This is a genomic window from Pseudomonas marvdashtae (assembly GCF_014268655.2).
Classification (GTDB): domain Bacteria; phylum Pseudomonadota; class Gammaproteobacteria; order Pseudomonadales; family Pseudomonadaceae; genus Aquipseudomonas; species Aquipseudomonas marvdashtae.
The window spans coordinates 57,672-173,014 of the sequence record NZ_JABWQX020000003.1; the positions used below are offsets into that span (position 1 = coordinate 57,672).

Consider the following 115,343-nt stretch of genomic DNA (forward strand, 5'->3'; position numbering starts at 1 on the left):
ATGAGTGCTTTGTCGATCTGGTGGGTCAGCATCACACCATAAAAGTAGGTGGCCGAAAGCAGCACCAAGGCAGCAGTAGCGCACCAGAAACCAGGAGCATAAGGGTTTTTCATTATTGGAATCCCCATGACCAGTCATGTCGCGGGCGCTTGTTGCCAACGCCCAACAATCAAAGCATAGCAACGGCTTCGGGGATTGCCGGGCAAGGAGAGCAATCAGGAGAGCGAATCCGATTATCGGCCTCAAAACGACAAAACCCCTGGCTGCGTTGGCAGACAGGGGTTTGGGGAATTCAATCTTGACGATGACCTACTCTCACATGGGGAAACCCCACACTACCATCGGCGATGCATCGTTTCACTGCTGAGTTCGGGATGGGATCAGGTGGTTCCAATGCTCTATGGTCGTCAAGAAATTCGGGAACCAACCCGTTTTAAAAACGTGTTGGTGAAAATCGGTGACTTCTACTAAAACAAAACCCCTACCTGCGTCAGCAGATAGGGGTTTCGGAATTTAATCTTGACGATGACCTACTCTCACATGGGGAAACCCCACACTACCATCGGCGATGCATCGTTTCACTGCTGAGTTCGGGATGGGATCAGGTGGTTCCAATGCTCTATGGTCGTCAAGAAATTCGGGTACCGAATCGTGGCCAGTTGGCCTCGCTTCAGCAAATTGGGTATGTGATAGCTTCGGTGTTTTTGTGAGATTCGAACTTTCGGTTCGTTTCGTCTTCACACACCGCAATCTGGTGCCCTGCATGCAGGATCAGCAAATTGCTTGGGTGTTATATGGTCAAGCCTCACGGGCAATTAGTACAGGTTAGCTCAACGCCTCACAGCGCTTACACACCCTGCCTATCAACGTCGTAGTCTTCGACGGCCCTTCAGGGGACTCAAGGTCCCAGTGAGATCTCATCTTGAGGCAAGTTTCCCGCTTAGATGCTTTCAGCGGTTATCTTTCCCGAACATAGCTACCCGGCAATGCCACTGGCGTGACAACCGGAACACCAGAGGTTCGTCCACTCCGGTCCTCTCGTACTAGGAGCAGCCCCTCTCAAATCTCAAACGTCCACGGCAGATAGGGACCGAACTGTCTCACGACGTTCTAAACCCAGCTCGCGTACCACTTTAAATGGCGAACAGCCATACCCTTGGGACCGGCTTCAGCCCCAGGATGTGATGAGCCGACATCGAGGTGCCAAACACCGCCGTCGATATGAACTCTTGGGCGGTATCAGCCTGTTATCCCCGGAGTACCTTTTATCCGTTGAGCGATGGCCCTTCCATACAGAACCACCGGATCACTAAGACCTACTTTCGTACCTGCTCGACGTGTCTGTCTCGCAGTCAAGCGCGCTTTTGCCTTTATACTCTACGACCGATTTCCGACCGGTCTGAGCGCACCTTCGTACTCCTCCGTTACTCTTTAGGAGGAGACCGCCCCAGTCAAACTACCCACCATACACTGTCCTCGATCCGGATAACGGACCTGAGTTAGAACCTCAAAGTTGCCAGGGTGGTATTTCAAGGTTGGCTCCACGCGAACTGGCGTCCACGCTTCAAAGCCTCCCACCTATCCTACACAAGCAAATTCAAAGTCCAGTGCAAAGCTATAGTAAAGGTTCACGGGGTCTTTCCGTCTAGCCGCGGATACACTGCATCTTCACAGCGATTTCAATTTCACTGAGTCTCGGGTGGAGACAGCGCCGCCATCGTTACGCCATTCGTGCAGGTCGGAACTTACCCGACAAGGAATTTCGCTACCTTAGGACCGTTATAGTTACGGCCGCCGTTTACCGGGGCTTCGATCAAGAGCTTCGCGTTAGCTAACCCCATCAATTAACCTTCCGGCACCGGGCAGGCGTCACACCCTATACGTCCACTTTCGTGTTTGCAGAGTGCTGTGTTTTTAATAAACAGTCGCAGCGGCCTGGTATCTTCGACCGGCGTGGGCTTACGCAGCAAGTGCTTCACCCTCACCGGCGCACCTTCTCCCGAAGTTACGGTGCCATTTTGCCTAGTTCCTTCACCCGAGTTCTCTCAAGCGCCTTGGTATTCTCTACCCAACCACCTGTGTCGGTTTGGGGTACGGTTCCTGGTTACCTGAAGCTTAGAAGCTTTTCTTGGAAGCATGGCATCAACCACTTCGTCACCCAAAGGGTAACTCGTCATCAGCTCTCGGCCTTGAGATCCCGGATTTACCTAAGATCTCAGCCTACCACCTTAAACTTGGACAACCAACGCCAAGCTGGCCTAGCCTTCTCCGTCCCTCCATCGCAATAACCAGAAGTACAGGAATATTAACCTGTTTTCCATCGACTACGCTTTTCAGCCTCGCCTTAGGGACCGACTAACCCTGCGTCGATTAACGTTGCGCAGGAAACCTTGGTCTTTCGGCGTGGGTGTTTTTCACACCCATTGTCGTTACTCATGTCAGCATTCGCACTTCTGATACCTCCAGCAAGCTTCTCAACTCACCTTCACAGGCTTACAGAACGCTCCTCTACCGCATCACTTGCGTGATACCCGTAGCTTCGGTGTATGGTTTGAGCCCCGTTACATCTTCCGCGCAGGCCGACTCGACTAGTGAGCTATTACGCTTTCTTTAAAGGGTGGCTGCTTCTAAGCCAACCTCCTAGCTGTCTAAGCCTTCCCACATCGTTTCCCACTTAACCATAACTTTGGGACCTTAGCTGACGGTCTGGGTTGTTTCCCTTTTCACGACGGACGTTAGCACCCGCCGTGTGTCTCCCATGCTCGGCACTTGTAGGTATTCGGAGTTTGCATCGGTTTGGTAAGTCGGGATGACCCCCTAGCCGAAACAGTGCTCTACCCCCTACAGTGATACATGAGGCGCTACCTAAATAGCTTTCGAGGAGAACCAGCTATCTCCGAGCTTGATTAGCCTTTCACTCCGATCCACAGGTCATCCGCTAACTTTTCAACGGTAGTCGGTTCGGTCCTCCAGTTAGTGTTACCCAACCTTCAACCTGCCCATGGATAGATCGCCCGGTTTCGGGTCTATTCCCAGCGACTAGACGCCCTATTAAGACTCGCTTTCGCTACGCCTCCCCTATTCGGTTAAGCTCGCCACTGAAAATAAGTCGCTGACCCATTATACAAAAGGTACGCAGTCACCCAACAAAGTGGGCTCCCACTGCTTGTACGCATACGGTTTCAGGATCTATTTCACTCCCCTCTCCGGGGTTCTTTTCGCCTTTCCCTCACGGTACTAGTTCACTATCGGTCAGTCAGTAGTATTTAGCCTTGGAGGATGGTCCCCCCATATTCAGACAAAGTTTCTCGTGCTCCGTCCTACTCGATTTCACTTCTAAGATCCTTTCGCGTACAGGGCTATCACCCACTATGGCCGCACTTTCCAGAGCGTTCCGCTAAAATCAAAGAAGCTTAAGGGCTAGTCCCCGTTCGCTCGCCACTACTAAGGGAATCTCGGTTGATTTCTTTTCCTCAGGGTACTTAGATGTTTCAGTTCCCCTGGTTCGCCTCTTGCACCTATGTATTCAGTACAAGATAACCATCTTATGATGGCTGGGTTCCCCCATTCAGACATCTCCGGATCAAAGTCTGTTTGCCGACTCCCCGAAGCTTTTCGCAGGCTACCACGTCTTTCATCGCCTCTGACTGCCAAGGCATCCACCGTATGCGCTTCTTCACTTGACCATATAACCCCAAGCAATCTGGTTATACTGTGAAGACGACATTCGCCGAAAATTCGAATTTCTCAACTAAGAGAACTCACAAATTTTACCTTAGCCTGATCCGTTACCAGTGAAAGTAACGTCCAGTCTATCTTTCTATCACATACCCAAATTTTTAAAGAACGAACTAGTCAAAGACTAGAAATCAACATTCACCATCGAACCGATGGAATGCTCATTTCTAAGCTTTATACAATCGAAGCAGTAGTGGTGGAGCCAAGCGGGATCGAACCGCTGACCTCCTGCGTGCAAGGCAGGCGCTCTCCCAGCTGAGCTATGGCCCCATTACAAAATTGGTGGGTCTGGGCAGATTCGAACTGCCGACCTCACCCTTATCAGGGGTGCGCTCTAACCAACTGAGCTACAGACCCAATTTCGAGCTTGTAACTGTTAGCTGTGAGCTATCAGCTTGGAGCTTAAAGCTGCTTCTATCGTCTTCTTCAATGAATCAAGCAATTCGTGTGGGAGCTCATGAAGCAGCTGCGGTCGTCGATTAAGGAGGTGATCCAGCCGCAGGTTCCCCTACGGCTACCTTGTTACGACTTCACCCCAGTCATGAATCACACCGTGGTAACCGTCCTCCCGAAGGTTAGACTAGCTACTTCTGGTGCAACCCACTCCCATGGTGTGACGGGCGGTGTGTACAAGGCCCGGGAACGTATTCACCGCGACATTCTGATTCGCGATTACTAGCGATTCCGACTTCACGCAGTCGAGTTGCAGACTGCGATCCGGACTACGATCGGTTTTGTGGGATTAGCTCCACCTCGCGGCTTGGCAACCCTCTGTACCGACCATTGTAGCACGTGTGTAGCCCAGGCCGTAAGGGCCATGATGACTTGACGTCATCCCCACCTTCCTCCGGTTTGTCACCGGCAGTCTCCTTAGAGTGCCCACCATAACGTGCTGGTAACTAAGGACAAGGGTTGCGCTCGTTACGGGACTTAACCCAACATCTCACGACACGAGCTGACGACAGCCATGCAGCACCTGTCTCAATGTTCCCGAAGGCACCAATCCATCTCTGGAAAGTTCATTGGATGTCAAGGCCTGGTAAGGTTCTTCGCGTTGCTTCGAATTAAACCACATGCTCCACCGCTTGTGCGGGCCCCCGTCAATTCATTTGAGTTTTAACCTTGCGGCCGTACTCCCCAGGCGGTCAACTTAATGCGTTAGCTGCGCCACTAAGAGCTCAAGGCTCCCAACGGCTAGTTGACATCGTTTACGGCGTGGACTACCAGGGTATCTAATCCTGTTTGCTCCCCACGCTTTCGCACCTCAGTGTCAGTATCAGTCCAGGTGGTCGCCTTCGCCACTGGTGTTCCTTCCTATATCTACGCATTTCACCGCTACACAGGAAATTCCACCACCCTCTACCATACTCTAGCTCGACAGTTTTGAATGCAGTTCCCAGGTTGAGCCCGGGGATTTCACATCCAACTTAACGAACCACCTACGCGCGCTTTACGCCCAGTAATTCCGATTAACGCTTGCACCCTCTGTATTACCGCGGCTGCTGGCACAGAGTTAGCCGGTGCTTATTCTGTCGGTAACGTCAAGACACCAACGTATTAGGTTAATGCCCTTCCTCCCAACTTAAAGTGCTTTACAATCCGAAGACCTTCTTCACACACGCGGCATGGCTGGATCAGGCTTTCGCCCATTGTCCAATATTCCCCACTGCTGCCTCCCGTAGGAGTCTGGACCGTGTCTCAGTTCCAGTGTGACTGATCATCCTCTCAGACCAGTTACGGATCGTCGCCTTGGTGAGCCATTACCCCACCAACTAGCTAATCCGACCTAGGCTCATCTGATAGCGCAAGGCCCGAAGGTCCCCTGCTTTCTCCCGTAGGACGTATGCGGTATTAGCGTCCGTTTCCGAGCGTTATCCCCCACTACCAGGCAGATTCCTAGGCATTACTCACCCGTCCGCCGCTCTCAAGAGGTGCAAGCACCTCTCTACCGCTCGACTTGCATGTGTTAGGCCTGCCGCCAGCGTTCAATCTGAGCCATGATCAAACTCTTCAGTTCAAACATCTTTGGGTTTTGAGAAAACCCTAAACCTGGCTCAGCAATCGTTGGTTACATCTTTGATTTCTCGCGGAGTAACTTGTGATGCTGATAATCTGTTGACTAGCAGTCTGACTCCACAAGCACCCACACGAATTGCTTGATTCAGTTGTTAAAGAGCGGCTGGCTGAGTCTTTCGTCTCAACCGAGGCGCGCATTCTACAGCGCCCCGTGTATCTGTCAAGCGGTTATTTTTAGAAGTTTTCAAAGTTTCCTTATCAACTTCAACCACTTGCGCTTCCGATCTCTCGTTAGCGGGAGGCGAATTCTACAGCGTTAGTCGCTGCTGTCAACACCTCTTTTACACCGCTTTCGACCGAGAGGATCGAATCGTCGACAGGGCCAAACAACACCGCCCCATCCACTCCTTCCGTGCCTCGATGAACTGAAGCTCGCTTACATCGAAACCTACTTAACTCTTTGAAACTCAAGGAGTTTTCCGTTTCGACTGCGCCGGAAGTGGGGCGAATTATAGACACCCAGGATTTGCCGTCAACCCTTTATTTCGCTTTTCCTTCAATGAGTTGCCTGAGCCCCTGAAGCCGTGGCCACCTACCTAGTAAGGAGCGCCCTCTATATAGAGGGAAATCATAGAATGCCCGCGTCCTTGAAAGCCGTGACGGTCGCCGTGTCCATCCCTAGTACTCGCTGGAGCACTTCCAGCGTGTGCTCCCCTAATAATGGAGGCGCACCTCTGTATTCGACAGGCGTTTCGGATAGACGAATCGGACTGGCGACTTGCGGCACCTTGCCAGCCAGCGCGTGAGGCAGCTCTATTGCCAATCCGCGAGCTTGTACCTGAGGGTCAGCAAACATTTGGGCCAGATCGTTGATCGGCCCGCACGGCACTCCGGCCTGCTCAAGCTGAATAACCCATTCAGCCGTCGTCTTGAATACCGTCGCCTGGCGAATCAACGGAATCAATTGTGCCCGATTCGCCACCCGCATCTTGTTCGTCGCGAACCGAGGGTCATCGGCCCATTGTGGCTGACCGGCAACTTCAGCGAATTTTCGAAACTGGCCGTCATTACCCACCGTAAGAATGAAGTCACCGTCGGCAGTAGGAAAATCCTGATAAGGCACAATGTTCGGATGCGCATTCCCCAATCGCTTCGGCGCAACGCCCGTAGTCAGGTAGTTCATCGCCTGGTTAGCCAAGCAAGCCACTTGAACATCCAGCAATGCCATATCGATATGCTGCCCTCCACCCACATTATCGCGGTGAGCCAACGCTGCCAGGATAGCAACGGTCGAATACAGGCCTGTAAGAATGTCGGTCAGCGCAACACCAACTTTCACCGGCCCAGCGCCCTCATCCCCCTCCGGCCGGCCGGTAAGGCTCATCAAGCCGCCCAGCCCCTGGATCATGAAGTCATACCCGGCCCTTTTGGCGTACGGTCCCGTCTGGCCAAACCCGGTGATCGAGCAATAGATCAAATGCGGGTTGATCACTTTCAGCGAGTCGTAATCCAGGCCATAGGCCGCAAGCCCACCCACCTTGAAGTTTTCGATCAGGATGTCGGACTTGGCCGCCAACTCCTGGATCAGCTTCTGCCCCTCGGGACGCGTGAAATCGATAGTGACGGATTGCTTGTTGCGATTGGCCGACAGGTAATAGGCCGCCTCGGTCGTATTTTCGCCATGGACGTCCTTCAAGAAGGGCGGGCCCCATGCGCGTGTATCGTCGCCATTACCGGGACGCTCGACCTTGATGACGTCGGCCCCCAGGTCCGCCAGGATCTGCCCAGCCCAAGGCCCGGCCAGCACCCTGGATAAATCCAATACCCGCAGATGCGAAAGCGCGCCCATGGTCGTTCTCCTATTAATAGAACGCCTGGATACCGGTTTGCGCACGCCCCAGGATCAGCGCATGGACATCATGTGTGCCCTCGTAAGTGTTCACGACTTCCAGATTCACGAGATGACGAGCAATGCCGAACTCATCGGAGATGCCATTACCGCCGAGCATATCCCGCGCCATACGCGCAATATCCAGGGACTTGCCGCAAGAGTTGCGCTTCATGATCGAGGTGATTTCAACCGCAGCCGAGCCCTCATCTTTCATACGTCCCAGACGCAGGCATCCTTGCAGAGCGAGAGTGATTTCAGTCTGCATATCGGCCAGTTTCTTCTGTATCAACTGGTTGGCCGCCAACGGGCGGCCGAACTGTTGTCGATCAAGCGTGTACTGGCGAGCGGTGTGCCAGCAGAACTCGGCGGCACCCAATGCGCCCCAGGAAATGCCATAACGCGCCGAGTTCAAGCAAGTGAACGGCCCTTTCAAACCACGCACATCTGGAAATATGTTCTCTTCCGGGACGAATACGTTATCCATGACGATCTCGCCAGTGATCGAAGCCCGAAGACCGACCTTGCCATGAATGGCCGGAGCACTCAGGCCCTTCCAGCCCTTTTCCAGGACGAAGCCGCGGATATCACCCGCGTCATCCTTACCCCAGACTACAAAGACATCGGCGATTGGACTGTTAGTGATCCACATCTTGCTACCCGTCAAGCTGTAGCCACCGTCCACCTTCCGTGCACGAGTGATCATCGCGCCTGGGTCGGAACCATGATTCGGCTCTGTCAGGCCAAAGCAGCCGATCCATTCCCCGGAGGCCAGCTTCGGCAGATACTTCTGCTTCTGTGCCTCGGTGCCGAACTCATTGATGGGCACCATGACCAAGGAGGACTGCACGCTCATCATCGAACGGTAGCCGGAATCGACACGCTCCACTTCCCGGGCAATCAGGCCGTAGCTGACATAGTTCAAGCCGCTACCGCCGTATTGCTCGGGGATGGTTGCGCCCAGCAGGCCTACCTCACCCATTTCACGAAAGATCGCCGGATCGGTTTTTTCATGGCGGAACGCTTCCAGGACTCGCGGCGCAAGCTTCTGCTGGGCGAATTGTTCGGCCGTGTCGCGAATCATGCGTTCTTCTTCAGTGAGCTGCTGGTCCAGCAAGAGTGGATCGATCCAGTTGAAACTCGCTTTACCAGCCATGAAAAAGTCCTCGCCAATGAAATGAAAAGTCGTGGACTGATCCTAGGCGCGGTTTCCCACAAGAGCAAACGAGGATTCCGCATGCGCTTGTGCTAATTTCTCACTCCGAAAGGGCTTTTGAAGCCGCTCAAGGCCACCATGAGTGAGGTTGTCGTACATGCGTCGCAAAATTCCCAGCACCGCCGCCTTGATCAGTTTCGAGGCCGCCGCCCGACACGAGAGCTTTACCAAGGCTGCCCAAGAACTGTCACTCACCCAAGGGGCCATCTGCCGACAGGTCGCCAGCCTGGAGGATTTCCTCGGCGTTGAGTTGTTCCGCCGTTCGAGGCGTGGCGTCAAACTGACCGAGGCAGGCCTTTCCTATAGTCGTCGGGTTGCGACGCAATTGGACGCGGTCGAACGCGACACCCTTTCAGTCATGGGCCATACCGGCGCGAACGTTATCGAGCTAGCGGTCGTTCCAACGTTCGGCACCCAGTGGCTATTGCCGCGCCTGAAGGACTTTCAGAAGCAGCACCCTGAAGTCACGGTCAACCTGACCAATCGCACGCGCCCCTTTCTCTTTGCTGACACCGAGTTTGACGCGGCCATCTACTTCGGCGATGCCGATTGGTCCGGCACCGAATCCCACAAGCTAATGGGTGAGAACCCGATGCCGGTATGCAGCCCCACCTTACTGGGCAATCAGAAGACGCTGACGCCGGCCACCATTGCCGAAATGCCACTGCTCCAGCAAACCACGCGACCCTATGCCTGGCGGCAGTGGTTCAATTCCCAGGAGCTAAACATCCCACGCGACCTGACAGGCCCGCGTTATGAACTATTCTCCATGCTGGCCCAAGCGGCGATGCACGACATGGGGATTGCGCTGATCCCACCGTTTTTGATTCAGCGAGAATTGGCTGAAGGACGTCTGGTCATCGCCAACCGCAACGGATTGTCGAGCATCAAGGCTTATTACCTGATGATCCCGGAACGAAAAGTGGAATCCGCATCTCTCCAGGCTTTCCGCGACTGGCTAGTCCAACAAGCGAACAACTATGTACCTGAAAATTAAAGATAAACTTAGATGTTGACCTCGTAGTCAGCAAAATCAAGACGCTACAGATATACGTTTATGTCGCAAAAAGCCAAACTGTTATCAAATAGGAACAATCGTCCCACAAGCGTTTAGGTACGTGGCTTTAAGCCATATTGCGCACCTCATGACCGCTTATTCAGCTTGCCAATGGAAAAGTATGACTTTTTTGCAGAAAACCCAATATCCACAGGCCCTTCAAGGGATAAACCCTAGGGGTTGCGACATTCGGTCACAGGGTGACTTGTAGTTAATTTTCCGTCACCCGTCATAATCCCTTGAAGGGCTGTATTTTCGCCTGCAAAATGCCGCGCCCCGCCTTCCAGCGGGATCGTGCTGATCGGCCGCCCCAGCCGCACCATCCGAAGTGCCTGGGTTTACTCAATAAGATCACGCAGGAGATTTGACGTGCACATTGGTGTTCCCCTCGAAACCCAAACGGGTGAAACACGGGTTGCTGCTACCCCGGAAACCATCAAGAAGCTGGTCGGCCAAGGCCATAAAGTCACTGTTCAAAGCGGCGCCGGCATCAAGGCCAGCGTTATCGACAGTGCCTATGAGGCAGCGGGCGCAACCATTGGCAGCGCCGGTGATGCGTTTGGCGCTGAGCTGATTCTCAAAGTGGTTGCCCCTAGCGACAGCGAACTGACGCTGATCAAGAGCGGCACCGTTCTGGTGGGCATGCTCAATCCATTCAACAACGAAACCATTGCCATGCTGGCCGAACGCGGCATTACCGCTTTTGCCCTTGAGGCCGCGCCACGGACTTCTCGAGCCCAAAGCCTGGACGTGCTGTCCTCTCAAGCGAACATTGCCGGTTACAAAGCCGTGCTGCTGGCCGCTCACCACTATCCGCGCTTCATGCCGATGCTGATGACCGCCGCTGGTACCGTGAAAGCGGCGCGCGTGCTAATTCTCGGCGCGGGTGTGGCAGGTCTGCAGGCGATTGCCACGGCCAAGCGCCTGGGCGCTGTGATCGAGGCTTCGGATGTGCGGCCGGCGGTCAAGGAACAAATCGAATCCCTCGGCGCCAAGTTCGTCGACGTGCCTTACGAGACCGACGAAGAGCGTGAATGCGCAGTCGGTGTCGGCGGTTACGCCCGACCCATGCCTGCCAGCTGGATGCAGCGCCAGGCCCAGGCTGTGCACGAGCGCGCCAAACAGGCCGATATCGTCATCACCACCGCGCTGATTCCGGGCCGCAAGGCACCGACGTTGCTGAGCGCCGAAACCGTCGCGCAGATGAAGCCCGGCTCGGTGGTCATCGACCTCGCGGCAGCCCAGGGCGGTAACTGCCCGTTGACCGTGGCCGATCAGGTCGTGATCGAGAATGGCGTGACCATCTGCGGTCCGACCAACCTGGCCGGTGAAGTCGCGGCCGATGCTTCGGCGTTGTACGCCCGTAACCTGCTGGACTTCCTGAAGCTGGTCTTCACCAAGGAAGGTCAGTTCGACGTGAACCTGGAAGACGACATCGTCGCCGCGTGCCTGATGTGCCGCGACGGCCAAGTCATCCGCAAAAACGCCTAAGCAGGGATTCAGACAATGGAAGAGCTTATCTCCCCCGGTATCTACAACCTGATCATCTTCGTGCTGGCGATCTACGTCGGTTACCACGTGGTCTGGAACGTTACACCTGCTTTGCACACGCCGTTGATGGCGGTGACCAACGCCATTTCGGCGATCGTGATCGTCGGCGCCATGCTCGCCGCCGCGCTGACCGTAACACCTCTGGGCAAGACCATGGGCACCCTCGCCGTGGCCCTGGCCGCGGTGAACGTGTTCGGTGGCTTCCTGGTGACGCGCCGCATGCTTGAGATGTTCAAGAAAAAAGCCCCGAAAGCCGTAAAAGAAGAGGCGCCCAAGTAATGAGCATGAACCTGGTAACGACGCTCTACCTGATCGCGTCCATCTGCTTCATCCAGGCCCTTAAAGGCCTGTCTCACCCCACCACCTCGCGCCGTGGCAACCTGTTCGGCATGCTCGGCATGGCGTTGGCGGTGCTCACCACCGTGGGGCTCATCTATAAGCTCGGTGCCGAGCTAGCGACCGCCGGCATCGGCTATGTCATCGTCGGCCTGCTGGTTGGCGGTACTGCTGGCTCGATCATGGCCAAGCGCGTCGAGATGACCAAGATGCCGGAGCTGGTGGCGTTCATGCACAGCATGATCGGCCTGGCGGCAGTGTTCATTGCCATCGCGGCGGTCGTCGAGCCGCAGTCCCTGGGCATCGTCAAGCAACTGGGCGATTCGATTCCGGCCGGTAACCGCCTGGAGCTGTTCCTCGGCGCTGCCATCGGTGCAATCACCTTCTCCGGTTCGGTGATCGCGTTCGGCAAGCTCTCGGGCAAGTACAAGTTCCGCCTGTTCCAAGGCGCACCGGTACAGTTCGGCGGCCAGCACAAGCTCAACCTGATCCTGGGCCTGGCAACGCTGGGCCTGGGCCTGACCTTCATGTTCACCGGCAACCTCGGCGCGTTCGCCTTGATGCTGGCCCTGGCCTTTGTCCTGGGTGTGCTGATCATCATCCCGATCGGCGGCGCGGACATGCCGGTGGTGGTCTCGATGCTCAACAGCTACTCCGGCTGGGCCGCGGCGGGTATCGGCTTCTCGCTGAACAACTCGATGCTGATCATCGCCGGTTCGTTGGTGGGTTCGAGCGGCGCGATCCTGTCGTACATCATGTGCAAGGCGATGAACCGTTCGTTCTTCAACGTATTGCTCGGCGGTTTCGGCAACACCGCAGATGCGGCTGGCCCAGCAGGCTCGAAAGAAGCCCGTCCGGTGAAATCCGGCTCGGCTGACGACGCCACCTTCCTACTGACCAACGCCGACACGGTGATCATCGTTCCGGGCTATGGCTTGGCGGTAGCGCGGGCGCAACATGCGCTGAAAGAGCTGACCGAGAAGCTGACCCATCGCGGCGTGACCGTCAAATACGCGATTCACCCGGTGGCCGGTCGTATGCCCGGGCATATGAATGTCCTGCTGGCCGAGGCCGAGGTGCCTTACGACCAGGTGTTCGAGATGGAGGACATCAACTCCGAGTTCGGCCAAGCCGATGTGGTGTTGGTGCTGGGCGCTAACGACGTGGTCAACCCGGCGGCGAAGAACGATCCGAAGTCGCCGATTGCCGGCATGCCGATCCTCGAAGCCTTCAAGGCCAAGACCATCATCGTCAACAAGCGCTCGATGGCCAGCGGCTATGCCGGCCTGGACAACGAGCTGTTCTATCTGGACAAGACCATGATGGTGTTCGGTGACGCCAAGAAGGTGATCGAAGACATGGTCAAAGCGGTGGAATAACTTTCCCGTTTCGTCAAAAACGCCCCGCCTTTTCGGGGCGTTTTGATTTGTATCAAGGCAAAGCATTACCGATTCGGTAACAATGTTTTGCCTGAAACCCCCGTAATAGACGCCTCAAATGCGACTTTTGTAGCGGGTCGGGCAAAGCGCGAATTCTCTAGACTGCGCATCCAGCTTCCAGCCCGAGACGACCCTCCATGTACCGTGATCGCATCCGCCTGCCTTCGTTGTTGAATAAAGTGATGAGCGCTGCCGAAGCCGCCTTGTTGATCGAGGACGGCATGACCGTCGGCATGAGTGGCTTTACCCGCGCCGGAGAAGCCAAAGCAGTGCCCCACGCCCTGGCTGAGCGTGCCAAGGTCACCCCGCTTAAAATCAGCTTGATGACCGGTGCGAGCCTGGGCAACGACCTCGACAAGGAGCTCACCGAAGCCGGTGTGCTGGCGCGACGCATGCCGTTCCAGGTCGACAGCACGTTACGTAAGGCAATCAACGCAGGCGAGGTGATGTTCATCGACCAGCATCTCTCGGAAACCGTCGAGCAACTGCGCAACGGCCAGCTCAAACTGCCCGATATTGCCGTGATCGAAGCAGTGGCCATCACCGAGCAGGGGCATATCGTACCGACCACGTCGGTGGGTAACTCAGCCAGCTTCGCCATCTTCGCCCGGCAAGTGATCATCGAGATCAACCTGGCGCACAATCCGAATCTTGAGGGATTGCACGACATTTATATCCCGACCTATCGCCCCACTCGCACGCCGATCCCCTTGGTGAAGGTCGACGACCGTATTGGCAGCACCGCGATCCCGATCCCGCCGGAAAAGATTGCCGCCATAGTCATAACCAACCAAGGGGACTCGCCTTCTACCGTCGCCCCGCCAGACAGCGACACCCAGGCCATCGCCGATCACCTGATCGACTTCTTCAAACAGGAGGTTTCGGCCGGGCGCATGACCAACAAGCTCGGGCCGCTGCAGGCCGGGATTGGCAACATCGCCAACGCCGTAATGTGCGGCCTGATCGATTCGCCGTTCGAGGACTTGACCATGTATTCCGAAGTTTTGCAGGACTCGACGTTTGACTTGATTGACGCCGGCAAGCTGAGTTTCGCCTCCGGCAGCTCGATCACGCTGTCGGGTCGACGCAATGCCGACGTGTTCGGAAACCTGGAAAGGTATAAGGACAAACTGGTCCTGCGTCCGCAGGAAATCTCCAACCATCCCGAGGTTGTGCGCCGCCTGGGCATCATTGGTATCAACACCGCGCTGGAATTCGACCTATACGGCAATGTGAACTCAACCCATGTATGCGGTACGCGGATGATGAACGGCATCGGCGGCTCGGGGGACTTCGCTCGCAATGCTCACCTGGCGATTTTCGTCACCAAGTCGATCGCCAAGGGCGGTTCCATTTCCAGTGTCGTGCCGATGGTCAGCCATGTGGACCATACCGAACACGACGTCGACATCCTGGTGACCGAGATCGGCCTGGCCGACCTGCGGGGCCTGGCGCCACGGGAGCGGGCACGCGTGATCATCGACAATTGCGTGCACCCTTCCTACCGCCAGGCCTTGAACGACTATTTCGACGCCGCGTGCGCATTGGGTGGGCATACGCCGCATATCCTGCGCGATGCACTGAGTTGGCACCTGAACCTCGAAGAAACTGGGCGCATGTTGGCGGTCTGATACAGCTGGAACACAGCTAGCGCAAATACAGTTTTGACTGGAGCCCACCGCTCGCGCGCAACTCGACAAAAACTGTACTGCTGTACCGGTGCTTTCCTACAGTCTCTTCCCAAAAAACTCCGGATGAACTGCATAAATGCACCATAGCAGTGCAGACAAGTACAGTTGCCTCGTTATCGACCAGTACACCACTCTTTAACAGTTAACTGGTCTCTCACAATACAAATGAACTGTATCTACAGTCGCTGGCCAAACGAGCAGATCATGGGCACCAGTTAAACCACTACCTAATCCCGCCACAAGCGGAAGGATGTCAACCATGGAACGTACACTCAGTTCCGAGCTGTTTTTCGAAGACAAAGCTGAAAAAAACCAGGCTTCCCTGCCTCTTCGCGTTATCGCCAACCTGATGTTGTGGCAGCGCCGCATTGCCAGCCGCCATCAACTGGCTCGTCTGGATTCGCGCCTGCTGGCTGACGCCGGTATCAGCGAAGCCCAACGTTACGAAGAGCTGAGCAAGCCGTTCTGGCGCTAACTCAGCGTCGCTGGCCCTGACCCACCGGGTCCACCGCCAGCACCGAATTGAACAAACAAGACCCGTCGCGGGAAACCGCGACGGGTCTTGTCGTTTATGGGGCAAATTTCGGGTAAATCCACCAAACCATTACAGTTAGATAGTTTTATTAATTGTTAGGTACAGTTTGTTTACCCCGCAGCCGATGCGAGTCGCATGCGGTATAAGGGGTTAATCTGGACTGCCAGGCCAACGCGTTCTGTCCTAATATCGATACGAACGTGGCGAAGCGAGTCGATCCTGCGTCTCTTCTTCCAGCTACCTGCACCGCATAACCTCAATTCCCAAGGAGTTCACCATGATCCGTCTTCGCCTGCTCAGCGCCGTTGCCCTGCTGGCCGTGGCCGCCCACTCCAACGCCAGCAGCTTCATCGTTACCACAGACTCCATCGTCGGCGCGCTCAAGGCCACATCCGACGTCACCTCCGATGCAACCTCATCACTGCGGGACAACAAGATCGTCCAGGCCGCCCGAGATGACGCCGCCAGCTTCGTGGCCAGCGAAGGCGCCATCCGTGGTGTGAAGCTGGAAAGTGCGCTGGACTATATTCGCCAGCAGGCACCCCAGATCAATGCCACCGACGCCCAACTGGCCCAGGCCATTCTGGCGATCTGAGGCAACATGAAACATCGGGCGCGCAATGGTGTTCCGATGTTTCAGCACTGGCTCTGGCCCGCAGGTTTGCGCTAGCCTTCAGGCTCGCCATCAACCGTCGAGTCCCATGCGTTTTTATCCAAATCCGTTTATCGCGTCTTGCCTAGTTGTTTTTTGCTGGTCTGTTCCGGCCCACGCCTTCGATGTGACCACCCAGCAAGTGGTGGCTAGCGGCTACGCCACATCCTTGGTGACCTCTGCGCCCTTCGACAATAAACTTATCGTCGCCGCCCGTGATGACGCTGCGGTATTCATTGCCAGCGACGGACAGCTGAGAGGTGCACGGTTGGAATCGGCCCTGGACTACATGCGCCGGACCCAGCCAAAACTTCACGCCAGCGACCTTGAACTGGCAGAGGCAATTCTCGTCCAATAGTTATCTTCATTTTCCGGAGTCGTTCCATGCGTAGCCCGCTGATTGCTGCCGCCCTAGGCCTGCTGGTGTTGGCCGATGTGGCCCAGGCACATACCCTGGTAGCCACCAGTAACATCATCGTTCGCGCTTCACAGCGCACGATCGATTTCACCTCCGACACCACCACATCCATCCGCGATTCGAAGATCGTTCGCGAAGCCCACGACGACGCGGCCAGCTTCGTCGCCAGCAATGGCGAAATTCGTGGCGCTCATCTCGAGGCCGCCTTCGATACCTTGCGTACACGCGTGCCGGAAGCGCGCGACGCCAGTGACCAGGTTCTCGCCGAAGCCATCCTCGCATTGTGAGGCGGCTCGCCGCCTGGCTGACGGCCGGGGTCGTGCTGCTTATCGGCAGCACCGCCCAGGCCGGCCTGCAGCTACACCTTAATGCCGACGGCTTGACGCCGGCACAGCAGCAGGCCAGCCAGGCACTGCTCAATGAAGCCATGCAGGCATTGCCGCCACGCTTCATCGAGCGACTGGACCGCCGCATTGATGTTGGCTGGACCGACCAAATGCCCGCCAACGCCTACGGCCAGGCCTCGCTGGTGTCACAGCTGGACCTGAACCGAAACCTGCTGGATAGCCTCACCGACGGCAGCGCCGCCACACAGAAGACCCAGCGCCCCCACGGCACGGTACGGCGGGAAATGCTCGCCACGGTCCTCCACGAACTGACTCACATTTATGACCGCTCGCGTCTATGGCCGGATGCCGAGCGTGCGCTGATCCAGCGTTGCACTCGACGCAACAGCAGCGCCGGGTTGATTGGCCTGCCCGATGAATGCCGAGGCCAGAACGATCGCCGCTTTACACTGAGCGACGATCCTCGCTTGCTCGACCTGGCGGGCTGGCCGCAATACGTCGGCCGTCGCGGTGAACGGGAGCAGCACAATCGTCAAGTCGTCCGCAGCCCGGACCTTTACGAGACCAGCAGCCCCAAGGAGTTCGTCGCGGTCAACATGGAGTACTTTCTCCTGGACTCCAGCTATGCCTGCCGACGTCCCGCGCTGTATCGCTATTATCAGGAACACTTTGGTTGGGCCCCCGCCGCCAAGGACACCTGTGCAAAATCGTTCGCCTTCCTCAACGCCGGTAACGACTTCGCCAAGACGCCACTGGGCAAGGTCGATCCGGAACGGGTCTATGCCATTGACTACCTGTTGGCCGAAGCCAACCAGAACTGGGTCAGCCGCTGGGGCCACAGCATGCTCCGCCTGGTGATTTGCGCACCGGACCGGCCGCGTGGCCCGGACTGCCGCCTGGACCTGGACCAACACCTGGTGCTGTCATACCGCGCCTTTGTGGGCGACGTGCAGTTGTCGAGTTGGGACGGGCTGGTGGGCAAATACCCGTCGCGCCTGTTCGTGCTACCGCTCGCCCAAGTGATCGATGAATACACCAAGACCGAATTGCGCAGCCTGGCGTCTGTACCACTGAACCTGTCGCGCACTGAGATAGAGGAAACGGTCGAACACGCCGCCGAAATGCACTGGAGCTACGACGGCAGCTATTACTTCCTGTCCAATAACTGCGCCGTGGAAAGCTTGAAGCTACTGCGCAGCGGCACCAACAACGAACAGCTCAAGGGCCTGGACAGCATCATGCCCAACGGCCTGCTGGAAGTGCTAAAGGGCCGGGGCCTGGCGGATACCAGCGTGTTGGATGATCCCAAGGAAGCCTTGCGCCTGGGCTACCGCTTCGACTCATTCCGTGAGCGGTACCAGGCGATGTTCGATGTGCTGAAGAAGCATCTGCCCGTCAAGCAACAAACGGTGGAGGACTGGCTGGCCTTGGATGCCGCCGAACGCCGCGTCTGGTTCGAACAGGCCGACCTACGCACCAGCGCAGCATTGTTGCTGCTGGAACAGGCCAGCTATCGTCGACAATTGTTGTTGGCGCAGGATGAAGTCAAACAACGTTACCTCGGAGCCCGTGAGTTGCAGAACGGCGGCATGGAACGGGCTAACGCGACGTTGCAACAGATTCTAGCCAACAGCGGCTTCCTGAGCCGTCCGGCTGAACTGCTAGGTACCAGCGGCTACGGATTACCGCAACCCAGCGAGTGGCAGCGCCTGGAATCAGAAAGCAGCTTGCGTCAGAAACAGCTGCAAACACTGACCGGTGATCTGGACAAGGAAGTCCGGGCGCTCCTGGAACCGAGCCGCGCCGCTGAAATTGCTGCAAGCGAGGCCAATGTAAAAGCGATCGGCGAGCATTTGCGCAAGCTGCACAAGGCCGGAGGCGGATTGGAGCTACCCTGACGAAACACTCCTGAAGCAGTAACAAAAAGGGGTTCAGAACCAAGTTCTGAACCCCTTTTTGATGCCTGGTCCGAATCAGTCGATACGCGCTTTGCGCACGCCATCAGCCAAGGCAGCACATAGGCTCAACACCCCATCAATCGCTTGCTCCGGCGTATCGGCGCTGGCGATATGGTCGATCAGCGCCGAACCAACCACCACCCCGTCAGCCAGTCGTGCGATGGCCGCCGCCTGCTCTGGCGTGCGGATGCCGAAACCGATGCTGATCGGCAAATCGGTATGGCGGCGCAGGCGTGCGACGGCCTCTTCGACATGCTCCAGCGTCGCAGCACCGGCGCCGGTTACGCCCGCCACCGACACGTAGTACACGAAACCCGAACTGCCGTTGAGCACAGTCGGCAAGCGCACGTCATCGGTGGTCGGCGTGGTCAGGCGGATGAAGTCCAGCCCTGCCGCCTGGGCCGGTTCGCACAGTTCACTGTTGTGCTCGGGCGGCATGTCCACGACGATCAGGCCGTCGACTCCGGAGTCCAGCGCCTCGCCAATGAAACGCTGCACGCCATAACGATGGATCGGGTTGTAATAACCCATCAGCACCAACGGCGTATCAGCGTTGTCCTTGCGGAACTCGCGAACCATCTGCAGGGTTTTCGCCAGGTTTTGCTGGGCGCCCAAGGCCCGGATGTTGGCCAACTGGATCGCCGGGCCGTCGGCCATCGGATCGGTGAATGGCATGCCCAACTCGATCACATCGGCGCCAGCGGCAGGAAGTCCCTTGAGAATCGCCAGCGAGGTGTCGTAGTCCGGGTCGCCGCCCGTGACAAACGTCACCAGGGCCGCGCGGTTCTGTTCCTTGAGTTCGGCAAAACGGGTTTGCAGGCGGCTCATCAGTGTTTCTCCTGCTGGGACTGTTCCATGTGGTGCATCACGGTTTGCATGTCTTTATCGCCACGACCGGACAGGTTGACCACCATCAGGTGGTCCTTCGGCAAGTTCGGTGCGCGCTTGAACACTTCAGCCAGGGCATGGGCGCTTTCCAGCGCAGGGATAATCCCTTCCAGGCGGCAGCATTTGTGGAAAGCTTCCAGGGCTTCGGCGTCAGTGACCGAGGTGTATTGGACGCGACCAATGTCATGCAACCAGGCGTGTTCCGGGCCGATACCGGGGTAGTCGAGACCAGCGGAAATCGAATGGGCGTCGATGATCTGCCCGTCGTCATCCTGCAACAGGAAGGTACGGTTGCCGTGCAGTACGCCCGGCACGCCGCCGTTCAGGCTCGCCGCGTGCTTACCGGTCTCGATGCCGTAGCCGGCAGCTTCGACACCAATGATCTCGACACTTTTGTCATCCAGGAACGGATGGAACAGGCCCATGGCATTGGAGCCGCCGCCGATGCACGCCACCAAGCTGTCCGGCAAGCGGCCTTCCTGGGCTTGCAGTTGATCGCGGGTCTCTTTGCCGATCACGGCCTGGAAGTCGCGGACCATTGCCGGGTACGGATGCGGACCTGCCACAGTGCCGATCAAATAGAACGTGCTGTCAACGTTGGTCACCCAGTCGCGCAGTGCCTCGTTCATCGCATCCTTCAAGGTGCCAGTACCAGCGACCACCGGGATGACTTCCGCACCGAGCAGCTTCATGCGGAACACGTTGGCCTGCTGGCGCTCAATGTCAGTGGTGCCCATGTAGATAACGCAGTCCAGGCCGAAACGCGCCGCGACGGTGGCAGTAGCCACGCCGTGCATGCCAGCGCCGGTCTCGGCAATGATGCGTTTTTTACCCATGCGCCGCGCCAGCAGGATCTGGCCGATGCAGTTGTTGATCTTGTGCGCGCCGGTATGGTTCAGCTCTTCACGCTTGAGATAGATTTTCGCGCCGCCGCAATACTCGGTCAGGCGTTCGGCGAAATACAGCGGGCTCGGACGACCGACGTAGTCGCGCTGGAAGTAGGCCAATTCCTCGATGAACGCAGGATCTTCCTTCGCCACTTCGTATTCACGGGCCAGATCAAGAATCAGCGGCATCAAGGTTTCGGCCACATAGCGGCCACCGAAGGCGCCGAACATACCGTTCGCATCAGGGCCGCTACTGAGGTTGAAAGGGGTCGTAGACTGGGTCATCGGGCGCTCCAGGCGAAGGCGTAGAAAGACAATGAGGCTCACTCTACCCCTGACATCTCGTGCTGAAAACCGATAAGATCGCCGCAACCTGTCAGGAAAACTCACAGATATCATGAGCCATGACTTACCGCCGCTTAACGCCCTGCGTGCCTTCGAGGCTACCGCCCGCCTGAACAGCGTAAGCCAAGCGGCAGAACAGCTGCATGTGACCCATGGCGCCGTCAGCCGGCAACTGAAGGTGCTCGAAGAGCACTTGGGCGTCAGCCTGTTCGTCAAGGATGGACGTGGCCTTAAACTCACAGATGCAGGGTTGCGCCTACGTGACGCCAGTGCCGACGCGTTCGAGCGCCTGCGCACCATTTGCGCAGAGCTGACGCAAAGCACGGCGGACGCTCCGTTCGTGTTGGGCTGCTCGGGAAGCTTGCTGGCGCGCTGGTTCATCCCTCGCCTGGGCAGGCTCAATGCCGACCTGCCGGACTTGCGCTTGCACTTGTCCGCCGGCGAGGGCGACCTGGACCCCAGGCGGCCGGGGCTAGACGCATTGCTGGTGTTCGCCGAACCGCCTTGGCCGGCCGACATGCAGGTGTATGAACTGGTCAGCGAGCGAATCGGCCCGGTCATCAGCCCTCGTTACGCCGGATTCGTTCACTTGCAAGATGCACCGGCCAGCGCGCTGCTGGGCGAACCGCTGTTGCACACCACTTCGCGTCCCCAGGCCTGGCCGACCTGGGCACGCCAAAATGCCCTTGAACCCCAGGCGTTGAAGTTCGGGCAAGGTTTTGAGCATTTGTATTATTTGCTGGAGGCTGCCGTCGCCGGGCTCGGAGTGGCAATTGCCCCCGAACCGCTGGTCGCCGAAGACCTGCGTGCCGGTCGCCTGGCCGCGCCGTGGGGTTTCAGTGAAACTTCGGCGCGGTTGGCGTTATGGCTGCCCAAGCGCGCCGCCGATGGGCGCGCCCGGCAATTGGCGCAATGGCTCAGGCAAGAGCTGAACCCATCGATTCAGTCGCCGCGTTTGCACAGCAAGTAGGCGGCCAACAAACCCAGTGCTCCAACCGCGACACCGGCGGTGGTCCAAGGGTGTTCTTGAGCGTAGTCGCGCGTGGCGATCCCGGTTTCGCGGGTTTTCACCTTGACCTCTTCATAGGCATCGCTCAGCAGATGCCGAGAATGTTTCAGCGCGCTTTCGGCATTTGCCTTCAGCGACTTGAGGGTCTTACGCGACTCGTCCGAGGCGTCGTCCTTCAGGCTTTCCAACGACTTGAGCAGACTCTCGATCTCCGCTTCCATGCTTTGCAACGAGGCTTTGCGTAACGAAGTGCTGGCCATAGTGGCTCTCTCCTGCAGTGGTTGAGTAGCGTGTGAGAGTTGGGACTCCGACCGTTTGGGAAAGTGCAGTAAATCTGAACTTTCACAGCGTAAACGGCGACACAAGTAAGGCGAAAAATCGCTGCTAGGCTGTAGAAAACAACCAAGGAGAACGTCATGAGTGATCATCACACGTACAAAAAAGTCGAGCTGGTCGGCTCGTCTCCCACCAGCATTGAAGACGCCATCAACAATGCCTTGGCCGAGGCCAGCAAAAGCCTCAAGCATCTGGAGTGGTTTGAAGTCACGGAAACCCGCGGCCACATCGAAAACGGCCGGGCCGCGCATTTCCAGGTGACCATCAAAGTCGGATTCCGGATCGCCAATAGCTGATGCTCGGTGAACTTTGCACACTGGCGGAGTGCCATAGGGAATGGCGATGCGCTATCGAACGAGCGCGTCGTCCTGTCTCATAGCTGTCCTATGATCCGACCAAGGAGTGCGAGCGATGAAAAAGTTGATGGTGGCCCTGGGTTTGCTGAGCCTTGCGAGCGGTGCGTTTGCGGCTGGTAAGCCCTGTGAAGAGTTGAAAGGCGAAATCGCAGCGAAGCTGGACGCCAAGGGCGTGTCAGGTTATTCGCTGGAAATCGTCGATAAAGGCGCAGCGGCTGACGCAAAAGTCGTCGGCACCTGTGAGGGCGGTGCGAAGGAAATCGTCTACAAGAGGGGTTGATCCTTTCGAACGCCCAAAGCCGACGCGTGCGTCGGCTTTTTTATGCGTGTGACTCAGCCCTTCATCACCTGCGCCAGCAGTTCGTACGAATGCAGGCGGTCAGCGTGCTCATAGAGATCACTGGTGAAAATCAGCTCATCGGCCTGGGTTTGCTCGATCAGCACTTCCAACTTGGCGCGGATCTTCTGCGGACCGCCGATCATGGCCAGGCCGAGGAAGTCGCCCACCGCTTCTTTCTCATGGGGCAGCCAGAGGCCGTTCATGGTTTCAACAGGTGGACGTTGCACCAAGCTCTGGCCGCGCATCAGTGCGAGGATCCGCTGGTACACCGACGTTGCCAGGTAATCGGCCTGTTCGTCGGTGTCCGCCGCCACCAGCGGCACGCCGAGCATGACATAGGGCTTGTCGAGCACCGCCGACGGTTTGAAGTGGCTGCGGTAGATGCGGATCGCCTCGTGCATGAAACGCGGTGCGAAATGCGAGGCGAAGGCGTAGGGCAAGCCGCGCTCACCGGCCAGCTGCGCGCTGAACAAACTTGAACCCAACAACCACACCGGCACGTTGGTCCCGGTGCCGGGCATGGCGATGATGCGTTGGTCCGGCGTCCGCGGGCCGAGGTAGCGCATCAATTCGGTCACGTCTTCCGGGAAATCATCGGCGCTGCCGGAACGTTCACGGCGCAGGGCCCGGGCGGTTATCTGGTCGGAACCGGGCGCGCGTCCCAGCCCAAGGTCGATCCGGCCAGGAAAGAGGCTCTCAAGCGTGCCGAACTGCTCGGCGATCACCAACGGCGCGTGATTCGGCAGCATTACCCCGCCGGAGCCAACGCGAATGGTCGAAGTGCCCCCTGCCAGATAGCCCAGCAGAACAGCGGTCGCGGAGCTGGCGATGCCGTCCATATTATGGTGTTCCGCCACCCAGAATCGGGTATAGCCGAATTTTTCCACGTGCTGCGCCAGGTCCAGCGAGTTTCGCAAGGACTGGGCGGCGTTGCCGTCAGCACGAACGGGCACAAGGTCAAGGGTAGAAAATTTAACTTCGGACAGCTGTTTCATGGGCCGGCATCTCCAACGGCGTATGAGCTTTCTTACGGACGAAAGCCTGCCGTTTCTATAGGTGTGCTACATGCAATGTGGGCATATACCCGAGTTTCAATAGTAGTGAAGAATTTTCCTACCAAATTAGTCGGCTAATCGACCGGATGAACTTTATCGGTCGGTCTATCCTCACAATCCTGGCACTGAAAATACCCAGGCGCGAACCCTCGCGCCGGATCATGAGGAGGCACACATGGCTATCGTCAAGAAAGCATCGGCTCACTGGGAAGGTGACCTGAAGACCGGAATCGGCTCGATCTCCACGGAAACCGGCGTGTTGCGTGAAGCGCCCTATGGCTTCAAGGCCCGTTTTGAAGGCGGCAAGGGCACCAACCCCGAGGAATTGATCGGCGCGGCCCACGCGGGCTGCTTCTCCATGGCATTTTCGATGATCCTCGGCGACGCCGGGCTCAAGGCCGACAGCATCGACACCAATGCCGAAGTCACGCTGGACCAGGTTGACGGCGGCTTTGCGATTACGGCGGTGAAGCTGATTCTCAAGGCCAAAATCCCCGGCGCCAGCCAGCAGCAATTCGAAGAGCTGAGCAATAAAGCCAAGGAAGGTTGCCCGGTTTCCAAGGTCCTCAATGCCAAGATCACCCTGGAGGCATCGCTGGTAAGTTGATGAACAGAAAAGATCGCAGTCCCCAACAGGCTGCGATCTTCTTCATGGGCGATCTATTTACCCGAAGACAATTATGATCGAATGCAGGCCTGCAGTTTCAGCGCACAGGCAGTGCGCGCTGCATTGAGGAATTCCAGCATGAAACGTTTTGCCCTGGCAGTCATCGGTTGCACCTTGGCCACTTCGACCCTCGCGGCACCTAAATCCTGCGACGAACTAAAAGCGGAAATCGAAGCGAAGATCCAGGCTAATAACGTGTCGTCGTACACCTTGGAAATCGTCAGCAATGACGAAGCGCACGATCAGAACATGGTGGTGGGCAGTTGCGAAAACGGCACGAAGAAGATCATCTACCAGAAGAACGACCGCTAGAGCGCCCTACGGAACGCAATTGACTTGTCGCTCTTCGGCCACGATTTGACGCTTGGCGTCATAGAGCCGGGCGCTGGGGGTGAACGCCAGGTTGCGTCCCTCCAGTCGATAGCGCTGGCCAGCCTCGAAATGGTCGTAACGCACGAGCATGTAGCACAGCCGCTCTTGCGGTTCGGCTTGCATGCCCAACCCGCCACCGCTGAACACCTCGAAGTCGAAGCGAACTCTCAGTTCGTGGCTGCCCGGCGAAACCTGAAAGAACCTTCCGTCTCGCAACCGCTGTCCATCCAGGCTTTCAGCCATCAGCACTTTGCCGCCCGGCATGGGTGTGGCGAAATCGATCCACGCCATGTTCGGGTCGACCTGGGGCAGCGGGCTCGTTGCGCAACCGCTCATGGAGACCAGGGCCAGTAACAGCAGGGGTAAGCGCATGGTGAGTCTCCCGAGGATCAGGCACTGAGCATAGCGCCAATCACGTTTGTTGGCAGCCCGCTGGCGTGCCCTGGCCCACCACTTTACGCTGCTGGTCATACAGCTTGGCCCACGGACGGAAACCGATACTGCCGGCCTGTAGTTGATAACGCTGGCCCGCGTTGAAGTCTTTGAATTTCACGTTCAGCCGGCAATCACGCCACAGCGGCTCTGCATCCGGGCCGATGTTGCCCGGCTCCACGGCAAATTGATAACGCACCGTCAGCTCATGGCTGCCGGGTTGCACTTCGAAATAACGCCGGTCGATGGATTCCTTGTCGTCGACCTCCAACGCTTGCAACGCCGTGTTCTGATGGTCTGCAAGATCGATCCACGCTTGGGACGGATCAGGATCGGGCAAACCGGCACAACCGGTCAGCAGCAACAGGCCACTCGTCAGCATCAACACGCGCATAGCGAAGCTCCGGGCAAGCGGGATAGTCTTGGGGCAGACTTTCCCAGGGTGATTCCAATTGATCAGGCAGCGTTCACGCCATCGGTTACTCGACCGTGTTTTCCGGATTTTGTTTCCCGCCCTCGTGCTTTTGTTACTCAACGGTTGCTCCAGCGTCAGCTACTACAGCCAGCTCGCCAGCGGACAACTGCGACTGCTGCAAGCCCGGGAGCCGATCGACCGGGTCATCGCCGACCCCGCCCGCGACCCAACGTTGCGCGCTCATCTGGCCCAGGCGCGCAAGGCCCGGGCGTTCGCCAGCGCCCACCTGCACCTGCCCGATAACAAAAGCTATCGCCTGTACGCGGACATTGATCGCCCCTTCGTCGTCTGGAATGTCTTCGCCACGCAGGAATTTTCCCTGGCACCGCAAAACCATTGCTTCCCCATCGCCGGTTGCGTCGCGTATCGCGGCTACTACAGCCAAAGCGCCGCCCGAGGCGAGGCCGCGTTGCAGCGCTTGCGGGGTATGGATGTATCGATTGGCGGCGTGGAGGCTTATTCGACCTTGGGCTGGTTCAACGACCCGATCCTCAGTTCGATGCTGCACTGGGGCGACGAGCGCCTGGCGACGCTGATCTTTCATGAACTGGCGCACCAGCGGTTCTACGTAAAGGACGATACGGAATTCAACGAATCCTTTGCCACCTTCGTCGAGCAGCAAGGCACCCGGCAATGGCGCGCCCATCGCGGACTGGCGCCGGACAACGGCAACAAGGTGCGCCAACGCGACCAATTCATCCAACTGATCCTCGACACCCGCCAGCGGCTGGAAACCCTCTACGCCCAACCGCTGCCGGCCGATCAGATGCGCCAGCGCAAGGCTGCGGAATTTGAACGACTGCGCGCCGACTACGCGCAAATGCGCGATACCCAATGGGCCGGCGACAAGCGTTATGACGCGTGGGTCTATGCACCACTGAACAACGCACGGCTACTGCCCTTCGGCCTGTATGACCAATGGGTGCCGGCGTTTGCGGCGTTGTTCGAACGTGAGAATGGGGATTGGGTTGCGTTTTATGCGGCGGTGGAAAACCTTGGCCGGTTGCCGGTGGATGAGCGCAAGGCAGCCTTGAAGGCGCTCAGTGCAAGCAAGCCCCTACCACCATAACGAACCACCCGCCCACACCTCACGCAGTTGCGCCGCATTGAGGCTGCGCCGTTCGGGATCGAAGGCCAGCGTCGTACGCAACGACGGCCAACAGCGCCTGGGCAGGTTGCGCGGTGCCTTGAGTTGGCGCTCCAGCCCGGTATCGCGCGCCTGGTTTGAAGGTAAACGCCGGTAGGGATGTTTGCCGCATGCCAGTTCATAAAGTACGCAAGCCAGGCTATAGAGATCGGCGCGGGCGGACAGGGGAGATCCTTCAAGCAACTCGGGGGCGGCGTAGCCTGGGGTCCAGGCATTGAGACATTGCCGGTTCAAGGAGGGCAAGTCTTTCAGAGGGCCTTCTTCGGCCAGGCCCAGGCCAAAATCAAAAAGTCGCACCCCTTCTTCGCCCAACATGATGTTGCTAGGCTTGACGTCGCCGTGCCGTACGCCTCGGTGGTGCGCATACGCCATGGCATCGAGCAGTGGCAGCGCAATCGCTTTCAGCTCAGGCCAAGGCAAACCGAGTGGACGTTCACAAAGCAATTTGTCCAGGGTCAAGCCGCGCATCAACTCCATGGTGATAAACGCCTGCTTGTGAACGGCGTCCACTTCGAAAGTGTATGGACGCAATACGTTGGGGTGAAACAGGCGACGGGTCAGGGCAAACTCGCTATAGAGCAGCGCGCTTGCGTCGGGCGACTCGTCAAAGTCCTCCCTGAGCATTTTCAGCGCAATGTACGGATCTGGGTCTCCGAATTGTTCGTACAGCAAATCTCGGGTGCGATACACGACTCCCATACCGCCCGCCCCGAGCATGCGCTCAAGACAATAACGTCCCGATAATATTTTCGGTACGTCGCCGATACGTTGCTGGCCCGGGGCCGTAGCGGATGATGCAAGGGCAAAACAAATGGGACGGTCCTGGCCAACACTTGGGATATCTGGAGTCACGGTAGGATTATTCAACTGCAGATCACCACTGCCGTCAGATTATCCCGTGCCAAACCAATCAGAGCGCCTTCAAAGAGACGCTCCATTATCTTGTACGGCGAACTCAAACCCATTGCGTCACCGAGCGCTGCGCTGCTGACTTCCTGATACAAGCCGTCGCTGCAAAGCAAGAACGTATCGCCGCGCTGGACTTCCAGTTCCAGCACTTCCAACTTCAACTCTGGAGAGGCGCCCACCGCACGGGTCAACGCCTTGGCCGCAGGATGGGCATCTGCCTCGTCGAGGCTGATGTGTTGTTCATCGATCAGTCGTTGGCGCAGTGAGTGGTCTCTGGATAATTGATAGAGCCGTTGTCCGCGCCATAGGTAACAACGACTATCGCCTGCCCAGATACAAACGGCACGATTGCCTTCCAACAGCAGCACCACGGCTGTGCTCCCTGTGGTACCAAGTGGATTTTCAGCCGTGACGGTCAGTTCCTGGCTCAAGCGCCGATTGGTCCAGTGCAGACATTGGCGCACGGCTCTCGAGCGCTGCCCGATATCTGGGCAAAGAGGTAGCTCGGCCAGGTTGGCTACAATCAACTGACTGGCAATATCGCCGCCCGGATAACCGCCCATCCCGTCGGCAACCGCCCATAATCCCCGCTCCGGGCAGTCCAGGAAAGTATCCTCGTTCCTTGGGCGGACCTTTCCAGGGTCCGTACGCGCGGCGCTACGCCAGCGGCTGGCGTCATGCATCAGAGCTGTACCGGCATTCTGAATGTCCGTAACACGGCCATGTCAAAAGGGTTCGGCGTGCGCTGGCTCATCAATAAGTAGTTGGCTCGCAGGCCACCGAGGTCGGCCTTGAGCACGCGTACGTCGCGACCCGTCAGGTATTCGGTTTGCATAATGTCGAGCAAACGAAACAGCGACCACGGCCCGGTGTTTTTCTCGATGCCGATACCGCGCCCTCCGGCCATTCTCTCCAGCAAAAGAGATGCCCGACCATCCTGCGCCTCGATCGGCCATGTGAAGGTCATGGGCTGTATAGGACCGTGGCGGTACTCCAGTATTTTGTCGCCAAAGCGAAATTCGGATCGGCTCACTGCCGGGTCAAGTGTGTAGGGTTCCAATTTGAACTGAACTTGTGGCTCAGCAGGATTATCCACAAAAAAGCTCTGGCGAATGGTATGCACAGTCGCCATCTGATCTAAATAAGCCTTGGACATGGGCAAGCTCTGGCCGTCAACGCTAAGCAGTCGGTAGTGCCCCGCCTGGCCGCTTACGAAAGGACGCATATAGCTCTCGAAGAATCGGTCGACAACGCCTTGATCCTTGAAAAACTCCCGGAAATCGCTAATCGCTACATCGCTGACACTGAGGGCGCTGAAGGGATATCGCTTATTGATTGCCTTACCGTAAAAACTGTACAGCTCGTTTTGATAACGCTGGTTCAGGTAGCGGTATGAATCGCTGAGCACCAAGCGCCAGCTATCCTCGGCCAACCCGTTAAACCAACCACTGATCGGGCGTGGCAAACGTGCCGACGCGCTACGCAGATTGCTCAAGGCATCGCGCTGGCCACCCATTCGATGTTTAGCCAGTTCAAATGCGGCCTGCTCCGGTGCGCTAGCACGTGCCAGGCTTGCCATCTGCAATTGGGTATCCTCCAGGGCACGCAGGGCCAGGGTCAGGTCAGCTGCAGGACCGTTATCAGCGTCCAACAGACGGTGCAACGGCTCAAAGCGCCGCTGCAAGGCTTTCTGGCCAGTATCCGGCACATCTCTCACCACCGAATCGGAGACCTTACTGGCGATTGTTGCAAGTTGAATAGTGTTCCCAGCCACTTGCGCAGCATCCTCGATGCGCTCGGAAACGCTCGGAATCCGAGTGTTTTCACGCACCTGTACCAGCAGTTGCAGGATGGGTGAATGAGCTGAGGTCAACCCCACCAGTTGCTCGGCAGCATCGCCTGCGCCTCGGACCGGTTGCAACCCTACCTGACCGATCGCTTCGCCCCAGACGTCGGCGTAGTCATGAAAATACAACTGCTCCAACTCGATCCGCAGACGACGCAAATCCATGCCGCTAAGGCTTCCGTCCCCACCCAGGACCCAGTTGTCACGCAGCAGTCCGGTGACCAGCGTCATGCCCTGAACGGAGAAGTATTGCTCGTACCCTTGACGGGTGTAGAACCCGGGAATGAGATGATCAGCACCAACCAGCAACGATCCTTGCGGACCCAGGTGCTGGCTGAGCCTATATTGCGGTAGATGGCTGGCCTGCTCGCGAAGCATTCGATAGACGACAGTCGCCAACGACTCACTGCGCAGCATCTCCCGAGACTGGACCACCAACGAATCGTTGAGGCTATGAATGAACGGTTGCTCCAATAGACGCTCGAAATGGGCAAGCAATCCGCTCTGTAATCCCGTATTACCGGGGTATCTCTGTGACCATTCACGGGCCACCCGTGTCTTGAGCCATGCATTGTCGCGGCGCTCGGGCTGGGCAAGCATCAGATATGCGCGCAGGCTGTTGAGCAGTTGCTCGCGTTCATTCAGGTTGTCATGAATATGCCCCTCCAGCATCTTGGCAACGCGTGGCAATAGCTGTGACAGCAATTCATGCTCATATGCGCCGAGCACCGTCGACCTGCTCGCCTCACCTTGATAGAGACCGATGCGCTCGTACAAAGGCACCGCTTTCGCAGGAGGGAAAACCTTTGTGGCCTCGAAACGGATATCAAGCGCCTCGAGCATCGCCATCGAATCATCAATGGCGGTTTGGGCCGAACGCTGCTGATCCCAGCGTTGTGCCATCGTACGCAGGGACTCCAGACGTTGGTGGTTGGCTGAGAAACCGTTCGCCCATAACAGCCCAAAAAGGCCTAGGGTTGTCAGCGCTCCGATATACAGTGCGCGTTGACCCCAATAAAGACGCCTTCTATCGCGCCGATCAGGGCTCGCCAGCCCGGCCTCCGGAAAAATGATCCTGGTGAAGAGGTGGTGAATAAATCGGCCGTTGTGGCCTTCACGCGACGGCAGCGCATCGCTGGAAACTCGAGGTCTTGCATGGTCAGGACCAGTCGATGCCACATGACGGGGCGTCGGCGACGCGCAGGTCAGGTAAACACCGCGGAGCGGACAGACGTCGCCATTAAAAGCCAGATCGACCAGCAAGCACAGATTAGGACCTACCTGTGCCAGCCGTTGTGGAAAATCCAGAATCAGCCCGCGACGTCTGATATCGCGCTCCAGGTGCAATCGCATGAGTAACTGGCTGTTGAGTCTATGCAGCAGCGCCTCGAACTCGGCTCGCAACACATCCAAGTCGCTACCGCGCTGGTCCCGGCTAAAACTCATTCCCAGCACTTGGTCGCTCTCTTCCCGTGACAAAGTATCGAAGAACTCGCTGAAGCCAGGCAAACTGTCCGCCTTGCTCAGCACCAGATAAATAGGTACATCGACACGCAGTTGCCGTTGAACTTCCTGCAAACGGCCACGTATCTGACAGGCCAGCGTGGCAACTTCGTCTTCACTTCCCGTCCATAGAAATTCGACAGGCACCGTTACCAATACGCCGCTCAACGGCCGACCACGACGGTACTTGCGCAACAGTTGAAGCAGTACATTCCATGCGCTAGCGTCGACGTCCGTATCTGCCTGATTCAAATAACGTCCGGCGGTATCGATCAGTACCGCCTGTTGGGCGAAATACCAGTCGCAATTGCGCGTGCCCGACACATCGGCCAACGTTTTTTTATCAAGCCTGTTAAGTGGAAAATCCAGACCGGCGCTTCGCAGCAAACTGGTCTTGCCGCTGGCGAGTGGTCCCACTAGCAAATACCACGGCAAGTCATTGCGCTCGCGTTCGTCGTGGTAAAGACTCGAGGTCTTTAATACTCTCAGGGCTTGCTTGAAGCGCGAGCGCAGTTCGCGTCGCTCATCGTCAGATCGGGTCTGGTCGAAAATGCGAGGAGATTGCGCGTCGGTTTGTTGGGGTTTCTTATTCGAATCAGTACGCTCATTGAACAAAACCATGCCCAGGCCCCACCCCAGGAACAATACGCAGATCGTCAAGAGACGTGCCGTCGGGCTCGCCCAGAATTTGTAATCGTCTACTGCCAGCAGCGGTCCGAAGAACCACACCAACAACCCCACGCAAAGTACGCATGACAGTGTCCAGACCCAAGTCCGACGCAACCAGGCCTCGATTTCCCTGAAAAACATTTTCATGACACGTCCCTGTCTTAAGGCAGCGGTTGAACAATAACCGGCTCTGGCAATTGATAGAGTTGCAGTATGTTTGCGCGTTGTTCTTCCAATACCCAGGCGAAACCCGAGTACATCGCTCCGAGAAAGACCAACGTGAAAATCGTCACTGCCCAGGCAGGAACAATGCGCACGGGCCTATGCCGCACGCCAACAAAGCTCTCCAAACGAGGCGAAAATTGTTGAGAGATGTCGCCACGTACCTGCCGAATGGAACGGTAAAGGGCATCACGGATCCCTTCGAGCTCAAGTGCTCCGCGGGACTTGATCCGGTACATGCCTTCAAAGCCAAGGGACAGGCACAGATATAACAACTCCAGCATGTGCAAATGCTTGACGGGATCTTTTGACAGGCGATCAATCAGTTGGAAGACCTTCTCGCCACCAAAAGTTTCGTTGTGAAAACTGCTCAGCAAGCTAATCTGCGACCAGCCACTTCCATGCCCCCACGACGAGGCCACCACCGTTTCATCAAGCACGGTGCACAGCACATAGCGGGCGGCAACCAACTGACTTTCCTCAACGCCTCCCCTCAACGCCAGGGCTTCGAACTGCTTCAATTCCAGGGAAAGCTCTTGCTTGAGCGTGTTCAGCTCGGCGCGATCGCGCCCCTGCTTGAGCAATACTACTTGGGCCAACAACCCGGAGGCGGCCGCGACCAACGGATTGAGGCTGGCGATGAAAATTCGAGATCGAGGCTGGCACGCGGCATAAATCATCCGCTCTTCCAGCTGTTTAATGAGCGGCGGCGCAACAGCATCGGTCAGTGGCCCCGAAGCAGGAAGGCGCCCGTGATGATCGAGCAGAACGGTTGTTTCGTCCTGAGGATTTTCCTTATCCATTTCGGTCAATTCCTGATGGCCCAAAAATTCAGCTCAAGCTCACCGAACTCGCCGGAAAGATGAAATGCAAAGCCTGCTGAGCGCTTTACCTGAACAAGGTCTTCGGCAGTGGGTTCGAGGATGAAGTAGGTTTTGTTGGCATGGAACGCGATCTGCCGCGGCGCCACCGGCAAAGGTCTGATCTTAATACCCGGCAAATGCAAGTTCACCAGTTCGCGAATGCGTTCCACCGGACCAATCTTCAGATGCGATGGCAAGCGACGGCGCAACTCCTCACTGTCACAACTGGCGCTCGCTGCCAGTACGAACGACGCCGAGTCCAGTAGAGAAAAATCATGCATCGGCGCAACGCTGATGCCGTACTGGCGAACCTGCAATTGCAATTCGATGGCATGCTGTTCGAGCACCATCGACAAGACTTGGCGAATTGACTGCATCAGGCCCCGAAAGCATACGCCTTGGTCACTGTGCTGGTAGCGGTTGTCAAACGACGGGCGCTTGCTATCCGTGGAAAAAGCCGCCAAGTCGCCCAACACAGCCAACAGCGTCCGATATAGCGTTTCGGGGTGAACTTGCTCCAGGTCCTGATAATGGCGCAGCAACAATTCAGTGCGGTTGATCATCTGCAGCATCATGAAATCACCGACTTGCGCACCGCCCATTTTCCCGTTGGAGCGAATCCGCTCAGCGAGGCTCTCGCCCCGGTGGCCGAGCATGGCTATGACTTCCTTGAGACACGACGACAGATAGCTGGAGGATTTGATCTGGATAAACGTAGGAACAAAATCCGTATTGAGCCTGATCACGCCATCGCGTGTCGTATCAAGCACCTCGCAGAGCTTGAGCTTCACGAAAACCTGGTCACTCTTCTGTTCACCCAGTAGAAGACAAAAGTTCAGACGGCCGCAGCTGACCTGGCTGCTAAAAGCATCTTCGGCATTGGAGTCAGTCACCTGCATTTCATAGCTGGTATAGCGCGCCAACACTTCTGTCTGCTCTGGACGCCGGGACTCGATGTGATTGCCGGTCATCAGTGGCAGCGCTAGATAGACCGGCGTGTTGCAGGTATTGGGAGGCACCTCCAAAACTAGCGGTTCGGTATTACCGTCCAGTTCGAACAAGCTGCCGTCTGGCAGGACGCCCGAAGCTTTGCTGATTACCAGCCGGCTCATGTTGAGGAACTGCACATCTATCTCCAGCGCCAGGAAGCCCCAGACGTAAGCGCTCAGCAATTGGGTGCGAACCTTCAGTTGGTGATCGAAATATCGATCGTTGTGCTGCAGATGCTGGGGTCGCAGTAACATCCCTTCCTGCCAGATGACTTTATCGTGACTCATAGATCGGCTGCCCTGGCGAGGCTTACGGGAAAGTTTCCGATGCCGTCCTGATCAAGGATCAGACTCACTTCAGTCACTCGAGCCGCGGCGACTGGCAGCGTGTAGCGCCACTGTGTCTGCGGCAGGTCACGATACGCTGCGAGTACACCCACGTAACGACCGCCGCCTGCAATGTCGAGCCTGAGCCTGACGGTTTCTCCTGGACGCAACTCCAACTCTTCGCTGGCGAGCAAATCCAGTGACAGGGATTCGCCAGCACGTTCATAAAGGCTGAAGAAGTTCGCGTTTTCAAAGGCCACCGGATGCTTTAGCTCAAACAAACGCACCACTACGGGAGATGGCCGCCCATTCAAATCCAGATTGAGTTGATCGCTGGCAATCAGCGTGAGGTCGAGCTTGGTCATCGTCGAGAATGGCGACAACGTGACGCAACCAACCATTGGAGTCATTGAAACAAGCGCCAGAATCTTGAGTAAAAGCACGGTGATGCGATACATATACGTCATCCATGAGGGTCATGTTGCAGGGCGGAAATCAGGCGAACCTGTTCTTCATAAGCCTTAGCGAAATCCCGGGCCAGCAGGCGCTCGGTCCAGTCATCGTCTTGACACAACGCCTGATGATGACGGCTATAGGCTCGCCAGTACCGACCAGAAGTGTTGAGTAACCACCGCCTCTCTCGCTCCATGCGCAGAACTACTTGCCGGGGGGAAAAATGCTCCAACGTTGCGCGCAACGTGACGCGGCTGGCGCTAAGCAGGGCCAACTGATGGGCCTGGAGGTCACGAAATGCACAGCTAATGGCCTCGCTGGCCGTCAACTGGCCAGCCGCACTCGGATGCAACAACGCCTCCAAAGCGTCGTCGTGGTACTTCAACGGATTTCTCTGATTACCTTGAATGGGGGTCCGGGCGAGGTGTAGTTCGCACTTCAGGTCCGAGCGGGTACGCAGACTTTGCTGCAGGCCTTTGACGCTTTGCTTGAACAACAGCGCGACGTTGATTGCCAATGCTTTACGGTCCTGCTCATCCAGACCACTGAGATCCATATCCAATGACATACCGAAGCGCTGCCAGAACTCTTCGTCTATTGGCTTGGCTGTGTCCGACAGCGGGAATGGGGCTGGCTCGGCCACAGCTTCGACCAGTTCCGGCAATAGCAGATTTTCCATGTCGACCCGCGCCCGGTCAGAACGTCCCAAGGCATGCAAGGGCATCGCAAAGGGATCAATCAACTCATCTATTTCACAGAAAACACTCTCCTGCTGGTCCAGCGCCCTCAGCGGGTCGAGATCAAGGAATGCATCGTCCGGAATGTGGTGACCTGCCGGTTCCGGACTGCTGGTCCCGGCACCGATCGTCATATCTACGACCAGCCGTGCTCGTAGCTCAAATCGGCCCATGATGTAGACATCACCGTCCTTGATCCGTATCGACTCCCCTCTGGAAAGGCGCACCCCACTTTCACGGTTGGAGATGCCATTACCGCTGGTGTCGGTCAGGAAAAACATGCCTTCCCGGAAACTCACCTGTGCATGACGCTTGGACAGGAGGCGCTCACTGTCTGGAATGACCCAATCGCAATCCTCACCCCGTCCAATGACGCCACCAGCCGGTCCGAACGTCTGACGGCACAAATCAGGGGGAATGAATTGCTTGGCCTTCAGCAGTTCAAAAACTATTTCCATTGATGGCGCTCCTTGCGGTCACTTGCCGCGATTGACCGCTTGCGGATCACCCAGGGGGCGATAATCGCTGTCGGAAAATTTGAAGTTGCTGCTACAACCTCCGAGGCCGAACAACACGACGAAGGCCAGCAGGACGGTTGGACATGAACGAGCAGGCATTCGAAGGCCCTCGGAAGATGGATGATGAAATCGGTACGGATGGCGATGAACAGGATCAATCCTTGGCATCCTTTCGGCGTATTTTCAGACGGCTCATTCGGTACTGCAGCGTGCGGCGCGGCAGACCAAGTTGGCGGGCAGCAATGGTCTGGTTGCCGTCGTTCTTGCGCAGGCAATCAATCACCAGGTTGCGTTCGATTTGCTCCATCTGTTCGCGAAGGCTTAAAGGTCCCTGGTCGGGTGGGTTTTTGTTGTGCAGTGCAAAATGCTCTACCTGCAGCTCGCCGCCCTCGCACAAAAGCACGGCTCGTTCCACGATGCCTTTGAGTTCACGTATGTTTCCTGGAAAACTGTAATCAGTCAGATGAGCCAGTGCCGCGTCGGACCAACCCAAACGATCTCGTTGCAAGAGTGCACAAGCCTTTTCGGCAAAGTGTCGTGCCAATTCAGTGATGTCGGGGCCGCGCTGGCGTAGCGCCGGCAACTGGATCGGAAACTGTGCAAGGCGGTAGTAAAGGTCTTCGCGGAACTTACCCTCACTCATCAAGAGCTTCAGGTCCCGATGGGTGGCGGCAATGATGCGAACGTCAATTTTATGCGTGTGGTTGGATCCCAACGGACGGACTTCACCTTCCTGCAAAACTCGTAGCAGCTTGGCCTGGAGAGATAAGGGCATGTCGCCGATTTCATCGAGCAACAACGTGCCCTTGTCCGCCGCATCGAATAATCCGATGCGGTCTCGATCCGCACCAGTGAATGCCCCTTTGCGGTAACCGAACAGCTCGCTTTCGAGCAGATGTTCCGGGAGCGCCGCGCAGTTCTGGACGATAAATGCCTCGGAGCGACGTGGACCGTAATCATGGACAGCACGGGCCACCACTTCCTTGCCAGTGCCCGTCTCGCCACACAGCAGGACGGTGTAAGGACTGTTGATGACCTTACTGACCAACAGGCAGGTCTGGCGCATCGCCGCGCTCCTACCAATCAGTCCATAACCGGAAGCACTCGGGACGTTGTTTGCAATGGGCAGGGTTTTGCTGGCAGGGCGATGCTGACGTTGCAACAGATGAATCTGACTGAGCGCAAACGCCCCCAGTAGCCCCAAGGATTCAGCAAATCCGCAGAGGTCGATGTGCTTGACGCTGGCACAGAGCAACAGACCTTTGATAACGCCCGGTGCCGTGACAAGCGGCACGCACAGCAGCGACTGCCACGGCGCGGCGCGGACCGGTAGGAAACGCGTGTTGTGCACGCTACCGCTCAACGCATCAAGGCATACCACACGATTCTGGCATAGCGAAAACTGCAGCAACTGTTCATCGTAATAATTGCAAGGCAGGCTCTCACGAAATTGCAACCGACCGTCAAGGCACTCACTGTTGATTTCGAGGCTAGGCCCCGTGGCGTCCAGCAAATACAACTGAGCCAGTTCACAACCGCTTAGCCGCGCCGCACCCTGGACGAAGTCTCCGAGCAACGTCGCATCGTCAACTGATCTCGAAAGACTGGAAAGCTGTCCCAACAAGGCTTCGGCATACGCCAGCGGTTGCGACACATGAGCCAAAAGCATGCTCATCAAGCGAACTCACAGGCTACGCGAGCCTGGTCATCCAGAGTGGCGTGTACATGCCGCGGTTTTTCGCCGACCTCCATGGCGGCGAGCAAGCCATCAGCCAGCCAAGGCATCAAATGCAAATCGAGCAAGTGGTCAATGAACCGCGCGCCACTTTCACTTCGAGTGCAGCGCTCGACCAGGTGGTCCACAAGTCGCACGCAGAAACTGAAGCCCAACTGCCGACGCTTCAACCGTTCGCCCAAACGACCCAACTTCAGCTCCACCAGCTCGCGCAATACCGCGCCGCTTACGGGGTAGTACGGCACCACACACATACGCGCCAGGAGTGCAGGCTTGAAATGCCTGGAGAGCAGGGGCCGAATAGCCTCTTCAAGGCGCTCGGCACTCGGTCGTGCGTCGCTCTGGCACAATTTGCTGATGCATTCGCTGCCCAGATTCGACGTCATCAGAATCAGCGTGTTGCGAAAATTGATCTCCCGCCCTTCGCCGTCATTGGCCAGGCCCTTATCAAAGATCTGGTAGAACAGATTCAGCACATCCGGGTCGGCCTTTTCGACCTCATCGAGCAAGATGACTGAATAGGGTCGCTGTCGAACAGCTTCGGTGAGCATGCCGCCCTCGCCAAAGCCAACATAGCCTGGCGGCGCGCCTATCAGCCGCGAAACGGTATGTTTCTCCTGAAACTCGGCCATGTTGAGCGTTGTGATGAAGCGATCACCCCCATAAAGCAGGTCAGCCAGGGCCAACGCCGTTTCGGTCTTGCCGACGCCGCTGGGCCCTACCAGCAGAAACACGCCCGCGGGAGCCTCGGGTTTGTTCAAGCCAGCTGCAACCGCACGCATCGCTCGATCAAGCGCCTGCACGGCCGGTTCCTGGCCCCTGATGCGAGTGCGCAAATCAGCCGCGAAACGCGTGATTTTAATGTTGTGCTCGCAAGCCAGCTGAGCCAACGGTATGCCCGTCCAGGCATTGATCACTTCGGCCACCAGACGCGGGCACACCTCAAAGCTGACCAGGCGTTCCTTGGCCTGTGCAATCACTAATGCGTCGTAGGTTTCGTGCAACGCCGCGTCCAGCGTTTCGACCTCCTGAGGAAACTCCGTCCTGTTTTCCCGCGCCGCAGCCAATTGCCGACGCAGCGATAGCAGGCGCTCGACCAGAATTCGTTGTTCAGTCCATTGAGCTTCCAGCGCGAGGCGCTCCTCATCAGTGGTTGCCAATTGCACCTGCAGCGCCTGCAAAGCCTGAAGATCAATCGACAAGCCCGCTGTCGCATCACGACGCAACGCCTGACACTGCCGCTCGCCTTCGACCAGCTCTGCGCGCATGCGCTCAAGGCGTTGCGGAGCGACGGCGAGGCTGATACGCACGCGAGCACAGGCGGTATCAAGCACATCGATAGCCTTGTCTGGCAGCTGGCGACCGGCCAAATAGCGAGCCGATAGCTGCGCCGCCGCGACCACGGCATCGTCACGCAGATAGATACCGTGGCTCGCCTCATAGGTCTGGGCCAGACCACGGAGGATGGTCACCGCTTCACTGACAGTCGGTTCGTGCAATTGCACCGGCTGGAAACGGCGGGCAAGAGCAGGGTCCTTCTCGAAATATTTCTTGTACTCGGTCCAAGTGGTAGCTGCGATAGTGCGCAGTTCGCCCCTCGCCAAAGCTGGCTTGAGCAGGTTAGCCGCATCAGAACCGCCGGCGGCGCCACCCGCACCGATCAGCGTGTGGGCTTCGTCGATGAATAGAATAGTGCTATTGGGCGCCGTCTTGACCCCATCGATCACTCCTTTGAGACGACGTTCGAACTCCCCTTTGATACTAGCGCCGGCCTGCAGGAGGCCCATGTCCAACGACAGGATCTCCACCCCCTCGAGCCCGGACGGGACTTCTCCGCAGGCGATGCGCAAGGCCAGCCCCTCTACGATGGCAGTCTTGCCGACCCCGGCTTCACCGACCACTATCGGGTTGTTTTTGCGGCGTCGAGAGAGGATGTCGATCATCTGCCTGATTTCCCCGTCCCGACAAAGCACCGGGTCCAGCTTGCCGTCACGGGCCTGCTGGGTAAGGTTGTGGGTGAAGCGTTCCAAAAGCGACTCGGTCGGGACAGCGAGATGTCCTGCCCCCGGCTGAACCTGTCGTGACAAGGCGAATTCTTTCAATCGTTCTATGTTCAAACGGGCAAGCACGGACTGGTAACGAGTGCCTGCATGGCGCACCGGGTTACTCAGCAGCGCCAGAATCAAAGCAGCCTCAGTGACCATGCTCTGGGCCAGTTCGAGGTTGGCCGACAAAAGCGCATCCTGCAGCCATTGGATCAGCTCAGGGGCAAATACCGGATTACGTGAAGTTTCATGTTCCGTCCGTGGCTGCAGCGTGGCGATCAGCTCACTTGCGCTTACTCCTGCATCTTGCAAGGCGCGTCCAAGCAGGCCCTGGTCACGCTCGAGTAGGCTCAGCAACAGGTCTTCAATCAGGATCTTGTTTGCACCACGATCCACGCATCGCTCGGCCGAGCGCTCCAAGTCGCTTCGGGTATCGGCATCAAGCGTCTGGATAAGCTGCTGGAGGTCTATGTTGATCATGTCATTCGTTCCTGATGATGTTACTGCCAAGGATCACCACGCCATCGGCGTGTTCATGCCCCAGCCAACTGGTCCATCCCAAGCGGCAGGTGTTTCGTTCCCCGATGCTTAGCTCCCGTAATTCCTCCTGTCGCAAGACCAGGCGAATGTCATATTCGAGGGGGTCGCGCAGGATAAATCGCACCAATGCGCACAGTGGCTGGTAACCCACGCCGATCGGCAGAAACTCGTGAAAACGCTGCCAATCCAGCGCACCGATGTGAATCCGGAATTTGCCGCTGCGGTCACGAACCCGCTCGCCCAGCACCAAGTCTTCGCTCAACAAACTGTTGGCGCTTCCCAAACAACTGCGCTGCTCACCCAGAATGTTCACCCGGCGCTCAACGCACTGTTCGAGGTGGAGCTCGGGGTGCTTGAAGTAATAACGCAGTACCGCTTCTATCAAGGCCGCAGAGTGAGCCCGCAGGCTCAACAGGCCGAGGTAGGGCAGCAGGCGCTTCCAGTTCAGTTGAGTGGCCTTGCGTATCTCTTCGCCCCGCAGGCCTATCAGGGCGAACAGTTGCTCGGAAAACGGGTCCTGGGCGCCATTTTGAAAACTGGCGCAATAACGATATTTGCGCCAGATCGGTAGCATCAGCCGTTGCAGCCGATGATGAAGAAGATCAAGGAATTGGCGAGTCGGATTATCATCCCCCTCGCTCAACGCTTGCTCACCGTAGAACGCCGGTAATGGTGATCCCGTGCCTACCAGGCTGATCAGATTCAGGCTCAGACGAGCTCGCGTCTGCCCATGCTCCTCAAAAAACACCACCCGCTCGATATCGCTGGCAGGAAATCCAAGACTCGGGTTAGCCTGGAACTCCAACAGGTCGTAGAGTGCTTCGTCGTCCAGCTGGGGGTGGGCCTCGCGCAGCCGATCTATAATCAGCAGCACCGCCTGAAATAACGAGTATTCGCGGATACCCTTCGTCAGCGCGCTTAAAGAAGCGGCTGCTGTCCCATGCGGGGTAACCATTGGTACACCTCTCCCTGTGTGCTGTTCACCCGCAACTCGTGGTACGAATTGAGACTGGCATAGAGCGAAAAAAACTCGTTGAGAACGGAAGCGAAGACGAACAGGTCGCCTTCGCCGATATATCCCTGCGGGTCGATTGTCAGCTCCGTACATAAACCCCGAACCGGCAGGCCACGATAGAGCCGATCGACATGGCGATGTCTGATCGACTTGAGGCTATCCAGCAGACGCTTGCTGACCTTCTCGGTCTGTTCGTCGTAGTAGCGCGGAAAATCGTAGGTTTCGAGTATCACCTTCAGCGCGTTGACGTCAGCCAGGGACAGGTAGTTGAGCGACATGTTGCTGACGAGCTTCCAGAGGAAATCTCGATCCAATGGAGGCGCAAAGCTTGGGGTGACTACCCCGATGTTGCGAAAGCCGAGCGATTCCGCGCTTTTTTCGCCTTGCTGGTTGATATCACCCGGCTTAAGCAGGCTCGGCAAGTTTCGGTTGGTGCACACCAGTTCGATCGACAGAGTTTCGTGCGCCGGGTTGTTCCGGACGCCAAAGCCCAAGCAAGTATCCAGCCCTCCGTGAAGAAGCGATGGGCGCTGTCGAACGCTGTAATAGGCTTGATTACCCGGCACGTCGAAACTGGAGTCGTGTTCGAAAGACTCGAATGGCACATAGGCTCGGTACCCCAGGCCACCGGGGTTCCAGCCGGTGACACTTTCAACCGAAAACACGCCGCAGTGCGCCGGTTCGTATTGAGCGGGCAGCAGCAGATATTCATCCTGTTTTCCATCCAGGCGAATCGGCTGGGCGTCATGCTTGAACAGATTGACTATAGGCGTGCAGTAGAGCTTCACGTTATCCAGCGTGGGACGCAGCCGCTGGGCGCCGCCCTTGCGAATATCAAAGCGCAGCTCAAACCCGCGCATTTGTTTCAGGGTGTCTTGTGGCACAACATTGAGCACGTCCAGGCCGTTGACGTCGACGAAGAGGAACTTGTCCTGAAAAGCAAAGTACTCTTGCAGATAGCGATAGCCACGAAAGGTATTCAGCGGATACGGAACCAAAGCCTCCTCTTCGGCAAACCCAACCGGCTCGACTTGCTTGGCTGCGATCCTGAACGTCATGGGACCACCGTCCGAGGTACTCACGGGCCGACCGTCGCCATCCAGTGGTACCAGCTCGATACTGTCCAGATTGCGTATCAAATCCAGATACAACATCTGGCTGATGTAACGCTCTCCGGCGAAGTGCAGCCGCAAACGGCTCAGCTGGAGTTCACCAAGATGGCCGTCGCATTGCATCTGCAAACGCAGGCTTAGCAGAGAACCGTCGCCCTTTACCGAATGACTGAGCCCGGTCAGAACCAGTGACATCACCTCGGTCGGATAACACGTACGGAATTTGCAGCGCACCTCCTGGATCGGCTTACTCTCGACCGGCGTATCACGCTCCACCCGCAGTGCGGGCCCCGTTCGCTGCAGCGGCTCGAACTGGAGGATGCTGAAAGCCGGTAACGGCCGCATATAGTTCGGCCACAGCAGTTGCATCAGGGAATGGCTAAGCTCCGGCAATTCGTCATCGAGCTTCTGGCGTAAACGCCCCGTCAGGAAAGCCACCCCTTCCAACAAGCGCTCCACATCGGGATCACGCCCAGCCTGCCCCAGATACGGGGCCAGGGCGGGATTGCGCTCGGCAAAACGCTGGCCCAACTGGCGAAGCGCGGTGAGTTCGCTCTGGTAGTAATGATTGAACGACATGACGGCTATCCCTGACTGACCTTGATTTGCCCGCTGCCATCCAGGCATGCGGAAAAACTTACCTGCCGCTTGAAACCTTCTATCTTCAGCAAGGCGTCGATGCTGAAGGACAGACGAAGCGGATCGACACGATTCGGCATTACGGTGACGCACACATTGCTCAAACGCGGCTCGTAAGCCTCGATAAACATCTGGATTGCATAACGGGCCTGGCTACGGGCGTCATGCAAACTCAGGCGCATATCGTTCAGGTCTGGCAATCCGTAATCGGACGCCGTCTGCACGCTACCTGCACGGGTGCTAAGCATCTTCGCCAGATGGGCAGCCACGGAAGCCATCCCACAAGCCTCTCGACTCATGCCCGCACGTGTTTCGATAGCGCCATTCAAACGCTCGAAAAGGCTGCCATAGCCAGTCATGGGTCAGGCTCCGCTCACACCTTGTCCAGCTTGCCAACCAGCGATAAAGTGAAATCGGCACCCATGTATTTGAAGTGCGGGCGCACGTTCAGGCTGACGCGGTACCAGCCAGGCTCCCCCTCCACATCAGTGACAACGATTTGGGCAGCACGCAGGGGCCGGCGGCCGCGGACCTCGGCACTTGGATTCTCCTGGTCGGCAACGTACTGGCGAATCCACTTGTTAAGTTGCAGTTCCAGATCCGTACGTTCTTTCCACGAACCGAGCTGTTCGCGCTGTAGCACTTTCACGTAATGGGCCAAGCGGTTAACGATCATCATGTACGGCAGTTGGGTTCCGAGCTTGTAGTTCAGCTCGTTCATCTTGCCTTCAGCACTGATGCCGAAGAACTTCGGCTTCTGCACAGAACTGGCGGAAAAAAACGCCGCGTTATCGCTACCTTTGCGCATGGTCAACGAGATGAAGCCTTCTTCGGCCAACTCGTACTCACGCCGGTCGGAAATCAATACTTCGGTTGGAATCTTGGTTTCGATTTCACCCATGCTCTCGAAGTGGTGCAGCGGCAAATCTTCAACTGCGCCTCCGCTCTGGGGGCCGACGATGTTCGGACACCAGCGAAACTTGGCAAAGCTATCGGTAAGGCGGGTACCGAACGCATACGCGGTGTTGCCCCATAGGTAATGTTCGTGACTGTTGGCGACGGTCTCTTTATAGACGAACGACTTGACCGGGTTCTCTTGCGGATCATAAGGACTTCGCAAGAGGAATCGCGGCACGGTCAGACCGATATAACGAGCGTCTTCCGATTGCCGGAAGCTCTGCCATTTGGCGAAGTGCGGGCCTTCGAAGTGGTCCTTCAGGTCCTTGAGATCCGGCAAGCCCGCGAAACTTTCCAGACCAAAGAATTCCGGGCCGGCCGCGGCAATGAATGGCGCGTGAGACATGCAGGCCACGCTGGATACGTACCGCATCAGCTTCACGTCAGGCGAGCTTGGGGACATGAAGTAGTTCGCGACAATCGCACCCACCGGCTGCCCGCCGAACTGACCGTATTCGGCGGAATAGATATGTTTGTATAAGCCGGACTGCATGATTTCTGGCGAATCTTCGAAGTCATCCAGCAAATCGCCTTTGGAAATGTTGAGCATCTCAACCTTGATGTTCTCGCGAAAATCGGTGCGATCGACCAGCAACTGCAGACCGCGCCACGCTGACTCCAACGCCTGGAAGTCTGAATGGTGAAGAATCTCGTCAACCTGACGACTGAGCTTGACGTCGATCTCGGCAATCATGCGATCGACCATGGCCTTTTTTACTGGCTCGCCGCTGTTTTGCGGCTTGAGAAGCTCTTCGATAAAGGCTGACACGCCACGCCTGGCAATGTCGTAAGCGTCGTCCTCAGGCGTCAGGCGCGTTTGAGCGATGATGCTTTCCAGAATGCCATGCTCGCCGTTCTCCCGGCTCTGTTGATGCGCTGCTAGGGTATTCATGCACTGTCTTCCTTGGCTTAGAGAGTCAAACGGCCGGGGTTGGGGCCGTCAGGCCCAGCTCTTCCAGTACGCGACTGCGGGATTCATCGTTGGCAAGCACGCTTTCGATAGCTTTACGAAACGCCGGTGCATTGCCCAACGGCCCTTTGAGAGCGACTAACGCGTCGCGCAGCTCCATCAGTTTTCTAAGTTCAGGCACTTGCTCGACCAGGCTTGCGGGGTTGAAATCTTTCATCGAGTTCAACCGCAATTGCACGGAGAGCTCCTCGGTGTCGCCTCCTTCCTGAAGACGGTTCGGGACACTGAGGACCAAGCTAAGTTCTTGCTTGGCCAGCACCTCGTCGAAGGTCATCTTGTCGATGCTGATAGGTTTGCGATCTTCGAACTTGCGTTCGTCCTGACGGTGTAGGTAGTCCCCGATCGCCATCAGTTTGAGCGGCAGCTCAATCTCTTCCTGAACACCGCCTGTAGCGGGTTTGAAGGTGACGTTAATGCGTTCTTTTGGGGCAACAGAGCCTTCTTTGGCCATGATTTTCCTTCCTTACAATGGTGGCCTACAGGCCTATTCGATTACCCGTTCGAGATCGAGATGACACAACCTGCGGTAGGTTTCATCCTTGCACTCGCGCACGACGTGGTTCTGGGGCAATAATTCGCAACAGCGATACAACAGATGCAGCACCTGCAATGCGAGGTCGGGTTCCCATGCATTCAAGCCCGCGTCCTGTAGCGTTTGATCGAGCACTTCGAGCTGAACTTTGGCGACCTCGTATTTCTTGGCTGAGAAGCACAAACGTGCCATCGCGAACCGCCAAAGGAAGCGATCGCGCCCACCGTCGGTGTTGCGCATTTCTTGCTTGAGAAACCGGACCGCAGGCTTGAGGCCGTCCCTGCGCACGCTCAATTGAGCTTCTTCCAAAGCCCGCTCCCATGGCGCATGGCTATCGATGACGTCGGCACGGGGCGCAGGGTCGGGGGCTCCCAGACGAGGCATGACCTGGGCAGCGATCCACGCCCGGGTGGACGGATCGGCGAACGGCTCGCCGTCATGCCAACGCAGTTCGATCACACTCGGTAGGCGTTGGATGAACAATGCAAAGTGCGTTTCCACTTCGCGCATGGCCAGTTCTGCACCCAGCCCTTGCAGGCACTCCCAGGCAAGCCTTTGACCGTCGAACCAGAAAGGTGCCTTTGCCAGGCTGGCCTCGATTTCTACCAGCAGATCCGCGTAGTTGCCTTGCTGGAGGCCTTCCTGATAAGCCTTGAGCCTTTCCCCAGGAAGCCCACGCAACAGGGTGACCTGCTCGGCGTTGCGCTCGGGCACAGCGTCGACCCCCAGCCATAGCAAGGTCCGGCTCAGGCGCAGCGCTCGGGGGTCGGTTGCTTTTTGCTTGAGCCACCACGCGCACAACGGACGAGCATTTTCCTGCTGGGCCCGTAGCGCCTTGTGGGCATCCTTTTCATTTTCGATCGGGGCGCCCGGATTGAGCAGCTGGGTCGCGGCTTGTCTGACCTGAGCGACTACCGTTCCGACAGCGCCGGACTGCGGCTGATTGTCGTTGGCGAGCTGCACCTGTTTCCTGAGGCGCCGGCACAGTGGCAGTAACAGAGGTGCGTCATCGCCCAGATGAGCGGTGCAGGCAGCGTCCAGTTCTTCGAGGTGTTCCGCCAGATCCCGGAACAAAGTCAACTGCTTTGGTATCGCGACATCATTGCCCAACGCCGCCTCCAGTCGCGGCACGAGCCAATGGAGGCTGGCTGCGCGGGTACGAACCTTGACCGGGTGGAGCTCGAGCCAGTGGCTCTTACAGAGATACCGCAAGAGACCCAGCCCAGCGAGCAGCCCAAGAAAGGACTCACGCTGATATAACGCCCACGTCAGCCATGCCGCCACTCGCAAATCTTTCGACTGGGTGCGCAACAAGGCTTCACTTTGCTCAAGGACCTTCAACCAATCGACTTGGCTGTTTTCATGTATCGATTGGGCTTTGCCGAGCTCGCTCTCCAAGGCTTCGTATTCATCCGAAAAACGCACGTCCGCACCCGCAAAGTTCTTGCCAGAGACCGGAGACCTGGCGAGCGCCAGATAATGTGCGGAGAGTTTTTCGGAGTACGACATTTACAGCCTTCAATAGGTGCTTGGGTGTTATGACTCAGTTGATTGCGAGAACCAGAAGTAGAATTCGCTGTGACTTGTAGGAAGTTTCGCTCAATACACCCACAACGCTTTCAGACGAGGCGTCTACCCACAGCTTTTCGTCCGACGGAAAGCATGCCGCGTTTGAAAAAATAAAAATGTAGGACTTTTCTCTAAATACGAAGCCAACTTGGAAAACAGCCAAAGTCATAAAAATTTTTAACTTACACAGAACCGCTACTATTTTTTGCCAACCCTGCATATACCTTCACAACATAGAATCGATTCAAATCGTTTCTTCCTATCAACGATAAAGAACGCTCTTACATACCCTTCTTTTTTTCACCTGGAGGCGCATCAAGCCTCCCGCGGCTTGCTTCAATAAATCAGGAGCCCAGCAGAAGCAAGGTACAAAACATGCCCCCTCTGAATGATTTACCGCGTTTACATCTGAAGATACCGGACCTTGGGCATGATCTTCAGGTATTGAAGTTTGAAGGCAACGAAGCGATCAGCGCCCCTTATCAATTCGATGTGGACCTCGTCAGTGAACAAAAAAACATCACGCTTGAGCACCTGTTACATAAGCAAGCCTTCCTTGTTTTTGATCATCAGGGTCACGGCATACATGGGCAGATCCATCGGATAGTTCAATGCGACTCTGGCAAGCGCCTGTCCCACTACAGCGTGCAGTTGGTTCCCAGGTTGGCTTATCTGCAATACCGCACCAATCAACGCATCTTCCAGCAAACCAGCGTTCCGCAGATCATTGCGTCGATTCTCAAAGAGCACGGCATCCTTGGCGATGCACACCGCTTCCTGTTGAACTCCAGTTATCCACCACGCGAGTACTGCGCACAGTACAACGAGTCAGACTTGGGTTTCATCGCGCGGCTATGTGAAGAAGAAGGCCTTCACTACCATTTCCAGCACAGTGAGTCTGGCCATCAGTTGGTGTTTGGCGATGACCAGACCGTGTTTCCAAGGCTCGGCCGCCCTACCCCCTATAAGCAAGGCAGCGGTTTGGTCGGCGAAGAGCCAGTGATCCAGCACTTCAATGTACGGCTGGAAACCCGAACCAGTCGGGTCACTCGCCGCGATTACGATTTTCAGAAAGCGACAATTGCCCTCGAACAGAAATACCAGCCAGCCATTGAAAAAATCCTTCCGGACCTGGAGGCCTACGATTACCCCGGCGGCTTTAACCAGGAAGAGCGCGGCAAGTTGCTGAGTCGGCGAGCGCTGGAACGCCATCGCTCCGATTATTGCCAAGTCGAGGGCACGAGTGACCAGCCGGAATTGGTGACCGGTCACTTCCTGACGCTGAGTGAACACCCACGCCAGGAATGGAATGACCTGTGGTTGCTGACTGCAGTGCACCATCAAGGCAGGCAGCCACAAGTGCTTGAGGAAGGCATGGGCGGCGATGCCGAACCTCCAGGGGCGCGCAACCAAGGCTACCGGAACCGCTTCGTCGCCACGCCATGGGATGCGATTTTTCGTCCCCGTCGACTTCATGAAAAGCCACGGATATCCGGCAGCCAGACGGCGATCGTCACCGGCCCGGAAGGCGAAGAGATTCATTGCGACCCGTATGGTCGCGTGAAGGTCAGGTTCTTTTGGGATCGCGCAGGACAGGTTAATGACCGCAGCAGTTGCTGGCTGCGGGTTGCTTCCAACTGGGCCGGTAACAGCTACGGCGCGGTCACGATCCCGAGGGTGGGCATGGAAGTCCTGGTGACGTTCATGGAAGGCGACCCAGACAAACCCTTGATCAGCGGATGCCTGACCAACAGCGCCAATCCTGCGCCTTACCCGCTGCCCGCCCACAAGACTCGAACAGTGTTTCGTTCGCGCAGTTCCCCTGGTGGCAAGGGCTTCAATGAGCTGCACCTGGAGGACCGGGCCGGACAAGAGCTTATTTACCTCCGAGCCCAGCGCGACATGGAGCAAAGAATCGAGCATGACAGCCGACTGGAGATCGGCAACGAACGTCGGGAAACGATCAAGGGAAACAGCATCTCCGAGCTGCACGCCAGCGAACATCGAACCATCGCTGCTGATCGCATCATCCAGATCAAGGGCAACGACCAGCTGCACACCACTAACCGCCGCAGTTACTCCGACCAGACGCTGGCCATTGAGGCCGGCCAGCAAGTGCATATCAAGGCGGGTGCCCATGTGGTCCTCGAAGCAGGCGCAACCCTCAGTTTGAGTGCCGGGGGTGAGCATATCGTCATTGGTCATGGCGGCATCTTTAGCAGCAGTGAAATCCAGTTGGGCGGCGCCCCGTTGTCGGGTGCACGTGCCGCGTCGCTCAACCCGGAGGGGATCGCCCCCTTGTCCACGTTGCTGAACCTACCACCCACCTTCGCCCCCACTCAACGCGCCCTCATGACAGCCAGCAAGGCTGCAGGATCAGATTTTTGCCCCCTGTGTGAAGCCTGTCGCGAGGGCGTCTGCACAACGGAGACCACTACCGTATGAGCGACTCACTGCCGCAGCAATGGTTGTTCGAACAACAACGCCTCGGGCACGCCTTGTGTGTGGTCCTGGATTCAGAGAACGAACAGCCGATGCGCCAAGCGCTGCTCAAAAACAGCCAGTTCGACTGTTACCTGAGCGTTTATAGCCAAACCCCGCTTGCCGACCTCAGCGAGGTCGGGCCCTTCGTCTTCACCTTCGATAACCCCCACGATAAAAACATCAACGAACTGTTTGGCCGGCCGGCCACTCATTGGGGGTGGCTGGCCAGCCTTCCCAAAGGCCACCTACCGAAGCTGGTCGAGCACTGGCGTGAGCGGTTGATCATTGGTCAACGCCCTGATCAGGCGGTGTATCGATTCCAGGACGCTCGCGTGTTGGCCCGGGCGCTCAAACACTTGCCCGTCGAGATGCATGCCGCCTATCTCGGGCCGGCGGCCAGCGTGTGCTACTGGCAAGGTGCTCGTTGGGAGCGCGTCGATAACCCGGGTCCCGGAATACACCCGGTGCCGGCGGCGCCGCTTTGGTTGCAGGTGCCAGCACCCGAACAGCAAGCCCGTGAAATCCGCCGGGTCAACGCTCGACGTTTCCTGCTGGCAGAGCACCTGGACGCCTACGTCAAACTGGCTGAGCACCAGGATCCGGACGCCTGGCTGCGCGCAACACTCGACCAGGCAGAAGCCTGGAACTGGCTGGCGCCTGAGCAACTGGCATTTCTATTGGTCAAGAGCCTGCAGGTGCCAGCTCAAACCCTGACGCCGCAATGGCAAGTATGCGCAGGAGAAAGCCCCGAGGAGCATTTTGAACGGGTGCGGCTGATGGCCAATTTCTGGCAAGGAAACGCGCCGTTATGAAACTGACCTTACGGATGGCAACCCTGGGCTGTTGCCTGGCGATGGCGGGTGGATGCGCGGAGAGACCGCCCGATACTTTTACGTTTACAGCTGACCTGCCACCTGGCTTTGCCTATGAGGCAGCGGTGCGTTACGTACCCGCTCCGGGGGAAACCTGCACCGTCGGGAAGAAGGACAACTTAGCACCGGTGTTCAAGAGCAAAGACTCGCCCGTTGCCGAAATCCTTATCCGCAGAACTCGCAAAGGCTGTCCGTTGGTGGTCAGCCGTATCGAGCTCGAACTCAGCTCCATCTATGGTCCGCATTGGCTCGACTCCAGTCGAGATTCCGCCAACGTGGTGATCCGGGATCAGTTGGAAGAGCAATACAAGGGCTCTTTCAACGAAGCGGGTGAGAGCACTTTCCGCGGCCAATGCCAGTGGCTGTTTCGCACTTCGGGCAGGCCCCGCGTCCTCAGAAAGATCCTCGACTGCAAAAAAACCAACCCACAGGGCGACGTTGGAAACGATCGGCCTTTTTCGGCGTACACCCTTGACCAACTGCCGGGAAAAACGGTGCGGATGAAGATCAGGTTGGCAGACGATGAAAGACCCTACATGAAGGATACCTGGGTCAAGTTTCCCAACGGCTGGAAACGCTGCATGGGCGACAACTTTGAGGATCAGTACGCCTTCTGTTTCGGCAATCACAAGGACTTCAGCGGTTTTCAAATGCCGGATGGACGGCAATGCACCATTTACCCAGGCTGTACCGAATAAGGAAGTTATTGCATGACACTGTCTAAAACGGAATTGGAGTCCCGCCTGAGCAGTCGTATTTTCGCTTGCCCCGTTGCAGGCAAATGGACCAGCTTTCAATTGGTGGATGAATCCGGCGCGGGCGAGCCTTACGCATGGCTGGCCTATGTCGTCACCGATTCGGAAGGGCAGACGTACCGCGGCAATCTTGATGCCTCGGGCGTGGGCAAAGTTGACAATCACTTCGCCGGACCGATCGCCTTGACCTTGGATGATGAATACCAAGGCCAGGAGCAGCTATACATAGGGCTCCAGGGCAGAGACAGCTATCCACTCAAAATCACCGAACTCCAAGTCCGCGCCGAGAAAACCCGCTACCTGAACGATAACGCCACCCGCACCCGAGAAATCCCCGCCCAAGCCTGCGCCGGTCAGTTCTTTCAGGTGGAGGTACGCGACCTGGTCAAGCATGTCACCCACCTGCCGCCGCAGGTCTACCGGCATTACCCGCCCAACCAAGTCCCGACACAGCTCATGGGTGAGTTTGGCACGGTTGGCGTGGCGTTGATGCCTCAAGGACATACCGTGCTGGAAGTACGCCCGCTGCGGGCCTTGCGGCCCATGCTGTCCAGCGACCCGGAGTTCTGTGCGCTCAACCTGTACCAGTTGGCGCTCATGGCGACCTTGAGTTATTGCCCCTTCGGCCAGCAACCGGGTGCGGCGCCGATAAACACGCCGGTGAGCTTCCCTGAACAACCGAGCGTGGGGAACTGGTTCGGTGATGCGCTGGCCAAGTGCGAGGAACTCTGGAGGGTCGACCCGGGGCAAACAAAACCCTATTACCCCCTGTATGAAGACGTGCCCTACTCCAAGCGGTTGGAAATCGTACCGTTCGATCCCGCTCTTTACCCGGTGAACAATCCGGAATTGGGAACGAAGCAGGAGCACCCCGCCAAGATCCATTTTCTCGATGACACTGCAACTGAAGAAAGCACCGACACCCAGGCCTTCATCACTCACAACGATGAAGTGATCCTGATTGCGGTGCGCGGCACTGCACAAATGCTCGCCGATGGCCTGCGTGACGCCGATGCGCTCCAGGTCCCATTTGAAGAAGGTCTCGGTAAGGTCCACCGAGGGTTTTATGGGGCAGCCAAAAAATCGACGGCTTTTGTAACCGATTATCTGGACCGGTTCTATGCCGGCCAGAAGCTATTGATCTGCGGCCATAGCCTGGGCGGCGCAGTGGCCTTGCTGCTCGCGGAAATGCTACGGCTGAGACCGGAACGCTTCAACATCCAGCTCTACACCTACGGCGCCCCTCGCGCCGCCGATGCCTCCTTCGTCAAGAACGCCGAGCCCCTGGTGCACTACCGCATGGTCAATCACAACGACCCGATACCCAGCGTACCGGGCAGTTGGATGGACACCAAGACGAGCGTCTATGGCACAGGCCTGGCACTGACGTTCGTCAACGTACCGGCCGGCTTCTCGGTGTTCGTGGCGGGCATCTACAACTGGACGGGCGAGCCCTACGGACACCACGGCACCTTGCGGCATTTTCTGCCCGTGGAGTTCAGTCGTCGGGAGCGGTCGTCGATCCTTTGGACGCCAGGATGCGACACCCTCACGCAGCATGCCGCCTGTGAGATTGCCTTGCAGCACAGGCATGGCTTGCCGGACCGTCCGGGTGTCCTGGCCCAACTTTTCCAGGCCGGCAACCACCTCATGACTTCCAGCTATGTCCCGGCATGCTGGGCGACCTTGCGCCGTTGGCAAGAAGCGCAAGAATCCGGCGGCTCTCTGGTGACACCGCGTGAGTATGAGCGCATAGAACAATCCCTGGCGCAGGTGACCCAGCAGTTGCGCAACGAACGCCGCCATATATTGGCACGCCCCGATGCCTACGTGCGCGCCCACCAACCGATCATCGAAGCGCTCAGTCGCGAAGTCGACAAGGTACAAGCCACGCACGCGCGCCTGACGGCACTGAGTACCTTGCCGGTCAACCCAAAAGATGTTTACGGAAGCCTGTCGGAAAACCCCGACCCGTTGGCGCAGAACCTGGCCCGCTGGCAAGCGCATCCTGAGAACCGCGTGGCCGAACAACTGGCCATCGCACCCACCGCGGACGCCGAGACTGAATTGATCAACGGCGCCCACGGGTATGTCATCGGCAAGCCCTACACGCTGGATCTTGATTCGATTATTTGACCGCGAACCAAACCACAGCAACGCAACGAGTCAAATATTCCCCGGCACAAAATCCGGCCCACCCAACTTGTCCCGCACCATCACCGCCGAACGCATCAGCGGCGTCCACATGCCGTCCGGGCTGTTCCACGCCGCGCCGGCCCAGCGGGTGTCGGCGACCAGTTCAGCCTTGTGGTTTTCCAGCAGTCGCTTGAGCGCTACGGCGACGCTGCCCATGTCCACGTCGAACAGATCGCCATACGGGCCGAGCGGCTGCTGGCGCTGTTTGTCCTGGCAGAAACGGTAATACCAGACCCAGTCGGCGGCGATGTAGATCGCCCGCGTGCGGTCTGGGTACGTCGCCAGCATCGTCAGCAGGGCTGCCACGAAACGCGGGGGAAACGTCGCGTCGTGGGTCTGGCGCCAGTGCGGCATGATCAGTTGGTCGAACGCGGCCACGACGTTTTGTGGCTCGTCGTTGTCAGTCTTGGCTTCGAGAAAGTAGAACGGCTCGCCCACCAGGAATTTGTCCAACTCGTCATTGGCCAGCGCCAACAGCAGCACGTTGTCTTGCGGATTACTCATGGGATTCTCACAACGTCTTGGGCCTTCATCAGTGCGTTGATGTCATTGCCGTGGAAGATCGGTACGTTGTCCAGCACCGCTTCGCGCATGCCGCCCGGATGGGTCAGGCCACCGGGGCGCCAGAGCGAGTTCACGCCGCCTTCGTTACCGGTAGGCATCAGCACCTTGGGTTTGTCCAGGCTCATCATGTAGATGTCCTTGCCGACCAGCGACCCCGGATCGTACCCCAGGGCTGACTCCAGCACCGAAACGTCACCGGTTTTCTTGTATTCGGTCACCACGGCGCTGAGGTCGGATTTTGCCATGACGAATTTGTTCGGGTTGAACGAACCATATTTCGGGTTGGCGATGTCGTCGGCGGTGAAGAGGAAACTGCCGCCCTCGTCCTCGAAGGTCTTGAGGTGCTTGTCGATATACGGGCCTTCAAGGTAGTCGCTCGGCGGCGGCCGACTGCCCTTGGGAATCGCCATGATATCGGCGTCGGTGGTGCCCGGCTTGTACGCCGCGACGCGAGGTTTGGGCGCTGCGCCGAGGCGGGCCATCTTCGGCCCCAGCCCCAGCAGGGCCATACCCGCGATGCCTTGGAGCAAGTCGCGATAACCCGGCCCGAGGCGATCACCCAAATCGCCCAGCAAGGCCATGCCGCCCATCATGGCGCCGCCAATCACCACGAAGCCTGCAAACGCCGCCGCGCCGGCCATCGCCGCCAGTACGGCCGCCGCGCCCATGGCCACCAGCCCCAAGGCTTCGAGGCCGGTGTGCAGCCACCCTTCGATGTCGAGGACAAACGCAACCGAGATCGTCGGCCCGCCAATAAACGTATTGGGGCTGCCGGTCTTGATGTGGGCGCCGCAGACCATTTTGCTCTGCAAGCGCGCCGCTGGCTTGCCGTTGATATAGACGGTGGCGCTGCCCTCGGCGATCAGCACCGGGAACGGCCAGATCGGATGGTTCATCGGCAGGCCCGTACACCCCGCCGACACGTCGATGCCGGCGCGCATGGCGTTGCGCCGGTTGATGTGGACGTTGAGGCTGCCCATGATCAACGCGCCCGTCGTGGGCTCGGGCAAGTTGAATATGGTGTTCAGGCCTTTGAGTATCTGGAACATCGACAAGCCGCCGGCGGCAATCGAGCCCGCCATGATCGCCAGCGCCACGCCCCCGGTCGCGACCGTGGCCGCTACCACCGCCGCGCCGATCAACGCACCGGCAACGGCGCCCGCCACCATCGCGGCGACACCGAAACCGTGGGCTATTTCGTCGCCGAGGCGCGCAGCGGCCAGCATATCCATTGCGTTAGGGTCTTCCGGAGATTGATCAGGCGGTCGCGGACAAAACCTTGAAGGAGTGCATGGCGGCTTTCCAGGCGGGTTCGTGGTGCACCAGATCACCCGGCGTCGTGGTCAACGTGGTGATCAGCCCTATGGGTTGGCGATCGATGAACACTTGGCGCAGCATCAACTCGCGCCCTTCGCGCTGCCAGGTGTAATCGAGCAGCACGGCGGCATGTTCGTGGAGGAAAAAATCCCAACGCTTGATCAGCTTGAACCCAGGCAGTTGCTGCTCGGCACTCGCCAGTTGTTGATCGACATAATCGTTGAACGGCGTATCGCCTCGGCTCGGGTCGCGACTGATGACGAAACTGGCTTCCTTGGCGCCGCCGACGGCAGGCAACTTGAAGATGTTGATGCTCTGGTCCTGCCAGGTGTCAGGGATGTCGAGATCGGCTTCGTGGAGGCGATAGAGCGTCATGATCCGGGTCGTTTTCCAGGCAAGAGGGAGGCTTGAACGAGCGGCAGATCTTCAAGCAATGGATGGTAACAATCAAGGTGCCTGAAGAGGCCGTTTTCGAGGCCATGACGCCGGTCTCAATTTTGCCGCCCGAGTTCCACCAGCCGCCCCCGATCCGTGGCGAGGGAGCTTGCTCCCGCTGGGTGGCAAAGCCGCCCCAAAAAGGCCCGGCGCGTTCCTACAGACAAACCCGCATCAACCGGCCTACGACGGCTGCGCCGCCGAGCGGGAGCAAGCTCCCTCGCCACGAATCGGGGACATCCGTCAGAACAAAATTCATCCTGAGTCTCCCTCTTCCGCCAAGCTACGCATCCTTGCGCCTTTGCCTACAACTACGCCAGAATCCGCCGGCTTGTGCGCCTTGCCCCCGGGGGCCTATCGTCTTCCTGCCACTGCCCATCAGTGGTCGGGTTTAGTAGCCCGGTAATAGCAACGGCTGCATGAGTCTCATCAGTCAGGCATTGCCTGCACTCGATGGTGGTTGTGCGCAAGGCGCCTTCGGGCGCGCCGGGTTCCGTTGCCTCTACCGGTCTACTAACTTGCGCACAGCTGCCTCCTTTCGTTTAGTAGCGAGACGGTTGCGGCCTACTAAATCAGAGGTAGCGTAACGATGTTCAAAATAACTCCGAATCCTCCAGCAGCAGATCCCAACTCTCCGTACCTCGACGGCCTCAACGCCAAGAAACTCGACGAAGCCGCCAAGCGCGCGCTGGATTATTACCTGGCGCCCAAACCGGAAAAGCCCGAAGAACCCCCTCAACCCGGCCAGCTGTTCACCGTCGTAAAAGACATGGACAACGAATGCCTGCTGGCCAACCTCAGCGAAACCCTGGCCTCCGCTGATGCGATGGTCAGCACCCTGGCCTTTGACCTGGATGGCGCGCACCGCCACTTTCTCCTAGGCATCCAGCAACTGATCGAGCTGAGTTCGTTACTGGCGAACCGAGTGTTGAACAACGTCGATCCGCGCTAGTAATTGGAGGCTTGGAGGCATGGGAACAGGCCTCCATGGCTGTTTTCATGCCGTCTCTCAAGGCTCGCAACATTCCTTCCATCCGGGATGCTGATGAGTTAAGAAAAAAACCGCATACTTACGCTAAATCAAGATTTTCTAAGCCTGCTCAAATAATTCTGAACCCAGGGGTTACAAATAAAGGATTTGCGCCATGAACTTTGTTGGATACGCCTGGCTTCGGGAATCTTTAAAGCTATCAGTCTTCCCGCTGCGCCGACCGGCAAAGGTACAGCCAGTCACCAGGATAAAACGGATCGGAGAGACATTGGCTATACCACCCAATACAGCCCCCTTACCAGATGACCTCCTTGGCCATTTGCTTTTCGCGCTTAAGCACGAGGGGATCAATCTCGCCATATTGGCCCAAACTCTTCCCCAGATTCCCGCTGCGGCCCTGGAGGCTGAGCTCCAAAAAGCCCCAAATGGCATTTACATCCGCAAAGCCTGCTTCCTGCGTGAAGCCTTCACGGGTGAAGATCTGAGGCAACATATGCCGGTCCGCGGGACATTCGTTCCATTGTTCGATCCGCAGCTTTACGTGACGATGCCCGGGGAGCGTAACTCTCGCTGGCGGGTGGAGTTCAACGGTATTGGGACGCTAGCCTATTGCGCTACAGTTGAGCGTACCCCAGAGATTGTTGCCCTCTTGGAGCATGACATCCTGGCTCGCGCTCAGAAGTTCATCCAAAGCTTGCCGTCTGAGATGATGGATCGAACCATCAACTGGGCGTATCTACACGAAACCAAGGATTCCTTTGCCATAGAGAAAGAGTCGCCAAGCGAGGACAAGGCGCGCAAGTTCATTCAACTGCTGCGACAGGCCCACGAAGGTATTCCACTGAGCGAGGATTATCTGGTTCACCTTCAAAACGCGACGATTTCGAACCCGTTCGACATGGCAGCAGCATTTCGCCACTCGCAGAACCATCTGGCGGGTCCACTCCAAGGAGCGGCGGGAGTCACTTACATCCCACCTGGGCCCGATCTCTGTAGGGAATTGATGGAACAGTTGATGGAGTTGGGTAACGACGCCCCCGCGCGTATTGATCCCTTGGTAGCCGCAGGCATCATTTCATTCGGTTTCGTCTTCATCCATCCGTTTATGGACGGGAACGGCCGCCTTTCTCGATTCCTGATTCACCATACGCTGTGCCGCGCCGACGCCCTGGAAAACGGACTACTCCTACCCGTTTCTGTGGCAATGAAACGTGAAGAAAGACAGTATCTGCAAACGCTGGAGCAATTCTCCCGACCGGCTCGAGAGTTTTGGGATGTTCGGTGGATCGACCATGGTCGATTCACATTCGAATTTACCGGGGATTCGACCATCTACCGCTTCTGGGATGCCACGCCCGGTGTCCGTTTCACCTTAGAGATGGCGAAGCGAGCCATCGAAGTCGAGCTTCGCGAGGAGACGGTTTTCCTTGAAAACTACGACCGAATCGTTCATGCGGTTAACGCGGCTTATGACGTTCGTGGAAGCGATCTCGCGAACCTCATAATGATGTGTCTGACTAATAACGGCACTGTTTCAAACAATCGTCGCAAGCAGTATCAGTATTCGGTTCCGACAGAAGTGTTTGATTACATCGAGGAAGTAGCGCGATCACTGCTTGACGAGCAGCAGCCCTAGCAGACCAGCACAGTTCGTGCGGGGGGGCTCGGAAATCAACAGCCGAAACCCTCAAAGTCTATCGGGCAATAATATGACTGGCCGAAACCGTGACATTGGCCATAAAAAAAGAGCACCCCGACTCGTCGATGTGCTCTTTTTTGTCGCCGCTTTCTTCCCTCGACCGAGGTACTCGCCGCAATTACGGGTTAACGCTGTCCTTCAACGACTTGCCTGGCTTGAACGCAACGGTGTTGCTGGCCTTGATCTTCACTGGCTCGCCGGTTTGTGGGTTCTTGCCGGTGCGGGCGCCGCGGTGGCGTTGCAGGAAGGTGCCGAAGCCGACGAGCGTGACGCTGTCTTTGCGGTGCAGGGCGCCGGTGATTTCTTCGAGGACGGCGTTGAGGACGCGGTTGGCTTGTTCTTTGGTGAGGTCCGCTTTTTCCGCGATAGCGGCAGCGAGTTCTGGTTTACGCATGAATGAAGCCCCTTTGACGGTTTTTTTGTTGTTATGTCCGTGCTGTTCTCTTCGGAACAGCCCCTAAGGCGCCGCAGGCTCTACTCTGCGGCAGACGGGAGTGAGGATGGCACGGGGCCGCAACCGGCGCCAGTGTCCGGCGGGCCTTTGTCGCGTCAAAAGCAGGGTATACCCGACAGAACGACCGGCATTTACGCCAGCAGGGCCGGAAGCTGCTTGTTCAGCGCCAGTTTCTCCATTACTGCCGCGCCCGTCAGGGCATAACCCAGCAGGTTGCCTTGGGCGTCGCGGCACAAGACCTTGATGTCGGCGCCCTGCCCTTCGACGCTCCACACGCCTTCGCTGCCCCGTGGCGGCGGAGAAACCACCAGCGGGCACACCGGCGTCTTCACGGTAATCGGCATGGCGCCGTAGCTGACGGCCGTCGGGTTGCCGGTCAGGGTTTGGGCCAGGGCGCGAGCGCAGCTCATCAGGGGCATGACGTAGAGCAGGTTCAGGCCATCGACTTCGGCGCAGTCGCCCAGGGCGTAGATATTGGCGTGAGACGTTTTCAGGTGACGATCAACCACCACGCCGCGATTGATCACCAGCCCGGCGGCCGCCGCCAGGTCGATGCGTGGGCGCAGGCCGATGGCCGAGACCACGAGATCGCAGGCGATCACTTGGCCGTCCGACAGGTGCGCCTCCAATCCGTCGGCCACCCGTTGCAGGCGATTGAGCACCGGCCCCAGGTAGAAACGCGCGCCAAGGCTTTCCAGTCCGGCCTGTACCGCTGCGGCGGCGGCTGGGTGCAACAGCGTCGGCATGACTTGCTCGCATGGCGCTACCAGCTGCACTTCGTAGCCGCCCAGGATCAGGTCGTTGGCGAATTCGCAGCCGATCAGGCCGGCGCCGAGCAGTAGCACCCGGCGCTTGCCAGCGGCGGCGGCCCGAAAGCGGGCGTAGTCTTCGAGGTCGTTGATGGGGAAGATCAAGTCCGCCGCGTCGCCCTGTACGGGCACGCGCACGGTTTCGGCGCCCCAGGCCAGGACCAGGTCGCGATAACTCACCGCTTCTTCGCCGATCCACAGGCGCTTGTGGCCCGGGTCGATGCCGCTGATGCGCGTGTGGGTGCGAACCTCAGCCTTGAGCTGCTCGGCCATGGCGCCTGGCTCGGCCATGCTCAGGCCGTCGGCGTCTTTGTTCTTGCCAAAGCCCGTGGAGAGCATCGGCTTGGAGTAGGAACGACCATCGTCCGCGGTAATCAGCAGCAACGGGGTTTCGCTGTCGAGCTTGCGAAACTCACGGGCCAGGTTGTAGCCAGCCAGGCCGGTACCGACGATGACGACAGGTGCGCTCATGTTGCTCTCCACTTGAGAAACGATCAGTTGATTTCGATCATTTCGAAATCCATTTTGCCGACGCCGCAGTCCGGGCACAGCCAATCTTCTGGTACGTCTTGCCACAGAGTGCCGGGCGCGATGCCATCGTCCGGCCAGCCGTCAGCTTCGTTATAGATCAGGCCGCAGACGATACATTGCCACTTCTTCATTCCAATACTTCCTCAAGATGTCAGGCCTTGGCCGGTATTTTCCGGCTCAGGGCGGTTTTGTACTGATCGTTCGCAACAGATGCAAGCAGGATCCGCGCGGCGGCGGGTTCGCTCAGGCAAAATCACCGACCGACATGGTAAGCTCGCGGCCTCATTTGCTGCCAATCAAGACCTCTGTGCCGCCGACGAATTCTATATTTCCTACACTCCAATGGCTGCCCCAGCACCTGCTGTCGCCCCGTCCAGATGCCTGCGTGCTGGACTGGCTGTTCGACGACGGATCCCTGACCCGACGCCTGACCGGCCTGTCGGACGAGCATTTCAGCGTGACGCCGTTGTTCGAGGGCTGGCAGCCGTTGCGCGCCGACGAATGTGCCGCGCTGGATCTGGCCGAGGGCAGCGAGGGTTGGGTGCGCGAGGTGTACCTGCGCGGCCACGGCGAGCCTTGGGTATTCGCCCGTAGCGTGGCGGCGCGCAGCGCCTTGCAGGGCGACGGTTTGCAAATGGACGAACTCGGTAGCCGCTCCCTCGGCGAGCTGCTGTTTTGCGACCAGGCGTTTCAGCGCCGGGCTATCGAGGTGTGTCACTACCCCAGCGAATGGTTGCCGCCCGAGGTTCGCGCCAGCGCGCTGTGGGGCCGTCGCTCGCGTTTCGATCGCGGTACGCTGAGCGTGCTGGTGGCGGAAATTTTCCTGCCGCGCCTGTGGACCGTTGCGCGCGCCTATTCGGAGAACTGCTGATGTACGTGCAATTGCTCAAATCCTTGAACCGCCTGAACCCGCGGGCCTGGGACTTCGTGCAACTGACCCGCATGGACAAGCCCATCGGCATCTATCTGCTGCTGTGGCCAACGTTGTGGGCGTTGTGGATTGCCGGCGAAGGCTCCCCTTCCCTGGCCAACATCGTGATTTTCGTGCTCGGCGTGGTGCTGACCCGCGCCGGCGGTTGCGTGATCAACGACTGGGCCGACCGCAAGGTGGACGGCCACGTCAAACGCACCGAACAGCGTCCGCTGGTGAGCGGCAAGATCAGTTCCAAAGAAGCGCTGGTGTTCTTCGCGGTGCTGATGGGCGTGAGCTTCCTGCTGGTGCTGTGCACCAATGCGCCGACGATTCTGCTGTCCTTGGGCGGCTTGGCGCTGGCGTTCAGTTATCCGTTCATGAAGCGCTACACCTATTACCCGCAAGTGGTTTTGGGCGCGGCGTTTTCCTGGGGCATGCCGATGGCGTTCACCGCCGAAACCGGCCATCTGCCGGCCGCCGCGTGGTTGCTGTACATCGCCAACCTGCTGTGGACGGTGGGCTACGACACGTACTACGCAATGACCGACCGGGACGATGACCTGAAGATCGGCGTGAAGTCCACGGCCATCCTGTTTGGCGATGCCGACCGGGCGATCATTCTGACGCTGCAAGGCCTGGCGCTCGGCTGTCTGTTGCTGGCTGGGTCTCAATTCAAGCTGGGCGGCTGGTTCCATCTGGGCCTGGTGGCCGCTGCCGCCTGCTTTGCCTGGGAGTTCTGGTACACCCGTGGCAAGGACCGGATGCGCTGCTTCAAGGCTTTTTTGCACAACCATTGGGCCGGATTGGCGATTTTCGTCGGGATTGTGCTGGATTACGGGTTGCGCTGAATCACGCCAACTCGGCGCACGCTGAACCTGTGGCGAGGGAGCTTGCTCCCTCGCCACGAAAGCGGTTCGGACCAGTCAGGGCTTGGCTATTTTCCAGACGCCACCCTTGCCGTCGCCCGTCTTGTCGCCGGCCTTCTTGTCGCCGACGAAGGTGTACAGCGGGTCGCCGTCATAGGCCCACTGCGAGGCCCCGTCGTCGCGAGTGATCACGGTCCATTCCCCTGACGGAGTGGCGGTGCTTTCGGCCTTGAGCGGTGGCCAATTCTCGGCGCATTTGTCGTTGCACATTGATTTGCTGTCGTCGTCCTTGTCATAGGTGTACAGGGTCATGCCCTTGTGATCGACCAGCACGTCACCCTTGACCATTGCCGGTTCGCCAGCCGCAAGCGCCACCGCCGGCAACATCAGCGCAGCCACCAGCCCCAGCGCCTTGATGGATTGAGTGTAATAAGCCATGGAAACCTTCCTTTGTGGTTGTCAGGATTCGGACTGAAAAGCGTAGACCAGGATCCCCTTCGCTGCCGCTCAAGGAAATAACTGTCACACGACTGCAATAATTCCGTTATCTAATGCGGCGCAAGACAGTTAAATGACAAGAGGATTACCCCATGGTTGGCAGGAGCATTCTGATCGTCGACGACGAGGCGCCCATCCGCGAGATGATTGCCGTTGCGTTGGAGATGGCCGGCTATGACTGCATGGAAGCAGAAAACTCTCAACAGGCCCACGCCATCATCGTCGACCGCAAGCCCGACCTGATCTTGCTGGACTGGATGCTTCCCGGCACGTCTGGCATCGAGCTGGCGCGGCGCCTCAAGCGTGATGAGCTGACCGGTGATATCCCGATCATCATGCTCACCGCCAAGGGTGAAGAGGACAACAAGATCCAGGGTCTTGAAGTCGGCGCCGACGATTACATCACCAAACCTTTTTCCCCACGTGAGCTGGTGGCGCGCCTCAAGGCCGTGCTGCGGCGTGCCGGTCCGACCGATGGCGAAGCGCCGATCGAAGTCGGTGGCCTGCTGCTCGACCCGATCAGCCACCGCGTGACCATCGACGGCAAGCCCGCCGAGATGGGCCCGACCGAATACCGCCTGCTGCAATTCTTCATGACCCACCAGGAGCGCGCCTACACCCGCGGCCAACTGCTGGACCAGGTTTGGGGCGGCAATGTGTATGTCGAGGAGCGCACCGTGGACGTACACATCCGACGGCTGCGCAAAGCCCTCGGCGAGGCCTACGAGAATCTGGTACAAACCGTGCGTGGCACCGGTTATCGTTTTTCGACAAAGGCCTGATCCGAGCCCTTACCGCCCGACAAGCTGACAAGGACGCGCGTTCACGTGAATCAAAACTGGCATGGCACCCTGATCCGCCACATGTTGTTGCTGGTGACCGGTTGCCTGTTGATCGGCCTGATCACAGGTTATTACGGCTGGAGCCTGGCCGTGGGCCTGGCGCTTTACCTGGCCTGGACCCTCAAGCAGTTGCTGCGCCTGCACGAGTGGCTGCGCCTGCACCAGCCCGACGAGGCCCCGCCCGACGGCTACGGCCTGTGGGGCGAAGTGTTCGACAGCATCTATCACCTGCAACGGCGCGACCAACGCGTGCGCGGGCGCCTGCAAGCGGTGATCGACCGCGTCCAGGAATCTACAGCCGCGCTGAAAGACGCGGTGATCATGCTCGACAGCGACGGCAACCTGGAATGGTGGAACCGCGCCGCCGAAACCCTGCTGGGCCTCAAGACACCACAGGACAGCGGCCAGCCAGTGACCAACCTGGTGCGTCATCCACGCTTCAAGGAATACTTCGAACAGGACAACTACGCCGAGCCGTTGGAAATTCCCTCGCCGACCAACGATCGCCTGCGCATCCAGCTGTATATCACCCGCTACGGCAACAACGAGCATTTGATGCTGGTGCGGGACGTGACGCGCATTCATCAGTTGGAACAGATGCGTAAGGACTTTATTGCCAACGTGTCCCATGAGCTGCGCACGCCGTTGACGGTGATCTGCGGTTATCTGGAAACCCTGCTCGATAACGTCGAGGAGGTGAACCCACGCTGGAGCCGCGCACTGCAACAAATGCAGCAGCAAGGCGGGCGCATGCAGACCTTGCTCAACGACTTGCTGCTGCTGGCGAAGCTGGAAGCCACCGATTACCCGTCGGACAACCAGCCCGTGGCCATCGAGGAGTTGCTGCAAATCATTGTGGAGGACGCGCAGGAGTTATCCGGCCCCAAGCAGCAGGCTATCACCCTGGAAGCCGACCCGACCGTGCAGCTCAAGGGCAGCGAGGCGGAATTGCGCAGCGCTTTTTCCAACCTCGTGTTCAACGCAGTCAAATACACGCCGGAACAGGGGCGAATCCAGGTCCGCTGGTGGGGCGATGAACAAGGCGCGCACCTGAGCGTGCGCGACTCAGGCATCGGCATCGACAGCAAGCATCTGCCGCGCCTGACCGAACGATTCTACCGGGTCGATTCCAGCCGCAACTCCAACACCGGGGGCACCGGGCTGGGGCTGGCGATCGTCAAACACGTCTTGCTGCGTCATCGCGCACGCATGGAAATCAGCAGCGTGCCGGGCCATGGCAGCACGTTTACCTGCCACTTCGCCCCGGCGCAGGTGGTTCGCGGACGCCTCCCCAGCCACGACGAGTGACACCGGCCAGCGCTCCCCACTAGGCAATCGCCGGGTCAGCCGCTACATTGGCTGACTTGTGCCTGCCTTTTCAGGCACTGATTTTCACTCATACGAACATACGGAACCTGCAAAACTCCATCATGGACCCTTCCCCTGGCTTGTCCCTCGCTACACTCTTCGCCGAATTCGGCATGATTCTTTTTGCTCTGATCCTGGTCCTGCTCAACGGATTTTTCGTTGCGGCTGAATTCGCCATGGTCAAGCTGCGCTCGACCCGGGTCGAGGCCATCGCTGAGCAGAACGGCTGGCGCGGGCACATCCTGCGCACCGTCCATAGCCAGCTAGATGCCTACCTGTCAGCCTGCCAACTGGGTATCACCCTGGCTTCGCTGGGCCTGGGCTGGGTCGGCGAACCGGCGTTCGCACACATTCTCGAGCCGTTGTTGGGCGCGGTCGGCGTCCAGTCGCCGGAAGTGATCAAGGGTGTGTCGTTCTTCACCGCGTTCTTCATCATTTCCTATTTGCACATCGTGGTCGGTGAACTGGCGCCCAAGTCATGGGCGATCCGCAAACCCGAGCTGCTGTCGCTGTGGACGGCTGTGCCGCTGTACCTGTTCTACTGGGCGATGTACCCGGCAATCTACCTGCTCAACGCCAGCGCCAACGCCATCCTGCGCATCGCCGGCCAAGGCGAGCCCGGCCCGCATCACGAACACCATTACAGTCGCGAGGAGCTGAAGCTGATCCTGCACTCCAGCCGCGGCCAGGACCCGAGCGACCAAGGCATGCGCGTGCTCGCCTCCGCCGTGGAAATGGGCGAACTGGAAGTCGTGGACTGGGCCAACTCCCGGGAAGACCTGGTGACGCTGGAGTTCAACGCACCGCTCAAGGAAATCCTGGCGATGTTCCGTCGCCACAAGTTCAGCCGTTATCCGGTGTACGACAGCGAGCGCCAGGAGTTCGTCGGCCTGCTGCACATCAAGGACCTGCTGCTGGAACTGGCGGCCCTGGATCACATTCCCGAGTCGTTCAACCTGGCCGAACTGACCCGGCCGCTGGAACGCGTGTCGCGGCACATGCCGCTGTCGCAATTGCTGGAGCAGTTCCGCAAGGGCGGCTCGCATTTCGCCGTGGTCGAGGAAGCCGACGGCAACATCATCGGCTACCTGACCATGGAAGACGTACTGGAAGTGCTGGTGGGCGATATCCAGGACGAACACCGCAAGGCCGAGCGCGGCATCCTCGCCTATCAGCCGGGCAAGCTGCTGGTACGCGGCGACACGCCGTTGTTCAAGGTCGAGCGCCTGCTTGGAATCGACCTGGATCACATCGAGGCGGAAACCCTGGCAGGGTTGGTCTACGAAACCCTGAAACGGGTGCCGGAAGAGGAAGAAGTGCTGGAAGTCGAAGGCCTGCGGATCATCATCAAGAAGATGAAAGGGCCGAAGATCATCTTGGCGAAGGTGTTGATGCTCGATTGACCGGCCCGGCGCCCCCCTTGTGGCGCTATTGCTTGCCCACCGCAAAGTTGGGCAAGTCGCCCACCGGTTGGTTGAACTGGTAGGGAATCGACACCAGTCCCAGCCCGGTATTGCGCTGCACCACGAAGTGCAGGTGCGGGCCGGAGCTGTTGCCGGTGTTGCCCGATAAAGCCAATGGCGTGCCCACCGACACCCGTTGCCCTTCTCGTACGCCCACCGACCCCTTTTGCAAGTGCAGGTAGACGCCCATGGTCCCGTCATCGTGCAGCACGCGCACGAAGTTGCCGGACGGGTCGGTGCCGCGCCCGGTCTGCTCGTTTTCGGTCTTGACCACCACGCCGCCCCGCGCCGCGATGATCGGCGTGCCCTCGGGCATGGCGATGTCCATGGCGTAGCGGTTCTTCGGCCCGTAGTGACTGTATTGGCCGTTGGCGCCCTGGCTCAGTCGAAACGGCCCGCCTCGCCAAGGCAACGGGTAGCGATACGCCTGCGCCGCGCCTGCCGGATCGCCCAGGGAATATTCGAACCTTGGGGTATACACCAGCGGCCTTCCGGGCCGAGTGGCCGTCAGCAGCGCCAGGCGCAGGTTGCTGCGCGCCGGCAACACACGGCGAATCGGCCGGCTCGGAGCACCGCTGACATTGCGCAGCCCGGCGAAACTCAATTCGATCTCCACCGGTGCATACAGGTCGTTACGCACATACACCGCGTCCGCGCCCTTTTGCTTTTTGATGTCGAGAAACACCTGCCGCTCCAGGCGCTCGACCATGCGATCACGGAACACGAACACCTGGGAGCCTTTGCTGGGGCGGTCGCTGTAGGAGACCACGCCATTGGCATCGGTGGATTTATAGATAGTCATGGCCAGGGCCGGGGTGACGGCCAGGACGAGACCACAGGCGAACAGCAACGGCACGAGCATGGGCAAGAATTCTGTCGAAATGAGGGCCTGCAACGCAGACTAGCAGCTGGGATGGACCAGCGTAGTCGACAGATGTTTCAAATTGGACGGCCGATCGGCCAGATGACCGTTGGTGATTGTTCCCACGCTCTGCGTGGGAATGCAGCCAAGGACGCTCCCACGCGGAGCATGGGAACGATCTGCGCTGCCGGATCAGGCGCCCGGAACGAAGTGCTTCTGCGCGGTGCCGCGGGCGATCAGGCGGGAGATGTAGTCGAGTTTCTGCGGGTCTTTGTCGACGAAGCGGAAGGTCAGTTGCAGCCACTCGCTGTCGGGGGTTTGTTCGTGGGCGACGATGGCGTGCAGGTAACCGTTCAGGCGAGCGGTTTCGGCGTTGTCGCCCTGCTCCATGTCCAGCACGGCGCTTTCAAGCACCTGTGGCAGGGTGTCGGTGCGTTTGACCACCAACAGCGCTTCCTTGAGGCTCAGGGCCTTGATCACGCATTGCTGGGTGCCGCTGGACAGGCGCAACTGGCCTTGGCCACGGTTGGTCGTCGAAGCGGCGGCGGCCGGTGCCTTGACGGGTGGGCTGTTGAGCAAACCACGGGCCGGAGCGGCAGCGGCTGCGGGAGCCGGGGCGGCGGCTGGCTTGGCAAAAGGATTCACCGCAGGCGCCGACGCAACGGCCGCAACCGGAGGCTTGCCACCCGTCAGGGCGCTGAGGGAATCATTGCCGAAGGCTGAATTCATCTTGGTCGGGGCGCTGTTCATCAAGGTCTCGAGCTTGCCGGCCTTGTGCATCACCTGTTTGACCTTGGTGAGAAGTTGCTCGTTGGTGAAGGGCTTGCTGACATAGCCGGAAACGCCGGCCTGGATCGCCTGGACCACGTTTTCCTTGTCGCCACGGCTGGTCACCATGACGAACGGCATGCCCTTGAGGTTGTCTTGCTGGCGGCACCAGGTCAACAGTTCCAGGCCGGACATCTCCGGCATTTCCCAGTCGCACAGCACCAAGTCAAACGCTTCACGGGCCAGCAGGGCCTGGGCTTTCTTGCCGTTCACCGCGTCTTCGATGCGGATGCCTGGGAAGTAGTTGCGCAGGCACTTCTTCACCAAATCACGAATGAACGAAGCATCGTCCACGACCAACACACTGACCTTACTCATCCAGATACACCTCTAAAAAATCCCGGCAAGCATACCGCTTTACTGATGGCATATTGCCAAAAACCTTCAGTCACGCCGGGACTTTTCGTTCGCGGGGTGCTGCTTTTGATTAAAAAAACCGCAAAAAAAAGCCCGACCAAAAGGCCGGGCGCTTTTCTTGGCAATCTTACTTATCGTCAGTTTCACCGGGAACATTAGCGGTTTCGGACGGGGTGCCTTCAACTTCCTCCTTCATCCGCTTGAGCCCCATATGCCGCACGTCGGTGCCACGCACCAGGTAGATCACCAGTTCCGAGATGTTGCGCGCATGATCGCCGATACGCTCCAGGGAACGCAGCACCCAGATGATGCTCAACACCCGGGAGATGGAGCGCGGGTCTTCCATCATGTAGGTCGCCAGCTCACGCAGGGCAGTCTTGTATTCGCGGTCGATGATCTTGTCGTACTGGGCCACCGACAGCGCAAGGTCGGCGTCGAAACGGGCGAAGGCGTCCAGCGCATCGCGGACCATGTTGCGCACCTGGTCACCGATATGGCGGACTTCGACGTAACCGCGTGGCGCTTCGCCTTCTTCGCACAACTGGATGGCCCGACGGGCAATCTTGGTGGCTTCGTCGCCGATCCGCTCCAGGTCGATCACCGACTTGGAGATGCTGATGATCAGGCGCAGGTCGGACGCCGCCGGTTGACGACGGGCCAGGATGCGCAGGCACTCTTCGTCGATGTTGCGTTCCATCTGGTTGATCTGGTCGTCGATCTCGCGCACTTGCTGGGCCAGGCCGGAATCGGCCTCGATCAGCGCGGTCACCGCGTCATTGACCTGTTTTTCCACCAGCCCGCCCATGGCCAGCAGGTGGCTGCGCACCTCTTCCAGCTCGGCGTTGAACTGCGCGGAAATGTGGTGGGTGAGGCCTTCTTTACTAATCATCTTTGGCGTCCTTGGAGCGTCCGGTAAGGTGCGGCGGACCGCAGCGTAGATTCAATGAGCAACCACGGCGTCCTAGCCGTAACGACCGGTGATGTAGTCCTCGGTCTGCTTCATGGCCGGATTGGTAAACAGGGTATCGGTGTCGCCGAATTCCACCAGCTTGCCCATGTACATGAACGCGGTGTAGTCGGATACCCGAGCCGCCTGTTGCATGTTGTGGGTCACGATGACGATGGTGAACTTGGACTTGAGCTCATAGATCAGCTCTTCGACCTTCAGCGTCGAGATCGGATCGAGGGCCGAGCACGGTTCGTCGAGCAACAGCACTTCCGGTTCCACGGCGATGGTGCGGGCAATCACCAGGCGTTGTTGCTGGCCGCCGGACAGGCCCAGGGCCGACTCATGCAGGCGGTCCTTGACCTCATCCCACAGCGCCGCGCCCTTGAGCGCCCATTCCACGGCTTCATCGAGCACGCGTTTTTTGTTGATGCCCTGGATGCGCAGGCCGTAGACCACGTTCTCATAGATGGTCTTCGGGAACGGGTTAGGTTTCTGGAACACCATGCCCACCCGGCGACGCAGCTCGGCGACGTCTTCGCCCTTACGGTAGATGTTATTGCCGTAGAGATTGATTTCGCCTTCGACGCGGCAACCGTCCACCAAGTCATTCATGCGGTTGAAGGTCCGCAGCAACGTCGACTTGCCGCAGCCCGACGGGCCGATGAACGCGGTAACGCGCTGTTTCGGTATGTTCAGGCTGACGTCATACAGCGCCTGCTTCTGGCCGTAGAACAGGTTCAAGCCGGGCACTTCGATGGCGACGGTTTCCGAAGCCAGGTTCAGGCTCTGCTTGTCGCGGCCCAGGGCCGACATGTTGATGCCGTGTGTATGTGCTTCGTGTTGCATGGTCTCACTCCGTTCGTAGCTGCAAGCTTTTAGCTGCAAGCTGCAAGTTTTGAGCAAAAGCGGCCTGCAGCTTGCCGCTTGTGGCTAATGCTTTTAGCTATCCAACGCTTTGTATTTCTCGCGCAGGTGATTACGGATCCACACCGCCGACAGGTTCAAGGTGGCGATCACCAGCACCAGCAACAGCGCCGTGGCGTATACCAGCGGTCGCGCCGCTTCAACATTCGGGCTCTGGAAGCCAACGTCGTAGATATGGAAGCCCAGGTGCATGATCTTCTGGTCCAGGTGCAGGTACGGGTAGTTGCCGTCCAGCGGCAGCGACGGGGCCAGTTTCACCACGCCCACCAGCATCAACGGCGCTACTTCGCCGGCGGCGCGGGCCACGGCGAGGATCATGCCGGTCATCATCGCCGGGCTCGCCATCGGCAGGACGATTTTCCACAGGGTCTCGGCCTTGGTCGCGCCAAGAGCCAGGGAACCCTCGCGAACGGTCCGCGGAATTCGCGCCAGGCCTTCCTCGGTGGCGACGATTACCACCGGCACCGCCAGCAGCGCCAGGGTCAGGGACGCCCAGAGCAAGCCGGGGGTGCCGAAAGTCGGCGCAGGCAAGGCTTCGGGAAAGAACAGCCGGTCAACCGAGCCGCCCAGCACGTAGACGAAGAAGCCCAGGCCGAACACGCCGTAGACGATGGCCGGAACACCCGCCAGGTTGTTCACGGCAATGCGGATCAAGCGGGTCATCGGCCCCTGGCGGGCATATTCACGCAGATACACCGCCGCCAGCACGCCGAACGGAGTGACGATCATCGCCATGATCAGGGTCATCATCACGGTGCCGAAAATTGCCGGGAAGATCCCGCCTTCGGTGTTGGCTTCACGAGGGTCGTCGCTGAGGAATTCCCAGACCTTGCTGAAGTAGAAACCGATCTTGGTGAACGTGCCCATGCCATTTGGCTGGTAGGCGTGCACCACTTTGCCGATTTCGATCTCCACTTCCTTGCCGTTGGCATCGCGGGCCGTCAGGCTGTCGCGATTGAACTGCGCGTGCAGGTCGGCCAGGCGCGCTTCGATGTCCTTGTAGCGGGCGTTGAGTTCGGCGCGCTCGCTTTCCAGATCGGCTTGTGCGGTGGCGTCGAGCTTGCCCTCCAGCTCCAGTTTGCGACCGTGCAGGCGAATGCGCTCGAGGCCGGCGTTGATCGCGCCGATGTCGGATTTTTCCAGGGTCTTGAGCTCGTCGGCCAGTTCGTTGACGCGTTGGATACGCGCTTGCAACTGCGGCCACGCGGACTCGCCCTCGGCGATGACCTTGCCTTGTTCCTTGACGTTGACGAGGTAACCGTAAAAGTTGCCCCACTCACGTCGTTCAAGGGCCATCAGCTCCGGCGGCGTCGTCTGGTTGGTCAGCCAGTCGCCGACGATCCAGGTGAAGTCGGTGCCGTTTAGGTCGCGGTTGCCGACCTTCACCAGTTCACGGGTCATGAACTCAGGGCCTTCGTTCGGCACCGGCAGGCCGGCGCTTTTCAGGCGCTCGCGAGGCACTTCTTCTTTCTGCACGACTTCGCCCACCACCAGGTGCGCAGGCATGCCCGGTACGGTGTAGCTGGCGTGGATCAGGTCCGCCGGCCAGAAGTGGCCCAGGCCACGCACGGCAATTACCGCCAGCAGGCCAATGGTCATGATGACCGCGATGGACACCGCGCCCCCGCTGATCCAGACGCCCGGGGCGCCGCTCTTGAACCATCCTTTCAGGGAGTTCTGTTTCACAGACTTCTACCTTTCTTAAAGCGACGAATATTTCTTGCGCAGACGCTGACGGATCAGCTCGGCGAGGGTGTTCATGACGAAGGTGAACAACAGCAGCACCAAGGCCGACAGGAACAGCACGCGGTAGTGGCTGCCGCCGACTTCCGATTCAGGCATTTCCACTGCCACGTTGGCCGCCAGGGTGCGCAGGCCTTCGAACAGGTTCATTTCCATGACCGGCGTGTTGCCGGTGGCCATCAGCACGATCATCGTCTCGCCCACCGCCCGGCCCATGCCGATCATCAGTGCCGAGAAAATGCCCGGGCTGGCGGTGAGGATCACCACGCGCGTCATGGTCTGCCAGGGCGTGGCACCGAGGGCCAGGGAGCCCAGGGTCAGGCCGCGTGGCACGCTGAACACGGCGTCTTCGGCGATCGAATAGATGTTCGGGATCACGGCGAAGCCCATCGCCAGGCCAACCACCAAGGCGTTGCGCTGGTCGTAGGTAATGCCCAGGTCATGGGAGATCCACATGCGCATGTCGCCGCCGAAGAACCAGGCTTCCATGTACGGGCTCATGTACAACGAGAGCCAGCCGATGAGGAGGATCACCGGGATCAACAGGGCGCTTTCCCAGCCGTCCGGCACTCGCAGGCGAATGGATTCCGGCAGGCGGCTGAAAGCAAAACCGGCGACCAGGATGCCGATCGGCAGCAACATCAGCAGGCTGAAGATGCCTGGCAGGTGCCCTTCAACGTATGGCGCCAGGAACAGGCCGGCGAAGAAGCCGAGGATCACCGTCGGCATCGCCTCCATCAGCTCGATCACTGGCTTGACCTTGCGGCGCATGCCCGGGGCCATGAAGTAGGCGGTGTAGATCGCGGCGGCAACCGCCAGCGGCGCGGCCAGCAGCATCGCGTAGAAAGCGGCCTTCAGGGTACCGAAGGTCAGCGGCGAAAGGCTCAGCTTGGGTTCGAAGTCGGTGTTGGCGGCGGTCGATTGCCAGACGTACTTGGGTTCGTCGTAGTTTTCGTACCAGACCTTGCTCCACAACGCGCTCCACGAAACTTCCGGGTGCGGGTTCTCAAGCGACAACGGTTGCAGCTTGCCGCCCTGCTCCACGATCAACCGGTTTGCACGCGGCGACATACCAAACAGGCCTTCGCCATCGACCACCTGGTCTACCAGCAAGGTACGGTGGGCGGTGCTGTGGAACACGCCGAGCTTGCCGGCGGCGTCGAGGGCGACGAAGCCTTTGCGACGCTCTTCGGCGCTGATTTCAACGATCGGCGCAGAGCCCATCTGGAAGGTACGGATCTGCTTCAGGCGCTGTTCGCCGTCCGGATCGCGAGCCATGAACCACTGGGCCAAGCCACCTTTGGAGTCCCCGAAGATCAGCGAGATACCGCCCACCAGTTGAGCAGTGGCGGTGATCTGGGCTTCGGCGTTTTCCAGCAGCTTGTAGCGACCGTTGAGGCTCTTGTCCCGCAGGCTGAACACATCGGCTTGAGCACGTCCGTTGATCACATACAGCCATTGCTGGCGCGGGTCGACGAAAATGTTCTTCACCGGCTCGGTCATCTGCGGCAGCTCGATGCGTGTCTGCTCGCTGGTGATTTCACCGGTCATCATGTTTTCTTCGCTGGTCAGCGACAGCACATACAGTTGCGCGCCGCTGGAGCCTGCCAGCAGCAGCGTCGAATCGGTGGCGTTGAGGCTCACGTGCTCAAGAGGCGCGCCCTGCTCGTTCAAGGCGATTGGGGTCTCGCCGTAAGGGTATTCGATGGCGGGCGAAATGGTTTTCTTGCCGTCGGGATAGCTGACTTTATAAGTGTGGCGCACCACCAGGGCCTGGCCATTGGAAAGACCGATCGCTACCAGCGGGCTGCCGGGCTGGTCTTCGCCGATGGACGTCACGCTGGCGCCGGCCGGGATCGGCAGGTCGACGCGACGCAGTTCGGCACCGTTGTCGAGCTCGAAAAACAGCGCTTGGCCCTTGTCGGAAATCCGCATGGCGACTTGGTTCTGCTCTTCGATGGCGATCATCAGCGGCTTGCCGGCGTCTTGCATCCAGGCGGGCGTGATCGAATCCTTGGCCGTGAGGTCCGCACCTTGGAACAGCGGGAGCACCACATAGGCCAGGAAGAAGAAAATCAGGGTGATTGCTGCGAGGACGGCGAGGCCGCCAACCAGTACGTACCAGCGGGTCAGGCGATCCTTGAGCGCGCGGATGCGACGCTTGCGTTGCAGCTCAGGCGTATTGAAGTCAATGCGCTTGGGAGGGGAAGTCGTAGTCATTGTGGAGTTGGCCAGATCATTCATGCGCACACCCTAGCGATCCTGTATGACAGAAAGATGACAGTGAAGTGACGCAACAAATCCGCCGCCAACGAGACGCTGGCAGCGGACAGGAAAATTAAGCCGCGGGAGTAGTCTTCTCTCCCACAGCAGCCCGGGCGTTGGCCCGGGCTCAGGTATTACTGCTTGGCGACGTTGCCGCCTTCTTGCAGGCCCAGGTCAGCCAGTGCCTTGGCGGCAACCTTGGCTGGCAGCGGGATGTAACCGTCCTTGACCACGACTTCCTGGCCTTGCTTGGACAGGATCAGCTTCACGAACTCAGCTTCCAGCGGGGCCAGAGGCTTGTTCGGGGCCTTGTTGACGTAGACGTAGAGGAAGCGCGACAGCGGGTACTTGCCGTTCAGGGCGTTTTCTTCGGTGTCTTCGATGAATTCGCCGCCTTCTTTCTTCGCCAAGGCAACGGTTTTCACGCTAGCCGTCTTGTAGCCGATGCCCGAGTAGCCGACGCCGTTAAGCGAGCTGCTGATCGACTGCACAACCGAAGCCGAACCCGGCTGTTCGTTGACGTTAGGCTTATAGTCGCCTTTGCACAGTGCTTCTTCCTTGAAGTAGCCGTAGGTGCCGGACACCGAGTTACGGCCGAACAGCTGGACTGGCTTGTTGGCCAGGTCGCCGGTCACGCCCAGGTCGCCCCAGGTCTTGACGTCAGCCTTGGCGCCGCACAGGCGAGTCGAGGAGAAGATGGCATCGACTTGAGCCATGGTCAGGTGCTTGATCGGGTTGTCCTTATGGACGAATACGGCCAGGGCGTCCACGGCAACCGGGATAGCGGTAGGCTTGTAGCCGTACTTGGTTTCGAAGGCCTGCAGTTCGTTGTCCTTCATCTTGCGGCTCATCGGGCCCAGGTTGGCGGTGCCTTCGGTGAGCGCGGGCGGCGCGGTGGAGGAACCGGCGGCCTGAATCTGGATGTTTACGTTCGGGTATTCTTTCTTGTAGTTCTCAGCCCACAAGGTCATCAGGTTGGCCAGGGTATCGGAGCCGACGCTGGACAGGTTGCCCGACACACCAGTGGTCTTGGTGTAGCTCGGGATCGCAGGGTCAACAGCGGCAACCGCGTTGGCAGTCGCAACGCCAGCAGCGACGACAGTCATTGCCGCCATCAAACGCTTCAGTTTCATGCCTTACTCCTAGCAGATAGGGTGTGTTAAGTCGGCCAAGTATCGGTAAGCCTTGTGAACACTCTATTGCTGAAATATGACAATTGGATGAAAGGCCAGTATTGAGATTGCCGGAGGGTTCTTGATGCATTTGACTCTTTTCCCAGAACAACCGACCGATAGAAGAATCCCAAGCCTCAAGGTTGACAAACTCACAACAAAATATAACCTTGTCAACCACGAGAGGCACTCATGATCAATGAACGAATTCGCCGCGCCCGCGTCTTGAGGGGCATGTCGCTTGAAGCCTTGGCGCTTCAACTAGGTGACATTACTAAGCAAGCACTCAGCAAATATGAGAAGGGGTTGGCTACCCCCGGCTCGGCTCGCCTGTTGAAAATCGCGAAAATATTGCAGATCAGTCCTGAATACTTCTTCCGGGCGGATTTGGTCCCGCTTGCTCCGCTGGAATTTCGCAAACTGGCGAAAATGCCCAAATACCGCCAGATACAGATTGAAGAACAGATGCGTGAACATCTTGAGCGCTACATCGCTTTGGAAGATTGCTTCGATCCGGCCACTGTCCAAACACCTGCCACTCCACCACAAATGCTGACAGTTTCCTGCATAGACGAAGCAGAAGGGGCGGCCGAGCAATTGCGAAATTTCTGGGGGATTGGCAGCGACCCCATCTCCAACCTGACCGAGCAAATGGAAGAGCACAGCATCAAGGTCGCGATGCTGAATGGGCCAGACGATTTCGACGGTGCCTGCGCTGCTACCATTGATGGCCGCCATGTCTTAATCGCGCTGAACGCTGAACGTCCCGGTGAGCGAATACGTTTCACCGCCGCCCATGAGCTTGGCCATTGGGTTATGCAATTGCCAGAAGACATGTCCGAGCGGGACAAGGAAAATTGCTGCCACCGTTTCGCTGGGGCATTCCTATATCCAGCAAAAGGCGTCATCAACGATTTTGGTAGCCATCCTCGTTCCCGCGTCCATCCTCGTGAGCTCCTCATTGCCAAGCGTGACTATGGAATTTCTATGCAGGCAGCGCTACGCCGTCTTAAAGATCTTCATCTTTTGAGCGAAGGCGGCTACAAGTCTCTGACCATTCAGTTCAGTGCTAATGGATGGCGTAAAAACGAACCCGAGCCTATGCCATGCAAACCGCCGCAACGCTTCGAATCGTTAGTGTTTTGGGGGCTGGCCGAAGGGCTTATGACCAAATCCCGGGCAGCCGAATTGTTACAAAAACCAGTGAGTGTGCTTGACCCCAATTTTCTGGGCTCACTGGAGAGTGCATGAGTCTGGTCTACATCAGCGATACGAATATCTGGATCGATTTCAGAAATGCCGGGTTGCTGGAGCACATGTTCAAGTTGCCATTCACACTTTGCTGCACAGACTTCGTGCTACAAGAGCTTGAGGACTTTTCTCATGACGAGTTACTTGCCTTTGGGTTGATTGTCGAGTCTTTCGATGGTCCTGGGGTGGCTCGACTTTTCAATCTCAAGATCGAGCACAACAATAGCTCGCTGGCAGACGTCTCTTGCTACCTACTCGCGCAAGATACGGGTAGACCACTTCTGACAGGAGATGGCAAGCTCAGGCGCCAAGCACAACGAGATGGCCTACAAGTATATGGAGCGCTGTGGCTGCTGGACTCAATGGTCATGACCGGGGTGATCCCTCCAGTGCTTGCTGCCAACGCGCTGGAAAATATGCTAGGACACGGAGCGCGCCTCCCCACTGCCGAATGCGACGCAAGGCTTTCGGCCTGGCGAAAGCCCTGAACTCAATCGACCTTAGCGACCCTTCTTCCAAAGATAACCGCCCACCACCATCCCGATCCCGCAGATGATCGCCACGTAATACGCTGGCCCCATCGGGCTCTCTTTCAACAGCAAGGTCACGATCATCGGTGTCAATCCGCCGAAGATTGCGTAGGCCAGGTTGTAGGAAAACGACAGGCCACTGAAGCGCACCACGGCCGGGAACGCATTGACCATGACGTAAGGCACCGCGCCGATGGTGCCCACCAGCAAACCGCTCAAGGCGTAGAGCGGGAACAACCAGTCAGGGTGCTCGAACAAGCTGTGGTAGAAGGTCCAGAACGTGACGAGCAGCAAACCGCTGCCGAAGACAAACACCCGCCCCGCACCGAAACGGTCGGCCAGCACACCCGCGCCAATGCAACCGAAACTCAGGAACACAATCGCCAGGCTATTGGCCTGCAATGCCGTCGTCGGGCTGAAGTGATACACAGTCTGCAGCACCGTCGGCGTCATCAGGATGACGACGATGACCCCGGCCGACAGCAGCCAGGTCAGCAGCATCGAAATGGCGATTGCGCCGCGATGGTCGCGCAGCACGGCCCGCAGCGGTACCTCTTCGGCCAGGGCCTTGCGCAGCTGCAGCTCGGCGAATACCGGGGTTTCGTGGAGCCAGCGGCGCAGATACACCGAGAACAAGCCGAACACACCGCCCAGCAGGAACGGGATCCGCCAGGCGTAATCCGCCACTTCCACCGGTGTATAGAGGCTATTAATGGCGGTGGCCACCAGCGACCCCAGCAGAATCCCCGCCGTCAGGCCACAGGTCAGGGTGCCGCAGGCATAGCCGATGTGGCGCGCTGGCACATGCTCGGAAACGAATACCCAGGCCCCAGGCACTTCGCCGCCGATGGCCGCGCCCTGAATCACCCGCATCAGCAACAAGAGGATCGGCGCCCACATGCCGATCTGCGCATATGTCGGCAGCAAGCCCATGATCAAGGTGGGCACCGCCATCATGAAAATGCTCAGGGTGAACATTTTCTTGCGGCCCAGCAGGTCACCGAAGTGGGCCATGACGATCCCGCCCAGCGGCCGGGCCAGATAACCGGCGGCAAAGATGCCAAACGTTTGCATCAGGCGCAGCCATTCGGGCATCTCGGCGGGAAAGAACAGCTTGCCGACCACGGTGGCGAAGAACACGAAAATGATGAAATCGTAGAACTCCAGCGCACCGCCCAAGGCAGAAAGCGACAGGGTCTTGTAGTCATTACGGGTCAGCGGACGGGCGGGTTGTGCGGACGTCGCCGTGCTCGAAGGCGCAGTGGTCATGGCAAGGGCTTCTCTTATAGTCGGTTCTGCGGCCCCGACAACGCGCAATGGGAGCCTGGGCAGGTCCGGCACGATAGCAAATTGTTCGAAAAAGCACATAGAGGTGCGTAATAGACAGTCGAAATCAGAACCCAGTGGTCGTCTCGACGTCTATCGCCCGATATACTCGCAACCTTGCGACACTCTGTAAGGGGTTGCTGTGCGAAAACGTCGTTGGTGATGTAGTCAAATCAGCCGGTTTCGCAGAGTTTCCCTTTGGCACGCCTTTACGAAAAACGTGACGAACGTGGCATGTTCGGGCTGAATCGTTTTTTTCAAAGACGGCTATTCACCTGAAAGACAAGACAGAGTTACGGGTCAGAGGCCCCCCGGCATGATAGAGCTCGAACAAGAAGATCCGATTCCGCAAGGCGACCTGGCCCTGCAAATCACCGCGCTTCCTCGCGACACCAACGGCTTTGGCGATATTTTTGGCGGCTGGCTGGTGTCCCAGATGGACCTCGCCGGCACCGCGATGGCCAGCAAAGTGGCCGGCGGACGCGTGGCAACCGTGGCCATTGATCGCATGGCATTCCTGGTGCCGGTGGCCGTCGGCGCGCAGTTGTCGTTCTATACCCAGGCCCTGGAAATCGGTCGCAGCTCGATCCAGATGATGGTTGAAGTCTGGAGCGACGACCCGCTGTCCAGTGAATGGCGCAAGGTCACCGAAGCGGTGTTTGTATTTGTCGCCATTGATGGCAGTGGTCGCACCCGCTCGGTTCCGCCACGCGCCCGTTAAACACGGCGACCGTTTTGCGGTCCATTGCAGTTCATGTTCCTGAACGAGATTTGCAAGATGCCTACGCCTAACGTCGAAGCCGTCAAACTGGATGAACTGAACGGTTGGCGCATCCGCCACGGTCAGGCCGAGTTGCTGGTGGCCCAGCAAGGCGCGCATGTCCTCAGCTATCAAGTGGACGGCCAGCCGCCGTTGATCTGGCTCAACGACCAGGCCACGTTCAAGAGCGGTAAGAGCATCCGCGCCGGCGTGCCGGTGTGCTGGCCATGGTTCGGCAACCTGACACGCAACCCCGACAGCGTCCAGGCGATGCGCGTCAGCAACGAACCGGCCACGGCCCACGGCTTGGTGCGAGCGATGGATTGGGAACTCAAGGGCATCGAGGCCGAGGGCGAAAGCCTGAAGATCGAATTCGTCTTGCCCTACCCGGAAAACGGCCTCTCGGGCTGGCCCCACCACGTAGACCTGACGCTGACGATCGTGATGGACGAGCAACTGCATATCCACCTCACCAGCCATAACCGGGGCAGCGAAACCGTCAGCCTCAGCCAGGCGCTGCACAGCTATTTCGCTGTCAGCGACGTGCGTAACGTACACGTCGACGGTGTGGATGGCTTGCGCTATATCGAGACCCTGGACGATTGGAACATCCACTCCCAGGCCGGTGATTTGCATTTTGCCGGCGAAACGGACCGTATCTACCTCGATACGCCACCGACGCTGAGCATCGTGGACGCGCATTGGAATCGACGGATCGAGTTGGCCAGCGTCGGCTCGCGCTCGGCGGTAGTCTGGAACCCGTGGACCGAACGGGCCAAGGCTTTCAGCGACATGGCCGATGATGGCTGGCAGCGCATGCTGTGCATCGAGACGGCGAATGTGATGGACGATGTGGTGACGCTGTTGCCCGACGCTCGTCATACGCTGGGTGTGAGCATCGCCAGCAAGCCGCTCTAGCCACCCTCGACACCAAGATGTGGGAGCAAGCCCGCTCCCACATTCGGGTCCAGCCGCATTTGCGCCTGTTACAGATCCGCGTCCACTACCACCCTCACCTTCTCCGCCTCCATCGCATACGCGGCGCTCGCCAGGTCGTTGTCGACCTTTTCGATTTTCAGCGTGCCGGTGACCCACAGTGGCGTGTAGATATCGTCAAGCTTCAGGCCCTTGGGATAGCGCACCAGCACCAGTTGATTGGGCGGCGGTGGCGGGACGTGGATGCAGGCACCGGGATAAGGCACCAGGAAAAACAATGTGCTCCGGCCCTTGGCATCAGTTTCCAAAGGAACCGGATAACCACCCAGGCGGATGTGCTTGTCGTTCATCGACGCCACGGTCTTGGCCGAATACATCACCGCCGGCAAGCCTTTGCTCTGCTTCAGGCCGCCCTTTTCGGTGAAGGTGCCGCTGGCTTCGGGGGAGTTGTGGTCGATCTCAGGCATGGCCTCGAGGGCTTTCTGGTCGGACTTTGGCATCAGTTCGAGCCAGTCGGTTTCCGCCAGCTCGGCGGCATGGGCCAGGCCACTGCCCAGTAGAAGAAGGGTCAACACTAAACGGCGCATGAAAGTGCTCGGCAATGAGTGAGGAATGAAACGCCGGGCAGTTTAGCCCTCTCCGTGCGCCGCGCAGAGAGGGCTTCATCAGGTTTAATCAGTTTCTTTTGATCAAGCCGTAGATCACCAGCAATACCACCGCGCCCACCAGGGCACCGAGGAAACCAGCGCCTTCGCCCGCCTGATAGATACCCAAGGCCTGGCCGCCGTAAGTGGCCGCCAACGAACCGCCGATACCGAGCAGGATGGTCATGATCCAGCCCATGCTGTCATCGCCCGGTTTGAGGAAGCGCGCCAGCAGGCCGACGATCAAGCCGATTAAGATGGTTCCGATGATTCCCATGGCATTTCCCTCTGGTTGAATAGCTATGCCAAAGCCTAGTCAGACTTTGGCACCTTGCCATGAGAGAAGCCGGCCGACGAATGGTTCAAAGAATGTTTCGGATTATTGCTCGGCGATCAGCGTCTCGACCTTGATGATCTGCTGGGCCAGCGTGGCCCTGTCGGCGCAACGCAGGTTGGCGTGACCGACCTTTCGGCCCACTTTGAACGCCTTGCCATAGTGGTGCAGATGACAGTCGGCAATCGCCAGGACTTTCTCGGTATCCGGCACTTTGCCGATGAAGTTCAGCATTGCGCTCTCACCGACCTTGGCCGTCGACCCCAGTGGCAGCCCGGCCACCGCCCGCAGGTGATTTTCGAACTGGCTGCACTCGGCGCCTTCAGTAGTCCAATGCCCGGAGTTATGCACACGCGGAGCGATTTCGTTGGCCTTGAGGCCACCGTCCACTTCGAAGAACTCGAACGCCATGACGCCAACATAGTCGAGCTGCTTGAGCACTCGGCTGGAGTAGTCTTCGGCCAACGCTTGCAGCGGATGGTCGGTGCTGGCGACGGACAGCTTGAGAATGCCGTCCTTGTGGGTGTTGTGCACCAGCGGGTAGAAGCGCAGTTCACCGTCACGGGCACGCACGGCAATCAGCGAGACTTCGCCGGTGAAGGGTACGAAGCCTTCCAGCAGGCAGCCGACGCTGCCCAGCTCGGCAAACGTGCCGGCGACGTCTTCGGCGTTGCGCAAGACTTTCTGGCCCTTGCCGTCGTAACCCAGGGTGCGGGTCTTGAGCACGGCTGGCAGGCCGATGGAAGCGACAGCCGCTTCAAGGTCAGCTTGAGACTGGATATCGGCGAAGGCCGGCGTCGGGATGCCCAAGTCCTTGAACATGTTCTTTTCGAACCAGCGATCGCGGGCGATGCGCAGGGCTTCGGCGCTCGGGTAGACCGGGACGAACTGGGACAGGAAGGCAACGGTCTCGGCCGGGACGCTTTCGAATTCGAAGGTCACCAGGTCGACTTCATCGGCCAACTGACGCAGGTGATCCTGATCACCGTAATCGGCCCGCAGATGTTCACCCAGGGCAGCGGCGCAGGCGTCCGGCGCCGGATCCAGGAAAGCGAAGTTCATCCCCAGCGGCGTACCCGCCAAGGCCAACATGCGACCCAACTGGCCGCCACCGATTACACCGATTTTCATTTCGTCAACAACCTCAGGCAATGCGTGGGTCTGGATTGTCCAGGACGCTGTCTGTCTGCTCAGCGCGGAATTTTTTCAGCACGGTATGAAATTGTGGATGCTTGGCGCCCAGGATGCTGGCCGACAGCAGCGCCGCGTTGATCGCGCCGGCCTTGCCGATGGCCAGGGTAGCGACCGGGATGCCGGCTGGCATCTGTACGATCGACAGCAGCGAATCGACACCCGAGAGCATCGATGACTGCACCGGCACGCCCAGCACCGGCAGGTGCGTCTTGGCCGCACACATGCCTGGCAGATGGGCCGCGCCACCGGCTCCGGCGATGATCACCTCGATGCCACGGGACTCGGCCTCTTCGGCGTACTGGAACAGCAGGTCCGGGGTACGGTGGGCGGACACCACTTTCACCTCGTAAGGGATGCCGAGCTTTTCCAGCATATCGGCGGTGTGGCTAAGGGTGGACCAATCGGACTTGGAGCCCATGATCACGCCAACCAGTGCACTCATCGTCGTGCCTCTTCTCTCTGGGCGCCCGCAGGCGCGTCAAAAAACAACAAGCCACGCGGGAAAACCAGCGTGGCTTGTTGTACGAATTATGGCCGATCTGGACCGGCCAAAGGCCGCGCAGTATACCGCAATGAAGCAGATAAACAGCCCCTGCCGCGACCATCTGTCATTTGTGGTTAAACGGCGGTTTTATTGACCCTGAGGTCAATGGAAAACCCTTGCGGGGGGACTTGATTCAAGCGCCAGTCCCGCCTTGCGCAACCCCGCTCTCGAGCTTGCGCCACAACAACCGTACATTGGCCTTGCGCACCAGAGCGCAGCGGTACAGGCGGATCTCGAGCGGCACATGCCATTGTGGTCCGCCGCAGATCACCAGCTCCCCACGCTCCAGCTCGGCGCGTACGCTGAGCCGCGGCACCCAGGCGATGCCCAGCCCTTCCAGGGCCATGCTTTTCAAGCTGTCGGCCATGGCCGTCTCATAGACCGTGGTGAAGCGCAACGCGCGCTGGCGCAACAATTGATTCACCGAACGTCCCAGGAATGCCCCGGCACTGTAGGCCAGCAAGGGCACGCTGGCCTCGCCCTCCAAGTCAAATAACGGCTTGCGGTCAGCGTCGGCCGCACAGACCGGGAGCATCTCGGTCTGGCCCAGGTGCAGGGACGGGAAAATCTCCGGGTCCATTTGCATCGCCGAATCCGGGTCGTAGAAAGCCAGCATCAAATCACAACCGCCCTCGCGCAACGCATGCACGGCATCGCCCACGTTGGTCGCGACCAGTCGCGTGGCGATGTTCATCCCTTCGTTGCGCAATTGCGCGATCCAGCGTGGGAAGAAACCCAGCGCCAGGGAATGGGCCGCCGCCACTTGGATCACTTCGCCCTGCCCGCCTTCCAGATGGTGCAAATGCCTGAGCACCTCGCCCAACTGCTCGACCACGGTGCGCGCCGTCACCAGGAACAGTTGCCCCGCCGCGGTCAGTTCGATCGGCGTACGGGAGCGGTTGACCAACGTCAGCCCCAGCGCCGCTTCCAGACTGCGGATCCGCCGACTGAAAGCCGGTTGCGTGACAAAGCGCCGCTCGGCCGCCTGGGAAAAACTGCGAGTCGCGGCCAAGGCACTGAAGTCCTCGAGCCATTTGCTTTCAAGATTCATCATCGCCCTCCCGAAGGACGCACCAAAACAGGTCGCACGTTCGCCGAGTCGTCGGCGTCACACGCGCATTATGCCGAATATGCATAGGCCAGTGTTTAACAGCATTGGCCCAAATTTTCCTGAAAGCCTAGGATTCACAGCGTTCCGGCACAGACCGGGTCCTTATTGAGATGATTTCCATCATGTCCTCCGCTGCATCATTCCGCACAGAAAAAGACCTGCTTGGCGTACTCGAAGTACCGGCGCAAGCGTATTACGGCATCCAGACCCTGCGAGCGATCAACAACTTTCGTCTCTCCGGTGTCCCGATCTCGCATTACCCCAAGCTGGTGGTCGGTCTGGCGATGGTCAAGCAAGCCGCCGCTGACGCCAACCGTGAGCTGGGCCAACTCAGCGAAGCCAAGCACGCCGCGATCAGCGAAGCCTGCGCACGGTTGATCCGCGGGGATTTCCACGAAGAGTTCGTGGTGGACATGATTCAGGGCGGCGCAGGCACGTCGACCAACATGAATGCCAACGAGGTCATCGCCAACATCGCGCTGGAGGCCATGGGTCACCAGAAAGGCGAGTACCAGTACCTGCACCCCAACAACGACGTGAACATGGCGCAGTCCACCAACGACGCCTACCCGACGGCGATCCGCCTGGGTCTGCTGCTGGGTCATGACGCGCTGCTGGCCAGCCTCGACAGCCTGATCCAGGCGTTCGCCGCCAAGGGCCAGGAATTCAGCCATGTCCTGAAAATGGGCCGCACCCAACTGCAAGACGCCGTGCCGATGACGCTCGGCCAGGAATTCCGCGCCTTCGCCACCACCCTGGGCGAAGACCTGGCGCGCCTGAAAACCCTGGCGCCTGAACTGCTCACCGAAGTGAACCTGGGCGGCACCGCCATCGGCACCGGCATCAACGCTGACCCACGCTACCAGGCCCTTGCCGTGCAGCGCCTGGCAACTATCAGTGGCCAGCCGTTGGTCCCGGCCGCCGACCTGATCGAAGCCACCTCTGACATGGGCGCCTTCGTGCTGTTCTCCGGCATGCTCAAGCGCACCGCAGTCAAGCTGTCGAAGATTTGCAACGACTTGCGCCTGCTGTCCAGCGGCCCGCGCACCGGCATCAATGAAATCAACCTGCCGGCCCGCCAGCCAGGCAGCTCGATCATGCCCGGCAAGGTCAACCCGGTGATTCCTGAAGCGGTCAACCAAGTGGCGTTCCAGATCATCGGCAACGACCTCGCGCTGACCATGGCGGCCGAAGGCGGCCAGCTGCAACTGAACGTGATGGAACCGCTGATCGCCTTCAAGATCTTCGACTCGATCCGCCTGCTGCAACGGGCCATGGACATGCTGCGCGAGCACTGCATCGTCGGCATCACCGCAAACGAAGCGCGCTGCCGTGAACTGGTCGAGCATTCGATCGGCCTGGTCACCGCCCTGAATCCGTATATCGGCTATGAAAACGCCACTCGCATCGCCCGCGTTGCCCTGGAAAGCGGCCGTGGCGTGCTGGAACTGGTGCGCGAAGAAGGTTTGCTCGACGACGCCATGCTCGACGACATCCTGCGCCCGGAAAACATGATTGCTCCGCGTCTGGTCCCGCTGAAAGCTTGATCGACGCGACCACAACTCACCAGGTCGAGGGACTAGACACCTCTCACCTTTTGAGGGCTTGGGGACTCGTTCCCCAAGCCCTTTTTTTTAACAAATGACTGCAAGCAAGACAGAACCTGTAGGACCGAGCCGGCTCGCGATAAACGACAACACGCTGCCGTTGTAACCCGCGTCGCCCGCCACCGCGAGCTGGCTCGTTCCCGCAAGAACCTGACCGATAGGCCAGGAGCTACAAAGGTCCGTTTCGTCGCACGCACCACAACTGTGCAGACGGGCGTCGCACTGATAGGTATAGTGCCGCCCCTCTTCGCATGAGTGGTCGTCGTCAACGAGGCCTCAACAACATGCGAAAACCGAACTAATAACAAACCCGCGAAGTGGACCGGGACGAAACATCGCCTGACCTGTCGAGCCGCCTGCGGACCGATGTAACACGATGTTTCCAAATGGCCAGCATTGCTTAAACAAAAAACAGCGAGGAATACACATGCTCGAAGTCATCAACGACTTCCTCTCAGGGAAAGTGCTGATCGTGCTCATTGTCGGGCTCGGTGGCTACTTCACGATCCGCTCGCGTTTCGTCCAGTTCCGTCATTTCTTTCATATGTTCGCGGTGTTCCGCGACAGCCTGAAAAGCAGCACTGACCAGCTCAGTTCGTTCCAGGCCTTGATGCTCAGCCTGGCCGGCCGCGTCGGCGCGGGCAACATCGCCGGTGTCGGCATTGCCGTGACGCTCGGTGGCCCGGGTGCGGTGTTCTGGATGTGGGTGACTGCGCTGGTCGGCATGTCCAGCAGCTTCTTCGAGTGCTCCCTCGGCCAGCTCTACAAGCGCTGCGACTCCGAAGGCCAGTACCGTGGCGGCCCGTCCTACTACATCCAGCACGGCCTGCAGAAACGCTGGCTGGGCATGATCATGGCGTTCCTGCTGCTGATCACCTTCGGCTTCGCCTTCAACGGCCTGCAAGCCCACGCCGTGACGCACTCGTTGAACAATGCCTTCGGCTTCGACACGACCTACACCGGCCTGGCCCTGGCTGCGTTGCTGGGCCTGGTATTCATCGGCGGGATCAAGCGTATCGCCAAGGTTGCCGACCTGCTGGTACCGGTCAAGACCCTGGCCTACATCGGGGTGACGCTCTACGTGATCGTGCTGCAGTTCGAACATGTACCGGGCATGCTGGCGACCATCGTCAAGAGCGCCTTCGGCCTGGACCAGGCCTTTGGCGGCCTGATCGGCAGCGCAATCGTCATGGGCGTCAAGCGTGGCGTATTCGCCAACGAAGCCGGCCTGGGCAGCGCCCCTAACGTGGCAGCCGTCGCCTCGGTCGAACACCCGGTTGCCCAAGGTGTGGTCCAGGCGTTCAGCGTGTTCCTCGACACCTTCGTGATCTGCACCTGCACCGCGCTGCTGATCCTGCTGTCGGGTTTCTACACACCGGGCTTCGAAGGCGACGGCATTGCCCTGACCCAGAACTCCCTGGCGGCCGTGGTCGGTGACTGGGGCCGAGTGTTCATCTCCGTAGCCTTGTCGTTGTTCGTGTTCACCTCGATCCTCTACAACTACTATCTGGGTGAGAACAACCTGCGCTTCATGCTCGGCGAAAACCGCAAGGCGCTGATGGCGTATCGCACCCTGGTCCTGGCGCTGATTTTCTGGGGCGCCATCGAGAACCTGGGCACCGTGTTTGCGTTCGCCGACATCACCATGACCCTGCTGGCATTCGTGAACCTGATCGCGCTGTTCCTGTTGTTCAAGGTCGGCATGCGCATCTTGCGTGACTACGACGACCAGCGTTCGGCTGGCATCAAGGTGCCGGTGTTCGACTCGAGCAAGTTCCCGGACCTGGACCTGGACCGCAAGGCCTGGCCAGCGACCCCATCGGCACCTGCCGCCGAATCTGGAAACGCTCCGGCGAGCCTGGCTGCAGCGCAACGCTGATCAACAGTCCGTTTGAAAAAAACCGGGCGCATCCCCTGCGCCCGGCGTGACACAACACAAGGTCGGCGTCATGCTCGGCCTTATGTTGTAGCAGCAAATGAAGCTGCTGTTTTCGTCCTCGGAGAACACCCATGAATGCCTCGACTTATCCTGCCGCCCAACACGTCATGGTGCTCTACACCGGTGGCACCATCGGCATGCAGGCCAGCGCCCACGGCCTGGCCCCGGCATCCGGTTTCGAAGCGCGGATGCGCGATTACCTGCACAGCCAGCCGGAACTCGTCGTCCCGCAGTGGCGCTTTCGGGAAATGTCGCCGCTGATCGACAGCGCCAACATGACCCCGGGCTACTGGCAGCAACTACGCGAAGCAGTGGTCGATGCCGTGGATGTGCAAGGCTGCGACAGCGTCTTGATCCTGCACGGCACCGACACCCTGGCCTACAGCGCCGCCGCCATGAGTTTCCAGTTGCTGGGCTTGCACGCGCGGGTGTGCTTCACCGGTTCCATGCTGCCCGCCGGCGTGACCGACAGCGATGCCTGGGAAAACCTCAGCGGCGCACTGGTCGCCCTCGGCCAGGGCCTGGCGCCAGGCGTGCACCTGTATTTCCACGGTGAGTTGCTGGCGCCGACCCGTTGCGCGAAAGTGCGCAGCTTGGGTCGTCATCCGTTCAAGCACCTGGAACGCCAAGGCGGCGGTGCCAAGGCCGATTCCCTGCCGGCGCCGTTGAACTACAACCAGCCCAAGCAACTGGCGAACGTCGCGGCGCTGCCGCTGTTCCCTGGCATCAGCGCCGAGATTGTCGAAGGCCTGCTGGGCAGCGGCATCCAAGGCTTGGTGCTGGAGTGCTACGGCAGCGGCACCGGCCCGAGCGACAACCCGGCCTTCCTCGCGAGCCTGGAGCGGGCGCGGGACAGCGGAGTGGTGGTCGTGGCGGTCACTCAATGCCATGAAGGTGGCGTTGAGCTGGACGTGTACGAAGCGGGTAGCCGCTTGCGTGGCGTTGGCGTGCTGTCCGGTGGCGGCATGACCCGCGAGGCCGCGTTCGGCAAATTGCACGCGCTGATTGGCGCGGGGTTGCCAGTGAATGAGGTTCGGCGGTTGGTTGAGCTGGACCTGTGTGGCGAACTGCGCTGATCCGAACCTGCATCAACGTGTAGTGAGCGGCATACAACTTGCTCCGCTTCCAGTCTCCCAAGTCTGGAAACGGACCATGCTGCATTCCCATCTCACCACGCTCAACGCCGTCTCCCTGGTGCTCAACGCCTTCAAGAACGAAGGCTTGCCCAGCGATGCATTGTTGGCCGGCAGTGGCATCAGCGCCGCGGACCTGAGCCGGGCCGATACGCGCATCACCACCAACCAGGAGATGCAGGTCTGCGCCAACGCCGTCGCGCTCAAACGCGACATTGGCCTGGAGCTGGGCCTCAACATGCACGTTTCGTCCTACGGCATGCTCGGGTACGCCCTGCTCACTAGCGCCACCTTAGGTGACGCTTTGCGCTTGGCGCTGCGTTACCCAGCGCTACTGGGAACACTGTTTGAGCTGGCATTGGAAGATGACGGCCAACATATCTGGCTCAGCGCCAGTGACTATCGGGAAAACCCGGCCCTGGCGGTGTTCAATGCCGAGTTCTGCATGGTCTCGCTGAAGGTGATCTGCAACGACTTGCTCGGCCACGTGCTGCCCTTGCGTGCTGCGCGGTTCGAGCACTCGGCACCGGACTATCACGCACGCTACGGCGCGCTGTTCGATTGCCCGGTGCGCTTTGACAGCATCGACAACGCCTTCGCTTTCGATCGCCTTTGGCTGGAACAACCGCTGCCATTGGCCGACCCCATCACCCACCACGCCATGGCGGAACGCTGCCGCCGCCAGAACACCGAGTTCACCGGCCGGCAGGCCTGGCTGGGACGGATCCGCCAGTTGCTCAGCGCACAGCTGGATGCTGCGCCAGGCCTGGAAGGCTTGGCCGAACACATGAACTGTTCGGCGCGCACCTTGCGTCGGCATCTCAAGCAATTGGGTTGCAGCTATCAGGAACTGCTGGATGAGCTGCGCTTCGAGCGAGCCAAGCAGATGCTCTGCGAGGACCAACTGCCGATCTATCGGATCGCCGAATTGCTCGGCTTCAGCGAAACCGCCAGTTTTCGCCATGCGTTCGTACGCTGGAGCGGCGTGGCGCCGAGTCAGTTCCGGCCGTGATCCGCGTTGGTTTCAACACGATCCCCGTGGCGAGGGAGCTTGCTCCCGCTCGGCGGCGCAGCCGTCGCAAACCGGCCAACGCGATCCATCTATAGAAATGCGTCGAATTGATTGGGGCGGCTTCGCCACCCAGCGGGAGCAAGCTCCCTCGCCACGGGTTTTCCAGCAACAGCTTTACGTCACGCCCCGAACCAGCGCACGCCCGCGCCAACAAGGGGCGATTTACGGTCAAACCTTTTGGCCGTTTCGATCCCCTTTTGGCCTTCCCTGCCGTTCTCCAAAACCCCATACGCCGCAAAACTGTGATCAAGCGAATCAGCCTTGCGGAGAATAAAAATGCTGACGATCTACTCGGACGATCACCACCTGCACCATGGACGCTGCGAGTTGATGGATGGGCAATTGATGCCCTGCTTCGAAATGCCCTCCCGGGCCGACCATGTGCTGGACCGGGTCAAGACCCAAGGCCTGGGTCCGGTCAGAGCACCTGAGGATTTCGGCCTCGGGCCAATCCAGCGCATCCATACCCAGGCGTACCTGGAATTTTTCAAAAGCGCCTGGGACCGCTGGACCGAATTCAAACGCGACGGTGATCTGCTGCCCTATACCTGGCCGGCCCGTACCCTGCGCCCCGTCATCCCGACCAGCCTGCACGGCCAGCTCGGTTATTACAGCTTCGACGGCGGCGCACCGATTACCGCCGGGACCTGGCAAGCCGCCTACAGCGCCGCGCAAGTTGCCCTCACCGCCCAGGCCGAGATCCAGCGGGGTGCGCGCAGCGCCTTTGCGTTGTGCCGGCCGCCCGGACACCACGCCGCCAGCGACTTGATGGGCGGTTATTGCTACCTCAACAACGCCGCCATCGCTGCCCAGGCGTTTCTTGACCAAGGCCACAAAAAAGTCGCGATCCTCGATGTCGACTACCACCACGGCAACGGCACTCAATCGATCTTCTACGAGCGCAGCGACGTACTGTTTGCCTCGATCCACGGCCACCCGGAAGCCGAGTTTCCGTTCTTCCTCGGCTATGCCGATGAGCGCGGCGAAGCCGCCGGCGAGGGCTTCAACTTCAACTATCCTTTGCCCGCAGGCTCAGGCTGGGACACGTGGAGCGCCGCCCTGGAGCAATCCTGCGGCGAACTCCAACGCTACGACGCCGACGTCATCGTCGTCTCCCTGGGCGTGGACACTTTCAAGGACGACCCGATTTCGCAATTCAAGCTCGACAGCCCGGACTACCTGGCGATGGGTAAGCGCATCGCAGCGCTTGGCAAGCCAACCCTGTTCGTGATGGAAGGCGGGTATGCAGTGGCAGAAATTGGCATCAATGCCGTGAACGTTCTTGAAGGTTTCCAAAGCGCCCAATGAGGAATAACAGCATGAACAGACTCAAGCGTTTTATCGCTCCAGCCCTGTGCGCCGCGCTGCTGTGCGGCGTGGCGCAGGCCGAGGAGCGCACCCTGCGTGTCTATAACTGGTTCGACTACATCACGCCCAAGGCGCTGGACGATTTCAAGGCGCAGAACCCTCAAGTCAAACTGGTCTACGACATCTTCGATACCAACGAGGCCTTGGAGGCCAAGCTGCTGACCGGCAATGCCGGCTATGACGTGGTGGTGCCGTCCAACGTGTTCCTGGCCAAGCAGATTGAAGCCGGGGTTTTTCAGCCGCTTGATCGCAGCAAGTTGCCGAACTGGAATCACCTCGATCCCAAGCTGATGAAACTGATCGAAGCCAACGATCCGGGCAACAAGTTCGCCGTGCCGTACATGTACGGCACCATCCTGATCGGCTTCAACCCGGACAAGGTCAAGGCCGCCCTGGGCGACAACGCGCCAGTGGACAGCTGGGACCTGATCTTCAAGGAAGAAAACATCAGCAAGCTCAAGCAGTGCGGCGTGGCATTGCTCGATTCGCCTTCGGAAATCCTGCCCCTGGCTTTGCAGCATCTTGGCCTGGATCCCAACAGCAAGAAGCCGGCGGACTACACCAAGGCCGAAGCGCTATTGATGAAGATTCGCCCGCACATCACCTATTTCCACTCATCCAAATACATGGCCGATATCGCCAACGGCGACATCTGCGTCGCGGTCGGTTATTCCGGCAGCTTCTCCCAGGCGGCCAACCGCGCCAAGGAAGCCAAGAATGGCGTGACGGTGGACATGCGCCTGCCCAAGGAAGGCGCGCCGATCTGGTTCGACATGCTTGCCATCCCCAAGGGCGCGAAAAACCCGGACGACGCCTACACCTTCATCAACTATTTGCTGCAGCCGCAGGTGATTGCACCGGTCAGCGATTTTGTTGGTTATCCGAACCCGAACAAGGACGCCACCGAGATGGTCGATCCGGCGATCCGCGGCAACCCCAACTTGTATCCGACCGAGTCCGCCATGGCGACGCTCTATACCCTGCAACCCTTGCCGAGGGACGCCGAACGCGCACGCACGCGGGCCTGGACGCGGATCAAATCCGGCCAGTAATCCAAGGACGATCGCATATAAATAGTTACCACCTTCCCCATCCCCTGCCTCTCTAGCATGACAGCCCGAAGCATTCGCTTCGGGTTTTTCATATTCTCGAGACAGGGATACTCAGATGACGCTTCATCCTACCGACACAGACTCGATATCTGACTTAAGCATCAGAGGCGCTCTGCTCAATCAATTGCTTGGGGGCCCCAGCTACCCGGAAGTCGCCGCCGCACTGCTGCGCGATGCACTCAGGGACATGTATCCGTCTCTGGACCTGGATCCCTACACGACTGTCATCGGCGAACCGGACTGGGACATTGTCGATGGCGAAATCGTAGAGCTCCCCACCCGCTATAAATCTCTCAGCGATTTGCTGGCCGAGCGAGCGGACGCGAGCCTGCCGACCTTGTTGATTGAAGGACTGCACTTTCTGACCCGTCTTCCCCTCACCACACCCGAGATGCATTTGCCGGTGCGCATCGACCAGATCGGACGGTTGATCAACGAATTGACGCCCGCCATGCCGACGGCCGCCCAGGAAAAGCAACTGACTTACTGGAACACTCCATTTGGCAATTACGATGCGCGCTGGCGGGAGCTTTCCGCCACGCTGCGCAAGCTCTGGAACGTCAAGCAGGTCGAAGGTTGGACGGCAACTGAGTGCGATATGGCCAGGCAGCTGTTTCTCCACCCCAACCCAGAAGACCGCAAGGATAATTTTGACAGCCACGCGTATCTGGTCGACATCGAGATCGTCGATGGCGAACGGATCACCCCTGTGAACGAAAACTCATTGGTGGTCCTGATCGGCCAGATTGACAGAAAGGAGGTCATCCTCACGCACTCGTTACTCAATGGATACGAGAAATTCGACTCACGCCGTGCACTGGGACAATCCCTTCCAACCCATATGGGGAACGCGGAGGGCATCGCGAAAATACAGTGGCGGCTTTACGAGCCCAGCGGCAGCATTTTCGATAACAAGGCCTGCGGGCTCATTGCCATGCAAATCCAGATCCTTGGCATCCCGCACACCACGCTGTATGAGTTCTTCGCCGATGCCGATGCGTCGACCAATATGGAAACCGGACCTGGAGAACGTTGGTTCCAGCATCAAATACCTGAGTGGCTGAAGACAGCGTCGGAAACCGATCAGGTCCTGTTCGCGCAGTACATGAAAGCCCTCTCGGCATTGAGCAGTTCGCATGCCGGCAAAACCTACCTGGACGATATCCCTGACATTAAGAAATACGCGTCCAACGCCCTGACGACCCAGATGCAGGCCGATCATGGCGCTGCTTCGACGCCGGCCCCGAAAAACATTGAAATCGAAATACAGAGCCCCATCGTCTGGGGAGCGTTTGTCGTTCCGTTCCAGCTGGACACGACCCGGTTCAACCTCGTCGATCTGGCCTTGCAGAACCTGATAGCAATGCCATCGGGCAACAAAACCGTCAGGGCTCTGGACGGGACCGAACTCCCGGCATGGGTAACGGTGGAATATGTCGAAAATCTCATCACCCAAGTCGATATCGGCCGTGTCTATCCAGAGCTGGTCAAAGCCAAATTGCTAGACGATCCGGCAGAGTCGACCCGCCGGGAAAAGCTGTATACCGAACAGTTACGTATACAACTGCCCATGCTTGCGCTTGAAGGCAAACTGCGTGGGCTGGGCAATATAGATGACCGTGGTTGCCGATATGTCGCGGCGCTGGTGGAGCCTTCGCAAGCCGACCGCAAGGCTGACGGTCAAGCCATTGTCCTGCGCAAATTGGCGTTCGTGCCCGAACTGCAACTGGGCCTTTCAGAGGACATCGTTGCCAACATGTTCGTGATCGGCCCGCAGACATCAAGTGCCGGTCCTTGCTTGCTCTACCGTCCGATGCTCGAACCGCAGCTTTGGCAGTTCCCCTCGTTCAGCAACTTGATATATGCCATCAGGCAAACTGCTTCCTTGCGGCAGTCGGTGTTGGCGTGGCTGCCCGACGGTGTCCGGGAAACCTACAGCCGATACGTTTTTCCGGGCGCCCTGCCCTCGCCTTGGACCGTTGTGGATTTTGCGACAAGCGCCATGGCGTCGTTGGGCACCGCCGGCCCCGTCAGTCTCAGCGACGAATCCTTGGGGAACGACTTTATGCCGCTGCTGTTCAAGGCCAATGCCGACGCCTTGGTCACGCTCGCTGATCGTCAATCAGTCTCCAATAGCGAGAACCGCTGGGCGTCTTTCAAGCAAGCGGGTTGGCTGATTTTCTCCCTGGCGTTGCCCTATCTCGGTACGACCGCGAACACCACGCTCTGGCTCTGGCAAATAATGACCGACCTTGAGCAACTGACGCAAAACGACGAGGCATCCGCGGGCCAAGCGAAGTGGGAGATCTTCGTCGACTTGCTGCTCAACGTGGCGTTAGGCGTCATCAATATCGCCATCGACCGCAACAGGGCAAACAACCGCAGCCGTCCTTCAGAAGCCCCGGAAATCGCCTCGGAGACCAGCCTGCCCGAACCGGAACCGGAAGCCGAACTGGTTATCGATACACTCGCGCCGCTTATCCCAAAAGAAGTGGCACTGGAACATTACGACGCTATCCATACCAGTGGCGCCTTGATGGGCGTATCCAAAAAGGACGTCCGATTCCTTGATAGCTTCAGCATCGCGGCCCCCGACGAGCCCGGACTCCCCATGAGCGAAGGTGCGCTCAAGGGCCTCTATCAGAAAGACGGGCTGTGGTACGTGAAAATAGCGGACAACTGGTTTGAGGTCGCCGTCGAGACCGAGCAAGTCAGCATCATCGACAAAACACGCACCGGGCCCGCCCTTGTCCATGATGTCCATGGCCAATGGCGGGTCGATAGCCGATTGCGGCTACGCGGCGGTGGATCAAAACGCGTCAGGCGAGAAACCGACGTCTACGCTCAGCGGCGAAGCATTCAATTGCTTGCCGAGCTCAACGGATTCGAAAACCAGAGACTGGCCAACGAGCGGTTGCTGACCATGGATGCTCAGGCGATGGAGCGAGCCTCCGGTGATGCCAGAGCAATTTATCGTGATGTCTACGTGTCGACCTTGGAAGCACAGCGGGATAACTACGAGTTGGCTCTGAACGCATTGATGGAATGGCCGATCTTTCAGTCAAGGCCCGACTCCCCACGAGTATGCCTCGGCTACTTGAACGCGCAGATAAACTTCACCTTCGCGGAAATGGCCGTATTGCGAGAGCGCTTGATCCCCGCCATGGACCAAACGAGGGACATGAGCCTGTCTCAGGTCAATGCGCTGGAGCAACAACACATCGACGCCGCCGACAACATGATTCGGATCGGTGACGACATGATTGAGCGCCTTGAGTATATGGAAACGCGCTTCTCCAAGCTCAAGCAACAAGGACGCGGAGGCTTCGAGATTGTCCGGGAGCATCGTGCAAAGATGCCGTCGTACCAAAGCGACGATCTACGACTTCTTCAACTGGACTTGTTTCGCCACCTCTGCCTGACCCTTGAAAGCGTCGGGACGATGCCCGAAGGCTGGCTGGAAATCAACCGCTTGGTCGACAACGCGATGGTGGCTTTCCAAACCCTGCGCGACGCGCTGGATGAACGCAGCGTAATCCGGCTGGACGAACAGATCGACGTACTCGCAGGCCTGACGGAACAGTTCGCCGGTATCGAAGAGCACCTCGACTATCTGGGCAGCGAATACAACGACAGCGTCAATCGACAGCAACTCATTCGCCTGCGCCAGCGAATAAGCGATTCCAAGAAAAGAGCGTTGAGCCATCTGGCCCAAGCCCTGGATGAGCGCAGCATCCAGCGACGCTCAGGCGGTCCTTATAAAGAACGTCCCGGGCCCAGGAAACAATTTATCAGGACCCGCTTTTGGGGCTTCGTCAGTGGTGAGCCTCGTTTATCCGGGCCGTCCGAAGAAGCGGGTTGGGTCGACGTGAAGAATCCGTTCTCCGGTGAAATCATCGCGACATTCCACCGCAAGGCAACAGGTGAATGGGTCCAGCATGTAACGGTCAACACACCGCAGGCGATCCCGCCCTTGGAAACAAGCCTTCGAAAGGGCCAAGCCCTGATCGACGGACTGCCTGCTTTCAAGGCGCAAATCGAAAAAGACCTGCAGCAGCCAGAACGCACGCCTGCTGGCGTGGCAATGATCTTGAGCGCGCATGCAAGCCGGATGGAGGCAGTCGGGGTGGCGATCAGAAAAGCCCTCGACCAGGCAGAAAGCGTCATGACGAACGAAACGGTTGAACTCCCGGAGGAAAAACAGCGCTCGGCCGAATCCTTGCGATTGTCACTCAAGAAAGAGTCGACAGCACTGTGGGCCGAGGAATACGACACCGTCCTGGGTCTTATCAAGCAGAGCCCGCCTACCATGAGTGGTGTGATCTGGTTGAAAGACCGGAACCTTATCCATGTCACCAAACGAATCAACCGACGCCGCATCAAGATCCCGGAAAAATTCTATCTCGACAGGTACGACATCAAGGATAAGAAAACCGGCAAAACGCTCTGGTTCGCTGACTTCCACTACTCCACGTTTTGGGTCACCGGCCGTTCGTTCCTTTCGGCGCGCCTCAGAACCTTGGAACAAGTCGATTCGGGCTTCGCCGAGATCTCTACGGATGAATTGAGCCAGCGTCAGTTGATCGACCTTTACCGCGGCGAAATCTCCGTGGACCAGGCCATACAGGTCTTTTTCCCGGAGAAACGGTCATGAGCCAACGCCCGGCCTGCGATTGATATCCCCGTTGTGGGCCATCAGGTTTTCCAGGCCTTCTCCAGGCTCGCCAGCGCACTGCCAATCGCCGCTGGCGGGACCGCCGCAAACCCCAGCACCAGCCCGGCGCGCCTCTGCGAGGAGGTGTCGGGCAACCAATAACTGCTCAGACCATTGATTTCGACCCCCACGTCCGTCGCTAGGGCAATCAGCTCACGCTCACGCTCGATGCTGTCCACGGCAACCGTGACATGCAACCCAGCGACGACGGTGGGCATGGCCCCCATACCCGCAACAGCCTTGGGCCAGCCCGCCAGCAACGCATCACGCCGAGCCAGGGCGGCCCTGCGCATACGGCGGATATGCCGCTGGAAATGCCCGGCGGCCATGAACTCGGCCATCACGGCCTGGGTGCTGACTTCGGAGTGGCGCACGTCCACGGCACGCCGGCGGGCGAAGGCGCTGACCAGGCCTGGCGGCAGCACCAGATAGCCCAGGCGCAGGGCCGGGAACGCGACTTTGCCGAACGTGCCGACGTAAAGCACCCGGCCCTGGCCGTCCAACGCCGCCAAGGGCGCCAGGGGCGCGCCGCTGTAGCGGTACTCGCCATCGTAGTCGTCCTCGACGATCCAGCCGTCGTTGCGCTCGGCCCAGGCCAACAGTTCCAGGCGTCGTGGCAGGCTCATGACCACCCCGGTCGGATATTGGTGGGAGGGGGTGACGTAGGCCAGCCGACAGTGGTTCAACGCACCGAGCGCCGTGCAATCCAAGCCATCGCTATCAACCGGCACGCCCCTGACGTCGGCGCCAGCAACGGCGAACGCATGCCCCGCCGCGCGATAGCCAGGATTTTCCACCGCCACGACGTCGCCCGGGTCCACCAGCAGCTGTGCACAAAGGCTAATGCCCTGCTGCGCGCCGCTGGTGATCACAATTTGCTCAGCCGTGCAGTGCAGCCCGCGGGAGCTGCGCAAATAAGCGGCGATCAGCCCGCGCAAGCGTGCGTCCCCTTGGGAATCGCCATAACACAGCTGTTGCAGATCCGGCTTGCGCCAGAAAGCCGCATTCAGCTTGGCCCAGACGTCAAAAGGGAACAGATCGAAAGCCGGCACGCCGACCCTGAATGCTCGCGGCGGGCCACTGGGTGGCGGGGGTAAATGGTGGTTTTCGACGCGGTTCAAGGCGTCGCTGTGGATAACTTTACTGGATGGAAGCACAGGTAAATCGAGCCAATCTGTGGATAAGGCTGTGGGTAAGCCTGTTGAAAAGCCTGTGGATACTTTTGTGGATATGTTTTTCAGCGGCAAGGTCGTCGTGGACAGTTTCGCCACGTAAGTCCCGTCACCAACCCGCCCTTCGATGAAACCCTCGGCGTAGAGCTGGTCATAGGCCCGCACCACGCTGTTGCGCGAAATCGACAAGGCGGCCGCCAGGTCACGGCTGGCCGGCAGGCGCGTGCCGCTGGCCAGACGCCCGTCCAGCACTCGGGCACGCAACGCCTGGTAAAGCTGGCGGCTGAGCCCATGACGGCGGTCCAGTTCGATACCCGCGGGGTTGAACGACAGTGGCGGCGCGGCGTTGTGCATGACAGCCCTCGCAAATGGACCTATCGAATTGGTCGTAAGTGGCTCTTACAACAGACCAATAGCCTGCCTAGGATGCTCGCATTCGCCAAGGAAAATCATCATGTACAACCCCAAAGCCTTTGCCATCGAAGACCTGCCCCAACTGCACCAGATGATGGGCGACTGCCGCCTGGCCGTATTGGTCACCCACGGCGAACACGGCTTGCAGGCCAGCCATCTGCCGTTGTTGCTGGACACGCGACAGGGGCCGAACGGCAGCCTTTATGGGCACATGGCCCGGGCCAATCGACAATGGCGCGACCTCGAAGCCGGCGCCGAAGCCTTGGTGATATTCGCCGGTGCCGAGGCGTATGTCAGCCCGGGGTTCTACCCGAGCAAGGCCGAACACGGCAAAGTCGTGCCGACCTGGAACTACGTGGCCGTACACGCCTACGGCAAGGCCGAGGTGTTCAGCGATGCTCATCGCCTGCGCAACCTGGTCGGCGCCCTCACCGACCGCCACGAAGCCGGTCGTGGGCAGCCATGGAAGATCGATGATGCACCGGCCGAGTACATCGACAGCATGCTCAAAGCCATCGTCGGCTTCGCCCTGCCCATCCAGCGTCTGGAAGGCAAGCGCAAGCTCAGCCAGAACCGCAGCCCCGCGGATGTCGCCGGGGTACGCAACGGGCTCGCCGCCAGTCCCGATCCGCAGGACCGGGCCCTCGCCCACCTGATACCTGAACAATTGTCCAAGGAGTGAACATGAGCCAGCCCGAAACCCGCCTCGTCAACGCCGCCGATCACGCTGCCTGGCTGCCGTTGTGGCAAGCCTACCTGCGGTTCTACAACACCGAGCTGCCGGAGGCGGTCAGCCAAAGCACTTGGCAGCGCTTGCTCGATGAGCGTGAACCGACCCATGCTGCCCTGGCCTGGCAGGGCGACACAGCGGTGGGCCTGGTGCACTTTATCTATCACCGCTCGAACTGGAGCATCGAGAATTCCTGCTACCTGCAAGACCTGCTGGTGACGGAACAGAGCCGTGGCACCGGTGTGGGTCGCCAGCTTATCGAATTCGTCTACGCCACCGCCAAGGCCGACGGTTGCTGCAAGGTGCACTGGTTGACCCACGAAACCAACGCCACGGCGATCCAGCTGTACGAGCGCATCGCCGAACGCCCAGGCTTCATTCAATTTCGCAAAGCCCTTTAAGGAGCGCCTCATGACGACTTCACTCGCTGATTGGAAAGGTGCCCCGGCGCCCTCCGCGCATTTGCTCGAAGGGCGTTTCATTCGCCTGGAAAAACTCGACCCGGCGCGGCATGCCGACGGCCTGTGGCAAGCCCTCGAAGGTCCCGGGGCCGACCCGAAACTCTGGGATTACTTGCCCTATGGTCCGTTCAAGGATCGCGTCACGTTCGACGCCTGGCTGAACAACCATGCCGCCAACTCCGACCCATATTTCTTCAGCGTGATCGACCGTGCCAGCGGCGAGGTGCAGGGCATTCTCAGTCTCATGTCCATCGTCCCGGCCCAAGGCCGCATCGAGATCGGCCACGTGACGTTCGGCGCGCCGATGCAGCGCTCGCCGAAAAGCACTGAAGCCGTTTATCTGCTGGCAAAAGAATCGTTCGCCCTGGGTTATCGCCGCCTGGAATGGAAGTGCAACAACGCCAACGCCCGCTCCAAATATGCGGCCGAGCGGCTGGGGTTTACGTTCGAGGGTGTATTCCGCCAGCACATGGTGGTCAAGGGCCAGAACCGCGACACGGCCTGGTACTCGATGCTGGACTCGGAATGGCCCGCCATCGGCGCCGGGTTCGAGCGCTGGTTGAGCGAAGAGAACCAGCGCGAGGACGGGCAGGTGCGCGGCTTGGTGGAGTGCCGGCTCTAGGGCTGCTGCCGGCCACCTACCCGTGGCGGCTGCCCTTGTGGCGAGGGGATTTAGCGAAACGTCGCACCGCCCCGTTGGGCTGCGCAGCAGCCCTAAAACCTGCCACCTCGGTGTATCAGGTTAATTGTGTTCAGCCTTTTGGGGCTGCTGCGCAGCCCAGCGGGGATAAATCCCCTCGCCACATAACGACTCAAATCATTTGGGAATCGACGTTTTGCGTGCGGCCAGGAACGACCGCAGCGATTCGGGCGTCACCCCCGCTCGGGCATACTGCCAAGCCCAATCCGGTATCGATCCATGACGACTCAGGTAAAGCGCCAGCGTCAGGCGGCTGTGGTCTGCAGTCGTCCCTGGAAAATCAAAGCTGCGCAGAAAACGCAGGACTTGTCTTGGCGTCACACCATAGGTGCCGAGAATGACCTGATGGGCGTGGGCTTCGTCGAGCGTAAGGCTGTCGATCAGCGCGCTGGTAAAAGCCGACTCGGAACTCAGTGAATCACGCTGCGCCAATGTTCGCCGGATATTCTCATCGCTGAACTGTGGCCCGACCAAATCGTCCCAGATTCGCCGGGCGCTATGCGCTGAGATACCCGGCATGGTTTGAATGGATCGCCACAGGTCCGGGGTCTCGAAAAAAATCGCGATCCGGCTATTGGAAGCCATCTGCCCTGAAACGTTGAACAAACCCATGGCCGTCGACATGTTGCTGCCATCGAGGGGCCGAGTTCCCTGGAGAAAATCCCAAAAACTCACCAAGGCGTCCTGATGGAAAAAAAGATCGCGCAGATTGCGATCGTTGAATGGTCGCATCCAATCGATATCAATGCCGCCCCTTCTCACCAGCTCTTGATAACGGCTGCCGGTATAGCCGGCAATGATTTGAAGGCGCGCGTCGTTCAGCGCCGGATTACGTATCCATGCCGCAAGGGCGTTCACCGGAAACAGGCCGCCCAGATTGGAAGCGATCACGGGGCTGCGCAGGAGTATCCGGGCCCGCGCCAACAACACGGGGTAACGTTCAAGGGACACCAAGAGCAGATTCGTGAGGTCCTCGACCCTGTCGTAGTACACGAACTGATCCATCAGATCGACATCGTCATCGATGCGTGCGCCCGTCTCACGCTCGAATCGTCCTGCCACTTCCTTCAGGTCGTCGCGATCGACCAAAAGAGCACCATTGAGTTGTTCGTCGAGCTGCTCATCGGTGAGACCGCCATGCACGGCCTGATCGTACTTGACGTAGGCCATTCCATTGCGAGGGTGATGGTCTGTCAGCTCACGGGCCCGAATGCCGTATTCAAGCATGATGTGCACCACGTCCTGAGAGAGCATGAGGTATTCGTTATTGAGCAGTTCGGCGATTTGCCGGCGGTCGATGGGCTGCAACAGCACATCCTCGAAGAATGCCTGCAAGGCCTGACTTTTTTGCGTGTAATACGGAATGCTGCTCAGCATCAAGCGACCCGGCATGCGCGGTGATAAATAGTTTCCGATGTATTGCAGTATCTCCGGCGGCAAGTCAGCCGCCTGGGCTTGATCCAATACCCGACGTCCCGATTCTCTTGCATACACGTCCAAGTAATTCTGGATCGGCCGAAACAAGCCATGTGGATTGGCACCGCCATAGATGACGTGGGTCAGGTCGAGCACTGCCGGCTCGTCCATGATGTCTGCCAGCGTCCGTGCATTATCAGAGAGTGCCTGCTGAATCCCGGAGGGTTGCGCCACCAAGTAATCATTTACTTCCGGATGCAGGTCGATGTAATCGGCGACGTCATTGCGCAACCCCTGCATCGAAAACCGCTGTGGGGCCTGCCCCTCATTCAATCCCCGGGCGACGGCATTGAAGAAGCAGTCACCATCGGCATCGAACCTGATGACAGTTTCTCCCAACATCAGGTTGTAATGGTTCTCACCGATCCGGCTCAAGACGACATCGGTGTCTGATCTCAGCGGATGATCAATGGCCGGATAAGCCCGTTCAACCTGTCCCGGCGTAAAGCGCACTGACCAGTCCTGATGCGCCGGTCTTTGCTCGATGATCAACAAGCTGCGGTTGCGTGGCCAATTCGGCAGCCGGGTGATGAGGGCAGGCACCAGATCCATGATCTCGACGTCCCACTCGTTTGGCGTGCGCACCAGATTGGAAGTGCTACGAGGCAATGCGGCAGGCTGCTTGGGATTTGAAGAGCCTGGTTGGGGGGACGGCGATCGCGAGCGCTTGCCGCCGCCCCAGCCGTGCCCTACCGAGCGCCACTCACCATCGGGCATCCGCGCCACGGTATTTCTGCTCACACCACTGGAGCGGATGCTCAGCCCCGTGACAGGGTCGACGATGGTCGCCTCGGTGGCCCTCGACCGCGTATGGTCATGCACCCGGAACACCGTCCCATCGGGTTGTCGCACATACACTGGGCGGGTCACGCTCCCCGTGGCGTTTTGAGTGATCGTAGGGCGATAAAAACCTTGCAGGTCCGGTGTAACCCCTCGTAGCAACGACGTGTCCGTCACGGCATAACGGCGATAAAGCGCATCTTCCAGCGGCAGCCCGGCCAACGCTTCGGCCTGGCTTTGGCGAGCCGTCACCGCCAGGAAAGTGGACTTGCCGCGTACCGGAACGCTCACCCCTACGGCCAGCCCTTTCTGCACATGGTTTGCCACACGATCGACGAACGCCAGGGTGGCCAGGTTCGTTGGGACAGCACCAGTCCTGAGCACCAGCAAGCCGGTCTTGATAGCGCGCAAGAGCATTTGGAAACCCGGTACTAGCAGGCCGGCCAGGTCAACGATGAGCTCGACGGTCATCATCCCCAGCCTCGCCGCGGCTTGATGACGGATATCCCGGTTGCTGTTGGAGCGGTGATCCGCGTAGGCGCTTTGGAAATCGACATAGGCCTTGTGAAGACTTTCAAACAGATCGCCGCTCAACAACACCCCACGAATCAACGGCCGACCGCCTTGCTGGCCCAACAGGCGCTTGATCTGCGCGAGATCGAGCGTGGAAATGCGCGAACGGAAATACGCCTGCCACTGTTCTTCCGGCAACAGCCCGGCGATGCCGTCGCTCAGGTCAGCGAACTCATGGAAATCTTCACCACCGGGGCTGTCCGGGAAATAGACGCCCACGGTGCCGTGGATATCCGGGCCGTCCTGATCGGAAAAAATCAATACGCCGTCGATGCTGACCGCGTTGTTCAGCGCATCTTGCTGTCCTCCTGCCCCCACGCTGCCGCCCAGTACCAAGCCATGGACGCAGACCTTGCGCCCATCGACCCGGGCGCGCCCCGCCGCTGTCGGCGAACGCAAGACCGTGTCCAGCCAGAAAGCCACCCGCTTGCAAGGTTTTGGTGGGTCGAATGCCTTATCGAGCACGGTGGTCTTGAACACCTTGTCGCCCCTGAGCGAAGCCTCGTAGCCCTTGAATTGCAAGTTAGCCAGATACGCCGCCTGCCAGGCGGCCTTGTATCGAGGTTCGTTCATCGCCTTGCGCAGCAGGGTTTCATAACGGCCCCCGACATCAAGATGGCTTGCCATCTCGGCAAGCTGCTTGCCCGTCAAGGTGATAAAGAAACCATTGGCCGGGTGCCGAACACGCTGGCCATGTCGATCGAGCAGATAAACCGGCAGGACTTCCCTCATCGCGTTGGGGTATTGAGACGGGCGCAGGTTATCGAGCATCAACTGCGTCAGGCTGCTGGTACGGAACTGGCTCGGACGGGCAATATTGCCCTGGAACAGCGTGACCACGGTTTTGTCCGCGTCCGGCTCGATGCCTGGATACACGGTGCGCTCAAGGTATTGCCTGATCTGCTGGCGCGTGAACTGCAGCAGCGTCTGCACACCGCCGCCCAAGGCGTAGACGGCCTTGAATACCTGCCCTTCCAGACGACGATATTGGGTTTGCTCGGACCGGGTCGCGGCCTTGTAGAAACCCGGGCGATTGTTTTCCACCAGGGTTTGCTGGCGCACCGCCAGGGGCTCGGCCAGTGACAACATGGGCAGGCCCAATGCACTTTCGGCGCGCTGAGCGAAAGCGTTCAACGCGAGCGTCTCGTTTCCTGGCGCATTCAGGACCTTTTCCAGGGCGGCGCTTTGCAGTTGCAGCAGGTCATCCGCCGCCACCTCAAACACATGCCCGGACAGTTCGGACGAAATATCGAGGATGGTGCGCTCCTGCCCTTCATGGGTCGGGTGCACATTGCTGATCAGCTCTTGTACCGAACGGAATCGCTGTATCCCACCTTCCAGGGAGTACAGGAACAACGTCAGGCGATCAGTAAACTTGATCACCATCGCGGCGGGCCATTTCTGCGGTGCCGCCGTGCCCATGTCTAGCATCACGGTGTAGACGTGGGGAATGGGAGCCCGCAGCAACCGGCTTCGATCCGCTTTGGAAGGATGGGTGGTAATGATGTCCACCAGGCGGTCTTCATCTTGCTGCTGGATGCGCTCACTGGGCGTGAGTGGGGTGGCTGGCCCCCGATCAACTTTATACAGGTCGAAAAAGTGCAGGAATCGCAGGGCAAGCAAGTGAGCGAAGGCCGCCGCCGTGGTGGGCAGCTCGAGGGACGCTTCGCGGTAAAGACGGTTGCGAAACTGGGTCAAGTCGTCGTGAAACTGGCGCTTCATGCGCTCATTCGTGGTGGGGTTGGCGAGGTAAAGCACAGTCTCCATCGCGCGTAGATCCTGCGCGTCCGGCGGGCCGACAAACAGGCTGTCGGCCTCCTTCACCGAGTCCGGACGGGTGAAGAAATCCACACCGCCGCCCGTATAGGTCTCGGGCGTGTCCGTCTGCAAGCATCGCCACAGGACGTCGGTAAAACTTTCCGAAGTCGTCAGTGAGCGCCCACCGTTCGAGTCAGCCGTGAAGTGATTCACATAGCAGAAGTCCGGATCAATCTCCTCAGGCCGTGCGGCGCGTAATTTGCGCGGGAGAATTTTTGTTTCGAGGGTGTCGACCAGCAAACGCTTCAGCACGGTGTCGAACGTCGGAAGACCGGCGAACAGACGCACCAGTTTCGCCTGGTTGGTATCCAGCGAACCCAATAATCTGGCCTGCTCTTTTCCCTTGGGGCTGAGCGGGTCGCCTTGAGCCTCGCTTGGGGCAATAGCGGGTTGGTCAATGCTCCGATAATTGTGAGGAATACCCGCTTTCAACTCGCCCAGGAGGCTTTGCGAGAGGGCTTGGCCATTGACGCTCAACGGCGCGAAGTTCACTGATAAATGGCTTCGGTGTGGATAAACCCAGCCTTCGCGGGCCGGGCGCGCAACGCTGGCGACCGTATCGGTGCTTTGATAGGCGACTGAAAAGCCCTGGGTCACGGCATTGCGCAAAGGCACCGAAACGCTTTTTAGTTCTGCTGCCGAGTCAACCGTATCGACTTCTTGGTAGGTGACCTTAACCAGGGTGTCACCGGCAAGACCTCTTTCAAGCAGCCACTGATCGGCAAACGGGTGCGGTTGAAATTCCAGGCCGCTGGGTAACAGGGTAATGGGCTTAAAAGAGGCTACAGCCGTGTTCGCTGGCGTGCCCGGCTTATCTTCGGGAAGAGTAGACATTCAAGGGTCCGGTTTTGATTGAGGAAACCGGACCCTATCCCGTCGCTGAAACGCAAATGGCATACATATATATAGGCATCGCTGCGCAAGCGGCGAAAATCGTAAGCTTGAATGTCCTGCCAAACCGGTCGGGTAACTTAGTCCGGGGTGGTCAAGGTTCGTAGTTTGCCAGGATCGTGTCTTTTCATCGCTCCGAACGGCCTGAGCGAGTCCGGCGTCACGCCTTCTCTCGCATACTGCCAGGCCCATTCCGGCACTGTCAGATAGTTTTCCAGATACAAGGCAAAATCCAGACGGCTATGACCCAGGCGGTTGGTTGGAAAATCAAAGTTATACAGGTATTGCTGGGCCCGCCCTTGGCCGATGCTCAACAACCCCTGAACAATGAGATTCACACGGGCTTCATCGGGCTCCAGGCTGTCCCTTAACGCAACCGCAAAATTCAACCCGGAGCCCAGCGCCCCAGGATGCCTGAGTGTCCGTTGAATATTGGCATCGCTGAAATACGGCCCGATCAGTTCGTTCCAGATTTGCCGGGCCATGTCTTGCGGGAGAAGTTGAAGGGAGTCCCAAAGCCCCGGGGTATTGAATAACATCGCGACTCGGGTATTTGAAACAGCCTGATCGGGTGACCTGAACAACCCCGCGACAGCAGGCATGCCAATATCACCCGCATCGCTCCGGGCGCCTCCAAGAAACCTCAAGAGGCCCGTTAACGCTTGTTGATGAGTGAAAAGGTTTTGTAGGTTGCGATCACTGAACGGTCGCATCCAATCGATATCGAGGTGGTTATTACTCAGCAGCTCGTCATAGCGAGTATTGGCATACTCGGCAATCATGCGCAGCCGTGCCTCGGTTATAGCCGGATTGCGCAACCAACTGGCAAATAAAGCTACGCTCAATTTATCGGCCAAGGTAAAGGCAATGATCCGGGATTCGAGGAGAATTCCAGCCCGCCTCTGCAGATCGGGAAAACGCCTTAGCGCGCTACGATATAAATCTCTCGTTGCATCCGCTGAGTTGTATTCGACCAGCAACCCCAGCAACGCTTTATCGTTGTCGACGTCTCGGCCAGTAATCCGTTTGATGTTGGCCGATAAGTCCTCCAGATCATTGCGAGTCACCAGCGTTGCACCCTCCAGCACTTGCTCAAGTTCATCCTCGTCGAGATGTCCGTGAACGGCCTCGTCATACATGACATAACCTTCCCTGGAGACGGGATGATTCCATGCCAACTCCCAGGAGGTGACGCCATACTCGAGCATGATATGCAGTTGGTGATGACTCAGTACAAATTGGCTGTCGTCGAGCAATTCATCGATGTGACGGCCCTGGACGGGCTCCAGCAAAACATCTTGTAGAAAGCGGCGAAAGAACCGTTTTTCATCCGAGGAAAATAAAGGCCCGTACCCTCTATCCAGAGGACCCGGAGCCCGGGGTGACAGAGAGTGACCCATCGCTTGCAACCTCTGAGGAGGTAAGTCAGCGTCTTGCGCTTGAGCCAAGACACTACGGTTCACACGGTCTCCATATAGCCTCAGATAGTTCAGGGTCGGTCGAAACAACCCATGCGGGTTGGGACCGCCATGAACGATCCGCGTCAAAAAGCCGAAGGCATCTCGGCCCAACAGGGATTTCAACGGCGGTGCCCTATTGAGCAGGACTTGTTGAGTGGTGGCCTGTGGTACCGGCAGGTATGGACTCAATTCGGGGTGCTGGTCGATATAGTCGGCCGCGGCATCACGCAACCCTTGCGTGGAGAAAGTTTCTTGCGATTGCCCTTCGTTCAAACCTCGGGCGATAGCATTGAAGAAGCAATCGCCGTCCGGGTCCAAAGTTTCGACACGATCCGGCAGGATCAGGCTGTAATGATTACGCGCCACACGCCTCAAGACGATATCGGTGCGTGCTCTATGCGGATGAGCGCTCATCGGATAAACGCTTTCAGCATGCCCAGGGGAGAAACGCACCGACCAATCACGTTCCGGGGCTATTTCATCCATGATCAGCAAACTTCGGTTCTGCGGCCAACTCGGCAAGCGAGTCATGATTGCCGGGACCAGGTCCACAACCTCCTCGTCCCAAACCCCTGGCGTGCGTACCAGATCAGAAGCCGCGCGGGACGAAGTGGCAGGTCTCTTCGGTTTTGACGGGCCTGGCTGGGAAGTCATCTCTCCCGGACGTTTCCCACCTCCCTGGCCAAACCCTACGGCGCGCCATTCCCCATCGGGCATCCGCGCCACGGTACTCCTCATCACACCGCTGGTACGAATGCTCAAGCCCGTCAACGGATCGACAAGGGTGGCTTCGGTGGCGTTCAAACGCGTGTGATCGTGAACCCGGAAAACCGTCCCGTCGGGTTGCCGTACGTAGACGGGACGCGTGACGCTACCGGTAACATTATCGGTCACGGTGGGGCGATAAAAACCTTGGGCGTCCGCCGAAACGCCCCGAATCAAGGACTCATCCGTCACGGCATAACGACGATAAAGCGCCTCCTCCAACGGCAGCCCCATCAACACTTCCCCTTGGTTCTGAGGAACTGCCAACGCCTTGAGGACGGGTTGGTCCCGCAATGGAAGGATGACGCCGTGAACAGGTCGTCGTCCTTTGCGAGTGGCGACGTTATGCACACGCAACAGCGTTTTCAGGTCCATCGGGATACCGGTCTTGAATGTCCGGTAGCCAACCTCCACTGCACGCTTGAGCAATCGAAAGCCAGGCGTGAACAGCAAACCCACCACATCCATCACGCTTTCGACCACCGCCATGCCGACCCTTAAAGCGGTTTCACGCTGTATATCCCGGTTGCTGGTGGAGCGGTGATCCGCGTACGCGCTGTGAAAGTTAACGTGCGCCCAATGATGGGTTTCAAGAAAATCACCGGTGATAAGCACCCCCCGAACCAGAGGACGACTGCGATGCTGGCCTAGCAGCGTTTTTATTTCCTCCTGATCGACACTGGCAACGCGCGAACGGAAATAAGTTTGCCACTCCTCCTGTTTCAGCAGCTCTGTGACACCGTCACTCAAATCAGAGAATTCATGCAGGTCTTGTCCCTTTGGAGCGTCCGGAAAACAAACCCCAACGGTCCCCTTGATCACCGGCCCGTGCTGATCGGTAAAGATCAGTGCGCCGTCGATGCTAGTCGCGTTGCCCATCGTCCCGTTCTGTCCACCCATACCCACGCTTCCTCCCAGCAGAAGACCGTAGACATGAACCTGGCGCCCGCAAACCAGCGGGCGCGCCTCCGCTGACGGCGACGCCGCGATGACCCGCAACCAGAGAGCGAGCAGTTTTCTGGATTTCGCAGGCTTGAGGGTCTGATCGAGTGCGTCGACCCTGAACACCGCTTCGCCTCTGAGCGTCGCCTCGTACGTCTTGAACTTTATATTGGCCAGGTACGCTGCCTGCCACGCCGCTTTGTAGCCAGGCTTATTCAGTGCGTCTCGGAGCACGACTTCATAACTCCCACCGACATCGAGCGTCGTCGCCATCGTGGCAAGCTCATCCCCCGCCAAAGTAATGTGGATACCGCTGGCCGGGTGCCGGATACGTTGGCCATGTCCGTCGATCAAGTAAACGCTCGATACCTCCCTCAGTGCATTCGGATACTGAGGCGAACGGATGTTGTCGAGCATCAACTGGGTCAAGTGGGTAGTGCGGGAACTCCTCGGCTCGATGCTTTTCCCGAAAGAAAGCGTGATCATTGTTTTGTCCGGGTCGGGATCTATATCGGTGTGCACTGTTTGCCGAAGATAGGCTCGGATCTTTTGGCGGGCGAACTGCTCGATCGACTGAATGCCGCCGCCCAGTCGGTAGGCCGCGTCCATTGCCTTGCCCTCCAAACGGCGATAATGAGCTCGTTCCAAACGTGTCGCGGTTTTGTAGAAATCGGGCCGGTTGTTTTCGATCGCTGTTGCCATGCGAAAAAGCAGCGGACCGGCCAGCGACAGCATTGGCAGAACCAGCGCAACCTCGACGTTGTTTGCAAACGCTCTTACAGCAATCGTCGCGTTTTGCGGTGCATTCACTGCTCTTTCGAGCGCTGCGCTTTGCACCACCAGCAGCTCTTGTGCCGCGACATCGAATACATGCCCGGTGAGCTCGGATGAAATATCTCGGATTGTGTGCACTCGTCCTTCATAGACAGGCTGCACTTCATTGACCAGCTGTTGAAAAGAATCGAATCGCTGCAGTCCGCCCTCCAGGGAGTAAAGAAACAGCGCCAGCCCGTCCACTCGCTTGATTACCATTGCCGCGGGCCATGTCTGGGATGCCTCGGCTCCCATGTCCAGCATGACGGCATAGACATGTGGGATGGGCGCCCGCATCAATCGGCTTCTTGCTGTCTTATCAGGATGCGTCGTGATGATATCCAGCAGGCGTTCTTCCTCGATCCGTTGGGTTCGCGCACTTTGGGTTAATTCTGAGGAGGGGGGCTGATCGACTTTGTACAAGTCGAAAAGATGTTGAAACCGTTGGTAAAGCAGATGGGCGAACGCCGCTTCCATTGTCGAAGGCGTAGTGGAATCCAGCGAGCCGTTCCAATGTTGGCTGGTGTGAAAAAGCTTGAGCTCGTCACGGAACTGACCCTTCACTTTGTCCTGAGTGGTGGGGTTGGCGATATAAAAGGCAGACGCCATGGCCCCTAGGATTCGCCCATCCACCGCGCCCGCAAACAGACTGTCAACTTCGTCCACGGTATCCGGACGGGAGAAAAATCCCACTTCCCCGGTGGTGAAAATGGGAGGCTTATCCGTTAGCAGACATTCCCATAGCACCTCAGTAAAACTCAGCGAGGACGTCAGTGAACGCTCACCGTTCGGGTCAACGGTAAAGTGATTCACATAGCAGTGATCAGGGTCCAGGTTCGGAAATTGCGAGCCGCGAAATTGTTGCGCCGCAATCCCGGCTTTGATGGTGCTGACCAGCAGATTCTTGATCACCGTATCGAACGTTGGGAGTTTGGCGAACAAACGGACCAGTTTTTCCTGGTTGATATCCAGGAGCTCCAATAGGCGACGTTGTACATCGCCCTGGTCAGGCTGGGCGAGGGCTTGCTGATCGTTGACGGATCGAACATCGCTGGGTAGCGACGACGTGCTGGTTTCATTTGTTGAATCGAAAGGCATTGGACTGTCCAAGTTGTGGTTGGAAAGTCCAGAACCTATCGCGTCGTAAGGGCGCGGCAGACATACATATATATAGCGTCGCCACAGCTGCGTGGCGCAACCGTAACCGCCAATGTCCACGCTGTTGGGCGCAGGGGTGTTATGGGCGGTCGACCCGGCACTGTTTCCTTTACCTGCCGACCGCCAGGCAACTCAAACCAACTTTTGCGCCAACACCGCGATGTGCTCCGGCCCGATCCCGCAGCAGCCGCCCAGATGGCTGGCGCCACGCTTGTGCCAGTCAGTCGCCCATTGCAGATAGCCGGGCGGATCGAGGTCTTCGCGCAGGGGATCGAGCCCGTCGTTGGCCGTCGCTTCCTTCGGCTGCGGCGGGAAGGCGTTGGCGTAGGCACCTATGTGAATCTTCACCCCCAGGCGTTCGAAGGTATCCCGCGCCGCATCGATCGCCGCGCCGATCACTTCCGGTTGGCTGCAGTTGAACAGCAGCACTTCGACGCCCAGTTCGGCCGCCACCGCAGCGGCGTCCGCCACCGGTTCGCCGGAACGCAGGCGTGGCACTTCATCAGTGTCTTCGTCTTGGAGGGTGAACGACAGCCAGAACGGCTTGCCATCCTTCGGCAGCCCGGCGTGAATCGCCCGCGCTTCGACCGTGGAGCTCTGGGTCTCGGCCAGCCACAAATCGACATGAGGCGCCAGGCCGTTCACCAGGGGCGTCAGCAGTTCACTGGCACGGGAGGCGTCGAACAGATCCGGCCGATAGGAACCGAACAGCGGCGGCAGCGACCCGGCCACCCGCACCGCTTTGCCTGAAGCCTGTACCGCCCGTTGCGCCAATTCGCCAGCCAGCGCGGCCAAGGCCTGGCCTTCGGCAGCGAAACGCGCTTCGCCAATGTGGAACGGCACCACGGCGTAGCTGTTGCTGGTGATTACGTTGGCGCCGCTGGCAATGTAGGCCGCGTGCACGGCTTCTACCGCCTGGGGCGCTTCGCTCAAGGCCAGGGCCGACCACTCGGGCTGTCGGAACGGCGCGCCCCGGCGTTGCAGTTCACGGCCCATGCCGCCGTCGAGAATGACTGTCGTTGCTGCGCCCATATGCGATTCCCTCATAAGCTTATGAAAAATACTCACTACCGGAGTTGTTCTTATAACTATTTAATACGCACGATTCAGAGAACTACAACTTATTTTTCTAACAGGGCGCGTCACATGAAACTACAACCGTTGCTGGCCCTGGGCCTGACTCTCCTGGGCGCCTCCTCGCAAGCGTTCGCCGGCGCCACGCTGGACCGCATCGAACAGAAAAAAGAACTGGTTGGCGTGTTGATGGAAAGCTATCCACCCTTCTCGTTCCTCAACGATCAAAACCAACTCGATGGTTTTGACGTGGACGTCGCCAAGGCAGTCGCTGAAAAACTGGGCGTGAAGCTGCGCCTGGAAACGCCTTCATGGGACGTGATCGCGGCCGGTCGCTGGAGCGGGCGCTATGACATCTGCATCTGCTCCATGACGCCGAGCAAGGCGCGCGCCGAAGTGTTCGATTTTCCCGTGCAGTACTACGCCTCGCCAGCGGTGATCGTGGTCAACGCCAAGGACGACAGTATTCACGGCGCCAAGGACTTGAGCGGCAAGAAAGTCGGCCTCACCAGCGCCTCCAGCTACGAAAGCTACCTGAACAAGAACCTGGTGATCGAAGGCGCTGAAGATACCCAACTGAGCTATCCGTTCGAGGACGTGCAGATCGCCCCGTACGACACCGACAACGTAGCGTTCCAAGACCTGGGCCTCGGCGCCGGGGTGCGCCTGGATGCAGTACTGACCAACCTAGTGACCGCGCAGCCGCGCCTGACCGAAGACAAGCGTTTCAAACTGGCGGGCGAGGCGCTGTATTCCGAGCCCAACTCGGTCGCTATCGAAAAGGGTGACGCCGAGTGGAACAGCAAAGTGCGTGAAGTCTTCGCTCAGTTGAAACAGGACGGCACCTTGAGCAAACTCTCGCAAAAATGGATCGGCGCCGATATCAGCCAATGACTTCTTCTCCACCCCCTCAGCCACCGCCACCGGTGGCTGAGTCACGCCTGCAAAAAATCTTCGGTTTTCGCACCCGGTTGTACCTGACCTGGGCGGCGATGTTAGTGCTGTTCGCGAGTTTCTTCCTGAGCTTCGACCTGAAGTTCTCGATCATCCTCGACAAACTGCCGAACCTGCTGGGCGTGCATCTGGCGCCCAATGGCTTCTTGCAGGGCGCGGTGCTGACGTTGTTCCTATGCGTGTGCTCGATCTTCGCTTCCTCACTGCTGGGTTTCATCACCGCCCTGGCGCGGCTGTCCAGCAGCGCGGTGGCGTTCGGCATCGCCAGTTTCTACGCCTCGTTCTTTCGTGGCACGCCGCTGCTGATCCAGATCCTGCTGATCTACCTGGGCCTGCCACAGCTGGGTATGGTCCCCGGCGCCATTGCCGCCGGAATCATCGCCCTGTCGCTGAACTACGGCGCCTACCTGAGCGAGATCTTCCGCGCCGGCATCCTCGGCGTGCCCCACGGCCAACGCGAAGCCTCGCTGGCGCTGGGCATGGGCGAAACCGTGATCTTCTGGCGCGTCACCCTGCCCCAGGCCATGCGCACCATCATCCCGCCGACCACCAACCAGTTCATCTCCATGCTCAAGGACTCTTCATTGATCTCGGTGATGGGCGTCTGGGAAGTGATGTTCCTGGCGCAATCCTACGGTCGCTCGAGCTATCGCTATATCGAAATGCTGACTACGGCGGCGATCATTTACTGGTTGATGTCCATTGCGCTGGAGCTGATCCAGGCGCGGATGGAGCGGCATTATGGGAAGGCTTATCTCAAGCGCAGTTGATGGCCCACACGTAGTCAAACGGAACGGTCCGAGGATTGTGTAGGGAAAAGCCTATTCTCAAGAATGCCAATGCAGCGATGCGGTGATCGCAACACGAGAAGCCTACAGGCTCCATCGTCATGTCTCGCCAACGGCGAGAAGATGGCTGGCATCGTCTCCTGGATGAAATTTTTAAAGTGCGGACTCATTTCATGAGAGGCCGCACTCGATGCCTACCCAACACGTGTACCTGCCCCACCACCTCGCTCTGGCGATCGCCTTGGCGCTTGGCTGTGCCGAGGTTTCGATGGCTCAGTCAGTTGCCGATCAAGCCCGCTCCGTAGAAACGACCGCCCAGATGCAGGCTCGTCTCAAGGCGTTCGCGACTTCGAAGGATAAGAAGATCGATAAAGTCATCACAGCCCAAGAAGCAGCCCTGTCGAAAGGCGACGATAACGATCTGGTGATTTTAAAAAGCGGCGGCCAACTCATCGGGATCACCGACGGCGGCGGTGGTATCAATGTCTTGCAGCTGGATAACGCCAAGGGAGGCGAGTCGCCTGAAACACGCAACTTCCAGGATCTGCATGTAAAGCCAGGCGAATGGTCGAACAGCAGGGTTTTCAGCGGAAACAGCCTGATTGATTCCAAGGCTAAATTGATTAATACCGGAGCTATCGGCGGTGCGGTGCACGTTCTTGGCGAGTTCACTAACCAAGGCACGGTGGCCGGACCGGTTTTTGTAGGGAAAAATGCCAAGTTCAGCGGCAACGGGACGGTCGACGCACTGGACGTTGCAGGTTTGATGGAGGTCGGTCCTGAAGTCGGCGCCCCTTCGATTACCAACGATCTCAAGTTTTCCAAAAGCGCGATGCTGGTTTACGGAATCGATGCAGAAAAAGGAAGCGCGACGATAAAGGTTGGCGGTACCGCGACGTTAGGCAATGCGACGTTGAAAATCACGTCCTTGCCGGGCGAGTCCGTCGGCCAGAGTAAACACGTCGTGATAAAAGCAACCAAAATCGATGGTGAATTTGGGAAGGTCATCAACGAATTGGCCCTCGTGACAGCGACGACTGACTACACCACAGGTGCAGAAGTAGGACTGACCCTTACGCTCAAGGATGTGGCGCCTACGAAAGTCACCGACTCTGAAAATGGCCAAGCGGCTTTAGGCAGTATCCTGAAACAGGTCGAACCAAAGCAGTCAGGCCCCGTCGCCACCGAGCCGCGAACCAGTCAGCCCACATCAAATCCTAACGAACCACCGAAAGTAGCTACCGCCCCCAAACCCAACGCCGCCATCAACGCCCTACTCGGCACCAATATGGCTACAGCCGCCGACGCCATTGACCAGCTGGGCGGTTATGACACGGCGGA

Annotated in this window: 93 protein-coding genes, 2 tRNA genes and 4 rRNA genes (2 of these 99 cut by a window edge); 44 read left to right on the forward strand and 55 right to left on the reverse strand. The window is 58.6% G+C overall.

Annotation, left to right across the window (positions count from 1 at the left end):
* From HU742_RS23140 to HU742_RS23180, 9 genes are all read right to left on the reverse strand, one after another.
* Nucleotides 1–113 carry the 5' portion of an NADH:ubiquinone oxidoreductase subunit N gene (locus HU742_RS23140; RefSeq protein WP_186641391.1) on the reverse strand. Its footprint begins 523 nt before the window's first position, so only the first 113 of its 636 coding nucleotides appear in the window; the start codon lies at nucleotides 111–113; its stop codon lies beyond the left edge, outside the window.
* A 183-nt stretch (nucleotides 114–296) separates the two neighbouring features.
* A 5S ribosomal RNA gene (gene rrf, locus HU742_RS23145) occupies nucleotides 297–412 on the reverse strand.
* Between the two features lie 105 nt (nucleotides 413–517).
* A 5S ribosomal RNA gene (rrf, locus tag HU742_RS23150) occupies nucleotides 518–633 on the reverse strand.
* Between the two features lie 161 nt (nucleotides 634–794).
* Nucleotides 795–3,686: ribosomal RNA gene (locus HU742_RS23155) — 23S ribosomal RNA — on the reverse strand.
* A 246-nt stretch (nucleotides 3,687–3,932) separates the two neighbouring features.
* Nucleotides 3,933–4,008, reverse strand: a tRNA-Ala gene (locus HU742_RS23160).
* Nucleotides 4,009–4,018: 10 nt separating this feature from the next.
* Nucleotides 4,019–4,095: transfer RNA gene (locus HU742_RS23165), tRNA-Ile, on the reverse strand.
* A gap of 123 nt (nucleotides 4,096–4,218) precedes the next feature.
* Nucleotides 4,219–5,755: ribosomal RNA gene (locus tag HU742_RS23170) — 16S ribosomal RNA — on the reverse strand.
* Together the 16S, 23S and 5S rRNA genes with 2 tRNA genes alongside form the textbook arrangement of a ribosomal RNA operon.
* Before the next feature lie 627 nt (nucleotides 5,756–6,382).
* A complete protein-coding gene (locus HU742_RS23175) occupies nucleotides 6,383–7,603 on the reverse strand; it encodes a CaiB/BaiF CoA transferase family protein (protein WP_186644827.1) in 1,221 nt (406 codons plus the stop codon).
* Nucleotides 7,604–7,616: 13 nt separating this feature from the next.
* Entirely contained in the window at nucleotides 7,617–8,798 is a 1,182-nt protein-coding gene (locus HU742_RS23180) for an acyl-CoA dehydrogenase (RefSeq protein ID WP_186644828.1), read from the reverse strand.
* A 157-nt stretch (nucleotides 8,799–8,955) separates the two neighbouring features.
* Here HU742_RS23180 and HU742_RS23185 point away from each other — a divergent pair, with 157 nt between their 5' ends.
* The 10 genes from HU742_RS23185 to HU742_RS23230 all read left to right on the forward strand — a co-directional run bounded on the left by HU742_RS23185 (nucleotide 8,956) and on the right by HU742_RS23230 (nucleotide 18,782).
* Nucleotides 8,956–9,855: a LysR family transcriptional regulator gene (locus HU742_RS23185; protein ID WP_186644829.1), complete on the forward strand. Its 900-nt coding sequence runs from the start codon at nucleotides 8,956–8,958 to the stop codon at nucleotides 9,853–9,855.
* A 429-nt stretch (nucleotides 9,856–10,284) separates the two neighbouring features.
* The gene (locus tag HU742_RS23190) at nucleotides 10,285–11,406 is read left to right on the forward strand and encodes a Re/Si-specific NAD(P)(+) transhydrogenase subunit alpha (protein ID WP_186644830.1); all 1,122 of its coding nucleotides are present in this window, start codon (nucleotides 10,285–10,287) and stop codon (nucleotides 11,404–11,406) included.
* A gap of 15 nt (nucleotides 11,407–11,421) precedes the next feature.
* Nucleotides 11,422–11,745, forward strand: coding sequence for an NAD(P) transhydrogenase subunit alpha part 2 (locus HU742_RS23195; RefSeq protein ID WP_003187010.1), 324 nt, complete (start codon nucleotides 11,422–11,424; stop codon nucleotides 11,743–11,745).
* On the forward strand, nucleotides 11,745–13,181 hold the full coding sequence (locus tag HU742_RS23200; protein ID WP_186644832.1) for an NAD(P)(+) transhydrogenase (Re/Si-specific) subunit beta: 1,437 nt from the start codon (nucleotides 11,745–11,747) through the stop codon (nucleotides 13,179–13,181). Before HU742_RS23195 ends, HU742_RS23200 begins: the two co-directional genes overlap by 1 nt.
* A 197-nt stretch (nucleotides 13,182–13,378) precedes the next feature.
* Nucleotides 13,379–14,872 carry a succinyl-CoA:acetate CoA-transferase ScpC gene (scpC, locus tag HU742_RS23205; RefSeq protein WP_186644834.1) on the forward strand — a complete coding sequence of 498 codons (1,494 nt, stop codon included), beginning with the start codon at nucleotides 13,379–13,381 and terminating at the stop codon, nucleotides 14,870–14,872.
* A 319-nt stretch (nucleotides 14,873–15,191) separates the two neighbouring features.
* Nucleotides 15,192–15,407 carry a DUF1127 domain-containing protein gene (locus HU742_RS23210; protein ID WP_003187014.1) on the forward strand — a complete coding sequence of 72 codons (216 nt, stop codon included), beginning with the start codon at nucleotides 15,192–15,194 and terminating at the stop codon, nucleotides 15,405–15,407.
* Between the two features lie 337 nt (nucleotides 15,408–15,744).
* A complete protein-coding gene (locus HU742_RS23215) occupies nucleotides 15,745–16,062 on the forward strand; it encodes a DUF2388 domain-containing protein (RefSeq protein WP_186644835.1) in 318 nt (105 codons plus the stop codon).
* A 106-nt stretch (nucleotides 16,063–16,168) separates the two neighbouring features.
* Nucleotides 16,169–16,477, forward strand: coding sequence for a DUF2388 domain-containing protein (locus HU742_RS23220; protein ID WP_186644836.1), 309 nt, complete (start codon nucleotides 16,169–16,171; stop codon nucleotides 16,475–16,477).
* Between the two features lie 26 nt (nucleotides 16,478–16,503).
* Nucleotides 16,504–16,824, forward strand: coding sequence for a DUF2388 domain-containing protein (locus HU742_RS23225; protein WP_003187020.1), 321 nt, complete (start codon nucleotides 16,504–16,506; stop codon nucleotides 16,822–16,824).
* The gene (locus tag HU742_RS23230; RefSeq protein WP_186644837.1) at nucleotides 16,821–18,782 is read left to right on the forward strand and encodes a DUF7844 domain-containing protein; all 1,962 of its coding nucleotides are present in this window, start codon (nucleotides 16,821–16,823) and stop codon (nucleotides 18,780–18,782) included. Before HU742_RS23225 ends, HU742_RS23230 begins: the two co-directional genes overlap by 4 nt.
* 75 nt (nucleotides 18,783–18,857) lie before the next feature.
* On the opposite strand, the gene trpA is transcribed toward HU742_RS23230, so the two are convergent.
* The gene (trpA, locus tag HU742_RS23235; RefSeq protein WP_186633011.1) at nucleotides 18,858–19,670 is read right to left on the reverse strand and encodes a tryptophan synthase subunit alpha; all 813 of its coding nucleotides are present in this window, start codon (nucleotides 19,668–19,670) and stop codon (nucleotides 18,858–18,860) included.
* Nucleotides 19,670–20,902, reverse strand: coding sequence for a tryptophan synthase subunit beta (trpB, locus tag HU742_RS23240; protein ID WP_186633014.1), 1,233 nt, complete (start codon nucleotides 20,900–20,902; stop codon nucleotides 19,670–19,672). The genes trpA and trpB overlap by 1 nt, the downstream gene beginning before the upstream one ends.
* 112 nt (nucleotides 20,903–21,014) lie before the next feature.
* Here trpB and HU742_RS23245 point away from each other — a divergent pair, with 112 nt between their 5' ends.
* Nucleotides 21,015–21,932, forward strand: a complete 918-nt coding sequence (locus HU742_RS23245; protein ID WP_186633016.1) for a LysR family transcriptional regulator — start codon at nucleotides 21,015–21,017, stop codon at nucleotides 21,930–21,932.
* Here HU742_RS23245 and HU742_RS23250 read toward each other — a convergent pair.
* Complete coding sequence (locus HU742_RS23250; RefSeq protein WP_186611411.1) at nucleotides 21,905–22,231, reverse strand: ElaB/YgaM/YqjD family protein; 327 nt, start codon at nucleotides 22,229–22,231, stop codon at nucleotides 21,905–21,907. The genes HU742_RS23245 and HU742_RS23250 overlap by 28 nt on opposite strands.
* A 156-nt stretch (nucleotides 22,232–22,387) precedes the next feature.
* Between HU742_RS23250 and HU742_RS23255 the strand changes: the two genes are divergently transcribed.
* Nucleotides 22,388–22,603 carry a dodecin gene (locus HU742_RS23255; protein WP_003177209.1) on the forward strand — a complete coding sequence of 72 codons (216 nt, stop codon included), beginning with the start codon at nucleotides 22,388–22,390 and terminating at the stop codon, nucleotides 22,601–22,603.
* 115 nt (nucleotides 22,604–22,718) lie between these two features.
* Complete coding sequence (locus HU742_RS23260) at nucleotides 22,719–22,943, forward strand: DUF1161 domain-containing protein (protein ID WP_186633019.1); 225 nt, start codon at nucleotides 22,719–22,721, stop codon at nucleotides 22,941–22,943.
* Between the two features lie 53 nt (nucleotides 22,944–22,996).
* Here the strand turns inward: HU742_RS23260 and HU742_RS23265 are convergent, their stop codons facing one another.
* Nucleotides 22,997–23,998 carry an LLM class flavin-dependent oxidoreductase gene (locus HU742_RS23265; protein WP_186644838.1) on the reverse strand — a complete coding sequence of 334 codons (1,002 nt, stop codon included), beginning with the start codon at nucleotides 23,996–23,998 and terminating at the stop codon, nucleotides 22,997–22,999.
* A gap of 235 nt (nucleotides 23,999–24,233) precedes the next feature.
* On the opposite strand from HU742_RS23265, the gene HU742_RS23270 reads away from it, so the two are divergent.
* Both HU742_RS23270 and HU742_RS23275 read left to right on the forward strand, forming a co-directional pair.
* Nucleotides 24,234–24,665 (forward strand): OsmC family protein, encoded by a 432-nt coding sequence (locus HU742_RS23270; RefSeq protein ID WP_186644839.1) that lies wholly within the window; start codon nucleotides 24,234–24,236, stop codon nucleotides 24,663–24,665.
* A gap of 138 nt (nucleotides 24,666–24,803) precedes the next feature.
* The gene (locus tag HU742_RS23275) at nucleotides 24,804–25,037 is read left to right on the forward strand and encodes a DUF1161 domain-containing protein (RefSeq protein WP_186633025.1); all 234 of its coding nucleotides are present in this window, start codon (nucleotides 24,804–24,806) and stop codon (nucleotides 25,035–25,037) included.
* A 6-nt stretch (nucleotides 25,038–25,043) separates the two neighbouring features.
* Here the strand turns inward: HU742_RS23275 and HU742_RS23280 are convergent, their stop codons facing one another.
* A complete protein-coding gene (locus tag HU742_RS23280; RefSeq protein ID WP_186644840.1) occupies nucleotides 25,044–25,469 on the reverse strand; it encodes a PA0061/PA0062 family lipoprotein in 426 nt (141 codons plus the stop codon).
* Nucleotides 25,470–25,509: 40 nt separating this feature from the next.
* Nucleotides 25,510–25,923, reverse strand: coding sequence for a PA0061/PA0062 family lipoprotein (locus HU742_RS23285; protein ID WP_186633032.1), 414 nt, complete (start codon nucleotides 25,921–25,923; stop codon nucleotides 25,510–25,512).
* Between the two features lie 58 nt (nucleotides 25,924–25,981).
* On the opposite strand from HU742_RS23285, the gene HU742_RS23290 reads away from it, so the two are divergent.
* The gene (locus tag HU742_RS23290) at nucleotides 25,982–27,073 is read left to right on the forward strand and encodes an aminopeptidase (protein ID WP_186644841.1); all 1,092 of its coding nucleotides are present in this window, start codon (nucleotides 25,982–25,984) and stop codon (nucleotides 27,071–27,073) included.
* On the opposite strand, the gene HU742_RS23295 is transcribed toward HU742_RS23290, so the two are convergent.
* Genes HU742_RS23295 through tssA form a run of 16 tightly spaced genes read right to left on the reverse strand, consistent with a single transcriptional unit; the run spans nucleotide 27,062 to nucleotide 47,241 of the window.
* A complete protein-coding gene (locus HU742_RS23295; protein WP_437179909.1) occupies nucleotides 27,062–28,003 on the reverse strand; it encodes a serine/threonine-protein kinase in 942 nt (313 codons plus the stop codon). The genes HU742_RS23290 and HU742_RS23295 overlap by 12 nt on opposite strands.
* 11 nt (nucleotides 28,004–28,014) lie before the next feature.
* A complete protein-coding gene (locus HU742_RS23300) occupies nucleotides 28,015–28,743 on the reverse strand; it encodes a PP2C family protein-serine/threonine phosphatase (RefSeq protein ID WP_186644842.1) in 729 nt (242 codons plus the stop codon).
* On the reverse strand, nucleotides 28,743–32,225 hold the full coding sequence (gene tssM, locus HU742_RS23305) for a type VI secretion system membrane subunit TssM (RefSeq protein ID WP_186633041.1): 3,483 nt from the start codon (nucleotides 32,223–32,225) through the stop codon (nucleotides 28,743–28,745). The genes HU742_RS23300 and tssM overlap by 1 nt, the downstream gene beginning before the upstream one ends.
* 14 nt (nucleotides 32,226–32,239) lie before the next feature.
* Nucleotides 32,240–33,103: a type IVB secretion system protein IcmH/DotU gene (gene icmH, locus HU742_RS23310; RefSeq protein ID WP_186633044.1), complete on the reverse strand. Its 864-nt coding sequence runs from the start codon at nucleotides 33,101–33,103 to the stop codon at nucleotides 32,240–32,242.
* Between the two features lie 5 nt (nucleotides 33,104–33,108).
* Nucleotides 33,109–34,440, reverse strand: a complete 1,332-nt coding sequence (tssK, locus tag HU742_RS23315; protein ID WP_186644848.1) for a type VI secretion system baseplate subunit TssK — start codon at nucleotides 34,438–34,440, stop codon at nucleotides 33,109–33,111.
* Nucleotides 34,437–34,937 carry a type VI secretion system lipoprotein TssJ gene (gene tssJ / locus HU742_RS23320; protein ID WP_186633050.1) on the reverse strand — a complete coding sequence of 167 codons (501 nt, stop codon included), beginning with the start codon at nucleotides 34,935–34,937 and terminating at the stop codon, nucleotides 34,437–34,439. The genes tssK and tssJ overlap by 4 nt, the downstream gene beginning before the upstream one ends.
* Nucleotides 34,938–34,942: 5 nt before the next feature.
* Nucleotides 34,943–36,127 (reverse strand): type VI secretion system-associated FHA domain protein TagH, encoded by a 1,185-nt coding sequence (gene tagH / locus HU742_RS23325; protein ID WP_186644850.1) that lies wholly within the window; start codon nucleotides 36,125–36,127, stop codon nucleotides 34,943–34,945.
* Between the two features lie 18 nt (nucleotides 36,128–36,145).
* On the reverse strand, nucleotides 36,146–36,286 hold the full coding sequence (locus HU742_RS23330; RefSeq protein WP_186633056.1) for a type VI secretion protein: 141 nt from the start codon (nucleotides 36,284–36,286) through the stop codon (nucleotides 36,146–36,148).
* A gap of 55 nt (nucleotides 36,287–36,341) precedes the next feature.
* On the reverse strand, nucleotides 36,342–37,856 hold the full coding sequence (locus tag HU742_RS23335; RefSeq protein ID WP_186644913.1) for a sigma-54 interaction domain-containing protein: 1,515 nt from the start codon (nucleotides 37,854–37,856) through the stop codon (nucleotides 36,342–36,344).
* Between the two features lie 5 nt (nucleotides 37,857–37,861).
* On the reverse strand, nucleotides 37,862–40,447 hold the full coding sequence (gene tssH / locus HU742_RS23340; RefSeq protein ID WP_186644852.1) for a type VI secretion system ATPase TssH: 2,586 nt from the start codon (nucleotides 40,445–40,447) through the stop codon (nucleotides 37,862–37,864).
* A 1-nt stretch (nucleotide 40,448) separates the two neighbouring features.
* Nucleotides 40,449–41,462, reverse strand: coding sequence for a type VI secretion system baseplate subunit TssG (gene tssG / locus HU742_RS23345; protein WP_186644854.1), 1,014 nt, complete (start codon nucleotides 41,460–41,462; stop codon nucleotides 40,449–40,451).
* Nucleotides 41,426–43,213 (reverse strand): type VI secretion system baseplate subunit TssF, encoded by a 1,788-nt coding sequence (gene tssF / locus HU742_RS23350; RefSeq protein ID WP_186644856.1) that lies wholly within the window; start codon nucleotides 43,211–43,213, stop codon nucleotides 41,426–41,428. Before tssF ends, tssG begins: the two co-directional genes overlap by 37 nt.
* Before the next feature lie 5 nt (nucleotides 43,214–43,218).
* Entirely contained in the window at nucleotides 43,219–43,632 is a 414-nt protein-coding gene (gene tssE, locus HU742_RS23355) for a type VI secretion system baseplate subunit TssE (protein ID WP_186644858.1), read from the reverse strand.
* Nucleotides 43,633–43,646: 14 nt separating this feature from the next.
* Nucleotides 43,647–45,122 carry a type VI secretion system contractile sheath large subunit gene (tssC, locus tag HU742_RS23360; RefSeq protein ID WP_186633071.1) on the reverse strand — a complete coding sequence of 492 codons (1,476 nt, stop codon included), beginning with the start codon at nucleotides 45,120–45,122 and terminating at the stop codon, nucleotides 43,647–43,649.
* 25 nt (nucleotides 45,123–45,147) lie between these two features.
* Nucleotides 45,148–45,651, reverse strand: a complete 504-nt coding sequence (gene tssB, locus HU742_RS23365) for a type VI secretion system contractile sheath small subunit (protein ID WP_186633074.1) — start codon at nucleotides 45,649–45,651, stop codon at nucleotides 45,148–45,150.
* 33 nt (nucleotides 45,652–45,684) lie between these two features.
* A complete protein-coding gene (gene tssA / locus HU742_RS23370) occupies nucleotides 45,685–47,241 on the reverse strand; it encodes a type VI secretion system protein TssA (RefSeq protein ID WP_186644863.1) in 1,557 nt (518 codons plus the stop codon).
* Nucleotides 47,242–47,676: 435 nt separating this feature from the next.
* On the opposite strand from tssA, the gene HU742_RS23375 reads away from it, so the two are divergent.
* Genes HU742_RS23375 through HU742_RS23390 form a run of 4 tightly spaced genes read left to right on the forward strand, consistent with a single transcriptional unit; the run spans nucleotide 47,677 to nucleotide 53,548 of the window.
* On the forward strand, nucleotides 47,677–49,746 hold the full coding sequence (locus tag HU742_RS23375) for a type VI secretion system Vgr family protein (protein WP_186644865.1): 2,070 nt from the start codon (nucleotides 47,677–47,679) through the stop codon (nucleotides 49,744–49,746).
* On the forward strand, nucleotides 49,743–50,597 hold the full coding sequence (locus HU742_RS23380) for a DUF4123 domain-containing protein (protein ID WP_186644867.1): 855 nt from the start codon (nucleotides 49,743–49,745) through the stop codon (nucleotides 50,595–50,597). The genes HU742_RS23375 and HU742_RS23380 overlap by 4 nt, the downstream gene beginning before the upstream one ends.
* Nucleotides 50,594–51,355: a hypothetical protein gene (locus HU742_RS23385; RefSeq protein ID WP_186644869.1), complete on the forward strand. Its 762-nt coding sequence runs from the start codon at nucleotides 50,594–50,596 to the stop codon at nucleotides 51,353–51,355. The genes HU742_RS23380 and HU742_RS23385 overlap by 4 nt, the downstream gene beginning before the upstream one ends.
* Nucleotides 51,356–51,367: 12 nt before the next feature.
* Complete coding sequence (locus HU742_RS23390; RefSeq protein ID WP_186644871.1) at nucleotides 51,368–53,548, forward strand: lipase family protein; 2,181 nt, start codon at nucleotides 51,368–51,370, stop codon at nucleotides 53,546–53,548.
* A gap of 30 nt (nucleotides 53,549–53,578) precedes the next feature.
* On the opposite strand, the gene HU742_RS23395 is transcribed toward HU742_RS23390, so the two are convergent.
* Genes HU742_RS23395 through HU742_RS23405 form a run of 3 tightly spaced genes read right to left on the reverse strand, consistent with a single transcriptional unit; the run spans nucleotide 53,579 to nucleotide 55,864 of the window.
* Nucleotides 53,579–54,112 carry a hypothetical protein gene (locus HU742_RS23395; protein ID WP_186633092.1) on the reverse strand — a complete coding sequence of 178 codons (534 nt, stop codon included), beginning with the start codon at nucleotides 54,110–54,112 and terminating at the stop codon, nucleotides 53,579–53,581.
* A complete protein-coding gene (locus HU742_RS23400; RefSeq protein ID WP_186644873.1) occupies nucleotides 54,109–55,404 on the reverse strand; it encodes a PAAR domain-containing protein in 1,296 nt (431 codons plus the stop codon). The genes HU742_RS23395 and HU742_RS23400 overlap by 4 nt, the downstream gene beginning before the upstream one ends.
* Nucleotides 55,405–55,429: 25 nt before the next feature.
* On the reverse strand, nucleotides 55,430–55,864 hold the full coding sequence (locus HU742_RS23405) for a DcrB-related protein (RefSeq protein WP_186633096.1): 435 nt from the start codon (nucleotides 55,862–55,864) through the stop codon (nucleotides 55,430–55,432).
* A gap of 649 nt (nucleotides 55,865–56,513) precedes the next feature.
* On the opposite strand from HU742_RS23405, the gene HU742_RS23410 reads away from it, so the two are divergent.
* Together HU742_RS23410 and HU742_RS23415 are read left to right on the forward strand one after the other, a co-directional pair.
* A complete protein-coding gene (locus HU742_RS23410) occupies nucleotides 56,514–56,876 on the forward strand; it encodes a DUF6124 family protein (protein ID WP_186644875.1) in 363 nt (120 codons plus the stop codon).
* Between the two features lie 193 nt (nucleotides 56,877–57,069).
* Nucleotides 57,070–58,551 (forward strand): Fic family protein, encoded by a 1,482-nt coding sequence (locus tag HU742_RS23415; RefSeq protein WP_186644877.1) that lies wholly within the window; start codon nucleotides 57,070–57,072, stop codon nucleotides 58,549–58,551.
* Nucleotides 58,552–58,732: 181 nt separating this feature from the next.
* On the opposite strand, the gene HU742_RS23420 is transcribed toward HU742_RS23415, so the two are convergent.
* The 3 genes from HU742_RS23420 to HU742_RS23430 form a co-directional block, all read right to left on the reverse strand.
* Nucleotides 58,733–59,008, reverse strand: coding sequence for an HU family DNA-binding protein (locus HU742_RS23420; RefSeq protein WP_003213368.1), 276 nt, complete (start codon nucleotides 59,006–59,008; stop codon nucleotides 58,733–58,735).
* Between the two features lie 191 nt (nucleotides 59,009–59,199).
* Entirely contained in the window at nucleotides 59,200–60,348 is a 1,149-nt protein-coding gene (locus HU742_RS23425) for an NAD(P)/FAD-dependent oxidoreductase (RefSeq protein WP_186633108.1), read from the reverse strand.
* A 23-nt stretch (nucleotides 60,349–60,371) separates the two neighbouring features.
* Nucleotides 60,372–60,539, reverse strand: a complete 168-nt coding sequence (locus HU742_RS23430) for a rubredoxin (RefSeq protein ID WP_003437744.1) — start codon at nucleotides 60,537–60,539, stop codon at nucleotides 60,372–60,374.
* Nucleotides 60,540–60,715: 176 nt separating this feature from the next.
* On the opposite strand from HU742_RS23430, the gene HU742_RS23435 reads away from it, so the two are divergent.
* Together HU742_RS23435 and ubiA are read left to right on the forward strand one after the other, a co-directional pair.
* Nucleotides 60,716–61,279, forward strand: a complete 564-nt coding sequence (locus tag HU742_RS23435; RefSeq protein WP_186611381.1) for a chorismate lyase — start codon at nucleotides 60,716–60,718, stop codon at nucleotides 61,277–61,279.
* The gene (gene ubiA / locus HU742_RS23440) at nucleotides 61,279–62,169 is read left to right on the forward strand and encodes a 4-hydroxybenzoate octaprenyltransferase (protein WP_186633111.1); all 891 of its coding nucleotides are present in this window, start codon (nucleotides 61,279–61,281) and stop codon (nucleotides 62,167–62,169) included. The genes HU742_RS23435 and ubiA overlap by 1 nt, the downstream gene beginning before the upstream one ends.
* A gap of 75 nt (nucleotides 62,170–62,244) precedes the next feature.
* Here the strand turns inward: ubiA and HU742_RS23445 are convergent, their stop codons facing one another.
* The gene (locus HU742_RS23445; RefSeq protein WP_186633114.1) at nucleotides 62,245–62,625 is read right to left on the reverse strand and encodes a COG4315 family predicted lipoprotein; all 381 of its coding nucleotides are present in this window, start codon (nucleotides 62,623–62,625) and stop codon (nucleotides 62,245–62,247) included.
* A gap of 152 nt (nucleotides 62,626–62,777) precedes the next feature.
* Between HU742_RS23445 and phoB the strand changes: the two genes are divergently transcribed.
* The 3 genes from phoB (at nucleotide 62,778) to HU742_RS23460 (ending at nucleotide 66,298) form a co-directional block, all read left to right on the forward strand.
* Nucleotides 62,778–63,467: a phosphate regulon transcriptional regulator PhoB gene (gene phoB, locus HU742_RS23450; RefSeq protein WP_186633116.1), complete on the forward strand. Its 690-nt coding sequence runs from the start codon at nucleotides 62,778–62,780 to the stop codon at nucleotides 63,465–63,467.
* A gap of 81 nt (nucleotides 63,468–63,548) precedes the next feature.
* Nucleotides 63,549–64,835 (forward strand): phosphate regulon sensor histidine kinase PhoR, encoded by a 1,287-nt coding sequence (gene phoR / locus HU742_RS23455; protein WP_189664485.1) that lies wholly within the window; start codon nucleotides 63,549–63,551, stop codon nucleotides 64,833–64,835.
* A gap of 122 nt (nucleotides 64,836–64,957) precedes the next feature.
* Nucleotides 64,958–66,298, forward strand: coding sequence for a hemolysin family protein (locus HU742_RS23460; protein ID WP_186611377.1), 1,341 nt, complete (start codon nucleotides 64,958–64,960; stop codon nucleotides 66,296–66,298).
* A 25-nt stretch (nucleotides 66,299–66,323) separates the two neighbouring features.
* Here the strand turns inward: HU742_RS23460 and HU742_RS23465 are convergent, their stop codons facing one another.
* The 7 genes from HU742_RS23465 to HU742_RS23495 form a co-directional block, all read right to left on the reverse strand.
* Nucleotides 66,324–67,220, reverse strand: coding sequence for a peptidoglycan DD-metalloendopeptidase family protein (locus tag HU742_RS23465; RefSeq protein ID WP_186644879.1), 897 nt, complete (start codon nucleotides 67,218–67,220; stop codon nucleotides 66,324–66,326).
* A gap of 192 nt (nucleotides 67,221–67,412) precedes the next feature.
* Complete coding sequence (locus HU742_RS23470; RefSeq protein WP_186644881.1) at nucleotides 67,413–68,366, reverse strand: response regulator; 954 nt, start codon at nucleotides 68,364–68,366, stop codon at nucleotides 67,413–67,415.
* 166 nt (nucleotides 68,367–68,532) lie between these two features.
* On the reverse strand, nucleotides 68,533–69,294 hold the full coding sequence (gene phoU, locus HU742_RS23475) for a phosphate signaling complex protein PhoU (protein WP_030139132.1): 762 nt from the start codon (nucleotides 69,292–69,294) through the stop codon (nucleotides 68,533–68,535).
* A 72-nt stretch (nucleotides 69,295–69,366) separates the two neighbouring features.
* A complete protein-coding gene (gene pstB, locus HU742_RS23480) occupies nucleotides 69,367–70,200 on the reverse strand; it encodes a phosphate ABC transporter ATP-binding protein PstB (protein WP_186633129.1) in 834 nt (277 codons plus the stop codon).
* Nucleotides 70,201–70,293: 93 nt separating this feature from the next.
* Nucleotides 70,294–71,964, reverse strand: a complete 1,671-nt coding sequence (pstA, locus tag HU742_RS23485) for a phosphate ABC transporter permease PstA (protein ID WP_186644883.1) — start codon at nucleotides 71,962–71,964, stop codon at nucleotides 70,294–70,296.
* A 15-nt stretch (nucleotides 71,965–71,979) separates the two neighbouring features.
* The gene (locus HU742_RS23490) at nucleotides 71,980–74,013 is read right to left on the reverse strand and encodes an ABC transporter permease subunit (RefSeq protein ID WP_186644914.1); all 2,034 of its coding nucleotides are present in this window, start codon (nucleotides 74,011–74,013) and stop codon (nucleotides 71,980–71,982) included.
* 407 nt (nucleotides 74,014–74,420) lie between these two features.
* Complete coding sequence (locus tag HU742_RS23495; RefSeq protein WP_186633135.1) at nucleotides 74,421–75,419, reverse strand: phosphate ABC transporter substrate-binding protein PstS; 999 nt, start codon at nucleotides 75,417–75,419, stop codon at nucleotides 74,421–74,423.
* Between the two features lie 231 nt (nucleotides 75,420–75,650).
* Between HU742_RS23495 and HU742_RS23500 the strand changes: the two genes are divergently transcribed.
* Nucleotides 75,651–76,709 carry a helix-turn-helix domain-containing protein gene (locus HU742_RS23500; RefSeq protein WP_186644885.1) on the forward strand — a complete coding sequence of 353 codons (1,059 nt, stop codon included), beginning with the start codon at nucleotides 75,651–75,653 and terminating at the stop codon, nucleotides 76,707–76,709.
* Nucleotides 76,706–77,197, forward strand: coding sequence for a PIN domain-containing protein (locus HU742_RS23505; RefSeq protein ID WP_186644887.1), 492 nt, complete (start codon nucleotides 76,706–76,708; stop codon nucleotides 77,195–77,197). Before HU742_RS23500 ends, HU742_RS23505 begins: the two co-directional genes overlap by 4 nt.
* A 12-nt stretch (nucleotides 77,198–77,209) precedes the next feature.
* Here the strand turns inward: HU742_RS23505 and HU742_RS23510 are convergent, their stop codons facing one another.
* Nucleotides 77,210–78,508 carry an MFS transporter gene (locus tag HU742_RS23510; protein WP_186644889.1) on the reverse strand — a complete coding sequence of 433 codons (1,299 nt, stop codon included), beginning with the start codon at nucleotides 78,506–78,508 and terminating at the stop codon, nucleotides 77,210–77,212.
* Between the two features lie 373 nt (nucleotides 78,509–78,881).
* Here HU742_RS23510 and HU742_RS23515 point away from each other — a divergent pair, with 373 nt between their 5' ends.
* Both HU742_RS23515 and HU742_RS23520 read left to right on the forward strand, forming a co-directional pair.
* Nucleotides 78,882–79,286: an acyl-CoA thioesterase gene (locus tag HU742_RS23515; protein WP_030139126.1), complete on the forward strand. Its 405-nt coding sequence runs from the start codon at nucleotides 78,882–78,884 to the stop codon at nucleotides 79,284–79,286.
* A 57-nt stretch (nucleotides 79,287–79,343) separates the two neighbouring features.
* Nucleotides 79,344–80,243, forward strand: a complete 900-nt coding sequence (locus tag HU742_RS23520; protein WP_186633142.1) for a D-hexose-6-phosphate mutarotase — start codon at nucleotides 79,344–79,346, stop codon at nucleotides 80,241–80,243.
* A gap of 68 nt (nucleotides 80,244–80,311) precedes the next feature.
* On the opposite strand, the gene HU742_RS23525 is transcribed toward HU742_RS23520, so the two are convergent.
* From HU742_RS23525 to HU742_RS23545, 5 genes are all read right to left on the reverse strand, one after another.
* Nucleotides 80,312–80,848 (reverse strand): DUF3299 domain-containing protein, encoded by a 537-nt coding sequence (locus tag HU742_RS23525; protein WP_186644891.1) that lies wholly within the window; start codon nucleotides 80,846–80,848, stop codon nucleotides 80,312–80,314.
* A gap of 88 nt (nucleotides 80,849–80,936) precedes the next feature.
* On the reverse strand, nucleotides 80,937–81,182 hold the full coding sequence (locus HU742_RS23530; protein WP_186633148.1) for a GlsB/YeaQ/YmgE family stress response membrane protein: 246 nt from the start codon (nucleotides 81,180–81,182) through the stop codon (nucleotides 80,937–80,939).
* 102 nt (nucleotides 81,183–81,284) lie between these two features.
* Nucleotides 81,285–82,370 carry a 5-(carboxyamino)imidazole ribonucleotide synthase gene (locus tag HU742_RS23535; RefSeq protein ID WP_186633151.1) on the reverse strand — a complete coding sequence of 362 codons (1,086 nt, stop codon included), beginning with the start codon at nucleotides 82,368–82,370 and terminating at the stop codon, nucleotides 81,285–81,287.
* 13 nt (nucleotides 82,371–82,383) lie between these two features.
* Nucleotides 82,384–82,875, reverse strand: a complete 492-nt coding sequence (purE, locus tag HU742_RS23540; protein WP_003187060.1) for a 5-(carboxyamino)imidazole ribonucleotide mutase — start codon at nucleotides 82,873–82,875, stop codon at nucleotides 82,384–82,386.
* A 235-nt stretch (nucleotides 82,876–83,110) separates the two neighbouring features.
* Nucleotides 83,111–84,028 (reverse strand): LysR substrate-binding domain-containing protein, encoded by a 918-nt coding sequence (locus tag HU742_RS23545; RefSeq protein WP_186633154.1) that lies wholly within the window; start codon nucleotides 84,026–84,028, stop codon nucleotides 83,111–83,113.
* Between the two features lie 182 nt (nucleotides 84,029–84,210).
* Between HU742_RS23545 and aspA the strand changes: the two genes are divergently transcribed.
* The 7 genes from aspA to HU742_RS23580 all read left to right on the forward strand — a co-directional run bounded on the left by aspA (nucleotide 84,211) and on the right by HU742_RS23580 (nucleotide 96,973).
* A complete protein-coding gene (aspA, locus tag HU742_RS23550) occupies nucleotides 84,211–85,635 on the forward strand; it encodes an aspartate ammonia-lyase (RefSeq protein WP_186611362.1) in 1,425 nt (474 codons plus the stop codon).
* 487 nt (nucleotides 85,636–86,122) lie between these two features.
* Nucleotides 86,123–87,574, forward strand: a complete 1,452-nt coding sequence (locus HU742_RS23555; RefSeq protein ID WP_186633157.1) for an alanine/glycine:cation symporter family protein — start codon at nucleotides 86,123–86,125, stop codon at nucleotides 87,572–87,574.
* Between the two features lie 131 nt (nucleotides 87,575–87,705).
* A complete protein-coding gene (locus HU742_RS23560; protein ID WP_186644893.1) occupies nucleotides 87,706–88,710 on the forward strand; it encodes an asparaginase in 1,005 nt (334 codons plus the stop codon).
* A gap of 76 nt (nucleotides 88,711–88,786) precedes the next feature.
* Nucleotides 88,787–89,779 (forward strand): AraC family transcriptional regulator, encoded by a 993-nt coding sequence (locus HU742_RS23565; protein ID WP_186644895.1) that lies wholly within the window; start codon nucleotides 88,787–88,789, stop codon nucleotides 89,777–89,779.
* 336 nt (nucleotides 89,780–90,115) lie between these two features.
* On the forward strand, nucleotides 90,116–91,147 hold the full coding sequence (locus HU742_RS23570; RefSeq protein WP_186633166.1) for a histone deacetylase family protein: 1,032 nt from the start codon (nucleotides 90,116–90,118) through the stop codon (nucleotides 91,145–91,147).
* Between the two features lie 11 nt (nucleotides 91,148–91,158).
* Nucleotides 91,159–92,259, forward strand: coding sequence for a polyamine ABC transporter substrate-binding protein (locus tag HU742_RS23575; RefSeq protein WP_186633168.1), 1,101 nt, complete (start codon nucleotides 91,159–91,161; stop codon nucleotides 92,257–92,259).
* A 115-nt stretch (nucleotides 92,260–92,374) separates the two neighbouring features.
* Nucleotides 92,375–96,973, forward strand: a complete 4,599-nt coding sequence (locus HU742_RS23580; protein ID WP_186644897.1) for a dermonecrotic toxin domain-containing protein — start codon at nucleotides 92,375–92,377, stop codon at nucleotides 96,971–96,973.
* A 41-nt stretch (nucleotides 96,974–97,014) separates the two neighbouring features.
* On the opposite strand, the gene pdxR is transcribed toward HU742_RS23580, so the two are convergent.
* Nucleotides 97,015–98,559, reverse strand: coding sequence for a MocR-like pyridoxine biosynthesis transcription factor PdxR (pdxR, locus tag HU742_RS23585; protein ID WP_186644899.1), 1,545 nt, complete (start codon nucleotides 98,557–98,559; stop codon nucleotides 97,015–97,017).
* Nucleotides 98,560–98,659: 100 nt separating this feature from the next.
* Between pdxR and HU742_RS23590 the strand changes: the two genes are divergently transcribed.
* Genes HU742_RS23590 through HU742_RS23600 form a run of 3 tightly spaced genes read left to right on the forward strand, consistent with a single transcriptional unit; the run spans nucleotide 98,660 to nucleotide 100,432 of the window.
* Complete coding sequence (locus tag HU742_RS23590; protein WP_186644901.1) at nucleotides 98,660–99,301, forward strand: FMN-binding negative transcriptional regulator; 642 nt, start codon at nucleotides 98,660–98,662, stop codon at nucleotides 99,299–99,301.
* A 2-nt stretch (nucleotides 99,302–99,303) separates the two neighbouring features.
* Complete coding sequence (locus HU742_RS23595) at nucleotides 99,304–99,750, forward strand: GNAT family N-acetyltransferase (protein ID WP_186644903.1); 447 nt, start codon at nucleotides 99,304–99,306, stop codon at nucleotides 99,748–99,750.
* A 10-nt stretch (nucleotides 99,751–99,760) separates the two neighbouring features.
* Nucleotides 99,761–100,432 (forward strand): GNAT family N-acetyltransferase, encoded by a 672-nt coding sequence (locus tag HU742_RS23600; protein WP_186644904.1) that lies wholly within the window; start codon nucleotides 99,761–99,763, stop codon nucleotides 100,430–100,432.
* A 195-nt stretch (nucleotides 100,433–100,627) separates the two neighbouring features.
* Here HU742_RS23600 and HU742_RS23605 read toward each other — a convergent pair whose 3' ends face one another.
* The 3 genes from HU742_RS23605 to HU742_RS23615 all read right to left on the reverse strand — a co-directional run bounded on the left by HU742_RS23605 (nucleotide 100,628) and on the right by HU742_RS23615 (nucleotide 112,218).
* Entirely contained in the window at nucleotides 100,628–105,991 is a 5,364-nt protein-coding gene (locus HU742_RS23605; RefSeq protein WP_186644905.1) for an OTU domain-containing protein, read from the reverse strand.
* A 137-nt stretch (nucleotides 105,992–106,128) separates the two neighbouring features.
* Nucleotides 106,129–111,126 carry a dermonecrotic toxin domain-containing protein gene (locus tag HU742_RS26850; protein WP_225923652.1) on the reverse strand — a complete coding sequence of 1,666 codons (4,998 nt, stop codon included), beginning with the start codon at nucleotides 111,124–111,126 and terminating at the stop codon, nucleotides 106,129–106,131.
* A 192-nt stretch (nucleotides 111,127–111,318) separates the two neighbouring features.
* The gene (locus tag HU742_RS23615; protein WP_186644906.1) at nucleotides 111,319–112,218 is read right to left on the reverse strand and encodes a homocysteine S-methyltransferase family protein; all 900 of its coding nucleotides are present in this window, start codon (nucleotides 112,216–112,218) and stop codon (nucleotides 111,319–111,321) included.
* Nucleotides 112,219–112,332: 114 nt separating this feature from the next.
* On the opposite strand from HU742_RS23615, the gene HU742_RS23620 reads away from it, so the two are divergent.
* From HU742_RS23620 to HU742_RS23630, 3 genes are all read left to right on the forward strand, one after another.
* Nucleotides 112,333–113,154: an ABC transporter substrate-binding protein gene (locus HU742_RS23620; RefSeq protein WP_186633188.1), complete on the forward strand. Its 822-nt coding sequence runs from the start codon at nucleotides 112,333–112,335 to the stop codon at nucleotides 113,152–113,154.
* A complete protein-coding gene (locus tag HU742_RS23625; RefSeq protein ID WP_186644907.1) occupies nucleotides 113,151–113,984 on the forward strand; it encodes an amino acid ABC transporter permease in 834 nt (277 codons plus the stop codon). The genes HU742_RS23620 and HU742_RS23625 overlap by 4 nt, the downstream gene beginning before the upstream one ends.
* Nucleotides 113,985–114,192: 208 nt before the next feature.
* Nucleotides 114,193–115,343, forward strand: partial view of an autotransporter outer membrane beta-barrel domain-containing protein gene (locus HU742_RS23630; protein WP_186644908.1) — the 5' portion only. The gene runs 913 nt beyond the window's last position; the window shows 1,151 of its 2,064 coding nt (coding positions 1–1,151); it begins with the start codon at nucleotides 114,193–114,195; its stop codon lies off the right edge, out of view.

Excerpts from the sequence above, each read along its gene's own strand:
- HU742_RS23175 (WP_186644827.1), bottom strand. The coding sequence starts at position 7,603 with ATGGGCGCGCTTTCGCATCTGCGGGTATTGGATTTATCCAGGGTGCTG.
- HU742_RS23180 (WP_186644828.1), bottom strand. The coding sequence starts at position 8,798 with ATGGCTGGTAAAGCGAGTTTCAACTGGATCGATCCACTCTTGCTGGAC.
- HU742_RS23185 (WP_186644829.1), top strand. The coding sequence starts at position 8,956 with ATGCGTCGCAAAATTCCCAGCACCGCCGCCTTGATCAGTTTCGAGGCC.
- HU742_RS23195 (WP_003187010.1), top strand. The coding sequence starts at position 11,422 with ATGGAAGAGCTTATCTCCCCCGGTATCTACAACCTGATCATCTTCGTG.
- HU742_RS23200 (WP_186644832.1), top strand. The coding sequence starts at position 11,745 with ATGAGCATGAACCTGGTAACGACGCTCTACCTGATCGCGTCCATCTGC.
- scpC (WP_186644834.1), top strand. The coding sequence starts at position 13,379 with ATGTACCGTGATCGCATCCGCCTGCCTTCGTTGTTGAATAAAGTGATG.
- HU742_RS23210 (WP_003187014.1), top strand. The coding sequence starts at position 15,192 with ATGGAACGTACACTCAGTTCCGAGCTGTTTTTCGAAGACAAAGCTGAA.
- HU742_RS23215 (WP_186644835.1), top strand. The coding sequence starts at position 15,745 with ATGATCCGTCTTCGCCTGCTCAGCGCCGTTGCCCTGCTGGCCGTGGCC.
- HU742_RS23220 (WP_186644836.1), top strand. The coding sequence starts at position 16,169 with ATGCGTTTTTATCCAAATCCGTTTATCGCGTCTTGCCTAGTTGTTTTT.
- HU742_RS23225 (WP_003187020.1), top strand. The coding sequence starts at position 16,504 with ATGCGTAGCCCGCTGATTGCTGCCGCCCTAGGCCTGCTGGTGTTGGCC.
- trpA (WP_186633011.1), bottom strand. The coding sequence starts at position 19,670 with ATGAGCCGCCTGCAAACCCGTTTTGCCGAACTCAAGGAACAGAACCGC.
- trpB (WP_186633014.1), bottom strand. The coding sequence starts at position 20,902 with ATGACCCAGTCTACGACCCCTTTCAACCTCAGTAGCGGCCCTGATGCG.
- HU742_RS23245 (WP_186633016.1), top strand. The coding sequence starts at position 21,015 with ATGAGCCATGACTTACCGCCGCTTAACGCCCTGCGTGCCTTCGAGGCT.
- HU742_RS23250 (WP_186611411.1), bottom strand. The coding sequence starts at position 22,231 with ATGGCCAGCACTTCGTTACGCAAAGCCTCGTTGCAAAGCATGGAAGCG.
- HU742_RS23255 (WP_003177209.1), top strand. The coding sequence starts at position 22,388 with ATGAGTGATCATCACACGTACAAAAAAGTCGAGCTGGTCGGCTCGTCT.
- HU742_RS23260 (WP_186633019.1), top strand. The coding sequence starts at position 22,719 with ATGAAAAAGTTGATGGTGGCCCTGGGTTTGCTGAGCCTTGCGAGCGGT.
- HU742_RS23265 (WP_186644838.1), bottom strand. The coding sequence starts at position 23,998 with ATGAAACAGCTGTCCGAAGTTAAATTTTCTACCCTTGACCTTGTGCCC.
- HU742_RS23270 (WP_186644839.1), top strand. The coding sequence starts at position 24,234 with ATGGCTATCGTCAAGAAAGCATCGGCTCACTGGGAAGGTGACCTGAAG.
- HU742_RS23275 (WP_186633025.1), top strand. The coding sequence starts at position 24,804 with ATGAAACGTTTTGCCCTGGCAGTCATCGGTTGCACCTTGGCCACTTCG.
- HU742_RS23280 (WP_186644840.1), bottom strand. The coding sequence starts at position 25,469 with ATGCGCTTACCCCTGCTGTTACTGGCCCTGGTCTCCATGAGCGGTTGC.
- HU742_RS23285 (WP_186633032.1), bottom strand. The coding sequence starts at position 25,923 with ATGCGCGTGTTGATGCTGACGAGTGGCCTGTTGCTGCTGACCGGTTGT.
- HU742_RS23300 (WP_186644842.1), bottom strand. The coding sequence starts at position 28,743 with ATGCATGACGCCAGCCGCTGGCGTAGCGCCGCGCGTACGGACCCTGGA.
- tssM (WP_186633041.1), bottom strand. The coding sequence starts at position 32,225 with ATGAAAATGTTTTTCAGGGAAATCGAGGCCTGGTTGCGTCGGACTTGG.
- icmH (WP_186633044.1), bottom strand. The coding sequence starts at position 33,103 with ATGGATAAGGAAAATCCTCAGGACGAAACAACCGTTCTGCTCGATCAT.
- tssK (WP_186644848.1), bottom strand. The coding sequence starts at position 34,440 with ATGAGTCACGATAAAGTCATCTGGCAGGAAGGGATGTTACTGCGACCC.
- tssJ (WP_186633050.1), bottom strand. The coding sequence starts at position 34,937 with ATGTATCGCATCACCGTGCTTTTACTCAAGATTCTGGCGCTTGTTTCA.
- tagH (WP_186644850.1), bottom strand. The coding sequence starts at position 36,127 with ATGGAAATAGTTTTTGAACTGCTGAAGGCCAAGCAATTCATTCCCCCT.
- HU742_RS23330 (WP_186633056.1), bottom strand. The coding sequence starts at position 36,286 with ATGCCTGCTCGTTCATGTCCAACCGTCCTGCTGGCCTTCGTCGTGTTG.
- HU742_RS23335 (WP_186644913.1), bottom strand. The coding sequence starts at position 37,856 with ATGCTTTTGGCTCATGTGTCGCAACCGCTGGCGTATGCCGAAGCCTTG.
- tssH (WP_186644852.1), bottom strand. The coding sequence starts at position 40,447 with ATGATCAACATAGACCTCCAGCAGCTTATCCAGACGCTTGATGCCGAT.
- tssG (WP_186644854.1), bottom strand. The coding sequence starts at position 41,462 with ATGGTTACCCCGCATGGGACAGCAGCCGCTTCTTTAAGCGCGCTGACG.
- tssF (WP_186644856.1), bottom strand. The coding sequence starts at position 43,213 with ATGTCGTTCAATCATTACTACCAGAGCGAACTCACCGCGCTTCGCCAG.
- tssE (WP_186644858.1), bottom strand. The coding sequence starts at position 43,632 with ATGACTGGCTATGGCAGCCTTTTCGAGCGTTTGAATGGCGCTATCGAA.
- tssC (WP_186633071.1), bottom strand. The coding sequence starts at position 45,122 with ATGAATACCCTAGCAGCGCATCAACAGAGCCGGGAGAACGGCGAGCAT.
- tssB (WP_186633074.1), bottom strand. The coding sequence starts at position 45,651 with ATGGCCAAAGAAGGCTCTGTTGCCCCAAAAGAACGCATTAACGTCACC.
- tssA (WP_186644863.1), bottom strand. The coding sequence starts at position 47,241 with ATGTCGTACTCCGAAAAACTCTCCGCACATTATCTGGCGCTCGCCAGG.
- HU742_RS23375 (WP_186644865.1), top strand. The coding sequence starts at position 47,677 with ATGCCCCCTCTGAATGATTTACCGCGTTTACATCTGAAGATACCGGAC.
- HU742_RS23380 (WP_186644867.1), top strand. The coding sequence starts at position 49,743 with ATGAGCGACTCACTGCCGCAGCAATGGTTGTTCGAACAACAACGCCTC.
- HU742_RS23385 (WP_186644869.1), top strand. The coding sequence starts at position 50,594 with ATGAAACTGACCTTACGGATGGCAACCCTGGGCTGTTGCCTGGCGATG.
- HU742_RS23390 (WP_186644871.1), top strand. The coding sequence starts at position 51,368 with ATGACACTGTCTAAAACGGAATTGGAGTCCCGCCTGAGCAGTCGTATT.
- HU742_RS23395 (WP_186633092.1), bottom strand. The coding sequence starts at position 54,112 with ATGAGTAATCCGCAAGACAACGTGCTGCTGTTGGCGCTGGCCAATGAC.
- HU742_RS23400 (WP_186644873.1), bottom strand. The coding sequence starts at position 55,404 with ATGGATATGCTGGCCGCTGCGCGCCTCGGCGACGAAATAGCCCACGGT.
- HU742_RS23405 (WP_186633096.1), bottom strand. The coding sequence starts at position 55,864 with ATGACGCTCTATCGCCTCCACGAAGCCGATCTCGACATCCCTGACACC.
- HU742_RS23410 (WP_186644875.1), top strand. The coding sequence starts at position 56,514 with ATGTTCAAAATAACTCCGAATCCTCCAGCAGCAGATCCCAACTCTCCG.
- HU742_RS23415 (WP_186644877.1), top strand. The coding sequence starts at position 57,070 with ATGAACTTTGTTGGATACGCCTGGCTTCGGGAATCTTTAAAGCTATCA.
- HU742_RS23420 (WP_003213368.1), bottom strand. The coding sequence starts at position 59,008 with ATGCGTAAACCAGAACTCGCTGCCGCTATCGCGGAAAAAGCGGACCTC.
- HU742_RS23425 (WP_186633108.1), bottom strand. The coding sequence starts at position 60,348 with ATGAGCGCACCTGTCGTCATCGTCGGTACCGGCCTGGCTGGCTACAAC.
- HU742_RS23430 (WP_003437744.1), bottom strand. The coding sequence starts at position 60,539 with ATGAAGAAGTGGCAATGTATCGTCTGCGGCCTGATCTATAACGAAGCT.
- ubiA (WP_186633111.1), top strand. The coding sequence starts at position 61,279 with ATGTACGTGCAATTGCTCAAATCCTTGAACCGCCTGAACCCGCGGGCC.
- HU742_RS23445 (WP_186633114.1), bottom strand. The coding sequence starts at position 62,625 with ATGGCTTATTACACTCAATCCATCAAGGCGCTGGGGCTGGTGGCTGCG.
- phoB (WP_186633116.1), top strand. The coding sequence starts at position 62,778 with ATGGTTGGCAGGAGCATTCTGATCGTCGACGACGAGGCGCCCATCCGC.
- phoR (WP_189664485.1), top strand. The coding sequence starts at position 63,549 with ATGTTGTTGCTGGTGACCGGTTGCCTGTTGATCGGCCTGATCACAGGT.
- HU742_RS23460 (WP_186611377.1), top strand. The coding sequence starts at position 64,958 with ATGGACCCTTCCCCTGGCTTGTCCCTCGCTACACTCTTCGCCGAATTC.
- HU742_RS23465 (WP_186644879.1), bottom strand. The coding sequence starts at position 67,220 with ATGCTCGTGCCGTTGCTGTTCGCCTGTGGTCTCGTCCTGGCCGTCACC.
- HU742_RS23470 (WP_186644881.1), bottom strand. The coding sequence starts at position 68,366 with ATGAGTAAGGTCAGTGTGTTGGTCGTGGACGATGCTTCGTTCATTCGT.
- phoU (WP_030139132.1), bottom strand. The coding sequence starts at position 69,294 with ATGATTAGTAAAGAAGGCCTCACCCACCACATTTCCGCGCAGTTCAAC.
- pstB (WP_186633129.1), bottom strand. The coding sequence starts at position 70,200 with ATGCAACACGAAGCACATACACACGGCATCAACATGTCGGCCCTGGGC.
- HU742_RS23490 (WP_186644914.1), bottom strand. The coding sequence starts at position 74,013 with ATGCAAGACGCCGGCAAGCCGCTGATGATCGCCATCGAAGAGCAGAAC.
- HU742_RS23495 (WP_186633135.1), bottom strand. The coding sequence starts at position 75,419 with ATGAAACTGAAGCGTTTGATGGCGGCAATGACTGTCGTCGCTGCTGGC.
- HU742_RS23500 (WP_186644885.1), top strand. The coding sequence starts at position 75,651 with ATGATCAATGAACGAATTCGCCGCGCCCGCGTCTTGAGGGGCATGTCG.
- HU742_RS23505 (WP_186644887.1), top strand. The coding sequence starts at position 76,706 with ATGAGTCTGGTCTACATCAGCGATACGAATATCTGGATCGATTTCAGA.
- HU742_RS23510 (WP_186644889.1), bottom strand. The coding sequence starts at position 78,508 with ATGACCACTGCGCCTTCGAGCACGGCGACGTCCGCACAACCCGCCCGT.
- HU742_RS23515 (WP_030139126.1), top strand. The coding sequence starts at position 78,882 with ATGATAGAGCTCGAACAAGAAGATCCGATTCCGCAAGGCGACCTGGCC.
- HU742_RS23520 (WP_186633142.1), top strand. The coding sequence starts at position 79,344 with ATGCCTACGCCTAACGTCGAAGCCGTCAAACTGGATGAACTGAACGGT.
- HU742_RS23525 (WP_186644891.1), bottom strand. The coding sequence starts at position 80,848 with ATGCGCCGTTTAGTGTTGACCCTTCTTCTACTGGGCAGTGGCCTGGCC.
- HU742_RS23530 (WP_186633148.1), bottom strand. The coding sequence starts at position 81,182 with ATGGGAATCATCGGAACCATCTTAATCGGCTTGATCGTCGGCCTGCTG.
- HU742_RS23535 (WP_186633151.1), bottom strand. The coding sequence starts at position 82,370 with ATGAAAATCGGTGTAATCGGTGGCGGCCAGTTGGGTCGCATGTTGGCC.
- purE (WP_003187060.1), bottom strand. The coding sequence starts at position 82,875 with ATGAGTGCACTGGTTGGCGTGATCATGGGCTCCAAGTCCGATTGGTCC.
- HU742_RS23545 (WP_186633154.1), bottom strand. The coding sequence starts at position 84,028 with ATGAATCTTGAAAGCAAATGGCTCGAGGACTTCAGTGCCTTGGCCGCG.
- aspA (WP_186611362.1), top strand. The coding sequence starts at position 84,211 with ATGTCCTCCGCTGCATCATTCCGCACAGAAAAAGACCTGCTTGGCGTA.
- HU742_RS23555 (WP_186633157.1), top strand. The coding sequence starts at position 86,123 with ATGCTCGAAGTCATCAACGACTTCCTCTCAGGGAAAGTGCTGATCGTG.
- HU742_RS23560 (WP_186644893.1), top strand. The coding sequence starts at position 87,706 with ATGAATGCCTCGACTTATCCTGCCGCCCAACACGTCATGGTGCTCTAC.
- HU742_RS23565 (WP_186644895.1), top strand. The coding sequence starts at position 88,787 with ATGCTGCATTCCCATCTCACCACGCTCAACGCCGTCTCCCTGGTGCTC.
- HU742_RS23570 (WP_186633166.1), top strand. The coding sequence starts at position 90,116 with ATGCTGACGATCTACTCGGACGATCACCACCTGCACCATGGACGCTGC.
- HU742_RS23575 (WP_186633168.1), top strand. The coding sequence starts at position 91,159 with ATGAACAGACTCAAGCGTTTTATCGCTCCAGCCCTGTGCGCCGCGCTG.
- HU742_RS23580 (WP_186644897.1), top strand. The coding sequence starts at position 92,375 with ATGACGCTTCATCCTACCGACACAGACTCGATATCTGACTTAAGCATC.
- pdxR (WP_186644899.1), bottom strand. The coding sequence starts at position 98,559 with ATGCACAACGCCGCGCCGCCACTGTCGTTCAACCCCGCGGGTATCGAA.
- HU742_RS23590 (WP_186644901.1), top strand. The coding sequence starts at position 98,660 with ATGTACAACCCCAAAGCCTTTGCCATCGAAGACCTGCCCCAACTGCAC.
- HU742_RS23595 (WP_186644903.1), top strand. The coding sequence starts at position 99,304 with ATGAGCCAGCCCGAAACCCGCCTCGTCAACGCCGCCGATCACGCTGCC.
- HU742_RS23600 (WP_186644904.1), top strand. The coding sequence starts at position 99,761 with ATGACGACTTCACTCGCTGATTGGAAAGGTGCCCCGGCGCCCTCCGCG.
- HU742_RS23605 (WP_186644905.1), bottom strand. The coding sequence starts at position 105,991 with ATGTCTACTCTTCCCGAAGATAAGCCGGGCACGCCAGCGAACACGGCT.
- HU742_RS26850 (WP_225923652.1), bottom strand. The coding sequence starts at position 111,126 with ATGCCTTTCGATTCAACAAATGAAACCAGCACGTCGTCGCTACCCAGC.
- HU742_RS23615 (WP_186644906.1), bottom strand. The coding sequence starts at position 112,218 with ATGGGCGCAGCAACGACAGTCATTCTCGACGGCGGCATGGGCCGTGAA.
- HU742_RS23620 (WP_186633188.1), top strand. The coding sequence starts at position 112,333 with ATGAAACTACAACCGTTGCTGGCCCTGGGCCTGACTCTCCTGGGCGCC.
- HU742_RS23625 (WP_186644907.1), top strand. The coding sequence starts at position 113,151 with ATGACTTCTTCTCCACCCCCTCAGCCACCGCCACCGGTGGCTGAGTCA.